Origin of the sequence: Bacillus sp. Marseille-Q3570 (assembly GCF_946151055.1) — a bacterium.
In the GTDB taxonomy this organism is placed as follows: domain Bacteria; phylum Bacillota; class Bacilli; order Bacillales; family Fictibacillaceae; genus Pseudalkalibacillus.
On the sequence record NZ_CAMGYZ010000003.1, the window covers coordinates 344,980 to 441,325 of the forward strand.

Genomic DNA, 96,346 nt, shown 5'->3' on the forward strand with positions numbered 1-96,346 from the left:
ATGACACGGTCAGACATGGCGATTGCTTCACCTATATCATGCGTGACAAGCAAGGCTGTTTTTTTATGCTCTTTTAAAGTAGTGAACACAAGATTTTCAAGCTTCAATTTCGTCTGATAATCCAGTGCAGAGAATGGTTCATCCAGCAATAGCAGTTTCGGATTGGTAGCTAATGTTCTCACGAGTGCTATGCGCTGCCTCATGCCACCAGAAAGTTCATGAGGATATTTATTTCTGGTATGCCCCAGACTCATGTGGTCTAATAGCTCAAATGTCATTGTTTTGCTCATATCGTTTAAGTTATCCTGTATCTTCAAACCAAGGAGGATATTTTGTTCGATCGTTTTCCACGGCAGCAGGTAATCTTGCTGAAACATGTATCCTATCTGCTCATGTGCCTGTTTGACCGGTTCATTCCGTATGGTGATCGTCCCGAGAACTGGCTGGAAGAGACCCGCAATCAGGGAGAGCAGGGTCGTTTTTCCGCAGCCGCTCGGGCCGAGGAAAGATACGAATTCACCTTCCTCGACCTGAAGGCTGATATCCTGCAACGCCGTTGTGACGGAGTCTGTTGAGAAGTAAGCATGGGTGAGTTGATCTACTGTTAAAAAGGACAAAACCGATCTCCTCCTGTTACTTTGCTACACTTTCAGCGATTTCTGTATTGACCAGTGTACTATGTTCGACTTGCTTTGGAAGTTCGCCCGCTTCATCCATGATTGTTTGTAAGTTGTTCCATTCCTCAACGTCTAGAATCGGATTTGTGGCAAAGCTGTGTTGTTGTTTGTAACGTTCAGTTGAGGATTCAATCAAGTCGATCGGTGTGTCTTCAAAATAAGGTTCGATTACGGCAGCGATTTCCTTGGCACTATGGCTGTCGACCCACTGTTGGGCTTTGTGAACGGCTTTAGTAAATCTCTCCACGATGTCTTTGTTTTGGTTGATATAACTTTCTTTTGACATGAAAGTGGTGTATGGTAATTTACCGGATTCTGTACCAAAAGAAGCTACCACATGACCGATGCCTTCTTTTTCGAACAGGCTGGCAGTGGGTTCAAATAATTGCACGTAATCACCGGTACCAGAAGCAAAGGCATTCGGAATGTTTCCAAAATCGACATTTTGAATCAGGTTCATATCATTATGTGGATCGATTCCATGCTTCTTCAATCCAAATTCTCCAGCCATCTGTGGCATACCGCCTTTTCGTTGACCGAGGAATGTACTGTCTTTAAGTTGCTCCCAATTAAAAGTATCTGGTTTTTCCCGTGCGACGAGGAACGTTCCATCTGTTTGTGTCAGCTGTGCGAAATTGATGACTGGATCTGTCGTCCCCTGGGCATAAACGTAAATGGAAGTTTCTGAACCGACCAGTGCGACATCTGCTCCATCAGATAAAAGAGTGGTCATCGTTTTGTCTCCGCCCCAAGTTGTGGTAAGTTCAATATCAATCCCTTCTTCTTCAAAAAATCCTTTTTCTATTGCAACATATTGCGGAGCATAAAAGATCGAACGGGTAACTTCAGCAACTCGTACTTTATCATTGGTGGATCCGTTGGAACAGCCAGCAGCCACTAGGTTGACAGCAAAAAGTACAGTTACAGCTCCTATGATATGTCGTTTGATTCCCTTAAGCATTAATATCCCTCCACACACTATAGATGCAATAGTGTATGAAGCGAGTTGAAAATGTGTGTTCGCCCAAACTTGTTTAGAGGTGGTTATATGGAATATTCATATCGAATTGAAAAAATAAATCGGTTCCCTTCACCGAATCCTGACATCAAGTTATCTATTGTGACTTACCGTAGTCAGGCTTTACGCGTAAAAGGTTTGTTGGCTGAACCTAAAGTAGAAGGTCCTCTGCCCGGGATTCTATATTTACGCGGCGGAATCAAACAAGTAGGAAAAGTACGGGTATCAAGGATCATACAGTTCGCTTCTCAAGGCTTTGTCGTCTTCGCCCCTTTTTACAGAGGGAACGAAGGAGGAGAAGGGAAGGAAGATTTTTGCGGTGAGGATCGTCATGATGCATTTGAAGGATTGAAGGTGCTCGAGGAACTTCCATCCACAGATCCAGGCTTGCTCCATCTATTTGGATTTTCAAGAGGAGGCGTAATGGCTTTATTTACTGCTGTGTATCATTCGGACCTTGTCAAATCAGTCGTCGTATGGGGTGGAGTGACGGATATGAAACTGACATATGAGGAAAGGAAAGGTCTTCGTAAAATGCTCAAGCGTGTCGTCGGAGGCTCTGTATATAAATACCCTGAACGTTATGAAGCGAGGACACCGTTATCCCTGGTTGGTGATATTGTGGCTCCAGTATTGATCATTCACGGTGTTTATGATGAGAATGTATCTATCGAACATGCCTATCGTCTTGAAAAAGAAATGCTCAAATATGGAAAGTCCTTTGAAACCTGGTACTTCGAAGACGATCACCACTTTTCCCCCGAAAAGAAACGGAAAGTTACACATGAACTGTTGGAGTGGATGAGGAGGTAATGATTATCTTTGATTGGGAGCATGTAACTTCGAAATAAACGTGATTATCTACAAAAATGGAGGGTGTACTTACAAAAATTTAAAATTAACTACAAAAACAGGAAATTAATAACAAAAGTTCATAAATTACCTACAAAAATTCATTATTACCTACAAAACATCCAAAAGGGCAGGCATGAGCCATACTCTTCGGACAGCTTCCTTCCACAAATAAATAAGGAGTGCCCTCGAAAGGATCACTCCTAAGTGTCATGAAATTAAACTAACGGTCCTGCGTTTTTGATTTCTAAGCTTGCGTTTTCGAACTTATTGAAGTTTTCCTTGAATTTCATTGCGAGTTCTTTCGCTTTCTGATCATATGCTTCTGGATTATCCCAGGTTTTCTTAGGTTGCAGGACTTCACCTGGTACACCTGGGCAGCTCGTAGGGATGTGTAGTCCGAAAATCGGATCAGTGACCGTTTCAGCTGAACGCAGCTCGCCCTCTAAAGCGGCTTGCACCATCGCGCGCGTGTGGGTCAAGTCCATTCTCTTACCTACTCCGTATTCACCGCCAGACCATCCAGTGTTGACCAGATAAACATCAACATCATGCTGAGCAATTTTTTCACCGAGCATTTTCGCATATCTTTCAGCGTGCAATGGAAGGAATGGAGAACCGAAGCAAGTAGAGAATGTCGCTTGTGGTGAAGTGACGCCACGCTCTGTTCCTGCAAGCTTACTTGTATAACCTGATAGGAAATGATACATTGCTTGTTCTTTAGTCAACTTGCTGATCGGAGGCAATACTCCGAATGCATCTGCCGTCAAGAAGATGATCGTATTCGGATTTCCTGCTACGCTTGGTGTAATGATATTTGGAATCGCATCGATCGGATAAGCTGCACGAGTATTCTCTGTCAATGTTGTGTTGTTATAGTCGACCAATCGTGTGCACTCATCAGAGACTACGTTTTCAAGGACGGTTCCGAAACGGATCGCATTCCAAATTTGGGGTTCTTTTTCTCGGGAAAGGTTGACGCATTTTGCGTAGCAGCCACCTTCGATATTGAATATCCCGTTGTTTGCCCAACCGTGTTCATCATCACCGATCAGACGGCGGTTAGGGTCGGCAGACAAAGTTGTCTTACCAGTTCCACTCAAACCGAAAAATAATGCAACGTCACCCTCGACACCGACATTCGCTGAACAATGCATGGAGAGGATGTCTTGTTCCGGAAGCATATAGTTCATAACCGAGAAGATCGATTTTTTGATTTCGCCAGCATATTCAGTTCCACCGATAAGTACAATTCGCTTTTCAAATGAGATGATGATGAATGTTTCAGAGTTTGTACCATCAACTTCAGGATCAGCTTGAAAACCTGGTGCTGAAATGACCTGGAACTCTGGAGTGAAGTCGTTTAAATCGCTTTCATTTGGGCGTATGAAAAGTTGACGTGCAAACAGATTATGCCATGCATATTCGTTGATGACTTGCAGTGGAAGTTGATATGCTTTATCCGCACCGGCAAATCCCTGGAATACGAATGTTTCTTCTTTGCTTGTTAAGTATTCGATGACTTTCTTATATAAGTTATTGAACTTCTCTTCATCAATCGGCTGATTGACCGAACCCCAATCAATCTTATCTTTTACGGAAGGTTCCATGACGATGAATTTATCCTTTGGAGAACGTCCAGTATATTTACCAGTTTCAACTTGAAGTGCGCCTGTTGATGTAAGGACGCCTTCATTTCTAGCGATCGCACTTTCTACTAATCTTGGTGTCGCTAAATTTTTGTGTGTTGATTCTTTACTTAATAACTCATCGGTAAGAGAGCTGAATTGTGCTGTATTCATATAAACCATCCTTTTTCACATAAAGTTTAAACCAATACTTCGCTTAACTCGGAAATAGTATAACATATTTATTTTAATAATGTATACTATTTTTCCGTATTTGTGACATGTTAAACCTTAATTAGGATATAAATAGGCGTGGGGCCAATAATGAAAGATCGCTTTGTTAAAAGCATCTCATAATATCGTAATTTACCCATATATTGTGTGCCGAATCTCCTCAATACAAAATGGGAATTCCGTTGACATAGCATGGGTACTGCGATATGATATTGCGAGAACGGCTACTCTTATTCCGAGTAGGTGGAGGGACAGGCCCAATGAAACCCAGCAACCGACACCATGATAGAGGTGAAAAGGTGCTAACCTGAAAAATAAGAGGGTGAAAGGTATACAACGAACCACCTTTCCTCTGAACAGGAAAGGTTTTTTTTCGTTCAATAGGCAGAATCCTTTTAAAAAAAGACTGAGAAGAAAATTGTTATACATGCAGCAGTTTTCCTATATAGTATGAAACTTTGTTGCACTTTCTCATAAGGAAATGAGTACCGTATCAATTAAAACGATACTTAAAGATCGTCGAGGAGGTTCCGTAATGGCAAAAAGCAGACGTCTATTCACATCTGAATCAGTTACAGAAGGTCATCCGGATAAAATTTGTGACCAGATTTCAGATGCGATTCTAGACGAAATCCTAGCAAGTGATCCAAATGCACGTGTAGCGTGTGAAACATCTGTGAATACAGGGCTCGTACTCGTTGCAGGTGAGATCACGACTTCTACTTATGTAGATATCCCGAAAATTGTCCGTGAAACGGTGAAAGGAATCGGTTATACACGAGCAAAATATGGTTTCGATTATGAAACATGTGCAGTTCTCACATCCATTGATGAACAATCTGCTGATATCGCACAAGGTGTCAACCAGGCTCTTGAAGCAAGAGAAGGGTTGATGACAGAAGAAGAAATTGAAGCAATCGGTGCTGGTGACCAAGGATTGATGTTCGGCTATGCGTGTAACGAAACGCAAGAATTGATGCCGCTTCCTATTTCCTTATCACATAAGCTTAGCCGCCGTTTGACAGAAGTACGTAAAAATGAAGTTGTTCCATATTTACGTCCAGATGGTAAAACACAGGTAACAGTGGAATATGATGAAAACGGTCAACCGGTAAGGGTGGATACGATCGTCATCTCTACTCAACATCATCCTGAAGTAACCCTAGAGCAAATCAAACGTGATTTGAAAGAACATGTCATCAATCCTGTCGTTCCTACCGAGTTGATTGATGAGAACACAAAATATTTCATCAACCCGACAGGGCGTTTCGTCATCGGTGGTCCACAAGGGGACGCTGGATTAACTGGCCGTAAAATCATTGTTGACACATACGGTGGATATGCACGCCATGGCGGTGGTGCCTTCTCAGGTAAAGATCCTACAAAAGTTGACCGCTCTGCTGCATATGCAGCGCGTTATGTGGCGAAAAACATTGTAGCAGCTGGATTAGCCGAAAAATGTGAAGTACAACTCGCTTATGCGATCGGTGTCGCTCAACCTGTATCGATCTCGATCGATACGTTTGGTACTGGCCTTGTATCGGAAGAGAAGCTTGTTGAGCTTGTTCGAGCAAACTTCGATCTTCGTCCTGCAGGAATCATCAAGATGCTTGATCTTAGACGCCCGATCTATAAACAGACTGCAGCTTATGGTCACTTCGGCCGTACAGATATCGAGCTTCCTTGGGAACAAACGGACAAAGCTGAAACATTGAAAAACAACGCATAATTACAATAAGAAGACCCCAAGTTGCATCATTGCCGCTTGGGGTTTTTGCGTACTGAAATTTAATTTTATTTAAAAATTTCACTTTTTCAAATATTTGTTGAAAAGCTGATCTGACTAGAGTTTGATTGAAACGAAATTTGCCACATTCCTATGGGAAAAGCGAGCTAAGGAGCCCCCACAGCGAGGAACCAGTGAAGAGGATCGCAGAGGTAAGTAAATGCAAGAAGTGTGGTCTAGCTCAGAGGCCAGTCACTTTAATCACTTCGAGCCTTCATACGGACAAACAAACCTGATTTTACTCCTTGAATGGCCGTATGGAGCTTTCGATCGCCCAAAGGGAGGGAACTTCGCAAAAATCAACAATAATAAGGTATAACGAGCATAACGAACCCTTGTTTTAAAAAGAAAAAGGGAAGAGGTAGAAATGTACCAGCCAGCCTGTCACCGTTCCAATCAACATTCCACCGATTACATCAGATGGATAATGCATGCCTAGATACATTCTTGAAATCGCCACAGAAAAAGAAATTGGTATTAAAACAATCGAAAGCAGTGGATTCCACAGAATAAGAGGCGTGGTGACAGAAAAAGTCGCAGTAGTATGGCCGGATGGAAACGAATGGTCTTTAAGCAGTCTTGAAATAGTGATGGTTTCAGGTAAAACCATATAAGGACGTTTTCGGGGATATATTTTTTTACTGAGTTGTACAGGTATATGACTGATTGTAAGAGCCAATAAGCTTTGAACAGCTATGTTTCGTAAATCCCCAGTCCCTAAGACGAGCACCAACAGACAGATCCCGATAGATCCAGTAGCCCCTCCAAGATGAGTTATAGACATGAAATACATGCTTAATGCAGACTTTTGACATTTGCTGTTCACCCACTGAAAGACAGAGCATTCCCTTTCATGAAGCCAATTGATAACTTTCGCCAATGTGGACCTCTCCCTCGATAGGATTTACTTCATTTTAACGTCCCTATATTAGGAAAATATCAATATGATGTTAAATTTTTGTAGAGAACGGTCCAATCCAGACATTATACTTTCATTTTATAGGATGATAAAATTGTGAAAGCGGGTATAAATAAGTAATTGATAGGGATGGAGGGATACAGATGTATAAAGGAATACACCATGTATCACTTGAAGTGAAGAAACTGAAGAAGGCAAGATCCTTTTATGAAAAAGTTATCGGATTCCAAGTCAGTCCAGACCGGCCGGACTTCGATTTTGATGGGATCTGGTATCAAATCGGGGATACACAACTCCATTTGATTGTGAATGAAAAATTGGATGAGAAAAATAAACCGCCATTAGACAGCCGTGTCCGCCATTTCGCCATAAGGGTTGAATCAATCGAGGACATTCTTCAACGCCTCGAAAAAGCGGGCTATAGTTACTTGAACAAGCCAACCAGTAAAACCGGCTGGCATCAAGTGTTTGTACAGGATCCAGATGGAAACGTAATTGAATTTAACGCTTAGGATTTCTTCTGCATCTGTTTATAATATTGTCCCCGCTCTACATATTCAGTGCGGATCCTTTCCATGTCTTTTAAATCCGCTTCATTCAACTCTCTAACCACTTTTGCTGGACGTCCGAAGGCAAGTGAGTTTGGTGGAATTTTTTTACCTGGAGGTACTAAGCTGCCAGCTCCTACAAAAGCACCTTCACCTATTTCAGCACCATCCAGGATAAGGGAACCCATTCCGATCAAGGCGTTCTTCCTTATGGTGCAGCTATGTAATGTGACTTGATGACCGACTGTGACATCATCTTCAAGGATTAGAGGGTTATTTGGGCTTTGATGGAGCATGGAAAGGTCTTGAACATTCACTCGTTTTCCAATGATGGTTGGCGCTACATCACCACGGATGACTGAATTAAACCAGATTGAGGATTGCTCCTCGATCGTGACATCACCTGATATGACGACACCATCTCCAATGAAAACCGTAGAATCAATTTTAGGTTCTGTTCCTTTATATGGATAAATCAAAGTATCATCCTCTTTCTTTTATGAATAAATAGTTGTATGAAATCAATAGCAGTTTAGCAAATTATAGAGTAGAAGAAAAGGGGCGTCGTACATGTGGATCTGGGAAGCAGAAGATGCAAAAGCAGTAATTGTGATGGTCCATGGTGCTGGCGAGCATCATGGCAGATATGAATGGTTATGCTCGCAGTGGGTAGCTAACGGTTATCACGTCGTCATGGGTGATTTACCTGGCCAAGGTGCTACCCGTCGGAACAGAGGACATATCTATTCATTCAGCGAATATATAGACACGATCGAAAACTGGATGGAAGCAGCTGCACAATTTGATCTGCCAATTTTTTTGTTCGGTCATAGTATGGGGGGCCTAGCGGTTATCCGTGCATTGACAGAAAGAGAAATGCCCGTGAACGCTGTGATTCTATCATCACCTTGTCTGGGTATCGTCTATAAACCGCCAAAACCTGTTGAGGCATTATCTCGAGTCATCAATCGTGTATACCCAACTTTACGATTAAGCTCAGATCAAGGATTTGGAAAAGCGACAAGATCAAAGGAACGGATTGAACAGGACCTAAAAGATGCTTTTTATGTGAAAAAAGTATCCATTCGCTGGTACCGGGAGTTGATGAGCTCAATCAAGATCGTCCACCAATCAGTCGGCCGATTTCCTGATGTTCCTCTGTTGGTCTTACAAGCAGGAAATGATTTGATTGTAGACAAAAAGAGTGTAAGGAATTGGTTCAATCAACTGAATTTGATGGAAAAATCCTATAAAGAATGGCCCGGACTTTATCATGAGATATTGAATGATCCAGAACGAGAGCAAGTTTTCCTTTATATATCGCACTTTGTAAATTTATTGTTGACCTTCGAAGAAAATCTTCAAAAGGAGTGAAACTATGAAGGAAGCCCCTTCGCAACCATGGTCATTGATGATGAGGATTTATAAGGAAATCATACCGAATGTACACAATGAATTAGATTTTTGGAGAGAAAAGGCGGAGCGTATTCCTAATGAAGAATTAAGAAGCCAGGCGATTGCCAGCATCAATTCGAAAACGTTCCATTGTGAGGGCGGTGCAATCTATGCCTTGCTCTCCATTGATCCTGTCTGCCGGAGGGAAGTCATCCGATTCATTGTGGCCTATCAAACGATCAGTGATTATCTTGATAATTTGTGTGACCGAAGTACTTCTTTGGACCCAGACGATTTCAGTTTGCTCCATAGATCCATGGAGCATGCGTTGACACCTGGTTCACTCGTTGAAAATTATTATAGACTTCGTGAAGAGCAGGATGATGGCGGTTATCTGCCTGACCTCGTTCGAACATGTCAAAATGTACTCGAGGAACTGCCTGGTTTTTCACAAATCCACGCTGGTCTTCTGGAATTGGCGGAGCATTACTGTAATTTGCAAATACATAAACATGTGACACACGAGGAGAGAGTCCCAAGACTGCAACGTTGGTTTTCTGAGAATGAAAAAGAACTTCCAGCGATGAGCTGGTATGAATTTTCGGCATGTGCCGGATCGACATTAGGAATCTTTTGCCTCGCTTCCTATGCCTCTAACGGCGAGGTTGAGCCCGAGCTTGTGGAAAAGGTGAAGGAAGGGTATTTCCCATGGATCCAGGGCCTCCACATCATGATGGATTATTTGATCGATCAGCAAGAGGACAAGGACGGAGGGGATCTTAATTTCTGTTTTTACTATGAAAATCAGGAAACGATGATCGAGCGTCTATTACACTTTTTTAAAATGGCAGACCGCTCAGCACAAGACCTTCCGCATTCGAAATTCCACACCTTGATTACGAGAGGTCTTCTTGGCATCTATTCTACCGATACCAAGGTGAAAGGGCAACGTGACGTACAGACAGTTCTTAAAAAACTGATGCGTGCAGGAGGATTGTCAGCCTATTACTTTTACTGGAACAGCTGGGTCTATCGTAAAGTAAAAGCATGAATAATGGTGGGTTCGAAATAAAAAGACAAATGGACGTTCCAAAATTGTCTGACACTTTTGGAACGTCCCCTTTGTGTTGTTTCATTTCAAGTAAAAAATACTCCCTTTAAAATTAGTGCACAGCTGGTAACTTCGGAATCAATACACCGGACGAAGGAAAAGCAATTGCTTTTTCGTGGGACTAAGGCTCCGCCTACGCCAAAGACTTTGATTTGCCAAGTTTTCTTTAACTTCTTTTCTCTATCGCCACCACAAAGGGAGGAGTGTTTTTCTGATTGAGGAATTGATATTGGAGGACGTGGGCGTTAGTCTGATCCATATTGTGTAAAAACGCGGTCAGCGAATCCTTTTCATCCTGACCACCCTCATGCCCGTAATAAACCACAAGGACAATCAACCCGCCCGGCATCAAAATCTCCATCAATCCTTCAATGGCTGCAAGTGTCGAATCTGATTTTGTAATGACAGATTTATCACTACCCGGTAAATAACCAAGGTTGAACATTGCACCCTGAATTGATCCATGATACTTATCATCCACACATTCTTTCACTTTAGCATGGCTTTCAGTGAACAACCGTACTCGATCATCCAGCTTATTTTCCCGTAATCGATTTTGTGTCGCTTCTATTGCATCATCCTGGATATCAAATCCATAAACAAGACCGTTTTCTCCGACCAGCTCCGCTAAAAATTGTGTATCGTGACCGTTGCCGACAGTTGCGTCTACAGCTACCCCGCCAGACTCAACCACCTTTTCCAATAGTTCTTTTGCGAATGGGAGTACCCGGCTTAAAATCATGGGGCGGACACCTCAAATCCCTGATAGAACTTCCCCTGATAGCTGCTACGCCGCTCCAGTTCCGCTTCAATCGAATTCAGAACGTTCCATTTGTTCATGCTCCACATCGGTCCGATCAACAGCTCAGCAGGTCCATCCCCAGTCAATCGATGGACCATCATGTCAGGAGGAAGTACTTCCAACTGATCACAAACAAGGTTGATATATGTATCGAAGTCGAGGAATTCTACTAACCCTTTTTCATATTGTTTCACCATAGGGGTTTTCTTCAATAAGTGCAATAAATGGATTTTGATTCCCTGTACATCCAGCTTCGCTACTTCCCTTGCAGTTTCCATCATCATTTCTGGGGTCTCCTGAGGCAGGCCGTCAATGATATGACAGCAGACCCTGATGCCATGCTTCCGAAGTTTGTTCACACCCTCCACATAACACTGGTAATCGTGCGCACGGTTGATGAGTTCTGCTGTTTCCTCATGAACCGTTTGCAGCCCAAGCTCCACCCAAAGGTAAGTCCGCTCATTAAGCTCTGCTAAATACTCGATCACATCATCCGGCAGACAATCAGGTCGTGTTGCGATTGCAAGTCCGACAACACCTTCCTGTTCTAAAATGACTTCAAATTTTTCACGGAGTTCCTCAACTGGATCATAGGTGTTTGAAAAAGCCTGGAAGTAACCTAGATATTTACCTTTCTTCCACTTTTTATGCATCCGTTCTTTTACGGTATTGAATTGTTTGACGAGATCATCCCGACGGTTTCCAGCGAAATCCCCTGACCCGCTTTGGGAACAGAAAGTGCAACCTCCAGAAGCAACATTTCCGTCACGGTTCGGACAGTCGAAGCCTCCATCGATCGGAATTTTGATGATCTTTTCACCGAAATGATCTTTCAGATGTTTGTTCCATGTATAGTATCGTTTATCACCGAAGTGAGGTGGAACAGCGTTGTTATAAGACATAAGAGTCCCTTTCCATGTTTCATATTTTCATTCTATGAGCATTTTAGCATGATGGTCGATGGACCGCCAATCGAGAATTCTACAAGGAAAAAACAATTGCCAACATCTATAAAAAGGAATACAATCTTTTTGGTATAAAAAAGTAATTCAGTCCACATGTGGCTTGTTTTATAACGCTTAGGTCTAGGGGGGACATAAGGTGCCAAAGCATCTTTGGTTGTTAATAATCGGTATGATGATCAATGTCACGGGTGCTTCTTTCTTATGGCCATTAAACACTGTCTACATACATGATCACCTTGGGAAAACTTTGACATTGGCGGGACTTGTTTTAATGGGTAATGAAGGCGCTGGTGTTATCGGCAATCTGGTTGGGGGCTATTTGTTCGATAAGGTAGGAGGCTATCGGGCGATCCTCATTGGGATAACCATCACTTTGTTCAGTTCAGTCGGTCTCATTTTCTATCATAGCTTCTACCCTTACATGTTTTTTCTCATCATATTAGGTTTTGGGTCCGGTATGGTGTTTCCAGCAATGTATGCGATGGCAGGGATGATTTGGAAAGAAGGAGGTCGTAAAGCATACAACGCAATTTATGTTGCTCAAAACGTAGGGGTAGCCGTGGGTGCTGCTGCAGGAGGTTTGTTGGCATCATTTGATTTCACATGGATTTTTGTAGGGAATACACTCATGTTTGTTAGTTTTTTCTTTGTCGCTTTTTTTGGATACCGTCATCTATCTGATGCTGACACAATTGTCTCGAGTGTTCTTGATGAAAGACTCACCATAAAGAGCAAGCCCCATTTCAATGCCCTGATCTTATTGTGTGCAGCTTATTTTATTTGTTGGCTGGCTTACGTCCAATGGCAAACGACCATCGCATCATTTACACAGGCAATGGGAATTTCATTGGGAAATTATAGTCTTCTTTGGACAGTTAACGGAGCGTTGATTGTTCTTGGGCAGCCACTTCTTGCATTGATCGTCAAACATTGGCTGAAGGTACCGAAACTCCAGATCATCATCGGTATTCTTATATTTATGATTTCTTTTTGGGTGGCTTCACAGGCTAGCTTCTTCATAGGTTTCATGACAGCGATGATCATCCTCACCATTGGCGAAATGCTCGTATGGCCAGCTGTACCGACGATTGCAGGAGAATTAGCACCGAAAGGCCGGGAAGGATTTTATCAAGGTATCGTCAATAGTACTGCAACGGGAGGTAGGATGTTTGGACCGATTATCGGAGGGTTGATCGTTGATTTAGCGGGTATCGAAACGATGTTTATCATCGTTCTTATTTTACTGGTTGCAAGTCTCGGAATTTCAATCCTTCATGATCGTACAATTGTCAAAAATCAATCAATCGTGGTAGGAAAGCCGTCTTAGTACGGCTTTTTCACATATTCACGCATAATATTCGTCCATAAGGTGAAATACAATAAGAAGTGGAGAGAGGAGTGACTTAGTATTGGAGAAGAGCTCGTCCGGGCATTCAACTAGGTGGAACAGCTATACCTTGTGGATTGTCATACTATTATTAGCCATATTTACTATACTGGGTTTTCTGCATGATACGTTAACACGCTTTGATACTACGGTCATGCAGCACGTCTGGGGGATACGCTCAGAATGGTTGACCGGTTTCTTCATTTTTATCACGTATGTTGGATCTGGTTATGTATCGATTCCGATTCTGATTCTTCTCGGCACCTATTTTCTTGTAAATAAAAAAATCAAGCTTGCGTTGGTACTTATTTTCAACCTGGTAGGGGTCCGGTTTGCGAACGGTCTTCTGAAAAATGGATTTGACCGGACGAGACCTGATGATAACCCGTTACTTGATGTCGGCGGTCTTAGTTTTCCAAGCGGTCATGCTATGAATTCTGCAGCATTCATAGGGTTCCTCGGTTATCTTGTCTGGACGTATCTCAGTAAGAAGGGAAAACAGGCAGGGTATGTTCTGGTTGTTGCATGGTCGCTTGTTTTTCTGATCGGTTTCAGCCGCGTTTATATAGGTGTTCATTTTCCAAGTGACGTAATTGCAGGCTTTTCTGCTGGAGGAATTTGGCTTATCCTAACCTTAGTGTTGTTAAAAGTTTTTATGCCAGAGCGGGGGTATCAGTAAGGTTAGAAAAGAGGGATGTAAGTGAACAGAATCAAGGAGGCAGAACAGCTGGCTGTTCAAGCACATGAAGGGCAAATACGCAAATTATCAGGAGAGCAGTACGTCGTCCATCCGATCGCTGTCGGTGAGATGTTAAAAGAAGCAGGCTTTCCGGAGGACGTGATCATTGCGGGTTATCTTCACGATACTGTTGAAGACACAGAATTGGAATTCGATGATATTGACAAAGCATTCGGTCACCGAGTAACAGAACTGGTGAAGGCAAATACAGAAGACAAGACAAAAACATGGCCAGAGAGGAAACAGCATACCGTCGAGTTTATACGAACGGCCCCTTTAGAAGTGAAAGCGTTGATTGTAGCTGATAAACTTGATAATTTTAAAAGCCTGGTCGAGTCCTATAACCAAGATGGTGAAGCAATATGGGAGAAGTTCAAAGGCGATAGAGAAAAGCAAAGCTGGTATTACCGAAGTGTCGCTGCCAACGCAATGGAAGGTCTAACACCAGATGAAACACCTGAATTTTTCTACATATACAAAAAGATGGTAGACCGGTTTTTCGATAACGTATAAAAACCAGGAAAAAAGCCTATCATGATATCAACCCATTTTCTCAAAAAAGCTTGACATTTCCTGAGAATCTGAATACAATACAAATTAAATTCTTCACAAATTCAAAGGCAAAGAAGAGGAATAGTAAAATAGTCTACGGTCAAAGAGAGTTGGCGGCAGGTGAAAAGCCAACCCGAAAAGCTATTTGAACTCGCCTCCGAGCCATAAACGTGAATCCAAGTAGCGTTTATCGTCTCTCCGCGATAAGGAGCTAGAGTGAGTGCAAATTGCACTAATGCGGGTGGTACCGCGGGAAGGTTATGTGTATCCAACCTCTCGTCCCTGATGTTATACAAAATCAGTGGCGGGAGGTTTTATTAATTTCTGGTGAGTGATAAGCCTCGAATTTCAGCGTTAGCTTGTGTCTACGATATAGTGAGAGTACACTATGCACCTGTGTCTTCAAGAATTTTCACAGCAGATGGATTCCTCGGTGCAACTCGTAGTACTTCATGAAGTATCGCTCGTAGCTCCGAGTCTCGACCCTGCGCTGCCTTGAACTTCTCGCTTCTCACTCACCAGGTGTATTTGGGAGATAAGCTTCTGATCTCTGCGTTGTCTTGTTCCTCCGGACTTGCACATGGATGTGCTGACTTCGACGTTATCACAGGACGTGATGGGTTTAGTCGAAGTTCAAATATTTTTGCACGATTAACCCTGAGGATTGCTTCAAGACTACGCTAAAATTTATCAAGACAGGGTAGATTTTGCTCAAGATAGTACAGAAATTGCTCATGGTAACGTAAAAATTGTTCAAAACAGCACTGAGGTTGTTCTACAATGTGGAATCCGGGTACTTAGTGCCCTTAAAATACTTAGTATTACAGAGAAATCATACTTAAATCTTAAAAAATGGAATGGGAGTGGCAGTCATGGGTTTTGACCATATGCAAATTGAACGTAAATGGCAATCATATTGGGAAGAAAACAAAACGTTCAAGACTGAATTTGAACCAGGAAAGAAGAAGTTTTACGCATTGGATATGTTTCCGTATCCATCTGGGGCTGGTTTGCACGTTGGGCATCCGGAAGGGTACACTGCGACTGATATCGTCGCACGGATGAAGCGGATGCAAGGTTACAATGTCCTACATCCGATCGGGTGGGATGCATTCGGTCTTCCGGCAGAGCAATATGCTTTGGATACTGGAAATGATCCAGCAGAGTTCACAGAACAGAACATCAACACGTTCCGCAGACAGATCAAGGAACTTGGATTCTCATATGATTGGGATCGTGAAGTGAATACGACCGATCCGAATTACTACAAGTGGACGCAATGGATCTTTTTACAACTATATAAAAAAGGTCTTGCATATGTCGATGAGGTACCAGTGAACTGGTGTCCTGCATTGGGGACAGTTCTTGCGAACGAGGAAGTCATCGAAGGGAAAAGTGAGCGTGGCGGACATCCTGTAATCCGAAAGCCCATGAAACAATGGATGTTGAAGATCACAGCATACGCTGATCGTTTATTGGAAGACCTTGAAGAGCTTGATTGGCCAGAGAGCTTGAAGGAAATGCAACGTAACTGGATCGGGCGCTCAGAAGGTGCAGAAATTACGTTCGATTTCGATGGACATGATAAATCTGTTACAGTCTTTACGACTCGACCGGATACATTGTTCGGAGCAACATACATGGTTTTAGCGCCTGAACATTCCTATGTTGACGAAATTACAACTGCAGATCAAAAAGCCGCAGTTGAAACTTATAAAAAAGATATTGAAACGAAGAGTGACTTGGAGCGTACTGAACTTGCTAAAGAAAAGACTGGGGTATTCACTGGGGCTTATACCATCAACCCTGCAAACGGTGAAAAAATTCCTGTCTGGATCGCTGATTACGTTTTAGCAAGTTATGGAACTGGCGCAATCATGGCTGTTCCTGCACATGACGAACGTGACTATGAATTCGCTGCAAAATTTGAACTTCCAATCGTTGAAGTCGTCAAAGGCGGAGATGTATCAAAGGAAGCATATACGGAAGATGGAGAACTTGTAAACTCTGATTTCCTCAATGGATTGAGAAAAGAAGATGCAATTATGAAAATGATTCAATGGCTTGAAGAAAACGGTAAAGGTGAAAAGAAAGTGACCTACCGTCTTCGCGATTGGTTGTTCAGCCGTCAGCGTTATTGGGGTGAGCCGATCCCGGTCATCCACTGGGAAGATGGCACGAGCAGTGCAGTTCCAGAGGAAGAGTTGCCATTGACTCTTCCGAAAACAGACAATATCAAGCCTTCAGGAACTGGCGAATCACCGTTGGCGAATATTGAAGACTGGGTGAATGTCGTCGATCCTGAAACTGGTAAAAAAGGACGCCGTGAAACGAATACGATGCCGCAATGGGCAGGCAGCTGCTGGTATTACCTTCGTTACATCGATCCAGATAACAACGATCAGCTTGCTTCTGAAGAGAAATTGAAGCACTGGCTTCCAGTCGATCTTTATATCGGAGGGGCGGAACATGCGGTACTTCACTTGTTGTATGCTCGTTTCTGGCATAAAGTCCTGTACGATTGTGGAGTGGTTCCGACAAAAGAGCCGTTCCAGCGTCTTTACAACCAGGGTATGATCCTGGGTGAAAACAACGAGAAGATGAGTAAGTCGAAAGGGAATGTTGTCAATCCAGACGAAGTCGTCAAGACACATGGTGGAGATACGTTACGACTTTACGAAATGTTCATGGGGCCGCTTGATGCAAGCATCGCCTGGTCCGAAAATGGATTGGATGGGTCCCGGCGCTTCTTGGATCGTGTGTGGCGTCTATTTGTCGAAGAGGATGGTACAGTGTCCGGAAAAATCCAGGACGTAGAGCCGAATGAGCGGTTTGAGAGGGTTTATCATCAGACTGTGAAAAAAGTTTCTGATGACTTCGCGGAGTTGCGCTTCAACGTTGGGATCTCACAAATGATGGTCTTCATCAACGAAGCGTATAAGCAGGATGTTTTGCCGAAACCATTCATGGAAGGGTTCATCCAGTTGTTGTCTCCAGTTGCTCCTCATATCGCAGAGGAAATTTGGGAGAAGCTCGGTCATACTGAAACGATCACATATTCAAACTGGCCAACGTTCGACGAATCGAAGCTTACAGAGAATGAGGTGGAAATCGTCGTTCAAATCAACGGTAAAGTCAGAGCGAAATTGATGGTTCCAACAGACGCTGATAAAGGTCAATTAGAAGAGATCGCATTGGCAGATGATAAGGTGAAAGAAAACATCGATGGTAAAACGGTACGTAAAGTCATTGCAGTACCTGGCAAGTTAGTCAATATCGTCGCAAATTGAACAAACGAGGAAGGATTGGCTTCATTACGGAGTCAATCCTTTTTCTATGCTATAATTATGGATGAATAAATCAATATGTTGCTTTATGGTGGGCTGATGTTCTTAATCAGTCCTTGAAAGGGAAGCCGGTGAGATTCCGGCGCGGTCCCGCCACTGTAAGGTTGAGGTTCTTGACATGCCACTGTTTCATAAGGAAATGGGAAGGGTTTTTCGAACCGATGATACCAAGCCAGGAGACCTGCCATAAGGAAGAACACAGAAAATCCTACGGGAGATAGGAGGGTGTTACGTGCTCGAAAGACGATTGGAAAGCCAATTTGGTTATAATCCTCTTCGGCTTTAGCCTGTACATCTTTGCAAAGAAGATGTTTTTATTTTGGTTGCTTTTTACAATTACGTTGCTAACGGACCCTATTAACATGAAATAGAATTTGCTGAAAACATGTAAGTGCTGGAAATGGCTTTATGCAATATTCCTGAAAATCATACAAGTTTAAAAATCGGAGGGGAAAAGATGGAGCAATCATATCCAATCAGCAGGTCAAGAATCATTCAAACAAAACTTGTGTTACCGCCTGACACGAATCATCTGCAAACGATTTTCGGTGGAAAAGTGTTATCATACATTGATGAAATTGCTGCATTATCAGCAATGAAGCACTCGAATAGTGTCGTCGTGACGGCATCGATCGATTCTGTTGATTTTTTATCATCTGCAAAAGTCGGTGATGCGCTTGGGCTTGAAGCATTCGTGACGTCGACAGGTAGAACATCGATGGAAGTCTACGTCAAAGTGTTTTCTTCCAATCTATTGACTGACGAAAAGACACTGACAACCGAATCTTTTTTGACGATGGTAGCTGTTGATGCGTCAGGTAAACCTGTTCCTGTCCCCAAAATCATTCCAGAGACAGAGGAAGAATGCAGACTGCATACAACAGCGCCAGCCAGAAAAGAAAATCGTAGACATCGGGCGTTGATCCGGTAAATGGTTAGGACCAGCTAAAATCCGATTGGCTGGTCTTTTCCATTTTCCATTTAAAGAAAGTATAACTACTTTCTTCATTATAAGGTCAACTAAGTCTCATCCTTCGCTTACGCTTGGCTTTGCCAAGTTTTCTTTAAACCTTCTAACCCCATCATTAAATTTAATCTGGCGCCTCTTCTAAGAAATTTCCTCCACATGGAATCAATTCCTTTACTTTTGTTAGTGAAGTTCGTAAAATAAGTGGCGGAATGACTATAATAAAGCATAATGATATAGATAGCGAAAGGGTGTTGAGTATGGAAAATGAAATCAAAACCATTACGCCAGCTGATGTTGAAAAGCTTCTTAAAGACGGAAAGGAAATTTCAATAATAGATGTTCGTGAAGATGAAGAGGTGGCTGCAGGGAAGATTCCTGAAGCGAAGCATATCCGTTTGATGGAAATTCCAGAACGTCTGGGCGAAATCGAAAAAGACCAGGAGCACATCATGGTTTGCCGCTCAGGTCGCCGCAGTGAAAATGCCGGACTATTCTTACAAGAGCAAGGCTTTAAGGTGAAGAACATGGTAGGCGGCATGCTCGAGTGGGAAGGCGAAACAAAATAATAAAAGTTTTTGTCTGAATTTGTTGTTATCGATTAAATGCAAAAACAATAATTTTTTCAAAAGGGCTTATTAAAATAGACAGAAAGGGGAAACGGAGAGATGATTTGGGGAGCAACCCTGTTCGTGTTAGTTGTGTATATCTTCTTCTCCTATCTACTTCCTTTTATGAAACTGAAAACATTTCAACAAGAGGCTGTAGACCATGATGAATATTGCATGATCGATGTACGTGATTATCAATCTTCTTATCGGAATCCATTTCCGATCATGACAAAAAACATTCCGCTGTCCTACCTGTCCAGGACGACAAAAGAGGAAGAGATCTGCGATCGGGATATCGTTGTTATTGCAGAATCTAAGTATGTTGCAGCCATGGCGGCGCGGATTTTAAAGCGGAAAACGGATAGATTCATCTATTATGTAACGGTTTCCTGACAAAAGTAGAAGTCTTTCGTCAAAGGATTTCAGGCACCCTCGGGTGAATTTTACGTGATGAACGTATAATTCAGGGGGTGTTTTTTTGTTGCAGGTCAAACTCTTTGAAGCAGAACATGAGCAGGATCTAGAAGAGGAGATTAACGAATTTCTTACCCAGCTGCATGAATCAAAGTTCATTGATATCAAATACGAAGTCTCAATGGCTGTGGATGAAGACACGGAAGACTTCGAATCTCTTTACAGTTTTTCAGCAATGATCCTTTATCGGGCATGACGGATGGAATAATGATAGACTAATAGGAAAACGGCTTAGGTGTGTGAAGATATGATTCGATTTTGCATATGTTTTTTGATTAAAGGATCGCAAGTTTTGATGCTCAATCGCAACAAAGCACCGAATAAAGGCTTGTGGAATGGAGTAGGTGGAAAACTTGAGCCAGACGAAAACCCTGAACAAAGCGTCATCCGTGAGGTGGAAGAGGAATCAGGTTATCGTATTTCTTCGCCACAGTATGGTGGAATCGTCCGTTGGGAAGTTGACGATGAGGAAATCGGCGGAATGCATGTTTTTATCGTAAACATGACAGAAGAGAACACCTATCCGACTCCTATAAAAATGGATGAAGGAATCCTTGACTGGAAGGAATTGACCTGGATACTTGACGATGATAACCAGGGGGTCGTGAGCAACATCAGGCATTTTCTCCCCGATATGTTGCAAGGAAAAGAAGCTTGCAACTATCTTTGCATCTATCGGGGTGGCCGTCTGTCCCAAATAAAAGAAATAGGTCTGATCCGTTAAGATCAGCCCCTGTACATTTCTTCAGCTTTTCTCCGTATTCCCATCAAGCCATTGTCTTCGTTTTTGAAAACTTCGAAACCGAATTGTTCATAAAGTCCATGGGCATCTTTCGTAACCAGCATCAATCTTCTTAATTTCTGTAAATCAGGATGGTTCATGATTTCAGACACCATCCATTTGGATAGCCCCTGTCCTCGATGACGTTCATCAATGAAAACATCGGCCAAATATCCGAACGTCGCATAGTCCGTGATCACTCTAGCGAAGCCGACCTGGGTAACATTATGGAACAGACCGAAACAAAGTGAGTTTTTGACCGATTTTTCAACCGTATTAAAATCAATCCCTTTTGCCCAATAGGATTCATTGCTTAAATAGTCATGGATGTACTGAAGATCCATTTCTTCTTGAACCATTGAAAGAAAGTATTCACCTTTGTAACTGTACCCCATATCCCAATCTCCCTCTGTAGTTAATCTTTTGCTGCATTCGTGCCTGCAAGATGTCCGGTCACGAACGCGCAAGTAATATTGTAGCCTCCTGTATAGCCGTGGATGTCCAGAATTTCACCGCAAAAATACAAGTTCGGTACGAATTTTGACCGCATCGTCTTAGGTTCAACCTCTTTTGTCGAAACCCCTCCACCTGTTACGAAAGCTTTCTCAATCGGTAATGTTCCATTCACTTTGAAAGTGAAACCCTTTACCAGATTGGCGAACTCGCGTAAAGAGGAATGTGAGAGCTGGCTGTAGACCGTATCAAGGCTGATTTCCGCTTTTTCAAGCAAAAAATGAAGGTGCCTCTCTGGAATCCATCCTTTCAAAACGTTCTTGATCGCCTTTTTCGGTTCGTCCTTCAACATAGTGATCAATTCCTGGAAAATTTCTTCTGCATTTTGGTCCGGCATGAGATCGATGTTCATCGAGACGTACCCATCTTTACTCTTTTTCAATGCTTTGACGACAAATTGACTACAGCGGAGTACAGCAGGACCGGAAATTCCTAGATGAGTGAAGATCATGTCCATCCGATGGGTGATGATCGGTTTGCCATTCGGTTTCAAGACACTTAAGGCGACATCACGAAGTGACAATCCCTGAAGGGTCTTTTCTTTAATGAATCTTTCGTCCGAAGTAAGCGGAACTTCGGTCGGGTAAAGATCAGTAATCGTGTGGCCCGCATCTTTTGCCCATGCATAGCCATCCCCGGTGGAACCTGTATGCGGTACAGACTTACCGCCTACTGCGATGATCACCGCTCTGGAATATACCTTTTCGCCATTCTTCAAATGAATTCCTTTTGCTTTATTATCTTCATAGATTACTTTGTTGACTTCTGTTTTTGTACGGATGTCGACACCCAGCTCTTTGATTTTCTTAAGCATGGCATCAACGACAGACTGCGCCTTGTCATTCACGGGGAACATGCGCCCGTGGTCTTCTTCCTTCAAACTGATACCAAGCCCTTCGAAAAAGGCGATGATGTCTTCATTGTTGAAGATGTTGAAGGCACTGTAGAGGAATTTGCCGTTTCCTGGCACGTGTTTGATGATTTCTTCAATCGGAAGCCGGTTTGTGACATTACAGCGGCCGCCACCAGAAATGGCAAGTTTTCTGCCAAGTTTATCACCTTTATCGATCAATAAGACGGAGTCACCGTTTGAAGCCCCTGCAACAGCTGCCATCAAACCTGAAGGACCGCCGCCTATTATAATGATATCGTATTTCATAAGTACACCTACTTTTATTTATACTTAAAGAAAGTATAAACACTTTCTTCAGTATAAGTGCAACTATGGCTCAGCCTTCACCAGGGCTTGGCTTTACCATGTTTTCTTTATCTCTTCTGTAAGATACCATGTTTATAGTACGTATTCCAAATGTTATAGAAATTGGAGCAAGGAGGCATGTTCGATCTATGGACAATCAATACACCCCATCTGTGACGGAAGGTTATATACCAGAAGATGGGGGCTGGACAACGTATAATGAAACCCCTGTATTATTACTATCATTTCCAAAATTCGATCAACTCGTTCGAATCGACAATAGTGGGTATTCTTATTTATGGTTATACGACGAGGAGATGGAGGGCTATGTTTTTTGTTTCAAACTTGACAGCGGAGAAGAGCGTGCTCTGCTTTTCAAAAATGATCATGCCGGTAAGTTGCTCCTGGAGGAAGAGGCTCAAGCTCTTTTTCATATCGCTATCACTTCGACGATGCTCGAAGAGATTGACGACGATACGCCATTATTATGGCTGCCGAAGATAGAGTTCACTCCAAGACCGACACCTTAATGAAAAGCTTTAGCGAAAGCTATCATACTATGGTAAAATACATAGGATTATACGAAATGGCATTAGGAGTTGGAACGTTATATGTCAAAGTTGATACGTGGCACGTTGATTTTAACAGCGGCTACTTTCTTTTCTAAATTTCTTGGGTTGATTTTTGTCATCCCGTTCGAATGGTTAGTGGAAACGGATGAGGTATCCGGTGGGGCACTTTATAGTTATGCGTACACCCCTTATACGGTTTTCTTAAGCATTTCTACTCTAGGACTGCCGTTAGCGGTATCGAAATTTGTGTCGAAATATAATGCGTTAGGGGATTATGTTACCGGAAGACGTCTTTTGAAATCAGGACTTGTTGTGATGACGATCAGTGGTATTGTTGCATTCCTTTTGCTGTTTTCATTAGCTGAGTGGATTGCGACCTTACTGGTCAGTAACAAAGAAGGAACCGATGGGAACTCGTTGGAGGATGTCATAATGGTTATCCGTCTGGTTTCTACAGCCCTCATCATCGTACCGATCATGAGTTTGATCAGGGGTTACTTCCAGGGATTCCAATCGATGGGACCTACAGGGCTGTCACAGGTGATCGAGCAGATCGTCCGCGTAGGATTCATCCTGGTCAGTGCGTTTTTAGTCATTGTCGTATTCAAGGGTGAAATCAGCACAGCAGTAGGTTTTGCAACGTTTGCTGCGTTTGTGGGGGCTCTTGCTTCATTGATCATTCTGCTCTGGTATTGGAAAAAACGGAAACCGCATTTGGATAAACTGATGAAAGATAGTGTCGATCACAAGGTTTCACTGCCAAAAATGTATAAGGAACTCATTCAATATGCGATTCCGTTCGTAGCGGTCGGCTTAGCAATTCCAATCTATCAAGTCATCGATCAGTTTACGATTACGAATGCGCTTCGTAACGGATTCGGCTATGATCTGGCGAGAGCTGAATCCTACTATGCTGTTCTCCAGGCCTACTCACAGAAGTTGATCATGATTCCGGTTTCATTAGCGACAGGACTTGCATTGACCGTCATTCCGTTAATTACAACACTTTACACAAAAAAAGACTTTTCAGTTTTGCAAAGTCAGATTACAAAGATTTTTGAAATCGTCCTGTTCTTGACAGTGCCAGCTGGAGTTGGCCTTGCATTGCTTGGATTACCTGCATACTCGTTGCTGTTTTCAAACAACATAGAAATCGGTGGAGAGGTTCTCTCAGGGTACGCGCCGACAGCCATTCTTTTTGCATTATTCACAGTGACTGCTGCCATCCTACAAGGGATCAATAAACAAAAGTTTGCTGTGTATAGTCTGATGATGGGAATTTTCGTGAAATTGAGCTTGAACTATATTTTGATTGCGAATATAGGTATAGCAGGTGCAATTGTTGGTACAAATTTGGGTTATATTCTATCAATTGTGATCAATGTCATGATCATCAAAAAATATGCTAAATATCAATTCAGACCTGTATTCAAACGCTCCATCTTGATTGGTATGTTCATTGGGATGATGGTGATCGCGGTCATTCTTGCCAAATGGGGGGTTGAAGGAATCGTAGGGACTGATTATAGCCGTACCTTTACTTCCTTATCCGTTCTGCTTGTATGTGTACTGGCAGGAGCAGGGGTCTACCTCTATATGAGTCACTTCTCGGGGCTCCTACAACACATTTTCGGCGAGCGAATCGAACGGATCTTCAAACGTAAAAAAGTACGTTCAAATTAAGGCCTTTATCGAAAGGCCTTTTCTGTTGCAATAAATTTTTTATTCCGAGTTGCTTAATTGTTTATCAAACCAGGCTAGTTGTTGGCCGATGCCCAGCCCTTTCATTGGAATCTCATATTCATAGCCCTTTTGCTCGAGTTGTGGCTCCAAATGATCTCGATATACTTTTCCGCCATGGAGATAGACGATGACCTCTTCAGGGGATTCATACTTCAAAAATGTATCGATTACATTTCTAGCCCACACCTTTTTTTCCATGATAGAAAATGTCTTGATAGAAAGATCATAGGGCTCCAAAGTCTGATCAGGTAAAAGTAGTCCGTCTTTTGCATTGTAAAAATAGAAACGATCATAATGTTCTTTTGCATATTGCACTGATTTTTGGAACAATGGGCTTGTATAAAATTCAAGCACAGGTGCAGGATGGTCCAATTTTTTTCTGCCAGTAGCAAGTAAGCCGATTGATTGTTTCAATAGTACCCCTCCTTTTGGACTATTTTTATTTTATTATACACTTAAATGGAAAAAATAAGCTACAATTTTACATTTGTTGGGAGGTTTTTGCGTGAGGATCGACAAGTTATTAGCAAATATGAACTATGGAAGTCGAAAAGAAGTTAAGAAACTGCTGAAAAACGGTCTTGTAAAAGTTGACGGTGAAATCTTGAAGGATGGAAAATCTCACGTTGATCCTGAAACAGCTACAATTACAGTCGGCGAGGAAATTGTAAATTATATAAAGCACATTTATGTAATGATGAATAAACCAAATGGTGTCATATCTGCTACAGAAGACAATCATCATAAGACGGTCGTTGATCTCTTAGATGAAGAAGTGGCTTTACATAAACCATTTCCAGTAGGCCGTCTTGATAAAGATACAGAGGGTTTATTGATTTTGACGAACGATGGCCAGCTTTCACATCGGTTGCTCGCTCCAAAGAAACATGTACCGAAAACATACTATGCGAAAATTGATGGTATTGTAACTGAAGACGATCGTTCCCTCTTTAAAAAAGGTGTTGAGCTTGATGATGGGTATGTAACAAAGCCTGCTGAGCTGATAATCCACATGAGTGATACGCAGTCTGAAATCGAGTTGACGATTACGGAAGGAAAATTTCATCAAGTGAAGCGAATGTTTGAAGCAGTCGATAAAAAGGTTACTTATTTGAAGAGACTCCAAATGGGATCATTGAAGCTGGACCCATCCCTTTCACAAGGACAATACCGATTTCTCACAACAGATGAGATCAAGCTGTTAGAAAACGATTCTCCAATGCCCTGAGAGTTTTATACCCGCTGTAGAAGGGTATTAATCAAACATACTTGAAAAAAGGAGAATCTAAAATGCTGATATTCGGTAAAGATATCCTGAATCAGAAAATCGTAACGAACGAAAATGAAGAATCATCGAAAAGAAAAGTAGAGGATTTGCTTCTAAATAAGAAAACGTATGATTTAGATTATCTTCTTTTTGTAGAAAAGAATCCGGAAAAAATTGATGAGCCGAACCGTGTCGAGTCCTCCATGGACAATGTGGTCAATAGTGCTGGAGGTCAAGCTGCCACAAATACACCGCCAGTAACTGCAGACGATACCTTTTCTAAGAGTTACAACAAAGAAACACGGTATATCTCTTTCAAAGATGTAACAGAGCTGACAGAGCATCATGTGAGTATAACGGGAGTCGACCAACAGCTTCATGATCCAATCGAGTCGATTGCAGCTTCGTCAATCGTGGGCAAAAAAGTCAAGACAGAAAGCGATGAGACGTTAGGGAAAGTAATTGATGTTGTCATTGACTGGGATCAAAGGAGGGTCGTTGGTCTGGCCCTTGCAGAAGGATTCTGGGCGAAGCTTGTATCGGAGGAGAACCGGTTCATGCGACTGGAAGAAACGATGGACTGGGGTCCGGAGCACATCATTGTACCAAATCACTTTAAAGACCATCTGGTTGAGAGTATGAATGAAATCTAACCAGGGTAGCAAGATGAAACCAAAAAAACTGGCTCCAATCTCAATAGGTTCCATGAGGTTGGGGCCAGTTTTCTTTCAGTAATGACTCAGCCTGGTTAAGGTTTGGCTGTGCCACATTTTCGTCATTTAAGCTAATTTCACTTTTTTAGATGTCGTTTGCCATTTTCCCCTTGTTGGACTTGACACCAAGTTATTATACGTTAGTACGTTTAAATCTCGCTGAATCGTTCTTTGTGTCGTACCGAATTCGTCGACAAGCTGTTGTGTTGTGACCGTACCACTTTCATTGATAAACATATAGATTGCTTTAACACGGTTCAACATACGTTCAGTCGAAGGACTCAAACAACCACTCCTTACCTTTTTTGCACTGCTACGTTACAACTTCAGTGTACCCACTGAGTGTTAATATAATATTAATATCTTGTTTAAATATTCAAAAAATTATAATTGCAGATACACTGGACAATTAGTGCTTGGTTCATAGGAAACTGTTGCATAGAGATGTGACTGACTGCCATTCCAAGTCAGATTTCCGTAACACCCCACTGTACTTCTCATTTTCGAGTGGATTTCGGATAATAACGATCCCCCACCTCCTAGTTAGAAATATTGTATAATAATTCTGTGAATAATTCAAAGTGTGTATCCATAATTTGTGTTATTGTCGTAAAGGAAGGAGGAAATCTGTGTTACTTTTAAAACGATTTTGGATTAGTGTCATCAAACTGAATACTGTTTTCATTTTTTTATCAAGCTTGATATTGATTGTTGGAAGTACGTGGATCATGGGGTTGATCGAGCCTGAGACATTTTCCAACCCATTCGATGCCTTTTGGTGGGTAATGACAACAGTAACCACTGTCGGCTATGGGGATTTCTATCCAAGTTCTGTCGGAGGTCGTATTTACGCCGTCTTTTTATACATAATCGGTATTGGGTTGATCGGTGTTGTCATTGGAAAAGTAGTGGATGGTTTTGGAATGATCAGGCGCAGGAAGGAGGAAGGGTTGTTGGACTATAAATACGAAGGACATATTGTCATCATTGGGTGGTCGCAGAAAGCGCGATTCGCTATAGAAGAAATTTTGCAATCAGAAGAAATCGATGAGGTGGTAATCATCGATCAATTACCGAAATCACCTTATCTGCATGAAAATGTTCATTACATCCAGGGGGACGCGGCACATGAAGAGGTTCTCCTGCAGGCGAATCTACCAGGAGCAAAATCAGTATTGCTCTTTGCCGATGATACAATCAAAGATCCTCTGCTTACGGATGGAAAGACATTATTGATTGTTACGACGATTGAAAGCCTTTCTCCAGATATTCATAGCACTGTTGAAATCTTGAATGAGAACCATATCAAAAACTTCCGGCATGTAAAAGTGGACGAGTTCATTCTATCAAACGAGACGATTTCACGATTGGCTGTCCGTTCAGCGATTTCTAACGGAATTTCAAAAATATACAGTCAGCTGATGAGCCGTGGTATCGGGGACAACCTTTATGAAATCAAACGAAAACCGCACTGGAAAATCTATCAGGATGCTTTTGATGAGTTGATCAAAGAGGGAGCAACCTTAATTGCAGATGGGGATAAGATGGATATCAATCGCAGGAGGAAGGAAGCTATTCCTTCACATGCAAGGTTGTTCGTCATTTGTGATCGTGAAACATACGAAAGAATTCAAGCTTCTTAATCAGAGGGATGTGATTGTATGATTGATTGGAAAAATGAAGTAGAAAAGCGAAAAGAGGATTTCTTGAATGATTTACAGGATCTATTAAGGTTTGAGTCTATCCTCGATCCTGAAACAGTCCAAGAAGGTGCTCCTTTCGGAGAAGGCATTCAGCGTACGCTATGCCATCTATTGGAAAAAGGAGAAGCGGACGGTTTTACAAGTAAAAATCTTGACGGTTATGCTGGTCATTTGGAATTCGGAAAAGGGAAAGAGTTAATCGGAATCCTTTGCCATATAGACGTCGTGCCTGCTGGGGACGGTTGGAGTTCGGATCCATTTGCAGCAGAAATCAGAGACGGTCGAATTTATGCTAGAGGAGCGATCGATGATAAAGGACCTACCATGGCAGCATACTATGCGATGAAAATCGTCAAAGACCTAGGTCTTGATTTGAACAGGCGGGTAAGAATGATCATTGGAACAGATGAAGAAAGCAATTGGAACTGTGTAAAGCATTATTTCAAGCATGAGGAAATGCCTACGATGGGTTTCGCGCCTGATGCAAGCTTTCCGATCATATATGCCGAAAAAGGATTATTCGATTGTGAGTGGAAACAAAAAGAAGTGAATGCTACTGATCGCAGTGACGTCCATCTTGTTTCCTTCGATTCAGGGAGACGGTTGAACATGGTACCGGATTACGCTGAAGCGGTTTTAGAAGGGTCCGGTCTTGAATCACTCGAGGGGGAGTTCAATTCTTTTCTTTCGGATCGTGGATTGAATGGCAATGTGCAACAGGAAAATGGGCAATACAAAATGGTCATTGAAGGCGTATCGTATCATGGAAGTAAGCCTGAAAAAGGAAAGAATGCAGGATTGTTCTTGGCATCTTTCATATCAAGCTATCCACTTGGTGGACAAGCGGATAATTTCATCCGGCTAGCCAATGGTTATTTGACCGATGATACGGATGGAACAAAATTAGGTATCAAGGACTCGGACGAAATTACTGGACCATTGACGATGAATACAGGGATCATGAGCTATACGGAAGAAAAAGGAGGCCGTTTTGGCTTGAATCTTCGTTATCCTGTGTCCCATGATTTTGGCAAGACGCTAGGTATCTTAAAAAAAGCCGGAGAAAAGTTTGGGTATGAATTGACTGAAATTGAACACTTAACACCTCACCACGTGCCGAAAGATCATGAATTGATCAAAAAACTGATGGATGTATACGAGCAACAAACAGGCGAGGATGGGTATTTGATTTCAATCGGTGGAGGGACATATGCTCGTTCTCTCGATGCAGGAGTGGCGTTTGGTGCACAGTTCCCTGGTGCTGAGGAAATCGCCCATCAAAAAGATGAATACGTTGATATCGCTAGTCTGATGAAGGCAACCGCAATCTATGCTCAAGCGATCTACGAGTTGGCGAAGTGAATGGACGAAGGACAAGCTGGACATTTTGTTCGGCTTGTCTTTTTGTGAAAATAACGCATTCGACCCTTTGGGGAAAGGGCAAGCGGAGAAACGAAGTCAAAAAATTCGGTTATGATTCTAAAAATCTGGAAATAAGTCTAAAAATCTGAAAGTAAGTCTGAAAATTCAGCTAAAAGGTCTAAAATCTATGTGGTACTCGGAAAATGCATAGAAGGGGGCGATTGATCTGTTAGAACTTTACATAACAAGGCACGGGGAAACTGAATGGAATGTACAGAAAAGAATGCAGGGGTGGAGTGATTCTGAACTCACCGAAAAAGGAAGGGAAAATGCAAGGGCACTAGGTAAGAGATTGGGAGATATCAATTTTTCCGCTATCTATTCAAGTCCAAGTAGAAGAACACTTGAAACTGCAAATATCATTCGTAATAACAACAATCCGCCAATTATTTTGGAAGAGAAGTTGAAAGAAATACATATGGGGGATTGGGAAGGGGAGAATCATCAATTTCTAAATGAAAAATACCCTGAAGCGTACAAATCTTTTTGGGATACACCTCATCTTTATGAATTAGAAAGCGGCGAAAACTTTACAGATGTCTATAACAGGGCTGCTGAATCAGTAAATCGGATTACCACAGAAAACAATACAGGAAGGGTCTTGATCGTGACCCATTCGGTCATCATCAAATGTTTATTTGCTTACTTTAAAAAACGTCCATTGGAAAGACTATGGGATCCACCTTATATTCATGATACCAGCCTTTCGATTGTGAAAGTTGTGGATAACAGCTATGAATTTTTGCTGGAAGGTGACCTTTCTCATAGAAATTCTCCGAGCGTTTCTGATTGAATTTTTAAGGAGTTGCGATACAATCAACAGAGATTGATACATAATGTTTGATTAGGCAGGAGATCTTTTATGCAGCGAATTGAGAAGACATCTGTGAACTTCAGTTTTTTTTACTTTTTCATGTTTTTTGGATATGGAACGCTTTTTCCCTTATTAAGTGTGTATTTGAAGCAGGAAGTTCATTTGACGGGGACCCAAATAGGAGCAATCATGTCGGTCAGTCCAGTCGTTATGATCATTGCGCAGCCGATCTGGGGAGTCATTTGTGATTATACGAGAAAACCAAGAGCTGTACTGATCTTCACATTGATGATGAGCGGATTGGTCGCTCTTCCTTTTGTATTGATGGAGAGCTATTTGGGCCTTATTGCGATTTCGATTACACTTGCAATCTTCCAAAGCGCAATCGTACCCGTGTCTGACAGCATCACCTTGAACTATGTGATGGCTAAAAACAAAGATTATGGAAATCTGCGATTATGGGGAGCCCTGGGCTTTGCCATTGCGGTCTATGTTATGGGCAACCTTGCCGAGACGTTAGGCTTAACCCTCATATTCTACTGTTTTGCAGGAGCTTTATTCATTTGTACAATCTTTGTTCTATCGATGCCGAAAGAAAGCAACTCGTTAAAAGTGGACCTGCGAACAGGAATCGCAAAGCTTTTCAAATTGCCGAAGTTCGTCTTATTTTTACTGACAACATTTTGTGTATTCGGTCCGATCCAATCAAACAACTTTTATTTCGGTCTCTATATTCAGGAGATTGGCGGGACATTAGCAGGTGTCGGAATCGCCTTTTTACTTGCTGCGGGAAGTGAAGCTCCTTTCATGAAATTTTCGGGAAGTTGGATCCGCAAGCTTGGTGTCGAGCAGATTCTGATTGCAGCAGCTCTCATTTCTGCACTAAGATGGCTATTCTATTTCACGGAACCAAGTCTTCTTGCCGTTTATGCGACGACGATTGCACAAGGTTTTTCTATCGGATTGTTCATACCTGCTGCCCTTCAATATGTCCGTGAAATCGCTCCTAGTGACGTGAAAGCGACCGCAGTGGCTTTATACAGCTCGATGGGGAACGGACTAGGAAGCTGGTTCAGTACATTCGTGGGCGGAATCATCTATGATGCATTTTCGTTATTCGCGATGTATCTTTTCTTTGGAATTCTGACGACGATCGGACTACTGCTGCTCTTCGTAAATTTGAAAGTGCTGCCTCATAAGGTAGCTGCCTGATAGGAAATCTGATTTTTTGGTAAAAGATTGCTGCTCAACCGGAAATTGTGGGGAGCAGTCTTTTTTGTGATTTTTTATGGTGAGTGTGCAGGTACATTTTACTAAATTGCACAAGATGCTATGAAAATTGTACAAGATGTGATGGAAATTGCTCAAGCTGCCATGGAAATTGCTCAAGCTGCCATGAAAATTGCTCAAGCTGCCATGAAAATTGCTCAAGCTACCTTAAAAATTGCGTAACTCCCTAAATAGATGCATCACCATTCACCAAAAAACAATTAAAAAAGGATCGTTCCCTAAAGAAACGATCCTTTTCTACTCTATCTTACTCTTTTTCGAAATCAAACAGGTCGCTTGATAGGTAGCGTTCACCTGAATCACATGTAATGGCGATGACGACTTCGTCTGGGCTCAGTTTCTTGGCAGCCTGAAGAGCGGCATATACAGAAGCACCGGAAGAGGGCCCGACTAGAATACCTTCTTCACTTGCAAGTTGACGGGTCGTCTCGATCGCTTCTTCATCCTTGATCCGGACAATTTCGTCATATACCTTTTGGTTCAATATATCTGGAATGAACCCTGGACTTGTTCCGACTAATTTGTGTTTCCCCGGCTTTCCGCCTGAGAGGACAGGTGAGCCTTCTGGTTCAACAACCTTAATCTCTATATCCGGCAAGTGTTCTTTTAACGTTTCCCCTGTTCCTGTGATCGTTCCCCCCGTGCCTGCAGGCGCTACGAATGTAGAGAATTTTTTTCCAATGTGCTTAGCTGCATCAAGAATTTCGATTGCTGTCGTCGTACGGTGTGCATCTGGATTTGCAGGGTTTTCAAATTGCATCGGCATGTAGCTGTTCGGGATTTCTTCTGCTAATTCCTTTGCTTTATCGATTGCGCCTGGCATCTTATCATCACCTGGGGTCAATATTACCTCTGCTCCATAAGCTTTTAAAAGATTGATGCGTTCCTGGGTCATCGTATCAGGCATCACAATGATCGCTTTGTATCCTTTTGCTGCAGCATTCATTGCCAGGCCGATTCCCGTGTTTCCTGAAGTCGGTTCGATGATTGTGGAACCTGGCTTCAAAAGTCCCCTTTTTTCTGCTTCTGTAAGCATGTTATAGGCTGCCCGGTCTTTAATGCTGCCGCTTGGATTGAATGCTTCCAATTTTACATAAACATCTGCACCGTTGGGGTCAGGCAGACGGTTCAATTTTACGAATGGTGTATCTCCTATCAAATCAGCTATACTATTTACAACACGCATGAAAACACGTCCTTTTTCTTCTGTTATTCCAGCTTATTATAACAAATCCAAGTAAACCACTCTAATTTAACGTTTTGAAGGATACATTCATTTGTATTCCAGTCATGTCCTGTTTTTGTTAGACTTATGATAACTTTATTACGGAGGTTCGACAATGGCACGTCACACATTTCTTGCAGTTCCGATACCATACGAAATACAAAAGGAAATCCATAGTTATGCACAAGAACTCAAGCCTTTGCTTCCTCTGAAAAAGTGGACAAGTTTGGGAGATTATCACATCACCTTGCAATTTCTAGGCGCTTCACCGGATAAGGAGCTTGAGCAACTCATTCATGAAATCAACAAGATCAAATCAACCGCCTTCACTATAACGCTAAAAAGCTCGGGGTACTTCGGCAATCCGAAGACACCACGTGTATTCTGGCTGGGTATTGATCGCTCTGAATCGCTGTTGAAGTTACAAGAGCAGATGAAACATGCATGCAGTTCCGCTGGGTTCAATATCGATTCGAGACCTTATCGACCACACATTACAATCGGAAAAAGGTGGGGTGGTGATTCACAAGGAACATCCTATGAAAATCTCCCAGAACCAAAGGAATTGATCAACAGAAGCTGGGAAGTCGAAGAAATCATTTTATATGAGATTCATCCAGGTAAAGAGCCGATGTACGTTCCTTTCCATCGTTTTCATATCGGAGAGTCGGTTGAAGGATGAGGAAAGCCATTCTCATCATAACGCAAGTTGTTGCACTTTATGGTTTCTACTTAGCAGGCATATGGATTCAGAGTGCCCTTGGTCTTATGATTCCCGGCAGTATCATCGGAATGCTTCTCCTATTCCTGCTGCTTGTCACAAAGATTTTGCCTTTAAATTGGATACAGAGGGGCAGCCGGTTCATGCTTGTACATCTCACCCTATTCTTTATACCAGTGACTGTTGGTGTGATGCAGTTCGGACATGTTTTCAAAGGAAAAGGGATGCTGCTCATTCCTACTGTTCTTGCCAGCACGATTCTAGTGATCGTTATCTCTAGTAAAATGTTGGATCTTTTCATGTCAAAGGGGCTAAAGAAGGATTCGAATGAAACATAACTTGATAGACATCGCATTCATAGTACTGACAATCGGAGCGTATGTATTAGGGCTCGTGATTTATAAAAGATGGAGGCACCCTTTCCTGGTCCCGATTTTGACAGCTACAACATCGATCATAGCAGTTTTGATTCTATTCGATTTTTCTTATGAGCGATACATGGTCGGGACCGAGTGGATAGACAAGTTGTTAGGGCCGGCGGTTGTAGCTCTAGCCTATCCTTTGTATATCAATCGTGGATTGTTGAAACGATATACTTTTCCGCTCCTTATAAGTATCATTACTGGTGTTTGTGTCGGAGTCTTTTCCGGATTGATTTTTGCACAGATGATCGGTACATCTCAAAACGTCATTTTGTCTCTTTTACCGAAATCGGTTACGACACCTGTAGCAATGGAGATCACGAGGGTTTCAGGGGGGATGCCTTCCATTGTGATCGTCTTCGTTATGGTTGCTGGCGTTGGCGGCGTGATCCTCGCCCCGTATTTGTTCAAATGGTTCAATATAAAAAATGATATGTCAAGAGGTTTGGGACTCGGCGCTGCATCGCATGCTATCGGAACGTCAAAAGCACTCGAATATGGCAGTCAAGCGGCAGCGATAAGCTCCGTGGCGATGACGATTTCAGCTTTAGTCGCTTCCATCCTCATCCCAATCGTAGCGTCATGGATATAAAGGCAGGTGAATTAGATTGGCACACTTGATCAAGTTAGAAGATTGTATTTCAAGATATGAACAAGACGTATTTCGATATACAGGACAATATACCAGGTTGAAACGTGATCGATGGCATCGAGTAAAAACAAATTGGGAGAATGCTCAGGAGACAGTCGATTTACAACATGGGGCTGAAGACCAATCTGACGAAAAAAAGTGGTGGAAACTAAAGGGGAGAGAAACCGAAATTAACGTGATTGATGAGGGTAGCGTCAAACGGGATGATCGTACTTTTTCCAAATTAAAGGAAGACTTTCGGGAAGAACTGTTTCAATTCCAGCTTAAATGGGCCAGTTCAACAATCAGAGAAACCTCAAGAATCAGTAGATCGCTCAATAGGGATAAGTTCCTCCGTTTCCTTTTGAAAGAAGTGCCTGACAACTATCTGGTTCTTTATAAACCGGTTATAAAAGTAAGAAAAGCACAAACACAATTAGATGTCATCTTGTTGGGACCTGATTCAATCCAGGCTATTGTGATGTTAGAAACAAGTATGGGAGAGGTTGTTCATGCGTCTCAGAACCGTTTTTGGAAATGCGAAAAAGAAGGAGACGAGCGTAAGATGGTCAACCCTATATCTGCTGTCCAAAGAATGAATTATTTCATAGAGTCGGTCATCGATACAGAAGCAACTGAAATGAATCTTACATATGTCATCCTTGCGCAAAATGCCTTTGTTAACAGAACCAATATCCCTTCATATGTCCAGGTGATCGATCAGACTAATTTCGATAATTGGAAAAATAAGTTGAAAAAGCAGCCGAGTCCGCTTAAATTCAAGCAACTGAAAGCTGCCAAAGTGATTTTAGAGCAATGTGTAACCACAGCTTTTTCCCGACCAGAATGGGAGTCGGATGAGAATCAGGGGGATCTGAAGAACTCCGAATGACGGATGAGTGCATTGGAAAACTTGATGGTACAACGTCCTTATAAACAGTTGTAAATTGACATTTTTTTGCACATAAAAAGGGAAATTAGGACATTTTGTTGAAAAAAGAATAAGACCATCAGAAGAGAGTGGCTGAAAATGCAAAAGTTCTATATATTCATCATCAATCCCAAAGCTGGGAACGGCAATGGAGAAAAGGTTTGGAAAAAAGTAAAGCGGGAATTGCAGAAGCAGAATATTCCCTATCGAAGTTTTTTTACACAAAGAGCTGGCCATGGAAAAGATATCGCTCAACAAATGTCCCATATTCATCATGAACATTTGAAAGGGATCGTAACAGTTGGGGGAGATGGAACAATGCATGAGGTCATCAACGGGTTGAGCCATTATCCTGAAATACCAGTTTCTTTCATCTCGGCAGGATCGGGTAACGATTTTGCTAGAGGCTTCAAAATACCAAGAAAGACAATGCAAGCACTTCAACATGTCACTTCAAAAAAAGCGAGGATCAGACGATATGATTTAGGAGAGTATCGGCTTGGCAATCGGAAACACAAAGCCAACTTGTTTACTAGTTCGATTGGTATCGGTTTTGATGGAGAAGTTGCAAAGCGGACGAACGAATCGAAATATAAGGGGATTTTGAATAAAGTTGGGCTTGGATCTCTTTCATACATAATCACAGTATTAAAATTGACAATGAAATACGAACCGTCCCATATGAAAATAAAAGTAGATGGAATAGAACATGATTTCAGGGATGTATGGCTCGTTGCAACGACCAATATCAAGTATTATGGCGGAGGTATGAAGATATGTCCAGATGCAAGACCGGATGATGGTCTATTGAACATCTGTATCGTCCATAATCTATCCAGGAAAAAGCTTTTCTTTTTATTCGGTACGGTTTTCCTAGGATTACATACAAAATTAAAAGAAGTCACGTTGCTGAAAGGGAAAGAAATTGATGTCGAATCAAGTGTCCCAGCAACGATGCATGCTGACGGTGAACTCATCGGTTCAACTCCAATCAAGATCCAAGTCCACCCGAGACGGCTGATGGTTAAGTGATTGATAATAGGGTATTGGTTAGAAGGAGGTCATCAAAACCGTCGTGCCTTGTACTGCTTGTTTCTAAATAGCGACTTTTTGAACGGGGAGTTATAAGGAAATTCAAAAAGTCATCTCTTGATAAACGTCGTATTACTTCGTTACTAGGTTTTTCTGGTCCTCACGTATTAAGACCATACGCTTCGGTCCTCAAAACCGTCGTGCCTTATACTACTTGTTTCTAAATAGCGACTTTTTGAACGGGGAGTTATATGTTAAAATATTATATCTGTACAGATTTATCGTATTTAAGTATTTGAAATGGATTGTCTAAGCCGATAATAATGATAGAATGATGAAATCGAAGGTGAACGTATTGAAACACATATTAGGAAGCGGCTGGCAGGTCAAGCCTGCGGGTGGTGCAACCGGTGAAGCCTATATCGCACAATATGGGGAAGAGAAGATCTTCTTGAAAAGAAACTCGTCACCATTCCTTGCTGTATTATCGGCAGAGGGGATCGTTCCGAAGCTTTTATGGACAAAGCGGTTGGAAAATGGGGACGTCATAACTGCTCAGAATTGGTTGAACGGTAGAGAGCTTAAAGCTGCAGAGATGAACCAACAGTTAGTTGCGAAACTGCTTTCCAAAATTCATCGTTCACAAGAATTGCTTTCAATGTTACGCAGGATAGGAAAACAACCATTGACGCCTGAAGCTGTATTAGAGGAATTGTTTCATCGAACACAACAAAACCACCAATATCGAAAAGAAATAGAACCTTATCTGGATTATCTATCAACTCATATCGATGAAGTCCAAACGGACCAATTTGTTGTTTGTCATGGTGATGTAAACCATAATAATTGGCTTATTTCTGATCAGAACAGATTGTTTCTGATTGACTGGGATGGTGCGATGATTGCAGACCCGGCATTGGATCTTGCAATGCTGCTTTATTGGTATGTTCCTGATGAAGAATGGGATGAATGGCTGCGTTCCTATGGCATTCCATTGACTCGTTCCTTAAAAATCAGAATGCACTGGTATATCGTAGCGCAAACGATCGAGTCGATTTACTGGCACTGTGAACGGGGGCAGGGAGAACAAGCGAATTATTGGATGAATTACCTTGTTCAATTGGACAAACAAATTTATCATTAGGCTGTTTTCGCAAACTTTGTTGCTCTTGAAAGTCAATGACTCAACAGCAACAATCTTTTTGAAAAGAGCCTATCATTAATATAAATATAAAAAAAATGGGGCTGTCTAAAAAGTTGTTTGACACTTTTTTAGACAGCCCCATTTTTTACAATACAATGATTTAAATTACCCCTACATATTATCGATGACATTCATCCATTGGTTCAGATCACCATTTGATTGGATGATATGTTGATCAAGTGATGGAGATTGTCCGCTGTATTGACTGTATGTTTGTATTGCTATGAGGGTCTCTCGAAGCTCAATGGGCGTCTGTGGGTTTTGGAGCAGAGAATTCGTGAGTCTTTCCAACTGTTGACACTCTGAATCGGACCCACATTGATCCAACTGGTGGCTCCTTAAAATATCCGCAAGCAATGAGAGTTGATCGTTAACTTGTAACGGCATTGATCACGCATCCTTTCTCGTCATTTTGCACTTAGGATACGTCAATCCGGTTTCTTTATCCGATTATTTTTTAGCGCCCCAAATGAAAAGACCGACAATTGCGATGATCAAGACAATTGGTGGAGCCCAGAAAATCAAAAAGTCTTGCATGAAATCCCTCACCTTTTCATTGTTGATTTTGGAAACCTGGATGGAGTTTACTTTAAATCAACTTGCACAAAATGTTTTTTTTAAAATGACTCAAAAGCAACATCTTTTAGAAAAGAGCCTTACATTAATTGTACTTGCTCGATATACTATTTTCATCTTTTCCATTAAATTGTTTTAGTATTGTCAATATTCCATAGAGAATATGGTTTCATACGTTCATTGGTCATCAAATGAAAAAGACCTTGCCTTGAACCAGGTATAGTGGATCAAGGCAAGATCTTCCCTGATTTATATTTAAAGAAAGTATAAAATACTTTCTTCAATATAAGTTTAACTGAGGCTACACCTGCACCAAAGGCTTGGCCGAGTTTTCTTATCATTTTAGTACTGTGAAGCGTACTTGATTTTTACTTTTTGTGCACGGATTGTTTGCTTGTGAGCAATGCGTTCGAATGGATATACTGCTAAGGCATAGCCTGCAAATAATCCACTGAACAATGTTAGGACTGTCACTTCTGCTGTCTTCGTCAAGGTCTTTTTAAGAATAGACATGAATTCGTTAAACCACTCCTATAGTGTTTTTTTCACATTTAAAGAAAGTATTAGATACTTTCTTCAATATAAGTGCAACTAAAGTTCAGCCTGCGCCAAAGCCTTGGCTTCACCAAGTTTTCTTTAACAAATACAATCTTACCTTTGAAAGCGTTTACCACCCTAATGGCTATAATTGGTATATGACATGATGTAATGCGATGTCAGTAGTTCGATCGAAATCAGGTCTCACATGTTAATAAATACTCCAAAATACTCTGCTATACTCATCCATATACTAAAAGTGTCAGGACATTCGATGTTTAATGCTCTATTGGAAATGTCTAGCGAAATTCGCGACACTCCTGCGAAAAAAAGCGAGCCATGCCAGACTCAATGGAGGTGTTGTCAGTTCTCCAGTGACCTCCATAACTAGCGGGCTCGCTTCCGTTTTTCGTTTGCCTGCGGAAAGAGAGTGGATTTCCGTGAAAAAATTCAAGTGTAATAAAACAAAATAAATTCAAGCGATGTTCATTTTCGGTTGCCATCATGGTAAAATATCCGAGGACTAAGTAAATAGAAGGGGTTTGAACGAATGCGTCTTAGAAATAAACCATGGGCACAAGATAACATAGATGACAATCCACAAGTTGTCGTGGCTGATCCGGAAAATCGGAAAGGTAAATGGCATCAAATTTTTGAAAACGACAATCCGATTTGCATTGAGGTGGGGACAGGAAAAGGACAATTCATTACAGAAATGGCTAAATTGCACCCAAATGCTAATTTTATTGGAATTGAGAGACAGAAAAGCATCATCGTTTCTGGGATTGATAAAATCAATGAATCAGGACCAAAAAATGTACGCCTGATCAATGTGAATGCGATGCATCTCATCAATTTTTTTGATAAAGAAGAAATTCATCGGGTTTATTTGAATTTTCCAGATCCGTGGCCGAAAAATCGTCATGAAAAACGCAGGTTGACTCATGAATCCTTTTTGAATGCGTATGAGGAAGTACTGAAACCTGGTGGAGATATCCATTTTAAAACGGATAATCAAGGGCTTTTTGAATACTCCCTCCACAGTTTTTCGAAATACGGCTTGATTCTGAACAACGTCAGTCTGGATTTGCACCGAAGTGATTTTAAAGGAAACGTGATGACAGAATATGAGGAGAAATTTTCTGCGATAGGCAATCGCATCTATCGTTGTGAAGCTAAGTATCGTATGAATTAAGCATTCAAAAATGCGTCTTCTCGTTTCTTGATATGCTACAATGAATGGTAGATAGAGCAGAAGGAGTGAACAAACATGGAAACGCTTCAATTTGGAGATGTAACATTACACTGGCTGAATGGTGGAGTAACTCATATGGATGGCGGAGCAATGTTTGGTGTTGTTCCGAAGCCGTTATGGAGCAAGAAGTATCCGGTCAACGAAAAAAATCAAATCGAACTTCGAACCGATCCGATTTTCTTTCAATATGAAGGGAAGAACATTTTGATCGAATCAGGAATGGGAAACGATAAGCTTACGGATAAGCAGAAGAGAAATTATGGTGTGAATGAAGAATCCCATATTGATCGTGAGTTGGCTCACTTTAACCTTACAACGGATGATATCGATTTTGTTTTGATGACGCACATGCATTTCGATCATGCATGTGGTTTGACGAAAAAAGCCGGCGACACACTTGTTTCCACGTTTAAAAATGCCAAGATCTACACCTCTCAAACAGAGTGGGAAGAAATGAGAAAGCCGAATATCCGTTCAAAAAATACATATTGGGAAATGAACTGGAAGGGAATCGAGCACCAGGTGGAAACGTATCAGGAGCGTGTAGAGGTTTTGCCAGGACTGAATATGATCCATACAGGCGGCCATAGTGATGGTCATTCGATCATTTATTTTGAGCAAGGAGAAGACAAGCTTTTCCACATGGCAGATTTGATGCCTACCCATGCTCATAAAAATCCTCTTTGGGTCCTTGCGTATGATGATTATCCAATGACCTCAATCGGTCAAAAGCAAGAATGGATCAATAAAGGGATCGCAGACGATACGTGGTTCACTTTTTATCACGATGCGATTTATCGTGCAGTCAGGTTCGATGAGCAGGGTGAAATCGTTGCAAAAGTATTACGTGATTAATGATCATAATTTTGTCACATTTACACGGTTTGTAAGAAAATGGATAGAGAAAACCGTCACATTTTTTGGAGAAACCTGTTACAATTAACATAGATTTTTTGAGTAATAATAGTGTAATATATTAATTGGCTCATAGACGTTTAGGAGGGGAATGATAGATATGTTTAAGCAACTCGCAGCCGCTGTGATGGCTTTGACACTTTTGGTCTCTGGTGGAGCAGGCGTACTTGCTGCTGAAGATGCACCAAAAGGTATGAAAAAAGCTACGGAAAAGCTGTTGAAAGATGAATATTATGATTACAAGGGTGGTAGTCTTGAACCGCTATCCAATATCACCAAGGTTGAAGTTACTCCTGAGGAAGAGGGAGAACCTATTACTGTTTATGCAGGCCTTGCTGAATTCAAGACAGTACGTGACAATATCTTCACTTTTGACCGTAAAGAAACAGTCTACTATGATGCAACAAATGATAAGATGTTGAGTGCTACTGAAGTTGGTGCGTTCCAAAATGACACATTGACAAATTACAAAGAGCAATTCGAACATCTTGGAAAGAAGATGAACTTAGGCTGGGTCATGTCCTTGCATGCGCTCATCCTTTTGGTACCAGCATACTTGATGTTTGTATGGGGTAACCAGGTATATTCTTCTTCTCGATTCATGGTTGGAAACAATCTATACGGACAAAAGCACACATTCAACTAATGAAAATGGGGCAGACTCACTTTTTTGAGTCGCCCCTTTTGATTGAATTCATATATTCGTGTCGTGAATTATATAGTTGTACTAGAGACTTCAAGTACAGAACCGGTATCCGCATCTACTGTAAAAATGAAATGTTCTTCACCAGTTGAGGTTGAGCGTGTGAATCCGCCTCTATATACGTCATAGGTTAGACCGTTTAAAACTGCTGGTTCCTTTGTTGTATAAATCCAGGAACCGCTAACTCTCGCAGGCACTTTCTTTTTGACCTTATCCAGTGCGGCTTCAGGTGTGATCTTACGTGAACTTAATTGTTTCGTAAGTAAGGCACCGGCCAAAAAACCGATGCAAGTGCCGATGATGGTAGATGTTTTCAAAAGAGATACCCCTTTCCAACTGTGTTGATATCATTTATTCTATAGTATAACAGACTTTATTCACTTAATTATAAAATGTTGAGGGTTCGTAATTCCCACCCCTCATTAAACAAAACTAGGGAGCGTGAACCATATGAAATTCATCTCACTCTCCACTTGTTTTGAAGTGGAGTTTTTTAGTTTTAAATCTTTATTTCGCAAAACCTAGATTATAAAAGAAGTGACCTTGATCATATTACAACAACACGAAAAGGAGGTCGGATGTTATGGACTTTCAAATTCCGAAGAAAGTGGAACGGATTGACGAAGATATAAAGCGTAATGAATTGAAATATCACCATAAGCGGGTAGCTGTCACGAAAGAATTCACATTCGATGCCGCACACCACTTGCACTGCTATGAAGGGAAATGTAAGAGCCTTCACGGTCATACCTACAAACTGGTCATCACCATAAGCGGATATGTGGACGATATCGGTTTGACCATCGACTTCGGTGAAATCAAGCAAATATTTAAAGAGGAAATTGATTCGAAACTGGACCATCGTTATTTGAACGAGGTATTACCGAATATGAACACCACAGCTGAAAACATGATCGTATGGATCTGGGAGCAGCTAGAGAAGCGTCTCGAAAAACACTATCAAGAACGCGGAACGAGGATCGAGGAGTTGAAACTATATGAAACTCCATCAAGTTATGCAACATTGAAACGAGAGTGGATGGAAAATGACTAAACAAATGATAATGCCAGATAAAACGGAATATATGGAATGGGAACTTCCGATGGTCGAGATCTTTGAGACGGTTGAAGGCGAAGGGAGCATGGCAGGTTTTCCGACGATTTTTGTCCGTGTATTCCACTGTAACCTTCGTTGCACATGGTGTGATACCACATATAGCTATGCACCTGCTAAGGAAGAGTACAAAGCGACAATCAACGAAATCATAGAAAAGATCAAAAGTTTCTCAAGTCACAGAATTTGTTTTACCGGTGGCGAACCATTGATTCATGGATCAAAGTCAGCAGCCCTCCTTATCGCGATGTGTGAGTTAGATCAGATTAAGGATGTGCATATCGAAACGAACGGGGCAATTGATTTAAAACCATTTGAAAACCTGCGTGTTGAGAATGAAGCAGTAGGGACAAAAGCCCGTTTCATCATGGACTTCAAGCTTCCAGACTCCGGGGAAATGGATCGGATGATTTATAGAAATTTTGAAATCCTTAAACCTCAAGATGAAATCAAATTTGTGATTGGCGATGATGAGGATTTTAAGGTGGCGACATCTGTCATTAAGGAACATCACCAATCAGGGCAAGTACTGTATAGTCCTGTCTGGGAAACGATGCCACCACAAAAGCTGGTTGAAAAAATACTTGCAGAACCGCTTCCGGATGTGAAGCTCAGCTTACAGATGCACAAAGTTATTTGGCATCCAGATCAGAGAGGAGTTTGACGATGAAAAAAGCAGTGGTTGTTTTAAGTGGAGGTTTGGATAGTACAACCTGTATGGGGATTGCAAAAGAAAAGGGGTACGAACTTTATCCGATCACGTTCCACTACGGTCAGCGTCATAACCGGGAAGTAGAGCAGGCTGAAAAAGTGGCAGCTTTTTTTGAAGCACCTGAACATCGGATTGTTGATGTAAGCTTCCTGCAGCAGATCGGTGGTAGTGCGTTGACTGATGATTCAATCGAGGTCAGACAGGGGGACGTAGACGAAGATATTCCCTCGACCTACGTCCCGGCTCGGAACATGATTTTCCTTGCGCTCGCAAGTGCTTATGCAGAAGTGATCGGCGCAGAAGCGATCTATATCGGTGTCTCGGCAGTCGATTATAGTGGTTATCCAGACTGCAGACCGGAATTCATCCAGAGCATGAATGAAACAGTGAATTTAGCGACAAAAACAGGTGCGACAGGCGGTCAATTTGAAATCGAAGCGCCATTGATTCAAATGACTAAGAAGGAGACGATTGAAGAAGGACTTCGCTTAGGGGTTCCGTATGAGTTGACAACTTCTTGTTACCTTGGTGAAGAAGTCGCTTGTGGAGAGTGTGACAGCTGCTTGCTCCGCTTGAAAGGCTTTGATGAAGCTGGTGCTGAAGATCCGATTCCATATGCTAAGGAACCTCGTTTGTAGCGGTCCTTTTAAAGATACGATACAATAGGATTGGAGAAAATTTTCTGGCAATGGAAGGGAGAAATCATGAAGGAAGAAACCTTACAGCTATTTCAAACTTTAACCGAATTACAAGGTGCTCCAGGGTTTGAGCACGATGTAAGGAAGTTTGTCCGCAGTCAGCTTGAGCCTGTTTCGGATGAAATCATCCAGGACAAGCTTGGCAGTATTTTTGGCGTGAAAAAAGGAAAAGAAGATGGACCAAAGATCATGGTTGCAGGCCACATGGACGAAGTCGGTTTCATGGTAAGCAAGATCACAAAGAACGGGATGCTGAAGTTCGAGACATTAGGTGGTTGGTGGACCCAGGTCTTATTAGCACAACGTGTTCAGGTCATGACGGATAATGGACCGGTCATCGGCGTAATCGGATCGACACCGCCTCATTTACTTGAGGAGTCCCAGCGCTCGAAGCCGATGCCGTTGAAGCATATGTACATCGATATCGGTGCGGATGACCGAGAAGATGCTGAATCTATCGGAGTGAGGCCCGGGCAGCAAATCGTACCGATCTGTCCGTTCACACCAATGGCGAACAAGAAAAAGATTTTAGCGAAAGCCTGGGACAACCGTTATGGGGTCGGGCTTGCGATTGAATTGATGAAAGAAATACAAGGTGAAGAATTGCCGAACATCCTTTATTCAGGAGCGACCGTCCAAGAGGAGATTGGTTTGCGTGGATCGAAAACAGCGGCAAATCTGATTCAACCAGATATCTTCTACGCATTGGATGCAAGCCCTGCAAATGATTCCAATGGCGATAAAGAAGCATTTGGACAGTTGGGTAAGGGTGCGTTGTTACGGATACTTGATCGTACGATGGTGACTCATAAAGGAATCCGCGATTTCATACTCGATACAGCTGAATCAAATGATATTCCGTATCAGTACTTCATCTCCAAGGGTGGAACAGATGCAGGCAGCGTACATATTTCCAACGAAGGTGTACCATCCGCAGTAGTCGGGATATGCTCTCGTTATATCCATACTGCAGCATCGATAATTCATGTAGATGACTATGCAGCCGCCAAAGAACTGCTTGTCAAACTCGTGAAAGCTTCCGACAGAACCACCGTCGATCAAATCATATACGACTGATACAACCGTGCCAGGCAGCCGAATCTTCTCTCGGTGCCTGGCACTTTTCAAAAACCTTTATAGAATGCGGAATCTCAGATGGTGTCAGGTACCGATCGAGAACCCTTGGGGCGCAAGGGGTTGAAAAGTGTACCTGACACCAAATTAAAGTGAGGTGTGTTTGTGATGATTGTAGGTGTGGGGTCTAAGAATCCGGCGAAGGTTCAGGCTGTCAGTTCGATAGTAGAATCTCTTAGTTGGCAGGTCGAAGGGATGGATGTGCCATCACTTGTATCTGCCCAGCCGTTTTCTGATGCGGAAACACGTAAAGGAGCGGTCAACAGGGCCATAGGCTGTGTAGATGCTGGCTTCAATATCGGAATCGGACTGGAGGGAGGAGTAGTCGATACTCCCGACGGTCTTTTCCTCTGTAACTGGGGAGCTCTTGCTACTAAAGAGCAGAATACATACGTAGCGAGCGGAGCGAAAATTCTCCTGCCCAAAGGAATCAGTGATCCTGTCCGTTCGGGTATAGAGCTTGGGGATGTCATGGCTGAGTATACGGATAATCGGGATGTCCGAAAACAAGAAGGGGCTGTCGGCATTTTCACTGATGGATGGATCACCCGCGGCGATATGTTCGCACACATCGTGCGGCTTTTGATCGGTCAGTATAAGTTTTATGAAAAATGAACAGTAGAGTAGATACGATATATTAAATCTAAAAAGCTACTTCTAAAGAGGTGGTGGATTTAACAAACCAATACATGATCCACCTAACTAAATTAGTGGACATGAGAGACCTTATATGATTCAAAATGTAAGACTTAAGAAAATTAGAGGACACCAGAGACGTTATTTGCATAAAATCATTGGAAATCAGTCCAATTTAACATGAATAGCGGAACAGTTGTCCTCTAATTTTTCAAATAACTACTAATTGTCACAAATAAAGGAACAGATGTCCTCTAATTTTTGAAATCACCCTTTTTTTCAGAGGCAATCATTTTCGCTGGTTCTCTATCATCCCGAGGACGGGTTCTGGCTTTAGTGCCTGAGCTCTTTAACTTTGTAAAATCTTAGTTCTCTCGATGCTTTGAGTCAGTCCTGCCTTTATTCTTCTTCAAACACATAGGAGAGTGCTTGAATGGCTTGATCAAAGTTTTCGACAGTCACAGTCGCTTTGTTGGATAACTCTTTCAGCGCATGATGTAATGATCCGTCTCGTACAAGGATAAGCGGTTTATTCAAAGCTAGCGCTGTTGAAGCGTCCATCGCGGTATTCCATTGTTTATAACTTTCGCCGAAAAACGCCAGAACTACGTCTGATTTGGAAAGCAGAATCTCTGTCCGTAAATTATTGAAATCAGAAGCTTTATCATCTTTAATGATTTTATTTGGTTGTTCTCCTAAAATCTCCTCACCAATGTCATCTGATCGACTATGGTTGGTCATCGGATTAACGAATGTTAACGGCAATTCCTTTTTTTCAGCCTTCTGTTTCAACTCATCCCGCCAGTTATCATGGATCTGTCCTGCTAAATATACTGTTAAATTCACTGTATCACTCCTTGTTTTGAATCTACCATAATAATAACATGAACATTCTGAAAAATTCCTGTAATTCGCTTGAATGGAGGAAAGGCAATAAGGGAAAGCTGATGTAGAGACTAGATACTGGAGTTATCCTATGGAAAAGCGAAAATTGCTTTTTATATCAACGATAATAGTATTAGCACTTTGTATTTGGGTAGTTTATGAAGCTACTCCATTCTGGCATGAAAAACAAAAGGTGATCATGGTAAATGAAGGGCAATCTTTGCAAGATGTAGCTGAACAAATGCATGCCGAAGCCTTGATCAAAAATAAGGCCTTTTTCTTGTTGTATGGCAAGCTGAACAACCTTGATGGACAGATAAAGGTTGGAAAACATCTGGTATCAAACACACAATCCATCCCAGATCTATATAAAGAGTTAGTAACAGCACCGCTTGAAAAGGGAGTTGAAGTCACCTTTCCTGAAGGTTTCACTACTGAACAAATAGCAGCGAGACTGGAGAAAAAAGGAATAACGACCCAAGATGAATTTTTAAAGTACGCAAAAACAGGAGAAGGAATCAAACATCCCCTCCTCACAAAATTGAAGGACGAAAAAAATATCAAATACAAATTAGAAGGATACTTATTTCCAGATACCTATTATTTTAAAAAAGGGATTACTCCGGGTGAAGTTATTGAAAGAATGCTGGAACGGTTCGAACAAGTACATCAAGAACTCGATCCAGATTCAAAGCATGATTTGAAGCAATGGGTCACGTTGGCTTCAATTGTAGAAAAAGAAGCGGTGGTCGAAAAAGAGAGGAAGTTGATTGCTGGGGTCTTCCGAAATCGGTTGAAGGATGAATGGAAACTGCAATCTTGTGCGACAGTGCAATATGTACTTGATAAGCCGAAGGAGCGACTTCTGTATAAAGACTTGGAGGTTGAAAGCCCTTATAACACTTATACCCATGAAGGACTGCCTCCAGGACCGATTGGTAATCCAGGGAAACAATCATTAGAAGCTAGTTTGAATCCAAAAGATCATGATTACTACTTCTTTGTCGTCAAAGCAGATGGGTCTGGAGAACACCACTTTTCCAAGACATTTAAGGAACATCAGCAGCACACTGATCATAAAGGAAACTGGTAGAAGCGTTCATATCGGGTGTGGAATATTTGGGATTTGCAGGTGATTCCTTGTTATTGTTGATAAATCCTGATTTTTTGCATTTACACCTTTAATTTTGTAGATAATTGCTCTGTCAGCAACTGCAAGTTTTCAAGAAAGCACGTGTAAATTCATTTCAAAACCAAAGGAGAAAACCTCACTTTCAATGGTGAGGGTTAATCCTTTAAAACAAATAAACAGGCTCATCGCACATGATTGTGGTGAGCCTGTAATCTCTTATTTGTTATTTTCATCGTTGTTTTCTGAGGTATGCGAATCTTCTTCAAAAGATGGTTCCTCTGCGACTGCAGCTTCATCTTTAAAATCATGCTCGATCTCTTGGTCCTCTTCATCCATCCAATCAACTTCTTCATTAAAATCCGGAACATATTCGGATTCGAGGTTTTCACTGATCAAATTGAATTGTCCGACTTCCTCTTGTAGAAGCAGTGCGATATTTTGAAGCTCGTTTGCAGCATTATTGACTTCATTGATCGCTTCCTTTTGGTGGATACTTGAAGCACTTACTTGTTCAGAAGCAGCAACAGATTCTTGTGATATTGCGCTAACCTCTTGCAATTTCTCGGATAGCGCAGAGTTCGATCCTTGCACTTCACTGATCGCATCACGTACTTGCTGGATACGAGCGTTGATTCCTGTAACGTTATCAACGATTTTCGTGAAGGCTTGCTTCGTACGGTCGACTGAAGTTTGCTGCTCGGTCCGATAATGATCGAATTGTTCCGCTTCATTCGAGAGTTTTTCCATTTGCTCAGACATTAATGTGATGAGCTCATAGATGTTTTGCGCCTCTGATTTTGACCGTTCTGCTAGTTTACGGACTTCCTGTGCGACAACTGCGAATCCTCTGCCGGCATCTCCAGCTCTTGCGGATTCGATTGCTGCATTCAACGCAAGTAAGTCGGTACTCCCCGCAATATCTTTGATTGTATCGACAATCGATCCGATTTGCTGTGAATGTTGATTTGCTTCTTGTACCTGGTGGATCAAATGGTTCGCAAGGCCAAGGAATTCATCTGAACTTTTACCGAGATTCTCTACGATCTTCAGACCTTCTTTTCCTTCTTCCTCGGTAGCCTGTGAATCTTTACTGATTTGCAGGCTGTATTTAGCTGTTTCATCAATGGATACGGTCACCTGGGAAATCAATTCTGTACTTTCATACAAATTGTCTGCTTGGACTTGAGCACCAGCGGAAACCTGTTGAATCGCTTCATTGACTTCTTCTGTCTGTGCCGTCGTTTCTTCGGAAATGGCTGCAAGGTGTTGGGACGATGATGAGAGCTGTTCTGAAGCTGTGTTCACTTCTTGCATCGCTTTCTGCATCTTATCAGCCATCATGTTGAATGTACTTGCGAGTTCGCCCATTTCATCGTTCTGTTCAACGTGTACACGATGTCCAAGGTGTCCCTCCCCAATGACAGTTGCTCCTTCTTTTAAGGAAGTGATCGATGAGGTGATGGTTCTAGTCAGCCAGAATCCTAACGTTCCGATTGCAACTAAAATAATCAAACTAAGGATAATCAACGTCCATAACAGGATTGTTCCTAATCGCTTTTGATCAGCACTTAAGCTTTGGGTCTCCGTAATGACGCTCTTTTCAACCGACTCGATCGACTTTTGAAGGTTCATTCCTATTTCTTCAAAATCAACGACAGTTTGTTGAATCTGTCCTTCATATCCTTTTACCGTCTCCATTGCGCTCGTATATGCCAATAGCGCGGAATTGAAGGCGGATTTTTGGGAAGCTTCTATGTCTGATGAACGGACTGCTTGCTTCAGAGCTTCCAGTTGATCGTAATAACGGTTTTCATCTGTTGATGTCCCGCTAAGGAAATATTGCTTCTCCAATATGCGAAGTTCATAGAACTCATTCAATAATCTTGGATTTATCGACCCTAAGAGCTTACTTAAATCATTTGCTTTTTCAGTCAAGATTCCTTGCATACTATCGATATCTGAAACAAGTTTCGAAGTATCCACGAATGAAGATTCATATGTACCAACTTCGTTAGCTATTTCTTTAAAAGAACCTGAAAATTGATCATTCTCTTTTTGAATCATACCGATTTGTTTTTGAAGATCTGCGAGTTTAGTGGAAATCTCTTGAGAAGAGCCTTCGAGATTCGTGCGTAAAAACTCTTGTTCCAGCTTTCTGATATACGAGAATTCACTGTTGACGGAGATCGTGTCAGTAGCAAGTTCTTGAAGACGGTTTTGCTTGTCGTTCATATTCTGGGTCATGAATACGTAGAACATTGAAAAGGCAAATAAAATTACAATTCCTACTACAGCCATAATCAACATGAGTCGTACTTTGTTCTTTATGGACAACTGTAGGTTATCCTTGAGCAATTGCAGCATGCTTTCTCCCCCTTGGTCACTCTGCACCAGCTATTCACTACTCTGCTTTAACTATCAAAACTACTTTGTATATAATGGAGATGGACATATACAAGAAATGTTTAAGGTTCATTTGGGCAGATTAGAAAATAGCTCATACGTCATCCTTACTTTTATTATCGTAGTGTGTTGAAAAATTTTAATACTTTTCACGATAGAATTTTGTGAATTGTCGTTATCGGTGCAGCTTGTAGTTTCTACAATTGGAAATTCACTCGATTTCAAGGATTGACCTTGCGGGGATGAGCTTTGTCTGATTTCCAGCAGGAGTCCCCATATGTCCCCTGTGGTCTATTATTTTGAACTCATGAATCAATAGGGGTTCAAGGAAACGGAGGTAGAGCTATTGCGATCATTTTTATCGGGAAAAGGAGTCTCATTATCATTACATACGTATTTTGTGACAGCATTGAGCTATATGGCTTTAGGTCTCTTTTCATCCCTGATCATTGGTCTTATTCTACAGACAGCTGGTGAGTTGTCAGGTTCCGCATTTTTCGTTGAAATGGGCAGTTTGACGATGAGTTTGATGGGGCCCGCTATCGGTGTGGCCATTGCATACGGGCTGAATGCACCTCCGCTTGTCCTATTTTCGGCAGTCATTGCTGGTGCTGCTGGCAGTGCGTTAGGTGGAGGACCAGCTGGAAGTTATGTCGCAACTCTATTTGCAGTAGAGTTTGGAAAAATGGTTTCGAAGGAAACGAAGGTAGATATCATCGTCACTCCATTCGTTACTGTGACAATTGGCTATCTTGTCGCAAAATTCATCGGACCACAGATCTCTAATGCAATGCAAAATTTTGGAGAGCTGATCATGTGGGCGACGGAGCAGCGACCGCTTATTATGGGTATTCTTGTTGCCACATTGATGGGAATTGCACTGACAGCCCCGATCTCTAGTGCAGCAATTGCAATCATGCTTGGCTTGGATGGACTCGCAGCAGGTGCAGCGACCATAGGATGTGCAGCACAAATGGTTGGATTTGCAACTGCGAGTTTCCGTGAGAACGGATGGGGAGGTTGGATCGCACAAGGGATTGGAACTTCGATGCTCCAGGTAGCGAATATTGTCAAGAGACCGGCCATTCTGATCCCGCCGACTGTGGCTGGCATGATCCTCGCTCCGTTCGGTACTGTTATTTGGGTCACAGAAAATATTGCGGAAGGGGCTGGCATGGGGACAAGTGGGTTCGTCGGACAGATCATGACGTTTCGAACAATGGGATTCACTTATGAAACGTTACTCATAGTTTTGCTCTTGCACTTTATTGGACCTGCTGTCATCTCTCTAGTACTATCAGAATGGATGAGAAGAAAAGGTTTCATCCAACATGGAGATATGAAAATCGAGTATTGATATTGGAGGTTTTGTACATGAAAACAATCAAAACGAATGAAGACTGGAATGCTGCAATCCAATCAAAAAATGCAATCATCATGTTTTCCGCGGTATGGTGCCCGGATTGTGTGATTGTCAAGCCGATCATGCGTGAAATTGAGGAAGAATATGGCCAATTCAGTTACTATTATGTTGATCGGGATGAGCATGTCGAATTGTGCCAGGAATACGATATTTTCGGAATTCCAAGTTTCCTTGCTTTCAGTAACGGAAAAGAAACAGGACGTTACGTTGATAAGCAACGAAAGTCTAAGGAACAAATTGAAAACTTCCTAGGATCCCTAGGCTAAACAGTGACTTTTTCCCTTTCTGATGTTAAAATTTAATATTAGAGATTCATTTCTTAATTGTTATTTTAGAAAGGGTGAACGTTGTGGCAAAAGTAGATGTTGACCACAGTAAGTACGCAGGTATTCGATTCGACATAGAAAATGAGGATGTCATCCTTGTAGATATACTAGAAACGATTCCGTATGAATATGTAGGGAAGGATACTTTGGTGACGATTCCTACAAATGAATTCACTTCGGTATGTCCATGGTCCGGTCTTCCGGATTTTGCCGAGTTCCACATCAGCTATATTCCGAATGAAAAGCTTGTGGAAATGAAATCATTGAAGTATTACCTCACTTCATATCGGAATGTCGGAATCTATCAAGAGCATGCGACAAATCGTATTCTTGACGATCTCGTTCAATTGCTAGATCCGAAAGAAATGCAGATTACAGCAATTTGGAACGCTCGTGGTGGATTAGGTACTGAAGTAGTAGCCGAATATAAGAAAGACAACGCATAACTCTGGGGTCGAACCCTAAATGTAAACCAGAGGGGGTTGAGCCATAAGTGCCCGGCACTTCGTTTATGGTCAACCCTTCTTCTGTTTATCAAAGGTTATATTCGTAAACTTTGTTGCTCTTGCACTTATAAAAAGTATAAAATACTTTCTTCAGTATAAGGGCAACTAAGGCTCGACCTACAAAAGGCTTTGGTCTCCCAGGTTTTCTTTAAAAGTCATTGATTTCCGCTCCAGGATGCTCGCTCCGCGGGGCGTGCGGTGAGCCCACTCGTCGCCTTGCTACCTCAGGAGTCTCCTTTTCAAGGAAGCATTTGTGCTCCTGCGTCTACAAGAAAGTCCTGTCGAAACGAGCTTCCTCGTCGCATCCCTTGCGAGGAGATTATTCAGGTAGTAGGCACGCTGATCCCGCAGGACAAGGAAAGCTTCGGCAGCGTTACATCACACGAAGAAAATGCGATTTTCATTTTTGAGGAATCTCGCACCTTGCTCTCCAATCAACTTGAACAAGGTGATTTTTTTAAAATGACTCAAAAGCAACAACCTTTTAGAAAAGAGCCTTATCAATAAGATAATATTTCGAATTGATGTTGTATGGAACATCCCTAAAGCGAAATTCACAAGACTCCTGCTTGGAAAGCAAGCCAGTCGCCGATCAAACAGCCACGTTTTCAGTTAACGGACATCAGAGCCGTTATTTGTGAAAAATTCGCTGTTTCTGAATTTTAACGGACACCACAGCCGTTATTTTCGAATAAAATAGCTGATTTTCTATGATATCAGCGAAATAAGGTCCCTGGTGTCCGTTAGGTTGGTAAAATCCTATTGTTTTGGACAAATAAGGTCTCCTGTGTCCGTTAACGTGCAAGTACAACTCGGTTTCAACTTAGAACGAGCGAGGAAACTTGCGGATTGCTTGTGAAATAGGAGTGAATTTCGCAAAAATCAATGATCAAGTATAACAAAGCTAATAATAAAAACAGAGTGCATCATAGAAAGGAGGATGTCGGATGGAACCGATTGAATTGAAACGTATACTGGAAAAGAAACTAGGAAGTGAAGATCGATCGTTCATTTTCAATGCAAAAGAAAAAACACTTCGTATTGAAGAAAAAGAAAGCGGTAAAGGTATAACACTCTCACTTCCTGGCTTGACTGCCAAATACGAAGAACGAAAAGATGATGCAATTGATGAAATCATCTACCATGTTGACGAATTGTTTTCTGTCATGAATCAAAACCAATCTTTAGATGGAAATCAGAAAGCGGTTTTTCCAGTGATCCGATCGACATCTTTTCCAACTGAGCATAACGGGGAACCGCTTGTGTTTGAAGAGCATACAGCTGAAACGCGGGTTTTTTATGCACAGGATTTAGGGAATTCGTATCGTTTGCTGACAGAAAATATGCTTGAAGAGCAAGGTTGGAATTTACAGCAATTAAAAGAGATAGGAAGATTCAACTTACGTTCACTTGATTGCTCCATGAAGGAAGATCAGGTTGCAGGAAATGTATTCTATTTCATCAACCACAATGATGGATATGACGCAAGCCGCATCCTGAATCAACAGCTGCTTGACAGCATGAAGAAAAAAGCAGAAGGGACACTTGCTGTTGCTGTACCACATCAAGATGTCTTGATACTTGCCGATATCAAAAATGAACAGGGCTACGATATTTTAGGCCAGATGTCCATGCACTTCTTTTCGAATGGCAGGGTTCCTGTGACTGCTTTACCATTCCTTTATGAGGATGGAGAATTCGAGCCTATATTCATACTTGCTAAAACAAAACCGGAAGAATCTGAATAGATGTTATGAAAGGGGAAAGCCCGTATGGTGAATGTACATTATAACCAAAATGGAATAGGGGATGTCCTGCTCGTTTCTGTTGATGCAGGGACGATAACAGAACGTGATTATCACAAACACGGTGAAGTAGTGAAATTATTTGATAGAAAAGATGGTCGTACTATCGGCTATAATATCTTCAATGCTTCCAGACATTTTGATCTTCAAGGGAATGGGAAGCTTGAAGTTACAGAAATAGTAGTAGATCAAATCAATCAGTTTTTACACAAGAGCGATGTTGGGGACACGATTACGTTTGATGCTCGACCAGAATTCATCGTCGGACACGTCACTTCCAAAGAAAAGCACCCAGATGCAGATAAGCTTAGTATTTGTAAAGTTGATATTGGTGATGAAGTGCTGCAGATCGTTTGCGGAGCTCCCAATGTCGATAAAGACCAAAAAGTCGTTGTCGCCCGCGTGGGTGCAATGATGCCAAGCGGAATGTTGATAAAAGAAGCGGAACTAAGAGGCGTGCCATCCTCAGGAATGATCTGTTCAGCTAAAGAATTGGATTTACCTGATGCTCCAAAAGAAAAAGGAATTCTTGTTTTAAGTGATGAACATGAAATTGGTGCTGATTTCTTCACACATGACAAGTAAAGTGAGTTAGGACAACCAGATCGGATCTGGTTGTTTTCTACTACTTATTTACCTTTTTTGAGGAGAATGAGTAAGGAATAGGTTTGGTTTGACTTGTTTCTTTTGATAAAGATGGTGGTAATATTCGAATAGTGACTCATAAATTCGAATATTTAAGTGAAGGAAAGAAATTTTTTAAAAAAGGTGAATGTATAGATGTCTAACTGGTTGAAAAAAATGATGAATTTGATTTTTGAAGATGAAGAAGACATAGAGACTGAAAAGGAAAACAATCGGACCATCCCAAAAGCAAATACGCAAAGAAAAGGGAAATCTGTAGGACGGATGACAGCAGGGAAAAGCTCGTTTGAACCGAGGATGGTGCATCAATATCCAAAAGAAGGGAATTTTCGTTTTCCAGTCATACCTGATGAAAAAAACAAGAAGGATCGCTGTAACGTTCCCACTGAAAACGATCGAGGAACCAGCGAAAATGAACCACAAAAGCCCATCAAGCGAGATGATGAAAAGCAACCAAGGGTAGAAAGAAAACAATCTGAACGTAGTCGAAGCGGGGTAAGGTCTAAAAAAACTGAGGAAAAGCCAAAGTTTACTGGAGAAAATTTTACACCTACTGAAATTCCTTCTCCTATCTATGGATTCGGCAGTCGTCCGGAAGTGTTTCCGCCTAAAATCGGCCCGGAAAGTGCTGGTACCATTTCTAGTAAAAAACAAGCGCAACAACCAAAGTATGAACCAGGATATGAAGCTTACCAGGCAATTTTGGAAATGAAGGAAGAAAAAGATTTTAATCAATCTGAAATGAAGGAAGCTGAAGCATCAAATCAAAATGAACCAGACCAATCTGAAGTAGAAAAAGAAGAATGGACACTTCATGGCTGGGGGATCACGCAAGAATCAGAACAGGAAAGAGAAGTACCTGAAACCGCAGACTGGAATATAGAAACAAACGAAGAAGATGAGGAAGTAGATACTGAAACGCCTAACAATTTTGAAATTGAATCTACGGATATCGAGACGAAAGAGACGTTGGAAGACAATAGTGCTACAGAACAAGTAATGGCTGAAAATGCTGCTGAATCCATCCATACATATGAAAACAACACGTCCAAAACACCGGAACCCGTTGAAACAAAAGAGGTTGAAAACAATGAACACGGTTCAGAAAAGCCGACTCGATCTGTAATTCATAAAAATGAAGAAGGGAAAAAGAAGAGTCCGATCCCGTTCAACGTAATGATGCTGCAACGTGACAGGAAGCCTCAGACGAAAACACCGGCTGATCATTCGAACACACCAAAGCATGAAAAATCGATTGAACGAGGGTACACTTTCCCATCTGAAAGCTTGCTGGACCGGGAAATTCAGGAGATAAATGATGACGAAACATGGTTGAAGGATCAAATCGAACTACTGCAGTCTACCCTTCATAACTTCAATGTTAAAGCCACTGTAGTCGGCGCGACAAAAGGTCCATCTGTTACAAGAATTGAAGTTCAGCCTGCACCGGGCGTAAAAGTCAATAAGATAACGAACCTTTCTGATGATATCAAATTGAGCTTAGCTGCGAAAGATATCAGGATGGAAGCACCAATCCCAGGACGAAATGCGATCGGGATCGAGGTTCCAAACAAAGTGAGCAAATCGGTGACCCTGCGTGAAATCATCACACATCCTAATTTTACGCAAAGTTCATCTCCGCTATCTGTAGCGTTAGGCCTTGATATTTCAGGAAATCCGGTGGTGACGGATCTTCAAAAGATGCCACATGGGCTAATTGCTGGTGCTACTGGCTCTGGTAAAAGTGTATGTATCAATTCGTTGCTCATCAGTATCTTATATAAAGCTCATCCGGACGATGTACGATTGATGCTCATCGATCCGAAAATGGTGGAGCTGGCTCCGTATAACCAGTTGCCACATTTGGTAACGCCAGTCATAACGGATGCAAAAGAAGCGACACTTGGACTGAAATGGGCAGTGGATGAAATGGAACGTCGGTACGAATTGTTTGCAAAAACAGGGGTCAGAGATATGGAGCGTTTCAATAAGCTCGTCAAGGAAAAAGGAGAACCTGACCAAAAGCTGCCTTACGTAGTTGTAGTTATCGATGAATTAGCAGATCTGATGATGGTTTCGCCACAAGAGGTTGAAGACTCAATTTGTCGTATCGCACAAAAAGCCCGTGCTTGTGGTATCCACCTTCTTTTGGCGACTCAACGCCCGTCGGTAGATGTGATAACCGGATTGATCAAAGCAAACATTCCGACACGGGTTGCATTCTCTGTCTCTTCATCAGTGGATTCAAGAACAATCATCGATACGAACGGAGCGGATAAGCTTCTTGGTAAAGGGGATATGCTTTTCCTTGGTAACGGTGTATCCAAGCCTGTACGTGTACAGGGGAATTTTGTATCTGATGAGGAAATCGAACGGATCACCAAGCATGTCAAAGAACAACGCGAACCCGATTATTTGTTTGAAAAAGAAGAGTTAGTGCAAAATACCTTGGCCTTTGATCAGAACGATGAATTGTTCGATGAGGCCTGTGAATTCGTACTTGAACAAGGTGCTGCTTCATCTTCTTCCTTACAGAGAAGATTCCGTATTGGTTATAACCGTGCAGCTAGACTAGTGGATATGATGGAATCCCGCGGCATTGTTTCTGAAGCGATGGGAAGTAAACCGCGAAATGTACTTGTAACGAAACAAGAGTTTTATGATCATGTAAGTGAGTAATAGACAAGAAGCAATATGGCTACCGATAATGCAATACCTAATCAACTTTAAGGAATAAATGATAGTCTTGAATTATCGGTAGTCGTTTTATATGATAAACTAATGGTTATCTTATAAGTAGGCATAAGCGAAATTTGCAACACTCCTGCGGGAAGAGAGTAAATTCTGCGATAATAAACAATAGCAGTATCAAAAACAATAAGCAACGGAAGTACATAAAGGAATAGGTGCAATCGTATGGATATGAAAGAAATCGAATTGAAAATGCAAGGAAAAATCAATAGACTGACGAATAACACCTTCAAATTCGATGAACGTGTCGCTGAAGGATGGTTTTCGGCTGTATACTTTTTGAAAACTTGTGAAATCGCAGAGGCACATCGTTCGGATAATGTCGTTAAAATGCAATTCTTCCAAAAGAAGCATGCCGTGCTCTGTGGAACTGACGAAGCGATCGCTTTGATCAAAACTTTCGCAAAAAATCCTGAAGAATTGGAGATCTACTCACTTAAAGACGGTGACAAAGTCGAACCCTATGAAACGGTTCTGACGATCGAAGGTCCGTATCAAAACTTCGGGTCACTTGAAGGTCTCATTGACGGCATCCTGGGCAGAAGAACTTCTGTCTCGACGAATGTATATAACGTTGTGAAAGCAGCAAGTACTTCAGGTGTTCAAAAGCCTGTCATCTTCATGGGGGACCGTGATGATCATTTCACCCAGCAAGCGGGTGATGGATACGCAGCATACATTGGGGGTTCTACAGCACAAGCTACCCATGCTATGAATGAATGGTGGGGCAAGCGCGGGATGGGTACGATGCCGCATGCACTCATCCAGTTGTTCGAAGGCGATGTTGTAGCTGCTTCAAGGGCGTATTACGAGCAGTATCCTGAAGATGAGTTGATTACACTGGTAGACTATAATAATGATGTCATCACTGACTCTTTGAAAGTGGCTAGAGAGTTCGGAGATACATTGAAAGGCGTCCGGATCGATACCTCGAGGACACTTGTCGATCAATATTTCTGGAGAAACCAGGACGAACTCGGTACATTCGATCCAAGAGGGGTCAACCCTGAATTGATATTCGCATTGAGGGAAGCTTTGGATGATGAAGGTTACCAACATGTAAAAATCGTGGTAAGCGGAGGGTTCAACGAAGATCGTATTCGAGCATTTGAAGAACGACAAGTTCCAGTTGATATCTATGGAGTGGGAAGTTCTTTATTGAATATCCATATTGGTTTTACTGGTGACAATGTTTTATTAAATGGAAAAAGGGAAGCTAAAAAAGGACGAAAGCACCGTCCGAACCCACGTCTCGAGAAAGTGGAATAGGTCGATTTGAGGAATTATTAGTCTAAAGACTACTTTTTTGATATAATGTTAAAATGGGTTTTACGCCTAAGGGTGATACTAGCCCCATTTATCTGAATTAGGCATATAATAAATGTAGAAAATTAGTAACGATTCCAGATTAGTTGGAGGTTCGTTTTATGACAACTTATCATTTTGTTGGGATTAAAGGGACTGGTATGAGTCCATTGGCCCAGATTCTTCATGATATGAAATATGACATTCAAGGATCTGACATTGAACAATACATCTTTACCCAACAAGCATTAGAAGAACGAAATATCCCAGTATTGCCATTTGGAGCAGAAAATGTGAAATCTAATCAAGTGGTGATCGCTGGAAATGCATTTCCGAATGATCATGAAGAAGTGGCTAAAGCTACTGAGTTAGGAGTACCAGTGTACCGTTACCATCACTTTTTAGGTGAATTCATCAAGAATTTCATCAGTGTTGCTGTAACAGGTTCACATGGCAAAACTTCTACGACAGGCTTATTAGCACACGTTTTAGGTGCTGCGAAACCAACATCCTATTTGATTGGTGATGGATCTGGAAAGGGGAAGGAAGATAGTGAATATTTCGTCTTTGAAGCTTGTGAGTATCGACGACATTTCCTTTCATATGAGCCGTCTTATGCAATCATGACAAATATAGATTTTGACCATCCGGATTATTTTAAAGATGTAAACGACGTATTCGACGCTTTCCAATCGATGGCTTTGCAAGTTCAAAAAGGGATCATTGCTTGTGGAGACGACCCTTACTTGCAACAGATACAAGCAAAAGTTCCGGTCATGTTCTATGGCTTGAATGACACGAACGATTTTCAAGCAAGGAATATCCAGGTCAATCAACAAGGCACCACGTTCGATGTGTTCGTCAGGAACGCGTATCATGAAACATTTACGATTCCTGGATTCGGGACACATCACGTGCTCAATGCCTTATCAGTAATCGCCCTTTGCCACTATGAAGAAGTGGACGTCAACATTTTGAAAGAAAATCTAGCTACGTTCAAGGGTGTGAAGAGAAGGTTCTCTGAAAAGCAAATCGGACAACAGGTTCTGATCGATGACTATGCCCATCACCCGACAGAAATCAAGGCTACGATCGAATCTGCAAAACAGAAATATCCCGACAAAGAAGTCGTTGCGATTTTCCAACCGCACACTTATACACGGACACAAACGTTCTTGAGCGAATTTGCAGACAGTTTGAACCAGGCTGACTCAGTGTATTTGTGTGATATATTCGGATCTGCCAGAGAAAATTCAGGTGATTTGAAAATCGAAAATCTGCAAGAGCGGATTCCGAACTCAAATATCATCGGTGAAGAAACGATCGATATTTTATCGAAGCATACCAACAGTGTACTCCTATTCATGGGTGCAGGTGACATACAAAAATATCAAAAAGCTTATGAAAGCCAGATGGCTTCATAAGTGGAAGGAAGCGACCTCAAAGGCTAGAGATGGCCACCTTGAGGTCGTTTTATCGCTTTTGTAGTTAATTTTTCATTTTTGTAGTTAAACCGTCATTTTTCGTAGTTATTTCTTCATTTTTGTTGTTATTTTCAAATTTTTGTAGTGAGCACCTGTATTTTTGTAGTTAATTGTTTTTCAACTGGTGTTTCGAATATGAAAAAGCTGAATCTGATACTAAACGATCAGCTTCAGCCCTTTTTACCTAATAAAATCACTTCAGATTCTCCGGATTAAGCGGTTCTAGCTCTGGTAAGACGAAGCGGCCATCTTTTCTTATAAGGACACCGTCGAAGTAGATTTCCCCTCCGCCGTAGTCAGGGCGTTGAATATTGACAAGATCCCAGTGGATATTGGAGTCATTACCGTTGAACGCTTCCTTATAACATTGCCCCGGTGTAAAGTGGAAACTTCCATCGATCTTTTCGTCAAACAGGATATCCTGCATCGGTGTTTGGATATAAGGGTTCACACCAATTGCAAATTCTCCAATATAACGTGCGCCTTCATCCGTATCGAGGACTTTGTTCAATCTTTCCGTATCATTTGCGCTTGCTTCGATGATTTTTCCGTCTTTGAACGTGAAACTTACATTATGGAAGACGAATCCCTGATAAGGAGACGGCGAGTTGAATGTAATCGTGCCATTGACTGAGTCGCGTACTGGTGCTGTGTATACTTCACCATCCGGTAGATTTTTATGTCCTGCTGATGTAACAGAAGGAATATCTTTGATTGAGAAAGTCAGGTCTGTTCCTGGACCTTTAATTTGGACCTGATCTGTGCGGTTCATCAGCTCTTCTAGTGGTCCCATCGCGTCCAGCATTTTGCTGTAATCAAGATTACATACATTGAAGAACAAATTTTCGAATGCAGAAGTACTCATGTCAGCTAGCTGCGACATGGATGGTGTCGGATAACGGAGTACACACCATTTCGTTTTCGGGATTCTGAGTCCATGATGGACAGACTTGTAAACTTTCTTCTGATAGAGTGCCATCTGTTCAGACGGAACATCCGATAGTTCTGAAATATTATTCCCCGAGCGGATTGCTACATAGGCATCCATTTCTTTCATGATCGTCTCTTCAAATTTCCCTTGAAGTTCCAGTTGCTCTTCTTTTGCTTCCATAAGTAAAGCACGTTGAGTGGTTTCATCCTTAATGGTTACAAAAGGAAAGCCCCCAGCTTTATATGCCTCTTCTACAAGAGCATTAACAAGTTCCTGTTGGAAACCTGTATTTTCTATCAAAACTTTCTCACCAGGCTGAAGGTCTACCGAATATGTAATGATGTTATTCGCCAACGCTTGTATTCTTGGATCTCTCATAAGGAATTGCCCTCTCCTTTTTATAATATTTGTTATTTCCCACCTACTATTGTACTTTATTTTAAGTTTAGAAAAAAGATAGGAGGATTGTTGAATCAAGACAGCGAATTTGATTAAAAAGGTTTAAGTTTAATGAATACGTGAATTGGGAAATGGAATACTAAACAGGAGGTGGTATGCGATATGGAAATAATCTTGTATCTAAGTGTAGCTTTAATTGCAGTAGCGTTCACAGTACTAGTCGTTTTTATTTCTAAAACATTGAAATCTCTTCAACTAACTTTGACGAATGTTGCAAAGACGTTGGATGGACTGGAAAACCAACTTGATGGAGTATCGAGGGAAACAACGGATTTGTTACATAAAACCAACCGTTTAGCCGACGATATCCAGCATAAGTCTGAATCTCTCAACTCTGTATTCCATGGTGTGCGTGAGATTGGAGATAGCCTATCAACCGTTAGTCATTCTGTGAAAAATGTGTCCACACGCATTGCACGGGAAGGTGAACGGAAATCAGATACAGTTTCTCAGGTGGTACAGTGGAGTAACGCTGCATTAGATATTTGGGAAAAATGGCAATTGAGGAATAGGAAGATTGAAAAAACTACTGAACCAAAATAGAGGAGGATGTTAAAATGCAAACTACAGAAAAAAATACTCAAAACCAATCATCGTCAATTGACACGAAGGACTTTCTCATCGGCTCATTGATCGGTGGAATCCTTGGCGCGACAACTGCACTTTTGTTAGCACCTAAGTCAGGTAAAGAGCTACGTACTGACCTGAATGATCAAGCGCATCAACTAAAGGATAAAAGTTCTGAAGTAGCTAATCTTGCACGAGAGAAATCTTCTACTTTGGCTCAAAATGTAAGCAGTCAAACATCCCAGGCTGCAAATAAAGTAAGGGAATTTTCAACATCTGCACGTGACAATATCAACAAATGGAGAAGTAAAGAAAATGAATTGGATCATCTAGAAGAAGAATACAACGAAGGTAAAGCTGATGCGATTGAAGACGCAATGCAAACGCCAAACAGCCAGTTGAACGATATCGAAACAAACTTTGAAGAAAAGCACCCAAGTTCAACAAATAAATAATTGACAATAAAGTGCCTGGTGGAGCCAGGCACTTCATTTTTACATTGGAAGTGAGGTACTATGATGAAAAAAATCAATTCGTGGGATGAATTCAAAGAGATCGATCAAGCAACGCCTTTCTTTTTCTTGAAAAACAGTACGACATGTCCAATCAGCCAAACAGCATATGAAGAAACTGAGAAGTTTGCAGAGGATCATGCTGACTTACCAATTTACTATTTGAACGTCCAGGAATCAAGGGAACTATCAAACTGTATTGCAGAAGAATTCAATATCAAACATGAATCACCCCAAATATTTCTATTTTCTGATAATCAAGTGCGGTATCATGACTCACACTGGAATATCACTTATAGTTCATTAGGGGACGTCGTAAAGAAAAACGTTTAACAATTTGAAGATTTAGTGTCTTAAAGGACTCCTTGCTAGACTGCAAATGATCCTTGGACTAAACTAGTAGAAGGACTAATACCAATGTAATTTCTCAAGTAGTAGGAAGTGAAATGATGAGCAACCAAGAGTTGGATCTTTTACGAGATCAGATTGACCATATCAATCTCCAGTTAGTAGAATTGTTGAATAAACGTGCGGAACTTGTCCAGGACATCGGTTACGTAAAAAAGAAACAGGGTGTCAACCGTTTCGATCCTGTACGAGAAAGGTATATGTTGAATAAAATCGCAGAACATAACCGAGGCCCTTTCGAGACGTCGACAATCCAGCATATTTTCAAGCAACTTTTCAAAGCAGGACTGGAGCTTCAAGAGGATGATCATAGCCAAACACTGCTTGTTTCAAGGCAGAATCAACCTGAAAACTCAATTGTGGATGTTCTAGGGGAAAGAATAGGCGATGGCCATCAGAGGATTGTGGCCGGTCCCTGTGCTGTAGAATCATATGAACAAGTTGAAGCAGTAGCGGAGGCTGTCAAGGAACATGGAGTTAAGCTTTTGCGAGGTGGTGCATTCAAGCCGCGTACCTCACCTTACGATTTCCAGGGGCTTGGAATGGAAGGACTTAAGATATTGAATCAAGTCGCTAGAAAGCATGACTTAGCGGTTGTGAGTGAAATTGTGAACCCTGCTGATCTTGAAGAAGCACATGAATACATTGATGTCATCCAAATCGGGGCAAGAAACATGCATAATTTCGAGCTCTTGAAAGAAGCTGGCAGGACATCGAAGCCAGTCCTGTTGAAACGTGGGTTAGCAGCAACGATTTCCGAATTCATGAATGCAGCTGAGTATATTATGTCGAAAGGGAATTCCAATATCATTCTGTGTGAACGAGGTATCCGGACATACGAAAAAGCAACGAGGAATACACTTGATATCTCTGCAGTTCCAATTTTAAAACAAGAAACGCACCTACCTGTGTTCGTTGACGTAACCCATTCGACTGGAAGAAGGGATATCCTTCTACCAATAGCCAAAGCAGCTTTAGCAATTGGAGCAGATGGAATCATGGCAGAAGTCCACCCTGATCCTGCAGTTGCATTGTCCGATTCGGAACAACAAATGGATATCGAGCAATTCAATGAATTTGCAAGAATACTTAAGGAAACAAATCCGGAATTAATTTGACTGAATCACGAGTGAATGTTGTAGAATATAAGGAATTAGAGTAGAAATTTTAATTATAGGAAGAATAAGAATAAGAATTCGTTTGGGCACAATAACGTGCAAAAGGAGGCCGTTATGAATAACAGTAATATTACAATTTATGATGTCGCAAGAGAAGCCGGAGTATCGATGGCAACCGTTTCGCGTGTTGTGAACGGGAATCCAAACGTTAAACCAGCAACTCGTAAAAAGGTATTGGATGCAATCGAAAGGCTTGGGTACCGTCCGAATGCTGTAGCACGTGGATTAGCCAGTAAAAAAACGACGACAGTTGGTGTCATCATCCCAGATATTTCAAGCATTTTCTTTGCAGAACTGGCACGAGGGATCGAAGACATCGCTACAATGTACAATTACAATATTATTCTTTGTAACTCAGACCAAAACAAAGAAAAAGAAATCCATCTTCTCAACACTTTATTAGGCAAGCAGGTTGATGGAATCGTCTTTATGGGCGGTAATATCACGGATGAGCATGTTGAGGAATTCAAGCGTTCCCCTGTTCCGATCGTTTTAGCAGCAACAGTTTCCTCAGATGAAGAGATTCCTACTGTTAATATCAATTATCAAGAGGCGGTAAATGATGCAATCAAGTTGCTGATTGAAAGAGGTAATGAAAAAGTCGCGATGGTTTCTGGCCCGCTTGAAGACCCGATCAATGGACAATACAAATTTTCCGGATATCGAGGAGCTCTTGAAGAAGCAGGATTTGAAATCAATGAAGACTATGTATACGTTGGGGATTATACGTATGACTCTGGATTGGAAGCAGTTGATAAGTTCATCAATTTAGATGACAAACCGGATGCAGTCTTTGTCGGTACTGATGAAATGGCCCTGGGAGTCATTCATGGTGCACAAGATAACGGGTTGAATATCCCCAAGGACATTGAAGTGATCGGTTTCGATAATACGCGTCTTGCTTCAATGGTACGTCCGACACTTACCACGGTCGTCCAGCCGATGTACGATATCGGGGCTGTGGCGATGAGATTGTTGACTAAATTCATGAACAATGAAAATGTGGAAGACCGGAAAGTCATCCTCCCGCACAGAATACAACTGAGGGATTCTACAAAGGAATGAATATGATCGGCATGTGGCCAGGTATAGGCTGCATGCTTTTTTTTGCTTATATAAATACTTTTAGGAAGATTCACCTATTAAATCTCCTCTTTTCAATGAAATTCACCTCACCCATCCCTATCTAGATAGGGACTTCTATCTATACACGAAACTATTACTCAGAATACAATAAAATAGCTTTATTGAGGAGGTGATATATTGAGCAAATTCATTGCTGTATTGGCAGGTGAAAACGAAGTTCCTCCAGTCATCACGGATGCTTTCGGTAACGCAAAATTCGATGCGAATAGACGACTGGAACAGATTAGGTTTATTTTAAAAGTGGAGGATATAGAGAATTTAGTACAAGCTCATATCCATTTTGGTGCTCCTGGGCAGAACGGTCCTGTACTGGCTTTCTTATTCGGGGCAGACCTTGCCACACTTGAAGACCAGGATGGCATCAGCACCGATAAAGGGGTTGTCACAGGTATCATAACCAATGACGACATTGAAAGCAATGATGTCGGAGTTAGAGATGTGGATGACTTGATCAGCCTTATGTGTGATGGACGCACATATGTAAATGTTCATACCGAGCAAAACCCCGCTGGCGAAATCCGAGGACAAATTATGCCAGTTCGAAAAAATTCCTTTTTATTCTAACCTGGACAAGCTGTGGTTTCTCCAAGATTTAAATCTTTACCCCATAACAAATACCTTCTGATTAAATTAAAGGGTACCCGTTTCGTGGTGATAACCTATAACATGAGAAATGCCCTGTGATTTTACACAGGGCATTTTGTTTGGTTCAAACATTTAGTAAGCAATTGACAGTACAAATGACACGATAACCTACATAGGACAACTGTTTTATAAGTTTGTTGTAAGTACATAACTGTGGTTTAATTTTCTTCATCTAAAGTCCTCATCCCTTCACCTCTGCTTCGATGATCGACACGTGTGACTGTATAAGAAAAAGCTAGATTCATTTCATTTTAAAATGAAAAAGGGGCGAGACTAAAAAAATACAAATCATGAGTCGGACAATTGAGATGGTAAGATCCATCCCTCGTCCGACGGTGATTCATCCCCACCTTACTTATTGGGCTATGCCCTTCACATTCCTTGAGGATGGGGTCTTTTCGCTGCTTGATAAGAAACTACCAGGATATAGAAGGTCATTTAGGCTGAATTATTTCGGGTCTCTAAATAGTTCTTCTGAAATAGCTGCACCGAGTGAAATAGGAACAAAATATCAAAAAATTCCAATTAGATTGACATTATTTTCTTAACTCATTAGAATCCTTGTATCTTGAAACTAAAATGACTGGGAGGAGGTATAAGAGTAACTAGTCCAAGAGTCATACACATCAAGAAACACTAAAGTTTTTTTGCATCACCTCTTTTATAAAAAGAAAGGATGAGTGTATTGGCGAAAAAGAAAATCTATTTATTCTTGAGTGTTTTAGTTGCTTTGTTCCTCGTAGCTTCGCTCATTTTCTTCCAAACATCAGAACAAACCTCGAATGTAGAGGTAACAAACGGAACAGAAGAAGCACAAGGACCAATAGATGAAAGGGTCGAAGCAGATTTTGCAGAAAAAGGACCTGGAAAACGTGATGATTGGTTTATGACTCAAAAGGGCTTCGAAGAGGAAGATATCCCTCGAAATGCATTCCATAAAGCATTTGAGCAAACAAAGCAAATACGTGGCACAACTGCAAAAGAGGCTCCTGGGGCTTTGGATCAGAAATGGGAATTCAACGCACCAAGTAATATCGGGGGTAGGGTGGTGGACCTGGCAGTCGATCCAAACAACGAAGATACAATTTACATAGCGGCAGCTTCAGGAGGAGTATGGAAAAGTACAGACGCTGGAAAGACCTTCAAATCCGCATGGGAAGACGATCTTGTACAATCAATAGGTGCAATCGGAATTACCCCTGATGGAACCCTTTATGTAGGTACCGGTGAAGCTAATCCTGGTGGAGGAAGTATTGTGTATGGAGGTACTGGAGTCTATAAATCTACGAATGGAGGAGAAGATTGGGAGTATATTGGTTTGAAGGATAGCAATGCAATCGGACGAATCATTGTTGATCCAACTGATTCCGATAAAATCTGGGTAGCCGCATCAGGTCCTTTATTCCATGATGGGGGAGAACGTGGTTTATATGTAACTGAAGATGGAGGTAAGACGTGGGAGCTTTCACTTGAAGGCACAAATAAAACAACAGGTGCAGTGGATATAGCCATTAATCCCGGCAATCCGGAACAGATATATGTTGCTATGTGGGATCGTATCCGATATCCGAATGAACGGAAATACGGTGGTGAAGGATCAGGTATCTATCGTTCTGACGATGGCGGGGCTACATGGACTCAGTTGAAAGATGGCCTACCATCAGGAGAAGAGGTGGGGCGGATCGGCCTTGCTATATCTTCCACTGATACTGAAAAGATTTATGTAACTGTCATTAAGACAGATGGCTATTTTGAAGGATTTTATGTATCAAATGATAGAGGAAAGTCGTGGGAAAAACAGCCGCGTAATGATTTACTTGCAAATTCCCAATCTTCATTCGGCTGGTGGTTTGGACGTAATTATGTAGATCCGAATGACGGTGAACACATTTTTGTCTCAGGAGTACAACTGATGGAGTCAACAGATGGCGGTGAAACCTGGAACCGATCCAGGGGCAGTATCCATGCAGATCAGCATGCCATGGCATGGGATCCAAAATCACCAGGGCGTGTTTATCTTGGGAACGATGGAGGAGTATACCGGTCAGAGGATAATGGGGCTGTATCATCCGAATGGATAAAAGCAGAATATGAACCTTTTACACAATTTTATACGCTTGATGTAAGTCATGTGGATCGCTCCCGGCTCTCCGGTGGAACCCAGGATAACGGCTCTATCCGTTCATGGGGTGAATCAGCAGATGGATGGAATAATTACTACTATGGTGATGGTCTAGTCAACCTGATCAATTATGAAGATCAGCAGATTGTTTACGCTTGTTACCAATATGGAAATTGTGCAAGATCCGAAGACGGCGGGGAAACAATGTCCTACTTTACGGATAAGACCGTATCGGAGCGAAGGAACTGGATGACGCCAGTCGTATTTGATCCGAACAATCCTTCTGTCATGTATTACGGAGGAAATATTGTCAATCGTTCTACAGATGGCGGGAAGACATGGGAAGCGATCAGTCCTAGTCTTTCAGATGCTGAAAGTCAGGACCAATATCCATTCGGAACGATCACAACGATTGCAGTATCCAAATCGGATACAAACGTTTTATATGCTGGAACAGATGATGGCAGAGTATGGACGACAAAAGATCTAGGTGAGAACTGGGAGGAGATCAAGGATCCTAAATTACCGGACCGTTGGGTTACACGCTTAGCAGTTGATCCTAAGGATGAAAAAATCGTTTATGCAACATTTTCTGGTTTCCGATCTGGAGATAATGCATCACATGTTTTAAAAAGTAAGGACGGCGGTAAAAGTTGGGGCGATATAAGTGGAAATCTTCCAGGTGTACCGTTGAATGATCTTGTCGTTCATCCCAAAAAGAGGAATGTCCTCTATGCGGCCAGTGATGTTGGTGTATTCGTATCACCAAATGGTGGGAAGAAATGGTACAGTCTAGGAACAGGGATTCCTGTCGTACCAGTTACGGACTTGAAATACCATGAACCTTCTGGTGTTCTCTATGCAGCTACATTCGGCCGTGGGGTCTTTGAAGTAAAACTGAAAGGTTGGTAAAATGACGAAAGATCGTATCTCTGAAAGAGATGCGGTCTTTTTTTTTAGGATACCTCACTAGTAAGAGGGTTTATTTTCATCAAAACAAGGATAAAGAAAAGTAAGGATTTTGTAGAAACGGATATGATCCCATTACATTATGAGAGGAGATATCGTTTTGACGAACCCCGACACAGTATCTCAAGAAATAAAGGAGGCTTATAACTTTCTCTCAGAGGCCCTTAATCTAGTAGATTCATTGAACAGAACACTTGTGGTGAATGATAATACACTCGAAAAACGTTACCGATATATATTGGAGGAACAAAAGGAGCACCTGATAAGAGTGGTGAAAAAGCTTGAGGACAATGAAATTGAAACAGAACAGTTAGGTAAAGATGTCCATGTCATCTATTATGGTGATGAAGTAGGAAACTTGCATTTAGGGGCATGGAAAAGGCAAACGAAATGGATTGAGTCTGAAGGTAAAGAAAAAGTAGAAGATATCACTGAAAAAGCTGTGGAAATAAAACAGAAGCTAACGCAGGCAATTCCTGGTTTGGTAAGGGTCCTTGGAGAAGAGCATGTTAAATATGTGGTTCCTGCACTTTATAGAGATTCGTGTTAAGGAGGGAAGACAGTGGAGGATTGGGGTAGACGAAAACTCGATAAACATGTAGCTGATGGAGAAATTGTAGAGCGTTGGGTGCATAGTACCTGTAATTTGTGCTCAATTGGATGTGGATGTGAAATTGCCGTCAATGATAATCGGATCGTAGGGATCCGGGGAAAGAAAGACCACCCCATCAATCTTGGAAGATTGGATCCTAAAGCAAAAGATCAATGGATACCTAATAATCATGACGATCGGTTATTAACACCATTTATACGTGACAATGATGGCCGCCTTCAGCCAGCTTCATGGAAAGAGGCTATGGAAAAGATCATAGGAAAAGCAAAAGAGGTCTTGAGAGAATTAGGTGGTGATGGGTTCGCCATCTATAGTACCGGGCAAGGAATGCTTGAAGATTATTATACCATTGCTAAAATTGGCAGGGCTGGGCTAGGAACTCATTTAATGGATGCTAATACTAGGTTGTGTACGGCTACAACAGAGTATTGTTTGATCCAATCCTTTGGAACAGATGGTGTTCCGGCAGGATTCGAGGACCTTGACACTGCCGAAACCGTCATGTTTTTTGGACATAACCCAGCTGAAACAGGAACAGTGCTTTTTGAAAGGGTAATCGAGAGAAAGATGCGTACCGGAAAGCCGTATATCATTGTAGTTGATCCAAGGGAGACCTTGACTGCCCAATCAGCAGACCTTCTCTTACCTTTAATTCCAGGGACAAACCTTGCTTTATTAAACGGATTATTAAGTGAGATGATAACGAGGGAGTATATTGATTCTTCTTTTATAGAAAACCATACCGTTAACTTCGATAAGATGAAGGAGAATGTAAATGAGTGGACTCTCTCAAAAACTTCTGAACACACTGGGATAGCTGTGGAGAAACTTGAAAGGGCTGTGGAGCGATTGGGCAAGACCTCGAGCCTTGTCAGTACGACATTGCAAGGGGCATATCAATCTGCAGATGCAACATCAACCTGCGTAGCCATCAACAACCTCCATTTGATGAGAGGAATGATAGGCAGACCAGGAAGCGGCCCATTACATATGGCCGGGCAGCCAAGTTCCTCTGGAAATCGTACAGTTGGAGGAGTGGGTACGTATCCTGGGAACCGGAATCCTAATAACCCAAAACACTTAAAAGAAATCGCCACCCTATGGAACATTGATGAGGAAACATTAGAAGTAGGGCCAGAAAAAGGGATCCTCAAACAAATTGAGTTGATGGAAGACGGTAAAATCGGTTTCTTCTGGAACATCCATACCAATCCATTGGTTTCGTTGCCGAATAGGCAACGTGCAAAAAAGGCACTCGAAAAAACCTTTGTAGTAGTCCAAGACCCATTCATGACGGAGACAGCAAGGGAAGCTGCAGATGTCATTCTCCCTCCAGCAATGTGGGGAGAGAAAGAAGGGACGATGGAAAATGCGGATCGAACGATCAATCTCCTCAGAAAAGCGGTTGACCCTCCCAAAGGAGTAAAAACCGATTTTGAAATCTTACTGGAATTTTCAAAACGGATGGAATTCAAAGATAAAGATAGTAATCCATTGATTCAATATGAGTCCCCTGAAGAAGCGTTTGAAGAATGGAAAGTGGTATCAGAGGGAAGGCCTAGTGACATGACACATATGAGTTACAAGAAACTTGAATTCCGAAATGGGATGCAATGGCCCGCCAATGATAAAAGACCTGAAGGATCTCCGCGATTATATGAGGATTTCAATTTCCGGACAGGGGTGGACGATGTCCAAAGCTATGGGAAGGATATTGTAACGGGGAGACCACTTTCACGTAAAGAATATTTAGATAAAAGTGAACCGGGGAAGGCAATCTTCTATGCTACACCTTATTTCCGTCCTTCTGAGCATCCTAAAAAGAAATATCCGTTCTGGTTGAATACTGGGAGGCTCGTATGGCATTGGCTACAAGAACAAAAACTGCTCGTTCTTCTTACTTAGACGAAGCAGCTAGCGAAGCTTATCTTGATATCCATGAAGATGATGCATCCAATTTAAAGATAGTAAATGGCGAATTTGTAGAAGTGGTGTCTCCTCGAGGGGCAATCCAATTACCAGCGAGACTCAATAAATCCGTAAGAAAGGGAACGGTTTTCATACCCTTTCATTTTGGTGACTGGGTGGGTGAAGAAGTACCGAATGACCTTACAGTAGATGTGGTAGATCCTGTATCCCATCAACCAGTATATAAGAATTCTGTATGTCGTCTTGAGAAAATCCGAACATCACATAAAGCGAGAAAAGGAGAAAAATTAACTTCCATTGCAGAGAAATATCATCTTCCACCTGAAAAGCTTGCTCAAGCGAATGGGTTGGATCGTCACCGCCAATTGGACGATGATATGATTTTAGAGATTCCTAAAAAAGTGAAGGAAGTTCAAATTTCAAATTACCGGATCCCAGTTGAATAGATTTTGTGGTTTTAGGGAGAGAGTGTTTGTACTCTTTCCCTATCTTCATAATATAATAATGCCAGATTGAAAAGTAGTCCGAACAAAGCTTGGAGGTTTTGATAGGTTCACTGTAAAACCCTGAAGGCTTCCGCGACTTTTCTGGCAAAAGACAATGGAGGTTCTACAGATTGGAAGTGGAGATAAAGAATCGTTGGTTTTGTGTATAACCAATGGTTATGCAATGCACTTATGATGATTCCATTTCTAACAAGAATATTTACAAAGGCAGGGATTTCTTCTTCAAGTAGTACAGTTTCTCCAAGGTTAAGGGCATTTCCTACATGATCCAGTGATTCAAACATCAGTTCAGCATGTAATTCACTGCGACTCGGACGACCTTGTATGGTTACATTCAAATTGCGGTCTATCTCCACAGAGCAAACTCCGTTATCAATTTTAGGTTCCCCTTTCAGGACCTGCCCATATTGCTGGCAAAGCGTATGGAAATGAAGCATAAAAACACCCTCATCATTTTTTTATACACTTTATGTACGGACTAAAATTCAGGAACTTGTATGGTTATAGAAGGAAAGAGCAATATAAAAACACCTTCATTGAAATACGAGTCAGAGGTGGTAAAGCATGGAAATCCGAATCGAATTTACATATAAAACACCAAAAGGAAAAAAGACAACATTTAGTTCCGAAGAGTTGCAAGCAGATCAGGCGATATTGATTGCTGAAGATCTGGAAAAAACAGGACGATCCAAAAATCTGAAATTCATCGATCGTAGTGAAAATACATGGACTATGAAGGAATTAAAGGAGTTCTTAAAAGGGATTGAAACGGAACCCCACAACGTGTCGGTATATTTTGATGGAGGGTTTGATCTAGAAACCAGACATTCAGGGTTAGGCTGTGTCATTTATTATGAACAGAATGGAAAATCATATCGTCTAAGGAAGAATGCGTCGGTCGAACAACTGGAAACGAATAATGAAGCCGAATACGCTGCGCTTCACCTGAGCCTGAAAGAATTAGAGCTGCTGGAAGTCCATCATCTGCCTGTGAAATTCATTGGTGATTCACAAGTTATCATCAATCAGTTGAAGGGGGAATGGGCATGCGTAGAAGGAGAATTATCAAAATGGGCTGATCGTGTTGAAGAAAAACTTAAGAAGTTGGGCATTGATTCGGAATACGAGCTTATTTCCAGGAAAGAAAACCGAGAGGCCGATCAATTGGCTACCCAAGCCTTAAGCGGAATAACGATCGAGAGCGTAATCGAATTGCCATCCAATAGATGACATATTCATTGGAATAAAATATTGGAAAAGAGAATGGTAAAACGGATGATTTTAGGGCTTTGATAGGGATTGAACAAACACGTAAAAGCGATTAAATAAAAAGTACTATTGAAAGCGTTTTAACAAAGTGCTAGGATTATGGTTAACGTAAACGTTTACCTAAGGAAGGAATAGTAAATGGTAACCATTAAAGATGTCGCGAGAAAAGCAAACGTATCTACAGCTACTGTATCAAGGATACTGAACAATCAAACTGGATATTCAGAACAAACCAGAGAAACAGTTATGAAAGTCATTGAGGAACTTTCATATAAACCTAACGCAGTAGCACGAAGTTTAATTAGCAGGAATACCCAGACAATCGGCGTTTTGTTCCCCAATGTCTCGAGTATGCTTTCTTCAGAAATCCTCCAGGGTATCGAAGAGGTAGCCCATCATTATGGATCGAGTGTCATTGTATGTCACACTGCATCTGATGGAATTCGGACTAATAAGTATTTGCAGCTTTTACATGAAAAGAGGGTAGACGGACTGATTTTTGTAAGTGAAACCCTGAGGGATGAATATTACGAAAAAATAAAAACCATGAACATCCCGCTAGTATTGATTTCAACGATGTCTTATAAGCATCAGGTTCCATATGTAAAAGTAGATGATCGCAACGCATCTTATACTGCGACAAAGTATTTGATTGAAAATGGACATACAAAAATCGGCATGATCAGTGGGAACAAAAAAGATCCGATAGCTGGAGCACCCAGGATTCAAGGCTTTCAAGATGCTTTATCTGAATCTTCACTCTCCGATAGTTCCAACAATGTTATTTTTCAAAACGGTTTTACTTTTCAGGATGGTAAAGAGGGAGCGCTGAAGCTACTTCAACAATCACCTGAAATTACGGGAATCGTAGCAGCAAGTGACGAAATAGCGATTGGAGCCATGTCTTCTCTCCATCATATGGGGAAGAAGGTACCAGATGATCTATCTATAATCGGTTATGATAATTTAACCACTTCAGAAATGGTGATCCCCCCGTTAACAACCATTGCTCAACCTTTTGTCGAAATGGGGGCAAATGCATCAGAAATGATTTTTGAAATGTTAAGGAATCATACACATCAGGTTCAAAGTCGTATTATGAGGCATCAGCTGATTGAAAGAGAAAGTGTTAAAAAACAACAATAATTTTTTAGTCTTTACGTAAACGTTTACGTAAATCCAGAAGGGAGAATGGAAATGTTTAACACAGCAAAAAAATGGTTGAAAACCGGCTTGATTGGATTGGCGAGTGTATTGGTCATTGGTGGTTGTAGTTCAGGAGATTCCGATGCGATCGAGGTTTTCTCGAATAAATCGGAAAGTACTGAAATCTACAAAGAAATCATCAAGGATTTTGAAAAGGAAAACCCTGAAATTGATATTAAATTAAGTGCACCGCCAGAAGCAGAAACAGTTTTAAAGACTAGAATGACGAAGAATGACCTTCCGGAAATCATGTCCATAGGGGGGAATGCAACATATGGAGAACTTGCTCGAGCAGGTGTATTGCATGATTTTTCCGGTACGGATCTTGAGAAGCAGATTCAACCAGCCTACACTAAAATGGTTGGTGATTTAGTTGGTGAAGAGAAGAAAGGCACATTCGGACTTCCATACGCCACAAATGCCAACGCCGTCATTTATAATAAAGACCTTATGAATGAACTTGGTCTTGAAGTTCCTGAAACATGGGACGAATTCATCAAGACGTTGGAAGTTGCAAAAGATAACGACGTAACGCCAATCTACTTTACTCTTAAAGACTCATGGACAGGAATGATCCCATGGAATTCAATAGCAGCAAATGTTGCAGGTGAAGATTTTGCTGAGAAAAAGAATGCTGGTGAAGCCAGTTTCCAAGAAGATTATGCCCCTGTAGCAGATAAAATGTTAAACCTTTTGGAATATGGACATGGAAAGAACTTCGATTATGGATACGCAGATGGCAACAAAGCGTTTGCGAACGGGGAGAGCCTATATTATCTCCAGGGGAATTGGGCGATTCCTGAAATCAAAAAAGTCAATCCAGATATAAATCTTGGCGTATTTGCGATGCCTGTCACGAATGAACCTTCTGAAAACAAGCTGGTATCTGGAGTAGACGTCTTGTTATCTGTTTCAGAAGAGGCTTCTGAGAATGAGGATGTCATGAAGTTCATTGAATATATGATGGATGATGAACGTGCGCAAAAATACATCGATGATCAAAAAGCATTTTCTGCTTTAGAAGGAGTTTACCAAGAAGACCCTGTATTCGAGGGGATCAAGGGCAACTTTGAAGAAGGACAACTTACTAGCTTCCCCGATCATTATTATCCATCTGGTATGCAGGCTGCGAACCTGATCCAGGAGTTCCTAATCAAGAAGGACAAAGAAAAATTCCTCAAGAAGATGGATAGCGAATGGGAAAAGGTACAAAACCGTTAGAAATATGGGAAAGGGCATCTTATTGGTGCCCTGTCTCTTTTGATACTTGAAGAAAGTATGAGCAACTAAAGCTCAGCCTGCGCCATAGCTTGGCTTTGCCAAGTTTTCTTTATCGAAGGGAGAGAGAGTAAGTGAAAGGAAAAGATAATGCATACTTTTGGATGACTGTTCCAGCATTGATACTTTTCTTCATCTTCCATACGTATCCGGCACTGCAAGGAATCTTCTATAGTTTTACAGACTGGAAAGGGTATGGTGACTGGAGTTTCGTAGGTCTTAAGAATTATTTCAATGTGTTTCAGGATGTTCGGGCTTGGAGTGCTTATTTGTTCACGTTCCAATTCGCCATCGTTTCTACAATACTTGTAAATGTTTTCAGTTTAGTAGTTGCAATAGGACTAAATGCAAAAATCAAATTTCAAAAGACTTTACGGGCGATTTATTTCCTTCCGAATATTTTAAGCATTCTTATAGTAGCTTACATTTTTAATTTCATTTTTGCACATTTCATTCCACAAATTGCAGATTCGTTAGGTCTCACCGCACTATCTAAAAATATCCTGGGAGATCCAGATCTCGCCTGGTTCGGGATTGTCATCGTAGCTGTCTGGCAGGCTGTCGCTTTCAATACGATCTTATATCTGGCTGGTCTTGCTACTATTCAAGATGATCTCTATGAAGCGGCAAGCATTGACGGTGCAGGCGCATGGAAGAAGTTCTGGAAGATTACATTTCCGATGATCGCTCCATTTTTCACCATTAATATGGTTCTTGCGATGAAAAACTTTCTGATGGTTTTTGATCATATCATCGCATTGACTGGCGGTGGCCCAGGACAAGCCACTGAGTCTATTTCTCTCTTAATCTATCGTGGAGGATTCCAGGGCGGGGAGTTTGCTTATCAATCAGCCAACGCAGTCATCTATTTCATTGTCATACTAATCGTTTCCATTGTCCAAATCCGTATCTTGCAACGAAGAGAGGTGCAAGCGTAATGCCGGGAAGAAATGTGAATTGGATTGTTACAGCTTTATTGTTTATAGGTTCTTTGTTGATTTTGTTTCCATTATACTTAACAATTACAATTGCGCTCAAAACGCCTCAGGAGATGTCGGGGAACTTCTTAGCATTACCGAAAGAATGGCGTTGGGAAAATTTTATAGAAGCTATTGAAGTAACAAACTTTTTTAATGCTTTCTCAAACAGTTTATTCATAACCGTTTCAGTTGTCTTGCTTACACTGATGACGAATTCCCTTGTGGCTTATGCCATTGCACGTAATATGCATAAACGATTCTATAAGATTTTGTTTTATTATTTTGTAAGTGCCATGTTCATCCCGTTTCCAATCATCATGCTGCCGATTGTGAAACAGACAAGTACATGGGGGATGGATAATTTAACAGGGTTGGTTTTTTTGTACGTCGTTTATGGATTGGCTTTCAATGTGTTCATTTACGTAGGTTATATTAAATCGATTCCAATCGAATTGGAAGAAGCAGCAATCATTGATGGTGCTTCCCGCTGGCAGGTTTTTTGGAAAGTCATTTTTCCATTGTTGATGCCGATGAACGCGACAGTGGCGATCTTGACAACCCTATGGGCATGGAATGATTTCATGTTACCGCTAGTAATTTTAAGTGATTCAGATCTTGCGACATTACCACTTGTTCAATATATGTTCCAATCTCAGTTCAGTACAGACTACAATCTTGCATTTGCGTCTTATTTGATGGCACTCGCCCCTATGATCATCGTTTATATCTTTGCTCAGAAATGGATCATCAGCGGGGTTGTCAAAGGTTCTATCAAATAGTTATAACCAGAGAGGAGTTATGTTTATGAACCGTACTTGGTGGAAAGAAAGTGTAATCTATCAAATATACCCACGGAGCTTCAACGATAGTGATAATGATGGTATTGGTGATATTCCGGGGATCATTGAGAAGCTCGATTATTTACAAGAGCTCGGAATCGATGTCATTTGGTTATCCCCTGTCTATCAGTCTCCAAATGACGATAATGGCTATGATATAAGTGATTATCAGGCGATAATGGATGAATTCGGGACGATGGAAGATTGGGACCTGTTACTTGAAGAAATCCATCGACGGGACATGAAACTGATTATGGATTTGGTCATCAATCATACATCGGATGAACATGTATGGTTTATGGAATCTCGAAAGTCTCATGATAATCCTTACCGCGACTATTATATTTGGCGTGATGGTAAAGATGGAAAAGAGCCGAACAATTGGGAGTCAATCTTCAGTGGATCCGCATGGCAGTATAATGAACGGACGAATGATTATTATCTTCATTTGTTTTCAAAGAAACAACCAGACTTGAATTGGGAGAATCCGAAGCTTCGAAAAGATATTTATGAAATGATCCGATGGTGGCTTGATAAAGGGATTGATGGGTTTAGAATGGATGTCATCAATTTCATTTCAAAAGATCAGGCATACCCTGATGGAGATGTGGTGGACGGAAAGCCATATGCATCAGGGGCGAAATATTTCATGAACGGTCCAAACATACACGATTATCTGAATGAGATGAACAGGGAAGTTTTATCAGACTACGATATCATGACAGTAGGTGAAATGCCCGGGGTTTCACCAGAAGAAGCAAAACTTTACACTGGTGAGGACCGGAATGAGTTGAATATGGTTTTCCATTTTGAACATATGGATCTCGATTCAGGTCCTGATGGGAAATGGGATGTCAAACCCTGGTCCCTCGTAGAAATGAAGAAAATTTTCAACAAGTGGCAATTAGATTTAGGTAATGAGGGATGGAACAGCTTATATTGGAATAACCACGATCAACCTCGTGTGGTTTCCCGTTTTGGTAACGACTCGGCCTATAGGGAAACCTCTGCAAAAATGCTTGCAACAACCTTGCACATGATGAAAGGTACGCCTTACATCTATCAAGGGGAAGAGCTTGGAATGACCAATGTCAATTTCAATTCGATCGAAGAGTACAAAGACATTGAGACGTTGAACATGTACAATGAAAAGATCGAGAATGGCGCAAATGTGGATCGTATAATGGAATCGCTCCATATCAAATCGAGGGATAATGCAAGGACACCGATGCAGTGGAGCGGCGAAACCAATGCAGGTTTTACAAATGGGACTCCGTGGATAAAGGTTAATCCTAACTATAAAGAAATCAATGCAGAACAGAATACCCGGAATCCTCAATCTGTCTATCACTATTATCGGGATCTGATTAAACTGCGGAAGGAACATGGAATCATCGTCTATGGAGAATACGAACCTTTGCTTGATGAAGATGAAGATATTTTTGCTTACCTGCGGAAACTGGAGAATGAAGTATTGTTGGTGGTAAACAATTTCAGTGGTGAAGAGCAGCACTTTATAATACCTCCTGAAGTACGAGATAACCAAAAATGCAATTTATTGATCAGCAACTACGATCATTATGAAGATCGCCTGCAAGACTTCCACTTGCAACCATATGAATCCAGAGTATATAAAATAAGGCTCTAAGACTTTTCTTTGTTTAATATAAGGCTGAGTTTGATTAAAGAAAGCTTAATTTATGACACTCCTGTTGGAAAAGCGAGCCAGGTGAGACCCCACAACCATCCTGTTTTTAGTTAACGGACACCAGAGACGTTATTTGTAGGTGAAATCGGTGTTTCTAAATTTTACCGGACACCACAGCCGTTATTTGTGAACAAAACAGCTGATTTCCTATGATTTTTGCGAAATAAGCTCCCTGATGTCCGTTAAGTTTGTAAATTTCCATTATATTGGCCAAATAAGGGCTCCTGTGTCCGTTAACGGTTTAGCCAACTTGGGTTTAAGTCAGGAGAGAACGTGGTTTGCAGATCGCCTGCGGAAAGGGAGAGAATTTCGCAAAAATCAACAATAAAGTTAAACAAAGCGTATACTAAAATAAAGATATAAAGTTCAAAGAATACAGATAACCATTCGTTTCAAGGTATCTGTATTTTTTGTTTGGACAAACTAGAAAAAACTACTGGATGTGAATATATGAAATTAAATGGAAACATCATATCAGGAGATTTCGATCAGGTGAATAATGAGTTCATGTTGGAGAAAGTCAAACAATTTACGACTGAATCAGCTCTTAATGAAAAACAGTTGAATGCACTTTATGAATATTTGAACAAGAATACAGGCGTTACAGATGGATTGATCCTTACGCTATATGATCAAATGCTCGTCCATTTAAGCCAGGAAGACATCAGTCAGTTCTTACAGGATTTAAACGAAGTCAAATCTCTGTATCATTAAAAAGTGGAGGCTGCACCATAATGGTCAGCCTCTTTAATTTTGAGGTTAAGACCCTAAATTCGAAAAATAATATATGATTTGGGAGGATTTTGTCATTTTAAAAGGAAAATTAATAATACCACCTCCCTTTTCAACTTCTAAAGGCAATGCTTTTATTTCATTTAAAGAAATCATGGATACTTTCTTCAGTATAAGGGCGAAAAAGGCTCAGTTTTGCCAAGTGTGCTCTGAAATGTATGCGCTTACAATATCTTTTTGCTTGGCTCTGTTTTTAGAAAAAGGGGAGGAAAGTACTTACATAAATAGGAGGGCGGTAAAGGTGTTAGGAATGGAAGATGGCGGTGTTGCGTTTGTTTGGATCGCTACGGTACTATCGGCGGTCGGTTGTGTGGTGTTTGGGGCAGTAATGTGGAACCGTGGGGGAGATGAGCAATGAATTTAGCTGTTTTGATACCAATCATTATCATTTATATAGGAATTATGTCAGGGCTTGCTTACTACGGTTATAAAAAGACGACGACAGAAGCCGATTACCTGGTAGGAGGACGGAATATCCATCCTGCTGTAATGGCTCTTTCTTACGGGGCTACGTTCATCAGTACCTCTGCAATCGTTGGATTTGGAGGAGCTGCTGGTGTGTTCGGAATGGGATTGTTATGGCTCGCGTTCTTGAATATCGTCCTCGGAATTTTCGTTGCATTTGCGGTATTCGGCACACGGATTAGAAGGTTATCCCTTCAGTTGGATGCGACAACTTTTCCTACTCTACTCGGAAAGCGATATGAGTCCAATTTCATTACGGTTTTTGCAGGTGCAATGATTTTCGTATTGATGCCTGCTTATACGAGTATCGTCTTGATTGGTGGTGCGCGGTTCCTGCAGGAATCCCTTGCTATGAACTTTAATATCGCACTATTGATCCTCGCATTGATCATTGCACTCTACGTGGTCAGCGGGGGAATCAAGGCAGTCATGTATACTGATGCTTTCGGTGCAATCATCATGCTCGTCGGAATGGCGATCTTCCTTTTCGTCACCTATCAAGCTGTGGGAGGTTTGATAGAAGGGCATAGTGGATTATCTGCCATGAAAAGTTTGGTGCCGCAAGCCCTAGTTGATGGAGGGCATCTTGGTTGGACAAGTATGCCAGCGCTTGGCTCACCACTATGGTGGACTGTCGTAAGTACAATTATCATGGGTGTCGGTATCGGAGTTCTTGCACAGCCACAGTTAGCCATGAGATGTATGACGGTTAAAGATGACCGCGCTCTCTATCGGTCTGTACTTGTCGGGGGGATCTTCATCTTCTTCATGACTGGGGCTGCATTTGCAATTGGACCGTTGAGTAACTTATATTTCTATAATACATCCGGTGAAATCGCGTTAACAGTCGCTGGAGGGAATGCAGATTTGATCATTCCGAAATTCATCAATGCACTTATGCCTGATTGGTTCATTTACCTGTTTACGCTTACGCTGATATCCGCCACGATTTCAACGGTTTCCTCATTGATTCACGTTCAAGCCACCGCATTTGGACAGGACATTTTGAAAACACTTGGTATCAAGAGTCTGTTCGGAATTAAAATGAATCTGACCAGAATTGGAGTTCTACTTGGGGTTATCGCAGCAATTATTTTGGCGTATCTATTGCCGGCTGGGATCATTGCTACAGCGACGGCATTCTGGTTTGGAATATGCGGGGCAGCATTCTTGCCTGCTTTGATGGGAGCTTTATTCTGGAAAGGTGCGACAAGAGCTGGTGCGACCTATAGTATTGTTACTGGATTTACAGCCAGCATACTCGGTTTTCTTTTCTTTCATCAAAAGGAAGCCGCAGCATTTGGTATATCAAAGGCGATTTTCGGTAAAGAAACTGTACTTGCATTTCCTTGGACACATGTCGACCCACTGTTTTATGCGTTGCCATTATCTGCGATCGTCTTTGTGGTGATCAGCCTTTTGGATACAAGCTCGAAAGTGAAACGTGAATATAGTGAACAACAAAAAACTGCTTTATAAAGTGTTGTCTTCGAAATGATAAACAGCGTGAGTAGAATATAAAAGTTTCACTGTGGATTTCGTCAAGCAGAACGGATATTTGTAAATTTGATCAGCATCTTACATTTTTGTAAAACCGGAACTTCATTTTATGAAAACTTACAAAAAAGCTTTCAGATGTACAAAAAAAGACTGTCCTATTTTTAGGACAGTCTCTTAGTCATGTTTTAAACTGATTTTTTCTCGTTCCTTATATGCTGCAGGGCTCGCTTGAGCATGACCTGGTTCTTATCACAGATCTCTTGTTTCCTTGGAATGTTTGGATAGAGGTCGGGTACATCATCCCATAACGTTGGCAGTTCGATAGGCGATTTCTCTTGCCACCTTTTCAACCAGGATTCAGGCAGAGAGCCATGTAGGTCAAGTCCATTCATTTCTGCCCAGATAAGGGACCAGGCTCTCGGTACGACTCTCCAAATATCGTAACCACCGCCGCCTACGGCAATCCAACGTCCTTCTGTATAGCGATCGGCTGCACGATTCACCAATTCAGGGATTTTACGGTAGGATTTCATAGTCAGAGAAAGGTGGGTCAAAGGATCCCAGTAATGGGCGTCAACTCCATTTTGGCTGATGATCACATCGGGCTTGAAGAACCTGACGATTTCTTCGATTGCTTCCTCAAGCAATGGAATCCAGGAATCGTCCTCTGTAAAGGCGTCAACCGGCAGATTGAAGGAGTAACCGTAACCTTTTCCAGCACCTTTTTCTGAAACGTTACCCGTACCTGGAAACAGGTAGCGGCCAGTCTCATGAATAGAAAAGGTGCAAACATCCGGATCGTCATAAAAAGCCCATTGGACACCATCTCCATGATGGGCGTCTGTATCAATGTATAAGATACGAGCATTGTATTTTCGCTTCATATATTCAATTGCAATGGAACTATCATTATAAATACAAAATCCAGAAGCACGCCCTCTGAAGCCGTGGTGTAATCCGCCACCCAAACTGAGTGCTTTGTTTGTTTTACCTTCAAATACCTGCTCAGTAGCAGTCAATGTGGCACCGACAAGCCAAGCACTGGCATCATGCATATTTTCAAAAATCGGTGTGTCATCCGTATTCAAGCCGAAACTTGACTCTTGCGATTTAGGCAACTGCCCTTGCCCTGCTTTTTTGATAGCGTTCATGTAATCTTCATTGTGAACGAGCATGATTTCTTCATCTGTCGCTTTTCGCGGTTGGACAATTTGTTCGTCCGATAGGATTCCAGTTTCTTTCAAGAGTTCATAGGTCAATTGGAAACGAAGCGGATTGAACGGGTGATGATTACTAAACTTATAACTTAAAAGCTGATCTGAAAAAATGAAGATCGGCTTGGTCATACGTATTCTCCTGATGCGTCCGGCCATAATACGTTGTATCCCTCCGTTTTCAAGTGATTGATGATCGGTTGAGGATTCATTGTCTGCACTCGAAGCACAAGCACCTTGGTAGCATCTGTTTCTCCAGGATATACGAGGACACTTGTGATATTTACATTATGGTTCCGAATCACAGCCGTTACATCCGCTAACTTTCCAGATACGTTTTCGACCTTGACTTCAAACTGGGAGCTCGGTTGATGTGCCCCCGTAAGTTGTATCAGAGTATAAAGCATGTCCCGTTCAGTAATCATACCGACCACTTCATCGTTCTTTACGACAGGAATACATCCAATCCGTTCCTCATAAAAAATCGAAAGCAGCTCTTCCACGAAATCAAGCGGATGACAGGTAATCACATCTCTCGTCATCACCATTTGAACATCGGTTTCATCAGGTGAAAGATGGTTTGGAATCCGATCTAATACCAAATCTCTGTCCGAAACGATCCCTGAAAGATGTTTATGCTCATCGACAATTGGAAGATGTCGTATCCGGTGTTTTACCATCAACTTTTTTGCTTCTTCTATGCTGACATTTTCACGGACAGTAATGACTTCTTCTTTCATTATTGATTCGACTTTCATTTCTGGACCTCCTAATACATGAAACGATTTTGGAAACGGAGCTGGTCGAATCTTTGAATGGATTCTCGATCGACACGGCTGCCGATTCTGGCCATCAAGCAGTTGGCGGGATGGGAGCTGATTTCAGGATCATCGGTTGCATACCATTCAAGGCCGCCGGCATTCATCATCTTTTCCATGACCTTTCGATAGTCCCAAACCGACAGCCCAGTTCCTTTCAAATCCCAATGCCAGTAGTACTCTGTTGTAATGACGATGAAATCTTCCATTGAATCATCCATCATCGATACATTCAATAGGTTTTTACCAATTTTATAATTACGGAATTCCGGTATGATTTCAATCGCACCAAGCTCGATCAGATTCTCCATATTACCCTGGGACCATCGTTCCAAAGGGTCAGGATATACATAGGTTACATATCCAACTATCCTATTTTGGTGACGCGCGATGATGATTCGCCCCTCTGGTAATCCAGCTATTTCAATCAGTGCTTTATGCTGTTCAGCTGGAGGCCGGAACGCAGTAAGATCTTCATGAAATTCATAGCTTGCAAGAGTTGTAGGCTTGATTGGACCTTCTAAAATCAATTTCCCCTTAGGTGTATTCACTGTTTTTGCGTTATAGATTTTTGTATGCTTCAAACTCGGTTTCACCACCTGTTCCATACTCTAGTTCCTATTATACATGAAATCACAAATGAGTAAGCGGTTTCAAACTAAATAATAGCAACAGTGTTAAAATTGAGAATAATCGAAAATATTGATATACTGAATCTAAATCTTAGACTTTGTTTAGTTTATCCTTGTTGATTTTCATTTTTCGAAAAGCGAAATTCGCGACACTCCTACAAGAAAAGCGAGACCCCACTGAGAGGAATAGGGAAGGATATCCAGCTCAGCGACCAGTCACTTGGATCACTTCAAACTTCATGCGGCGGCCATAGCCTCCTCGTCAGTTTTACAGTAACCTACGTGACTAACCGGGTCGCTTCCGCTTTTCGTATACCCGCGGGAGGGGAGGAAATTTCGCAGAAATCAGCAAATAACTATAACGAAGTCAAATCTTAAATAAAGGGGAGATACAATAATGAAAGTGGAAGCGCTTCCTGTTATCAATGGCGATCATAACCTACAAGATTATGAAACTACCTATAATTCTTTTGACTGGTCAGAGGTTGAGAAGAATTTCTCCTGGTCTTCGACAGGTCGAGTAAATATGGCCTATGAAGCAATTGACCGGCATGCGGAATCCGCAAAGAAAAATCAGGTAGCCCTTTATTTTTCAGATCCAAAACGTGATGAAAAATATACGTTCAAAGAAATGAAGGATTACTCCAATAAAGCAGGTAATATCCTTAAAGATCTTGATGTAGAAAAAGGGGACCGTGTTTTCATCTTCATGCCGCGTTCTCCAGAACTTTATTTCCTATTCCTGGGAGCTTTGAAAGTTGGTGCGATTGTCGGTCCATTGTTTGAAGCATTCATGGAAGGGGCAGTGACCGACCGTCTTGAAGATAGTGAGGCGAAGGTGCTTGTGACTACACCTGACCTTCTTGATCGCGTTCCTGTTGATAAATTACCAGCATTGAAACATGTCATCCTGGTTGGAGAAAACGTACAAGAAGATGACACTTATGCGGATTATTATAAGCGTATGGAGAGTGCTGGAAAAGACCTGCAAATCGAATGGGTTGACCGTGAAGACGGCATGATCCTGCACTATACTTCCGGGTCAACTGGAAAACCAAAAGGTGTTCTGCACGTCCATAATGCAATGCTTCAGCATTATCAAACAGGAAAATGGGTCCTCGACTTGAAAGATGATGATGTATACTGGTGTACTGCTGACCCAGGTTGGGTAACCGGTACTTCTTATGGTGTCTTTGCCCCATGGTTGAATGGTGCATCGAACGTCATTCGTGGAGGGCGATTCAGTCCGGAAGATTGGTACTCTACAATTGAAAAATATGGCGTAACTGTTTGGTATAGTGCCCCAACTGCTTTCCGTATGCTGATGGGGGCAGGCGATGAAGTCATAAAGCAATTTGATTTATCAAGCTTGCGGCATATCTTGAGTGTAGGGGAACCGTTGAATCCTGAAGTTGTCCGGTGGGGTTCAAAAGTCTTTGACCTCCGGATCCACGATAACTGGTGGATGACTGAAACAGGTGCACAATTGATCAGTAATTTCCCAGCCATTGAAATCAAACCTGGTTCAATGGGTAAACCGATTCCCGGAGTGAAGGCTGCGATCATTGATGATCAAGGAAATGAATTGCCTCCATTCAGAATGGGGAACCTGGCAATCAAGAAAGGTTGGCCGTCGATGATGAGAGCTATATGGAACCGTCCTGAGAAATATGAATCTTATTTCACAACAGGGGATTGGTATATTTCTGGTGATTCCGCTTACATGGATGAGGACGGATATTTCTGGTTCCAGGGTCGTATCGATGATGTCATCATGACGTCCGGTGAACGTGTCGGTCCTTTTGAAGTCGAAAGTAAGCTGGTCGAGCATCCGGCCATCGCGGAAGCAGGTGTCATCGGAAAACCGGATCCTGTTCGCGGAGAAATCATCAAAGCGTTCATTGCCTTACGCACTGGTTACGAAGCAAATGATGAGCTTAAAGAAGAGATCCGGAGTTTTGTGAAAAAAGGGTTGGCTGCACACGCAGCACCGAAGGAAATTGAATTTAAGGATAAACTGCCGAAAACCAGAAGTGGGAAGATCATGCGCCGTGTCTTGAAGGCATGGGAACTAGATCTGCCGACAGGCGATTTATCTACAATGGAAGATTAATAGCAACAAGAAAAACCGCATAGTATAGTTCAGAAAAATAACGGGCTGTCCCATTCATACTTTCATTGGGGCAGCTTTTTTTATTTAAAGAAAGATAAGTCCTTTCTTCAATATAAGCGCACAAGCTAGTGGCTTCGGAAGCAATACACCGCACGAAGGAAAAGCGATTGCTTTTTCGAAGAACTAAGGCTCAGCTAGCTTTGCAAAGTTTTCTTTAGTCTAACATGCAGCAATAAAATGTAAAATTATGTTAAAGTAGTATGTATGTAGGAGTGAATGGGGGGATACAAAATGACTCAAATCGTCGATCAGATCAAAATCGTAGAATATGAACCTAGTTATGCTGCTGCGGTTGCTGAAATGTGGAACAATAGCCAGGATGGATGGGGGGGAGGAAATTCTGTACACACTGAAGAACAAATCCTCAGAGAAGAAGCAAATTCGACAAACCTTCATCTGTACCTGGCTTTGGAGGGAGAAAAGGTTGTTGGATATTGCAGTCTGGGTGAATATAAGGAAGATGAAGGTGCACTTTATATTCCACTTCTGAACGTGCGGAGTGATTATCATGGTAAAAAGATTGGGAAGAAGCTGTTACTGAAAGCTTTAGAAAGGGTCACCGAAATGCAATGGCCACGACTTGATTTGTATACGTGGCCAGGTAATACAAAGGCTGTGCCTTTATATAAGAAGTGCGGATTTTTTTGGGAAGAAAGGGACGATACCACACATTTGATGAATTTCATGCCAACCGTTTTACATACAGAAGCGGTTCAGGAATTTTTCAAAGATATGAATTGGTATGAGGCCAGTACCAGACCAATTGAAGTTAAGCCAGACGGCTTAATCGAAAACAATTTCCACTATTATGAGTATTCATGGGATAAACGTGGTGAAATGCTGAAAATGGAATTTGAGCGTTATGGACGAGGGCTTCGTTCGATTGAAACAGATGATTATAAGATTTCTGTCACCGTAGAAGACTTCAACTTAGTTTTTGGCGCCGAGTATAAAGTTCGTTATCACCTTAAAAATAAGACCGGAAAGCCTTTAACTTTGTCTCTGTACGGTTGTGATAATAAGAACATCCAGTTTTCCTTTGAAAAGGATTACTTAGAAGTGAAAGATGAAGAAATCATAGAGGCTCCATTTTTCGTTGATCGGATTGAAGAAGAACAAAGTGCTTGGAGAACGCATCCTACAGTAGATACGAATGTATTGATCAACGGAAAAACAGCAAGATTCCAGGTCGGAGTAGCGTCTGAATTTCCAGCGAAAGTTCGGTGCCATATACCTCAAAACCTATCATTTATCGGCCAATCGTCCAGCTTATATGTGGATATTGAAAACAATTATAAAGAAACCATGACGTTTTCATTTACGTTACCAGAAAGTGAATTATTAACTCTGGAAAAAAATAATCTAGAGGTGACGCTGCAACCCAAGGCGAAGTGCTCGATTCCACTTACCTATGCACTTAAGAAACACGGGTTTTATTCTCCAGATATTAAGGTTACAGCGAGAAAAGCGGATGGTTCTCGAGTTTCTTTCACGAGAAGAATAGGTGTTGCATTTAAGGGAATTGGAGCCAGGTTTTTTGGTGAAACTGAAGAGACTTACCACATTTATAATGGTCAATACCATATGTGGCTTCAAAAATTCGATAACTGGTTGATCCCTGGAAGTGAACAAACGAAAGATCAGGATTCCGCATTCATGTTTCCGCGTCTTGGAAAACCTTTCTCGGAAGAGTTTTCAAAGTTAAGAGCTGAAAATGTCGAGTTTTTTGAGGATGCTGGTTCTATTGGTTACAAGGCATCGTATTCTTCCAAGTCTTATCAGGGGGTAAAATTACATGCAGTGGCTAAATTATTTTCAGAAGGCTTGATTGAACACCATTATGAAGTAGAAAATACGAATTCAAATACACTTGACGACATTCTCTTTCTCAATAATTCAATCTACCATACGCTTGAAAGAGCGGTTATCCCTTATGAAAATAGATTGATTGAAATGAAGGATTCAATCGGTTCGAATCATGAATATTGGAATGGTGATTCCGTCTCTGAAAATTGGATGTTTTCAAGGGATGATTCCAATCCACGCGGACTTAGCTGGTCTAAGAATGTAAAAATCAACTTTGGGGGTTGGTTTGTCTATTTTGAAAACCGGATTGGAAAGTTGAAAGCTAATGAAACAGTTAAAACTGATCCTGTATATCTTTCAATAGGCGCTTTTCGAAATTGGCAGTCTTTCAGAGAATTTTCATTACAGAAATCGCTTGATCATGGATTATTGACCGATCATCTTGAATTCAATGTGAATGGACATAATCCCTTCATTACCCAAGAGTCAATCAAGGTAAGCGTAACGGAATACAAAGCTTCTTACCTGAATGGTGCTATTGAGATTCGTTCAAAAGATCAAACATTAGAAGAGAAAAGGGTACATTCAGCAGAAGAAATCAAGATGAAAGACTTTGACATTTCTTTAACTGATTTATCTCAAACTGGGATATTGACAGCAAACTTGAAATTGGATGCGATCGAATCAGAAAAATCCTCCTTTTATGTCAAGATTGGAAGTGAAGGTGTCCGTTTTGAAACAGCAGAAGTGAACGGTTTGGAAATCTTCAAATGCAGTAATGGTTTGATGGACATTTCAGTTGCGCCTGACTTCTATCCTGGTTTGTATTCACTCAAATGGAACAAACATGAATGGCTTGATTCTTCATACCCGAATGTAAAGCCAAAGTCCTGGTGGAATCCTTGGGCAGGAGGAGTGGAGAATAGACTGAGGGATGTCAGTCCAAGGTCTTTATTAAAGGAAAAGCGCCATGCGGAATTCGTTTCAAAAGTGGATTCTAAAAAAAACAAATGGGAAGGAATCAAGGTGGTCGTTCGACTTGAGGAAAATGAAACATATAAAGGTTTCGAATATCACCAATACTTCTTGCTATTACCTGGGACGCCTATACTTTGCCAGACGACAGAAATCATTCAAAGCACAGGGCACTATCTCGATATGAAAAAATGGGATACCAATTGTTTCTTCCACCCAGGTACAAAAATGGAATATAGCTGGGGTAACTTCCAGAATGACGCTGGTGACTGGCAGAAAATCTATGGTGGAAAAGGTGAGCAGCAAATGAGGGTGGCACGAAATGTCACATTCGGCTCAGATGAGCATGAAGACATTATGCAGGTCATCACGGATCTAACTGGTTCTCGTATGAATTCTTATATTAATAAGGAAATCATGTTCCTGGAAATCAATACAAAGCTTAACGTAGCGGATGGAAAAAGGGTGTTTACTAAACCTGTCTTCTTCCTTGGGAATCAAACGGTTATTCCCGAAAGCGCTTTAGAAGATTTGAAGTCCATACGTTTCAAAGGTAAATAGTCATGGTAATAAAAATGGACCTAGCAAGTTATCAACTTTGCTGAGGTCCATTTTGTTTACAAATTTAATTCTCGGGATCGTCCTCCGTGTCCTGTCCTGGTGGTGGAGGAGGCTTCGGTTTATCATCATCATTTGGCGGTGGTGGGTCCTTAGGTTTATCCTCTTCAGGTGGTGCTGGATCTTCCCCGACTTTCACCGGATTGCTGTTCTTCGACTCTTTCCCGGATATATCAACTGCACGTACGATATACGTAAAGTTTCCACCTGAAATCTTGAAGCTTTTTGCATTGCCGCCTTTTACCTCGCCGACTGCTGAATATGAATCACTGCCATTGGCTTTGCGGTAGATGCGATAACCGATGACATCTTTTTCACCAGAGGCATTCCAGGTCAGTGTTGCACCGCTGCGCTTCAATGAAACTGCACCTGGTGCTTTACCATCATCTTTCAACTCATCGTCACCGATGATGTTATCCCAATCGTCTTTGATAATATTGTCTAAATTAATATCATCAAAATAATCCTTATTGATCATGACCCCGTCTGAGGCGAATCCTCCTGGTGTATTGGCACCGGCTTTGAATTTCCTGCCTTCTGAATTCACAACGTATTTCACTTGCTGCAAGCTGTCGTCTTCCTCTTTCGGTAAATACTTCACGTTGAAGAGGTCCGTTTTCACAAGCCCAGCTTCCTTACACAACTTAGAAGGGAGTTTTCCTGAAATTCCACAGAATGATGCGCTCGTAATTCCACTTGGTCGTTTATGTTTTTCTTTTGTCAACAACTCAGGTTTTACATCATATGCAGCGTTCATCAGCGCAGCCCAAATCCTTTGGCTACGAGCACCGTAACCTTGAGCTACCTTTTTAGGTGTATCATAGCCTAGTCTCAAGCCCATCGTTAAATTCGGATTGGTCGCAATGAACCAAGCATCATGAAAGTCTTGAGTCGTTCCAGTTTTACCAGCCCAATCAACCCCTGAGTGCTTTAACATACCAGGCAGTCCGCGAGCTGTACCGCCTCTTACGACATCCCGCATCATATCTAACGTCAGATAAGCGGTTTGTGGAGAAAAGACATCCGTTTTTTTCGATTTATGTTCATAAACGACTTCGCCATCTTTTGATTTAATTGATTTGATCATATAAGCGTCCACGAACTTCCCTTTATTACTGAAAGTTGTATAGGCATTAGTAGCCTCTTCGACAGTTACCCCGGTTGTCATTCCACCCAGGGAAAGGGAAGGATAGTACCGTTCTTCTTCACTTAAAGTAGTGAAGCCCATTTTATACAAATATTCGGTTGCTTTCAAACGGTCCATTTTCACATAGGTCCGTGCTGCGGGTATATTGTATGAAAACTGTAATGCTTTACGGGCTGTGACAAGCCCATGATACCTGCCATCATAGTTATTTGGGCTCCAGGCACCAGAACCTCCTGTATTTGCATAAGTGAACTTTGTATCCGGAATGATGGATCCAGGTTGGATCAGTCCCATTTCCATTGCTGGCGCATAGACAAGAATTGGTTTCATAGTCGAACCATTCGGCCGATACGATTGCGTCGCGTGGTTCAAGTTTTCTTGTTCATAATCACGCCCGCCGACGAAACTGAGGATTTCCCCAGTGTCATTTTTGATCAGCATTGCACCGACATCTTCCATTTCCTTTTCTCCCGTATCAGGGTTTGTGATGTCAGGACCATATGGAACTTTATTTTTCGCTTTTTGCCATGCATCATAAATCTTTTTATCAATCGTTATATCGATTTTATAACCATTTTTGCGTAATTCAAGATCAGCTGCTTTTTTGTAGCTCGCCTTTTCAGTCGGTGTCAATTCTGAATACTTTTTACCATCTTGTTTGGCTAGCTCGACTTTCATCACATCTGTGGCCCTTTTCTCGATTTCCATTGTCAAATGCGGGTAATTTTCAAATGGGCTCGGTGAGCTTTTTGTAAATTCCTTCGTGACGTCTTGAGTCAGAGCTTTGTCATATTGCTCTTTGGTTATGTAGCCACCAGAAAGCATTCTCGATAAAACTGTTTTCATCCTGTTGAGCCCAGGATCCAGGTTCTCTTTTACATTCCCATTATTGGTGAACGGGGTATACCCGAATGGACTTTGCGGCATTCCTGCAATATATGCGGACTGAGCCAGGTTCAGCTCTTTAGCATCCACTCCAAAAATTCCCTGAGCTGCAGCTTGGATTCCAGCAATATTATGGCCAGAAGCATTGCGCCCGAATGGAACGATGTTAAGGTAGGCTTCAAGGATTTCTTCTTTTTCAAAGTATCTTTCAAGTCTCATTGCGAGAAGCATTTCTTTTGCTTTACGATCGAAAGAGACTTCACTTGTAAGCATTTGATTTTTTACAAGCTGCTGGGTTAGAGTGCTTCCACCTGTTTGCACCGCGGCACCAGTAACTTCCTGGAAAATGGCACGGGCAATTGCTTTTGGCACGATTCCTTCATGCTCTTTGAAATATTCATCTTCAGTAGCAATGACAGCATCGACCAAATATGGTGAAACTTCTTTAAGAGGAATTTCTTGTCGAACGATATCGGAACGGAGATTCCCAAGTAAGGTACCATCCGAAAAGTAAATTTTACTAGTCTCAGTATAATTATAAATTTCATTCTTCATATTGTCGTATGTTCTGATCTCTTCATCTTTCACCAATGAAGCAAAGTAACCGGCACCAACGCCTGTTGCAAAAAAGCCACCAGCAATCGTTATGACTAATAAGACTAAAAACAGGTTCCATACCACTTTCCCGGTAATACGGCTAAATTTAAATACATTTTTATCATCTAAAACCTTCATGTAATGTTTCAATTTTCCAATGAAGGTTGATAGGTGATTCATGGTCATACCCCCCTAAATTTCCAACTTTTATTATAGCACATACGCGAGATATGGAATACCTTGTTGTCGATATATAAGGGCATCTAATTTGACATTGTCTCATGGTATGTGGTACAAAATGATTATACTTTTTTACATTATAAGGGCAACTAAGTTTCGGCCTGCTCTAAGGCTTGGTTTGCCAAGTATCCTTTACATATATTGTACATAATGATGAAGCGTAGACAGGAATTAGTAGCAGATTCCTCACTGTAAGCAGAGAGCTGGTGGCCGGTGAAAACCAGTACAAAGGAAAACTGTGAATTACCTCCTTGAGCACCTTTTGTGAAAGATTCAGTAGCAAAAGGCGGCACCCAAGCCGTTATCTGAACGAAGTGGAAGCATTTTGCTTCAAGAAGGATGGTACCGCGTATCTAACGTTCCTTTCATTACGAAAGGGACGTTTTTTAGTTGAGTTAATAAAAAATAACTTAAAATTTAATTAGCAAGATGGAAAGGTGATGGAAAGTGGAAAAAGAACATGTACTCACACCAGCACAGCAAGAAGAGGTTGAGAGACAGTTGACAATTTTAAAAAGAGGGACAGTCGAGATTGTACCGGAAGAGGATTTGAAAAAGAAGATTGAGAAATCGATTGCTACAGGTAAGCCATTAAAGGTGAAGCTTGGACTTGACCCATCAGCACCTGATGTCCATGTTGGTCATACAGTAGTGTTGCACAAACTTCGTCAATTCCAGGAATTCGGGCATGAAATCCAATTATTGATCGGTGATTTCACTGGCCGTATTGGTGATCCCACCGGAAAATCGGAAACAAGAAAACAGCTGACAGACTATGAAATCAAAGAAAATGCGAAAACTTATGTCGAACAATTCGGTAAAATCATTGATATGGAAAAAACAGAAGTTCATTTCAACTCGAAATGGTTGTCCAAGTTGAATTTTGCTGACGTCCTAGAGTTGGCGGGCAAAGTTACAGTAGCACGTATGCTTGAGCGTGACGATTTTGAAAAACGTTATAAAGCGAATCAAGCAATTTCCATCCATGAATTCTTCTACCCATTGATGCAGGGCTATGATTCTGTTGCGCTTGAAAGTGATATCGAGCTCGGTGGTACGGACCAGAAATTCAATCTGTTGATGGGCCGCCAACTTCAAGAGGAATATGGCAAAGAGAAGCAGGTGACGATTACTGTCCCATTGATTGAAGGGTTGGATGGTGTTCGTAAAATGTCCAAATCCCTCAATAACTACATCGGAATCGACGAACACCCGAATGAAATATTTGGAAAATCAATGTCGATACCGGATGATTTGATGATCAAATACTTCGAACTTGCCACACCATCATCTATAGATGAAGTGCGGGCTATTGAACAAGGAATCCAAAGCGGTGAACTGCATCCAAGAGATATGAAAATCAAACTCGCAAAAACTTTCGTGGAAATGTACCATGGCAATGATGAAGCTGAGCTTGCTGAAAAACACTTCAGAACCGTTTTCTCAAAAGGGGCATTGCCAGATGATATCCCTGAACATGCCTGGGTCGGCGAAGATGAAATCTGGATCGTCGATATGATTGTCAACTTAGGACTCTTGAATTCCAAAGGGGAAGCACGCCGCATGATCCAAAATGGTGGAGTCAAGATCAATCAGGAGAAAGTCGATGACGTCCAACAGCAGGTTCCAGTGGAAGACGGTATGATTGTCCAAGTTGGAAAGCGTAAGTTCGTGAAGATCACAAAATAATAAGCACCATTGAAGGTGAAAAAACCCAAGGATAAGAAAATTGCTCCTTGGGTTTTTGTAGCTCATTAGAATACGCTTCAAAACTGAAAAAAACGTAAATTTAGAGGACACCTGTTCCGTTATTTGTGACATTGCGATATGTTTTGAAAAATTAGAGGACATCTGTTCCTTTATTCGCTTAAAAATGGGCTGATTTTTCCACGTTTTATACTGATAAGGTCTCTGGTGTCCACTAAATTCTTGATGATAGAGTTTTATTAAAACGGTTCTACGTCAATTGTTGGGGTAGGAGATCGTGCTCCTATCCCTTAACCTACTTGAAATTCTAAATCTTTAAATTGATGGTGCAATAATATACGTAATCGTAAACGGTCATGTCGTTGGAAACCAA

General features: G+C 41.5%; 92 protein-coding genes, 2 riboswitches and 2 other annotated features (1 of these 96 cut by a window edge). Of the genes, 68 read left to right on the top strand and 24 right to left on the bottom strand.

The window, feature by feature from the left end:
* Together N8M93_RS07535 and N8M93_RS07540 are read right to left on the bottom strand one after the other, a co-directional pair.
* Window positions 1–617, bottom strand: the 5' portion of a protein-coding gene (locus tag N8M93_RS07535; protein ID WP_261130675.1) for an ABC transporter ATP-binding protein. Its footprint begins 157 nt before the window's first position; 617 of the gene's 774 nt are visible here — the first part of the coding sequence; its start codon is at window positions 615–617; the stop codon falls past the left edge of the window.
* Between the two features lie 16 nt (window positions 618–633).
* A complete protein-coding gene (locus N8M93_RS07540; RefSeq protein ID WP_261130676.1) occupies window positions 634–1,638 on the bottom strand; it encodes an ABC transporter substrate-binding protein in 1,005 nt (334 codons plus the stop codon).
* Window positions 1,639–1,725: 87 nt separating this feature from the next.
* Between N8M93_RS07540 and N8M93_RS07545 the strand changes: the two genes are divergently transcribed.
* On the top strand, window positions 1,726–2,508 hold the full coding sequence (locus N8M93_RS07545; RefSeq protein WP_261130677.1) for a S9 family peptidase: 783 nt from the start codon (window positions 1,726–1,728) through the stop codon (window positions 2,506–2,508).
* 257 nt (window positions 2,509–2,765) lie between these two features.
* On the opposite strand, the gene pckA is transcribed toward N8M93_RS07545, so the two are convergent.
* Entirely contained in the window at window positions 2,766–4,349 is a 1,584-nt protein-coding gene (pckA, locus tag N8M93_RS07550) for a phosphoenolpyruvate carboxykinase (ATP) (protein WP_261130678.1), read from the bottom strand.
* A 287-nt stretch (window positions 4,350–4,636) separates the two neighbouring features.
* Window positions 4,637–4,730: riboswitch (SAM riboswitch) on the top strand.
* A gap of 214 nt (window positions 4,731–4,944) precedes the next feature.
* On the opposite strand from pckA, the gene metK reads away from it, so the two are divergent.
* Complete coding sequence (gene metK / locus N8M93_RS07555; RefSeq protein ID WP_261130679.1) at window positions 4,945–6,138, top strand: methionine adenosyltransferase; 1,194 nt, start codon at window positions 4,945–4,947, stop codon at window positions 6,136–6,138.
* A gap of 397 nt (window positions 6,139–6,535) precedes the next feature.
* On the opposite strand, the gene N8M93_RS07560 is transcribed toward metK, so the two are convergent.
* Window positions 6,536–7,075, bottom strand: a complete 540-nt coding sequence (locus N8M93_RS07560; RefSeq protein WP_261130680.1) for a phosphatase PAP2 family protein — start codon at window positions 7,073–7,075, stop codon at window positions 6,536–6,538.
* A gap of 182 nt (window positions 7,076–7,257) precedes the next feature.
* On the opposite strand from N8M93_RS07560, the gene N8M93_RS07565 reads away from it, so the two are divergent.
* Window positions 7,258–7,626, top strand: a complete 369-nt coding sequence (locus N8M93_RS07565; protein ID WP_261130681.1) for a VOC family protein — start codon at window positions 7,258–7,260, stop codon at window positions 7,624–7,626.
* On the opposite strand, the gene N8M93_RS07570 is transcribed toward N8M93_RS07565, so the two are convergent.
* Window positions 7,623–8,141, bottom strand: a complete 519-nt coding sequence (locus N8M93_RS07570; protein ID WP_261130682.1) for a gamma carbonic anhydrase family protein — start codon at window positions 8,139–8,141, stop codon at window positions 7,623–7,625. The two genes, N8M93_RS07565 and N8M93_RS07570, sit on opposite strands and share 4 nt — an antisense overlap.
* 91 nt (window positions 8,142–8,232) lie before the next feature.
* Here N8M93_RS07570 and N8M93_RS07575 point away from each other — a divergent pair, with 91 nt between their 5' ends.
* Together N8M93_RS07575 and N8M93_RS07580 are read left to right on the top strand one after the other, a co-directional pair.
* On the top strand, window positions 8,233–9,036 hold the full coding sequence (locus N8M93_RS07575) for an alpha/beta hydrolase (protein ID WP_261130683.1): 804 nt from the start codon (window positions 8,233–8,235) through the stop codon (window positions 9,034–9,036).
* 4 nt (window positions 9,037–9,040) lie between these two features.
* A complete protein-coding gene (locus N8M93_RS07580; protein WP_261130684.1) occupies window positions 9,041–10,108 on the top strand; it encodes a tetraprenyl-beta-curcumene synthase family protein in 1,068 nt (355 codons plus the stop codon).
* A 226-nt stretch (window positions 10,109–10,334) separates the two neighbouring features.
* Here N8M93_RS07580 and N8M93_RS07585 read toward each other — a convergent pair whose 3' ends face one another.
* A complete protein-coding gene (locus tag N8M93_RS07585) occupies window positions 10,335–10,910 on the bottom strand; it encodes a class I SAM-dependent methyltransferase (RefSeq protein ID WP_261130685.1) in 576 nt (191 codons plus the stop codon).
* Window positions 10,907–11,872 (bottom strand): TIGR01212 family radical SAM protein, encoded by a 966-nt coding sequence (locus N8M93_RS07590; RefSeq protein WP_261130687.1) that lies wholly within the window; start codon window positions 11,870–11,872, stop codon window positions 10,907–10,909. Before N8M93_RS07590 ends, N8M93_RS07585 begins: the two co-directional genes overlap by 4 nt.
* Before the next feature lie 199 nt (window positions 11,873–12,071).
* Here N8M93_RS07590 and N8M93_RS07595 point away from each other — a divergent pair, with 199 nt between their 5' ends.
* The 9 genes from N8M93_RS07595 (at window position 12,072) to N8M93_RS07635 (ending at window position 20,736) form a co-directional block, all read left to right on the top strand.
* Window positions 12,072–13,262 carry an MFS transporter gene (locus N8M93_RS07595; RefSeq protein WP_261130688.1) on the top strand — a complete coding sequence of 397 codons (1,191 nt, stop codon included), beginning with the start codon at window positions 12,072–12,074 and terminating at the stop codon, window positions 13,260–13,262.
* Between the two features lie 130 nt (window positions 13,263–13,392).
* Window positions 13,393–14,001 (top strand): phosphatase PAP2 family protein, encoded by a 609-nt coding sequence (locus N8M93_RS07600; protein WP_261130689.1) that lies wholly within the window; start codon window positions 13,393–13,395, stop codon window positions 13,999–14,001.
* A gap of 21 nt (window positions 14,002–14,022) precedes the next feature.
* The gene (locus tag N8M93_RS07605; RefSeq protein WP_261130690.1) at window positions 14,023–14,574 is read left to right on the top strand and encodes an HD domain-containing protein; all 552 of its coding nucleotides are present in this window, start codon (window positions 14,023–14,025) and stop codon (window positions 14,572–14,574) included.
* Window positions 14,575–14,675: 101 nt separating this feature from the next.
* Window positions 14,676–14,900, top strand: a binding site (T-box leader).
* 585 nt (window positions 14,901–15,485) lie between these two features.
* A complete protein-coding gene (leuS, locus tag N8M93_RS07610; protein ID WP_261130691.1) occupies window positions 15,486–17,903 on the top strand; it encodes a leucine--tRNA ligase in 2,418 nt (805 codons plus the stop codon).
* A 69-nt stretch (window positions 17,904–17,972) separates the two neighbouring features.
* A riboswitch (cobalamin riboswitch) is annotated at window positions 17,973–18,164 on the top strand.
* 253 nt (window positions 18,165–18,417) lie between these two features.
* Window positions 18,418–18,891: an acyl-CoA thioesterase gene (locus N8M93_RS07615; protein WP_261130692.1), complete on the top strand. Its 474-nt coding sequence runs from the start codon at window positions 18,418–18,420 to the stop codon at window positions 18,889–18,891.
* Between the two features lie 296 nt (window positions 18,892–19,187).
* Window positions 19,188–19,496, top strand: a complete 309-nt coding sequence (locus N8M93_RS07620; protein ID WP_261130693.1) for a rhodanese-like domain-containing protein — start codon at window positions 19,188–19,190, stop codon at window positions 19,494–19,496.
* A gap of 99 nt (window positions 19,497–19,595) precedes the next feature.
* Entirely contained in the window at window positions 19,596–19,931 is a 336-nt protein-coding gene (locus tag N8M93_RS07625) for a rhodanese-like domain-containing protein (RefSeq protein WP_261130694.1), read from the top strand.
* An 85-nt stretch (window positions 19,932–20,016) separates the two neighbouring features.
* Window positions 20,017–20,208: a sporulation protein Cse60 gene (locus tag N8M93_RS07630; RefSeq protein ID WP_221566467.1), complete on the top strand. Its 192-nt coding sequence runs from the start codon at window positions 20,017–20,019 to the stop codon at window positions 20,206–20,208.
* 51 nt (window positions 20,209–20,259) lie between these two features.
* Complete coding sequence (locus tag N8M93_RS07635) at window positions 20,260–20,736, top strand: 8-oxo-dGTP diphosphatase (RefSeq protein ID WP_261130695.1); 477 nt, start codon at window positions 20,260–20,262, stop codon at window positions 20,734–20,736.
* Window positions 20,737–20,738: 2 nt separating this feature from the next.
* Here N8M93_RS07635 and N8M93_RS07640 read toward each other — a convergent pair whose 3' ends face one another.
* Complete coding sequence (locus N8M93_RS07640; RefSeq protein WP_261130696.1) at window positions 20,739–21,188, bottom strand: GNAT family N-acetyltransferase; 450 nt, start codon at window positions 21,186–21,188, stop codon at window positions 20,739–20,741.
* A 20-nt stretch (window positions 21,189–21,208) separates the two neighbouring features.
* Window positions 21,209–22,465, bottom strand: a complete 1,257-nt coding sequence (locus N8M93_RS07645) for an NAD(P)/FAD-dependent oxidoreductase (RefSeq protein WP_261130697.1) — start codon at window positions 22,463–22,465, stop codon at window positions 21,209–21,211.
* A gap of 188 nt (window positions 22,466–22,653) precedes the next feature.
* Here N8M93_RS07645 and N8M93_RS07650 point away from each other — a divergent pair, with 188 nt between their 5' ends.
* Entirely contained in the window at window positions 22,654–23,034 is a 381-nt protein-coding gene (locus N8M93_RS07650) for a hypothetical protein (RefSeq protein WP_261130699.1), read from the top strand.
* Window positions 23,035–23,115: 81 nt separating this feature from the next.
* Window positions 23,116–24,759: a polysaccharide biosynthesis protein gene (locus N8M93_RS07655; protein WP_261130701.1), complete on the top strand. Its 1,644-nt coding sequence runs from the start codon at window positions 23,116–23,118 to the stop codon at window positions 24,757–24,759.
* Between the two features lie 39 nt (window positions 24,760–24,798).
* On the opposite strand, the gene N8M93_RS07660 is transcribed toward N8M93_RS07655, so the two are convergent.
* Entirely contained in the window at window positions 24,799–25,233 is a 435-nt protein-coding gene (locus N8M93_RS07660; protein ID WP_261130702.1) for a DUF6884 domain-containing protein, read from the bottom strand.
* A gap of 91 nt (window positions 25,234–25,324) precedes the next feature.
* Here N8M93_RS07660 and N8M93_RS07665 point away from each other — a divergent pair, with 91 nt between their 5' ends.
* Together N8M93_RS07665 and N8M93_RS07670 are read left to right on the top strand one after the other, a co-directional pair.
* The gene (locus N8M93_RS07665; protein WP_261130703.1) at window positions 25,325–26,047 is read left to right on the top strand and encodes a pseudouridine synthase; all 723 of its coding nucleotides are present in this window, start codon (window positions 25,325–25,327) and stop codon (window positions 26,045–26,047) included.
* A gap of 62 nt (window positions 26,048–26,109) precedes the next feature.
* Window positions 26,110–26,739, top strand: coding sequence for a PRC-barrel domain-containing protein (locus tag N8M93_RS07670; RefSeq protein ID WP_261130704.1), 630 nt, complete (start codon window positions 26,110–26,112; stop codon window positions 26,737–26,739).
* 126 nt (window positions 26,740–26,865) lie between these two features.
* On the opposite strand, the gene N8M93_RS07675 is transcribed toward N8M93_RS07670, so the two are convergent.
* Entirely contained in the window at window positions 26,866–27,084 is a 219-nt protein-coding gene (locus N8M93_RS07675; RefSeq protein WP_221566458.1) for a DeoR family transcriptional regulator, read from the bottom strand.
* A 344-nt stretch (window positions 27,085–27,428) separates the two neighbouring features.
* Between N8M93_RS07675 and N8M93_RS07680 the strand changes: the two genes are divergently transcribed.
* The 4 genes from N8M93_RS07680 (at window position 27,429) to N8M93_RS07695 (ending at window position 31,950) form a co-directional block, all read left to right on the top strand.
* The gene (locus N8M93_RS07680) at window positions 27,429–28,442 is read left to right on the top strand and encodes a TrkA family potassium uptake protein (protein ID WP_261130705.1); all 1,014 of its coding nucleotides are present in this window, start codon (window positions 27,429–27,431) and stop codon (window positions 28,440–28,442) included.
* An 18-nt stretch (window positions 28,443–28,460) separates the two neighbouring features.
* Window positions 28,461–29,864, top strand: a complete 1,404-nt coding sequence (pepV, locus tag N8M93_RS07685; RefSeq protein WP_261130706.1) for a dipeptidase PepV — start codon at window positions 28,461–28,463, stop codon at window positions 29,862–29,864.
* A 241-nt stretch (window positions 29,865–30,105) separates the two neighbouring features.
* On the top strand, window positions 30,106–30,717 hold the full coding sequence (locus tag N8M93_RS07690) for a histidine phosphatase family protein (RefSeq protein WP_314728270.1): 612 nt from the start codon (window positions 30,106–30,108) through the stop codon (window positions 30,715–30,717).
* 69 nt (window positions 30,718–30,786) lie between these two features.
* Window positions 30,787–31,950 (top strand): MFS transporter, encoded by a 1,164-nt coding sequence (locus N8M93_RS07695; protein WP_261130707.1) that lies wholly within the window; start codon window positions 30,787–30,789, stop codon window positions 31,948–31,950.
* Between the two features lie 325 nt (window positions 31,951–32,275).
* Here N8M93_RS07695 and cysK read toward each other — a convergent pair whose 3' ends face one another.
* Entirely contained in the window at window positions 32,276–33,214 is a 939-nt protein-coding gene (gene cysK / locus N8M93_RS07700) for a cysteine synthase A (RefSeq protein ID WP_261130708.1), read from the bottom strand.
* 154 nt (window positions 33,215–33,368) lie between these two features.
* Between cysK and thpR the strand changes: the two genes are divergently transcribed.
* From thpR to N8M93_RS07730, 6 genes are all read left to right on the top strand, one after another.
* Window positions 33,369–33,935: an RNA 2',3'-cyclic phosphodiesterase gene (thpR, locus tag N8M93_RS07705; protein ID WP_261130709.1), complete on the top strand. Its 567-nt coding sequence runs from the start codon at window positions 33,369–33,371 to the stop codon at window positions 33,933–33,935.
* Window positions 33,932–34,312 (top strand): CidA/LrgA family protein, encoded by a 381-nt coding sequence (locus tag N8M93_RS07710; RefSeq protein WP_261130710.1) that lies wholly within the window; start codon window positions 33,932–33,934, stop codon window positions 34,310–34,312. Before thpR ends, N8M93_RS07710 begins: the two co-directional genes overlap by 4 nt.
* Window positions 34,302–34,988 (top strand): LrgB family protein, encoded by a 687-nt coding sequence (locus N8M93_RS07715; RefSeq protein WP_261130711.1) that lies wholly within the window; start codon window positions 34,302–34,304, stop codon window positions 34,986–34,988. The genes N8M93_RS07710 and N8M93_RS07715 overlap by 11 nt, the downstream gene beginning before the upstream one ends.
* A gap of 16 nt (window positions 34,989–35,004) precedes the next feature.
* The gene (locus N8M93_RS07720) at window positions 35,005–35,919 is read left to right on the top strand and encodes an NERD domain-containing protein (protein ID WP_261130712.1); all 915 of its coding nucleotides are present in this window, start codon (window positions 35,005–35,007) and stop codon (window positions 35,917–35,919) included.
* A 138-nt stretch (window positions 35,920–36,057) separates the two neighbouring features.
* Entirely contained in the window at window positions 36,058–36,990 is a 933-nt protein-coding gene (locus N8M93_RS07725; RefSeq protein ID WP_261130713.1) for a diacylglycerol kinase family protein, read from the top strand.
* 355 nt (window positions 36,991–37,345) lie between these two features.
* A complete protein-coding gene (locus N8M93_RS07730; protein ID WP_261130714.1) occupies window positions 37,346–38,134 on the top strand; it encodes a phosphotransferase family protein in 789 nt (262 codons plus the stop codon).
* Between the two features lie 171 nt (window positions 38,135–38,305).
* Here N8M93_RS07730 and N8M93_RS07735 read toward each other — a convergent pair whose 3' ends face one another.
* From N8M93_RS07735 to N8M93_RS07740, 3 genes are all read right to left on the bottom strand, one after another.
* Window positions 38,306–38,581 (bottom strand): YtzH-like family protein, encoded by a 276-nt coding sequence (locus N8M93_RS07735; RefSeq protein WP_261130715.1) that lies wholly within the window; start codon window positions 38,579–38,581, stop codon window positions 38,306–38,308.
* Between the two features lie 63 nt (window positions 38,582–38,644).
* Window positions 38,645–38,731 (bottom strand): cytochrome bd oxidase small subunit CydS, encoded by an 87-nt coding sequence (locus N8M93_RS22870; RefSeq protein ID WP_396125444.1) that lies wholly within the window; start codon window positions 38,729–38,731, stop codon window positions 38,645–38,647.
* Between the two features lie 381 nt (window positions 38,732–39,112).
* Window positions 39,113–39,283: a hypothetical protein gene (locus N8M93_RS07740; RefSeq protein ID WP_261130716.1), complete on the bottom strand. Its 171-nt coding sequence runs from the start codon at window positions 39,281–39,283 to the stop codon at window positions 39,113–39,115.
* A gap of 574 nt (window positions 39,284–39,857) precedes the next feature.
* Between N8M93_RS07740 and trmB the strand changes: the two genes are divergently transcribed.
* The 3 genes from trmB to N8M93_RS07755 all read left to right on the top strand — a co-directional run bounded on the left by trmB (window position 39,858) and on the right by N8M93_RS07755 (window position 42,123).
* Window positions 39,858–40,502, top strand: coding sequence for a tRNA (guanosine(46)-N7)-methyltransferase TrmB (trmB, locus tag N8M93_RS07745; protein WP_261130717.1), 645 nt, complete (start codon window positions 39,858–39,860; stop codon window positions 40,500–40,502).
* A gap of 75 nt (window positions 40,503–40,577) precedes the next feature.
* Complete coding sequence (locus tag N8M93_RS07750) at window positions 40,578–41,417, top strand: MBL fold metallo-hydrolase (protein WP_261130718.1); 840 nt, start codon at window positions 40,578–40,580, stop codon at window positions 41,415–41,417.
* Between the two features lie 160 nt (window positions 41,418–41,577).
* Complete coding sequence (locus tag N8M93_RS07755; RefSeq protein ID WP_261130720.1) at window positions 41,578–42,123, top strand: hypothetical protein; 546 nt, start codon at window positions 41,578–41,580, stop codon at window positions 42,121–42,123.
* 68 nt (window positions 42,124–42,191) lie between these two features.
* On the opposite strand, the gene N8M93_RS07760 is transcribed toward N8M93_RS07755, so the two are convergent.
* Window positions 42,192–42,497 carry a PepSY domain-containing protein gene (locus tag N8M93_RS07760; RefSeq protein WP_261130721.1) on the bottom strand — a complete coding sequence of 102 codons (306 nt, stop codon included), beginning with the start codon at window positions 42,495–42,497 and terminating at the stop codon, window positions 42,192–42,194.
* A gap of 266 nt (window positions 42,498–42,763) precedes the next feature.
* On the opposite strand from N8M93_RS07760, the gene queD reads away from it, so the two are divergent.
* The 5 genes from queD (at window position 42,764) to N8M93_RS07785 (ending at window position 46,453) form a co-directional block, all read left to right on the top strand.
* Window positions 42,764–43,234, top strand: coding sequence for a 6-carboxytetrahydropterin synthase QueD (gene queD, locus N8M93_RS07765; RefSeq protein WP_261130722.1), 471 nt, complete (start codon window positions 42,764–42,766; stop codon window positions 43,232–43,234).
* Entirely contained in the window at window positions 43,227–43,958 is a 732-nt protein-coding gene (locus N8M93_RS07770; RefSeq protein ID WP_261130723.1) for a radical SAM protein, read from the top strand. Before queD ends, N8M93_RS07770 begins: the two co-directional genes overlap by 8 nt.
* 2 nt (window positions 43,959–43,960) lie before the next feature.
* Complete coding sequence (gene queC / locus N8M93_RS07775; protein WP_261130724.1) at window positions 43,961–44,644, top strand: 7-cyano-7-deazaguanine synthase QueC; 684 nt, start codon at window positions 43,961–43,963, stop codon at window positions 44,642–44,644.
* A gap of 66 nt (window positions 44,645–44,710) precedes the next feature.
* Window positions 44,711–45,781, top strand: coding sequence for a M42 family metallopeptidase (locus N8M93_RS07780; RefSeq protein WP_261130725.1), 1,071 nt, complete (start codon window positions 44,711–44,713; stop codon window positions 45,779–45,781).
* A gap of 165 nt (window positions 45,782–45,946) precedes the next feature.
* Complete coding sequence (locus N8M93_RS07785; RefSeq protein ID WP_261130726.1) at window positions 45,947–46,453, top strand: DUF84 family protein; 507 nt, start codon at window positions 45,947–45,949, stop codon at window positions 46,451–46,453.
* Window positions 46,454–46,873: 420 nt separating this feature from the next.
* Here N8M93_RS07785 and N8M93_RS07790 read toward each other — a convergent pair whose 3' ends face one another.
* Complete coding sequence (locus N8M93_RS07790) at window positions 46,874–47,320, bottom strand: YtoQ family protein (protein WP_261130727.1); 447 nt, start codon at window positions 47,318–47,320, stop codon at window positions 46,874–46,876.
* Window positions 47,321–47,450: 130 nt separating this feature from the next.
* Here N8M93_RS07790 and mltG point away from each other — a divergent pair, with 130 nt between their 5' ends.
* A complete protein-coding gene (gene mltG / locus N8M93_RS07795; RefSeq protein WP_261130728.1) occupies window positions 47,451–48,452 on the top strand; it encodes an endolytic transglycosylase MltG in 1,002 nt (333 codons plus the stop codon).
* A 255-nt stretch (window positions 48,453–48,707) separates the two neighbouring features.
* Here mltG and N8M93_RS07800 read toward each other — a convergent pair whose 3' ends face one another.
* Window positions 48,708–50,855, bottom strand: a complete 2,148-nt coding sequence (locus tag N8M93_RS07800) for a methyl-accepting chemotaxis protein (RefSeq protein WP_261130729.1) — start codon at window positions 50,853–50,855, stop codon at window positions 48,708–48,710.
* A gap of 385 nt (window positions 50,856–51,240) precedes the next feature.
* On the opposite strand from N8M93_RS07800, the gene N8M93_RS07805 reads away from it, so the two are divergent.
* The 9 genes from N8M93_RS07805 (at window position 51,241) to murC (ending at window position 61,079) form a co-directional block, all read left to right on the top strand.
* The gene (locus N8M93_RS07805) at window positions 51,241–52,251 is read left to right on the top strand and encodes a PTS transporter subunit IIC (RefSeq protein ID WP_261130730.1); all 1,011 of its coding nucleotides are present in this window, start codon (window positions 51,241–51,243) and stop codon (window positions 52,249–52,251) included.
* 17 nt (window positions 52,252–52,268) lie between these two features.
* Window positions 52,269–52,583 carry a thioredoxin family protein gene (locus N8M93_RS07810; protein ID WP_261130731.1) on the top strand — a complete coding sequence of 105 codons (315 nt, stop codon included), beginning with the start codon at window positions 52,269–52,271 and terminating at the stop codon, window positions 52,581–52,583.
* Between the two features lie 83 nt (window positions 52,584–52,666).
* Window positions 52,667–53,089 (top strand): preQ(1) synthase, encoded by a 423-nt coding sequence (gene queF, locus N8M93_RS07815; RefSeq protein ID WP_261130732.1) that lies wholly within the window; start codon window positions 52,667–52,669, stop codon window positions 53,087–53,089.
* 258 nt (window positions 53,090–53,347) lie between these two features.
* Window positions 53,348–53,656: a hypothetical protein gene (locus N8M93_RS07820; RefSeq protein WP_261130733.1), complete on the top strand. Its 309-nt coding sequence runs from the start codon at window positions 53,348–53,350 to the stop codon at window positions 53,654–53,656.
* Window positions 53,657–54,096: 440 nt separating this feature from the next.
* Window positions 54,097–54,897 (top strand): DUF1444 domain-containing protein, encoded by an 801-nt coding sequence (locus tag N8M93_RS07825; protein ID WP_261130734.1) that lies wholly within the window; start codon window positions 54,097–54,099, stop codon window positions 54,895–54,897.
* A 27-nt stretch (window positions 54,898–54,924) separates the two neighbouring features.
* Entirely contained in the window at window positions 54,925–55,539 is a 615-nt protein-coding gene (gene ytpR, locus N8M93_RS07830; protein ID WP_261130783.1) for a YtpR family tRNA-binding protein, read from the top strand.
* 195 nt (window positions 55,540–55,734) lie between these two features.
* Window positions 55,735–58,278: a DNA translocase FtsK gene (locus tag N8M93_RS07835; protein WP_261130735.1), complete on the top strand. Its 2,544-nt coding sequence runs from the start codon at window positions 55,735–55,737 to the stop codon at window positions 58,276–58,278.
* A gap of 243 nt (window positions 58,279–58,521) precedes the next feature.
* Window positions 58,522–59,619 (top strand): nicotinate phosphoribosyltransferase, encoded by a 1,098-nt coding sequence (locus N8M93_RS07840; RefSeq protein ID WP_261130785.1) that lies wholly within the window; start codon window positions 58,522–58,524, stop codon window positions 59,617–59,619.
* Window positions 59,620–59,777: 158 nt separating this feature from the next.
* Window positions 59,778–61,079 carry a UDP-N-acetylmuramate--L-alanine ligase gene (gene murC, locus N8M93_RS07845; RefSeq protein WP_261130736.1) on the top strand — a complete coding sequence of 434 codons (1,302 nt, stop codon included), beginning with the start codon at window positions 59,778–59,780 and terminating at the stop codon, window positions 61,077–61,079.
* A gap of 253 nt (window positions 61,080–61,332) precedes the next feature.
* Here murC and N8M93_RS07850 read toward each other — a convergent pair whose 3' ends face one another.
* Window positions 61,333–62,448 carry an aminopeptidase gene (locus N8M93_RS07850; protein WP_261130737.1) on the bottom strand — a complete coding sequence of 372 codons (1,116 nt, stop codon included), beginning with the start codon at window positions 62,446–62,448 and terminating at the stop codon, window positions 61,333–61,335.
* Between the two features lie 183 nt (window positions 62,449–62,631).
* Here N8M93_RS07850 and N8M93_RS07855 point away from each other — a divergent pair, with 183 nt between their 5' ends.
* From N8M93_RS07855 to N8M93_RS07900, 10 genes are all read left to right on the top strand, one after another.
* Complete coding sequence (locus N8M93_RS07855; protein ID WP_261130738.1) at window positions 62,632–63,072, top strand: DUF948 domain-containing protein; 441 nt, start codon at window positions 62,632–62,634, stop codon at window positions 63,070–63,072.
* Window positions 63,073–63,086: 14 nt separating this feature from the next.
* On the top strand, window positions 63,087–63,551 hold the full coding sequence (locus N8M93_RS07860; RefSeq protein WP_261130739.1) for a YtxH domain-containing protein: 465 nt from the start codon (window positions 63,087–63,089) through the stop codon (window positions 63,549–63,551).
* Window positions 63,552–63,614: 63 nt separating this feature from the next.
* On the top strand, window positions 63,615–63,941 hold the full coding sequence (gene ytxJ, locus N8M93_RS07865) for a bacillithiol system redox-active protein YtxJ (protein ID WP_261130740.1): 327 nt from the start codon (window positions 63,615–63,617) through the stop codon (window positions 63,939–63,941).
* A gap of 116 nt (window positions 63,942–64,057) precedes the next feature.
* A complete protein-coding gene (locus N8M93_RS07870; RefSeq protein ID WP_261130741.1) occupies window positions 64,058–65,134 on the top strand; it encodes a bifunctional 3-deoxy-7-phosphoheptulonate synthase/chorismate mutase in 1,077 nt (358 codons plus the stop codon).
* A gap of 114 nt (window positions 65,135–65,248) precedes the next feature.
* Window positions 65,249–66,259 carry a catabolite control protein A gene (gene ccpA, locus N8M93_RS07875; RefSeq protein ID WP_261130742.1) on the top strand — a complete coding sequence of 337 codons (1,011 nt, stop codon included), beginning with the start codon at window positions 65,249–65,251 and terminating at the stop codon, window positions 66,257–66,259.
* 198 nt (window positions 66,260–66,457) lie between these two features.
* On the top strand, window positions 66,458–66,904 hold the full coding sequence (locus N8M93_RS07880; RefSeq protein ID WP_261130743.1) for a CHRD domain-containing protein: 447 nt from the start codon (window positions 66,458–66,460) through the stop codon (window positions 66,902–66,904).
* Between the two features lie 766 nt (window positions 66,905–67,670).
* Window positions 67,671–70,019, top strand: a complete 2,349-nt coding sequence (locus N8M93_RS07885; RefSeq protein WP_261130744.1) for a VPS10 domain-containing protein — start codon at window positions 67,671–67,673, stop codon at window positions 70,017–70,019.
* Window positions 70,020–70,176: 157 nt separating this feature from the next.
* On the top strand, window positions 70,177–70,626 hold the full coding sequence (locus tag N8M93_RS07890; protein WP_261130745.1) for a hypothetical protein: 450 nt from the start codon (window positions 70,177–70,179) through the stop codon (window positions 70,624–70,626).
* 12 nt (window positions 70,627–70,638) lie between these two features.
* Entirely contained in the window at window positions 70,639–72,594 is a 1,956-nt protein-coding gene (locus N8M93_RS07895; RefSeq protein ID WP_261130746.1) for a molybdopterin-dependent oxidoreductase, read from the top strand.
* The gene (locus tag N8M93_RS07900; protein WP_261130747.1) at window positions 72,549–73,064 is read left to right on the top strand and encodes a molybdopterin dinucleotide binding domain-containing protein; all 516 of its coding nucleotides are present in this window, start codon (window positions 72,549–72,551) and stop codon (window positions 73,062–73,064) included. The genes N8M93_RS07895 and N8M93_RS07900 overlap by 46 nt, the downstream gene beginning before the upstream one ends.
* A gap of 107 nt (window positions 73,065–73,171) precedes the next feature.
* Here N8M93_RS07900 and N8M93_RS07905 read toward each other — a convergent pair whose 3' ends face one another.
* Entirely contained in the window at window positions 73,172–73,561 is a 390-nt protein-coding gene (locus tag N8M93_RS07905; RefSeq protein WP_261130749.1) for a DUF1259 domain-containing protein, read from the bottom strand.
* A gap of 127 nt (window positions 73,562–73,688) precedes the next feature.
* Between N8M93_RS07905 and N8M93_RS07910 the strand changes: the two genes are divergently transcribed.
* The 9 genes from N8M93_RS07910 to N8M93_RS07945 all read left to right on the top strand — a co-directional run bounded on the left by N8M93_RS07910 (window position 73,689) and on the right by N8M93_RS07945 (window position 83,140).
* A complete protein-coding gene (locus N8M93_RS07910; protein WP_261130750.1) occupies window positions 73,689–74,354 on the top strand; it encodes a reverse transcriptase-like protein in 666 nt (221 codons plus the stop codon).
* Between the two features lie 177 nt (window positions 74,355–74,531).
* Window positions 74,532–75,539: a LacI family DNA-binding transcriptional regulator gene (locus N8M93_RS07915; protein ID WP_261130751.1), complete on the top strand. Its 1,008-nt coding sequence runs from the start codon at window positions 74,532–74,534 to the stop codon at window positions 75,537–75,539.
* A gap of 51 nt (window positions 75,540–75,590) precedes the next feature.
* The gene (locus tag N8M93_RS07920) at window positions 75,591–76,820 is read left to right on the top strand and encodes an ABC transporter substrate-binding protein (protein WP_261130752.1); all 1,230 of its coding nucleotides are present in this window, start codon (window positions 75,591–75,593) and stop codon (window positions 76,818–76,820) included.
* Window positions 76,821–76,981: 161 nt separating this feature from the next.
* On the top strand, window positions 76,982–77,815 hold the full coding sequence (locus N8M93_RS07925; protein WP_261130787.1) for a carbohydrate ABC transporter permease: 834 nt from the start codon (window positions 76,982–76,984) through the stop codon (window positions 77,813–77,815).
* On the top strand, window positions 77,815–78,636 hold the full coding sequence (locus N8M93_RS07930) for a carbohydrate ABC transporter permease (protein ID WP_261130753.1): 822 nt from the start codon (window positions 77,815–77,817) through the stop codon (window positions 78,634–78,636). The genes N8M93_RS07925 and N8M93_RS07930 overlap by 1 nt, the downstream gene beginning before the upstream one ends.
* Before the next feature lie 25 nt (window positions 78,637–78,661).
* On the top strand, window positions 78,662–80,344 hold the full coding sequence (locus N8M93_RS07935; RefSeq protein ID WP_261130754.1) for an alpha-glucosidase: 1,683 nt from the start codon (window positions 78,662–78,664) through the stop codon (window positions 80,342–80,344).
* A gap of 510 nt (window positions 80,345–80,854) precedes the next feature.
* A complete protein-coding gene (locus tag N8M93_RS07940) occupies window positions 80,855–81,118 on the top strand; it encodes a hypothetical protein (RefSeq protein ID WP_261130755.1) in 264 nt (87 codons plus the stop codon).
* A 319-nt stretch (window positions 81,119–81,437) separates the two neighbouring features.
* The gene (locus N8M93_RS22875) at window positions 81,438–81,554 is read left to right on the top strand and encodes a symporter small accessory protein (RefSeq protein ID WP_396125434.1); all 117 of its coding nucleotides are present in this window, start codon (window positions 81,438–81,440) and stop codon (window positions 81,552–81,554) included.
* Complete coding sequence (locus tag N8M93_RS07945) at window positions 81,551–83,140, top strand: sodium:solute symporter family protein (protein ID WP_261130756.1); 1,590 nt, start codon at window positions 81,551–81,553, stop codon at window positions 83,138–83,140. Before N8M93_RS22875 ends, N8M93_RS07945 begins: the two co-directional genes overlap by 4 nt.
* 206 nt (window positions 83,141–83,346) lie before the next feature.
* Here N8M93_RS07945 and N8M93_RS07950 read toward each other — a convergent pair whose 3' ends face one another.
* Genes N8M93_RS07950 through N8M93_RS07960 form a run of 3 tightly spaced genes read right to left on the bottom strand, consistent with a single transcriptional unit; the run spans window position 83,347 to window position 85,777 of the window.
* On the bottom strand, window positions 83,347–84,507 hold the full coding sequence (locus N8M93_RS07950) for an acetoin utilization protein AcuC (RefSeq protein ID WP_261130757.1): 1,161 nt from the start codon (window positions 84,505–84,507) through the stop codon (window positions 83,347–83,349).
* Window positions 84,504–85,133 carry an acetoin utilization AcuB family protein gene (locus N8M93_RS07955; RefSeq protein ID WP_261130758.1) on the bottom strand — a complete coding sequence of 210 codons (630 nt, stop codon included), beginning with the start codon at window positions 85,131–85,133 and terminating at the stop codon, window positions 84,504–84,506. Before N8M93_RS07955 ends, N8M93_RS07950 begins: the two co-directional genes overlap by 4 nt.
* A gap of 11 nt (window positions 85,134–85,144) precedes the next feature.
* Window positions 85,145–85,777 (bottom strand): GNAT family N-acetyltransferase, encoded by a 633-nt coding sequence (locus N8M93_RS07960; protein ID WP_261130759.1) that lies wholly within the window; start codon window positions 85,775–85,777, stop codon window positions 85,145–85,147.
* 445 nt (window positions 85,778–86,222) lie between these two features.
* On the opposite strand from N8M93_RS07960, the gene acsA reads away from it, so the two are divergent.
* Together acsA and N8M93_RS07970 are read left to right on the top strand one after the other, a co-directional pair.
* Complete coding sequence (gene acsA / locus N8M93_RS07965; protein WP_261130760.1) at window positions 86,223–87,938, top strand: acetate--CoA ligase; 1,716 nt, start codon at window positions 86,223–86,225, stop codon at window positions 87,936–87,938.
* A gap of 291 nt (window positions 87,939–88,229) precedes the next feature.
* Window positions 88,230–91,340 carry a GNAT family N-acetyltransferase gene (locus N8M93_RS07970; protein ID WP_261130761.1) on the top strand — a complete coding sequence of 1,037 codons (3,111 nt, stop codon included), beginning with the start codon at window positions 88,230–88,232 and terminating at the stop codon, window positions 91,338–91,340.
* A gap of 64 nt (window positions 91,341–91,404) precedes the next feature.
* Here N8M93_RS07970 and N8M93_RS07975 read toward each other — a convergent pair whose 3' ends face one another.
* Window positions 91,405–94,206, bottom strand: coding sequence for a transglycosylase domain-containing protein (locus N8M93_RS07975; protein WP_261130762.1), 2,802 nt, complete (start codon window positions 94,204–94,206; stop codon window positions 91,405–91,407).
* Window positions 94,207–94,418: 212 nt separating this feature from the next.
* Window positions 94,419–94,633, top strand: a binding site (T-box leader).
* Window positions 94,634–94,713: 80 nt separating this feature from the next.
* On the opposite strand from N8M93_RS07975, the gene tyrS reads away from it, so the two are divergent.
* A complete protein-coding gene (tyrS, locus tag N8M93_RS07980) occupies window positions 94,714–95,955 on the top strand; it encodes a tyrosine--tRNA ligase (protein ID WP_261130763.1) in 1,242 nt (413 codons plus the stop codon).
* Window positions 95,956–96,346: the final 391 nt, after the last annotated feature.

Coding starts and splice junctions, on each gene's coding strand:
- N8M93_RS07910 (WP_261130750.1), top strand. CDS start 73,689: ATGGAAATCCGAATCGAATTTACATATAAAACACCAAAAGGAAAAAAG.
- N8M93_RS07580 (WP_261130684.1), top strand. CDS start 9,041: ATGAAGGAAGCCCCTTCGCAACCATGGTCATTGATGATGAGGATTTAT.
- N8M93_RS07565 (WP_261130681.1), top strand. CDS start 7,258: ATGTATAAAGGAATACACCATGTATCACTTGAAGTGAAGAAACTGAAG.
- N8M93_RS07840 (WP_261130785.1), top strand. CDS start 58,522: ATGAAAGAAATCGAATTGAAAATGCAAGGAAAAATCAATAGACTGACG.
- N8M93_RS07940 (WP_261130755.1), top strand. CDS start 80,855: ATGAAATTAAATGGAAACATCATATCAGGAGATTTCGATCAGGTGAAT.
- pckA (WP_261130678.1), bottom strand. CDS start 4,349: ATGAATACAGCACAATTCAGCTCTCTTACCGATGAGTTATTAAGTAAA.
- N8M93_RS07925 (WP_261130787.1), top strand. CDS start 76,982: ATGACTGTTCCAGCATTGATACTTTTCTTCATCTTCCATACGTATCCG.
- N8M93_RS07615 (WP_261130692.1), top strand. CDS start 18,418: ATGGAGCAATCATATCCAATCAGCAGGTCAAGAATCATTCAAACAAAA.
- metK (WP_261130679.1), top strand. CDS start 4,945: ATGGCAAAAAGCAGACGTCTATTCACATCTGAATCAGTTACAGAAGGT.
- N8M93_RS07715 (WP_261130711.1), top strand. CDS start 34,302: ATGAAACATAACTTGATAGACATCGCATTCATAGTACTGACAATCGGA.
- N8M93_RS07590 (WP_261130687.1), bottom strand. CDS start 11,872: ATGTCTTATAACAACGCTGTTCCACCTCACTTCGGTGATAAACGATAC.
- ccpA (WP_261130742.1), top strand. CDS start 65,249: ATGAATAACAGTAATATTACAATTTATGATGTCGCAAGAGAAGCCGGA.
- N8M93_RS07825 (WP_261130734.1), top strand. CDS start 54,097: ATGGAACCGATTGAATTGAAACGTATACTGGAAAAGAAACTAGGAAGT.
- N8M93_RS07855 (WP_261130738.1), top strand. CDS start 62,632: ATGGAAATAATCTTGTATCTAAGTGTAGCTTTAATTGCAGTAGCGTTC.
- N8M93_RS07640 (WP_261130696.1), bottom strand. CDS start 21,188: ATGGGGTACAGTTACAAAGGTGAATACTTTCTTTCAATGGTTCAAGAA.
- murC (WP_261130736.1), top strand. CDS start 59,778: ATGACAACTTATCATTTTGTTGGGATTAAAGGGACTGGTATGAGTCCA.
- N8M93_RS07930 (WP_261130753.1), top strand. CDS start 77,815: ATGCCGGGAAGAAATGTGAATTGGATTGTTACAGCTTTATTGTTTATA.
- N8M93_RS07545 (WP_261130677.1), top strand. CDS start 1,726: ATGGAATATTCATATCGAATTGAAAAAATAAATCGGTTCCCTTCACCG.
- ytxJ (WP_261130740.1), top strand. CDS start 63,615: ATGAAAAAAATCAATTCGTGGGATGAATTCAAAGAGATCGATCAAGCA.
- N8M93_RS07770 (WP_261130723.1), top strand. CDS start 43,227: ATGACTAAACAAATGATAATGCCAGATAAAACGGAATATATGGAATGG.
- N8M93_RS07935 (WP_261130754.1), top strand. CDS start 78,662: ATGAACCGTACTTGGTGGAAAGAAAGTGTAATCTATCAAATATACCCA.
- N8M93_RS07800 (WP_261130729.1), bottom strand. CDS start 50,855: ATGCTGCAATTGCTCAAGGATAACCTACAGTTGTCCATAAAGAACAAA.
- N8M93_RS07540 (WP_261130676.1), bottom strand. CDS start 1,638: ATGCTTAAGGGAATCAAACGACATATCATAGGAGCTGTAACTGTACTT.
- trmB (WP_261130717.1), top strand. CDS start 39,858: ATGCGTCTTAGAAATAAACCATGGGCACAAGATAACATAGATGACAAT.
- N8M93_RS07620 (WP_261130693.1), top strand. CDS start 19,188: ATGGAAAATGAAATCAAAACCATTACGCCAGCTGATGTTGAAAAGCTT.
- mltG (WP_261130728.1), top strand. CDS start 47,451: ATGGAAAAGCGAAAATTGCTTTTTATATCAACGATAATAGTATTAGCA.
- N8M93_RS07955 (WP_261130758.1), bottom strand. CDS start 85,133: ATGAAAGTCGAATCAATAATGAAAGAAGAAGTCATTACTGTCCGTGAA.
- N8M93_RS07850 (WP_261130737.1), bottom strand. CDS start 62,448: ATGAGAGATCCAAGAATACAAGCGTTGGCGAATAACATCATTACATAT.
- pepV (WP_261130706.1), top strand. CDS start 28,461: ATGATTGATTGGAAAAATGAAGTAGAAAAGCGAAAAGAGGATTTCTTG.
- N8M93_RS07735 (WP_261130715.1), bottom strand. CDS start 38,581: ATGCCGTTACAAGTTAACGATCAACTCTCATTGCTTGCGGATATTTTA.
- N8M93_RS07645 (WP_261130697.1), bottom strand. CDS start 22,465: ATGAAATACGATATCATTATAATAGGCGGCGGTCCTTCAGGTTTGATG.
- N8M93_RS07740 (WP_261130716.1), bottom strand. CDS start 39,283: ATGTCTATTCTTAAAAAGACCTTGACGAAGACAGCAGAAGTGACAGTC.
- N8M93_RS07710 (WP_261130710.1), top strand. CDS start 33,932: ATGAGGAAAGCCATTCTCATCATAACGCAAGTTGTTGCACTTTATGGT.
- N8M93_RS07835 (WP_261130735.1), top strand. CDS start 55,735: ATGTCTAACTGGTTGAAAAAAATGATGAATTTGATTTTTGAAGATGAA.
- N8M93_RS07670 (WP_261130704.1), top strand. CDS start 26,110: ATGCTGATATTCGGTAAAGATATCCTGAATCAGAAAATCGTAACGAAC.
- N8M93_RS07780 (WP_261130725.1), top strand. CDS start 44,711: ATGAAGGAAGAAACCTTACAGCTATTTCAAACTTTAACCGAATTACAA.
- N8M93_RS07950 (WP_261130757.1), bottom strand. CDS start 84,507: ATGACCAAGCCGATCTTCATTTTTTCAGATCAGCTTTTAAGTTATAAG.
- acsA (WP_261130760.1), top strand. CDS start 86,223: ATGAAAGTGGAAGCGCTTCCTGTTATCAATGGCGATCATAACCTACAA.
- N8M93_RS07785 (WP_261130726.1), top strand. CDS start 45,947: ATGATTGTAGGTGTGGGGTCTAAGAATCCGGCGAAGGTTCAGGCTGTC.
- N8M93_RS07695 (WP_261130707.1), top strand. CDS start 30,787: ATGCAGCGAATTGAGAAGACATCTGTGAACTTCAGTTTTTTTTACTTT.
- queC (WP_261130724.1), top strand. CDS start 43,961: ATGAAAAAAGCAGTGGTTGTTTTAAGTGGAGGTTTGGATAGTACAACC.
- N8M93_RS07970 (WP_261130761.1), top strand. CDS start 88,230: ATGACTCAAATCGTCGATCAGATCAAAATCGTAGAATATGAACCTAGT.
- N8M93_RS07585 (WP_261130685.1), bottom strand. CDS start 10,910: ATGATTTTAAGCCGGGTACTCCCATTCGCAAAAGAACTATTGGAAAAG.
- cysK (WP_261130708.1), bottom strand. CDS start 33,214: ATGCGTGTTGTAAATAGTATAGCTGATTTGATAGGAGATACACCATTC.
- N8M93_RS07575 (WP_261130683.1), top strand. CDS start 8,233: ATGTGGATCTGGGAAGCAGAAGATGCAAAAGCAGTAATTGTGATGGTC.
- N8M93_RS07755 (WP_261130720.1), top strand. CDS start 41,578: ATGTTTAAGCAACTCGCAGCCGCTGTGATGGCTTTGACACTTTTGGTC.
- N8M93_RS07915 (WP_261130751.1), top strand. CDS start 74,532: ATGGTAACCATTAAAGATGTCGCGAGAAAAGCAAACGTATCTACAGCT.
- N8M93_RS07810 (WP_261130731.1), top strand. CDS start 52,269: ATGAAAACAATCAAAACGAATGAAGACTGGAATGCTGCAATCCAATCA.
- N8M93_RS22870 (WP_396125444.1), bottom strand. CDS start 38,731: ATGCAAGACTTTTTGATTTTCTGGGCTCCACCAATTGTCTTGATCATC.
- N8M93_RS07860 (WP_261130739.1), top strand. CDS start 63,087: ATGCAAACTACAGAAAAAAATACTCAAAACCAATCATCGTCAATTGAC.
- N8M93_RS07870 (WP_261130741.1), top strand. CDS start 64,058: ATGAGCAACCAAGAGTTGGATCTTTTACGAGATCAGATTGACCATATC.
- thpR (WP_261130709.1), top strand. CDS start 33,369: ATGGCACGTCACACATTTCTTGCAGTTCCGATACCATACGAAATACAA.
- leuS (WP_261130691.1), top strand. CDS start 15,486: ATGGGTTTTGACCATATGCAAATTGAACGTAAATGGCAATCATATTGG.
- N8M93_RS07900 (WP_261130747.1), top strand. CDS start 72,549: ATGGCATTGGCTACAAGAACAAAAACTGCTCGTTCTTCTTACTTAGAC.
- N8M93_RS07655 (WP_261130701.1), top strand. CDS start 23,116: ATGTCAAAGTTGATACGTGGCACGTTGATTTTAACAGCGGCTACTTTC.
- N8M93_RS07905 (WP_261130749.1), bottom strand. CDS start 73,561: ATGCTTCATTTCCATACGCTTTGCCAGCAATATGGGCAGGTCCTGAAA.
- N8M93_RS07625 (WP_261130694.1), top strand. CDS start 19,596: ATGATTTGGGGAGCAACCCTGTTCGTGTTAGTTGTGTATATCTTCTTC.
- N8M93_RS07725 (WP_261130713.1), top strand. CDS start 36,058: ATGCAAAAGTTCTATATATTCATCATCAATCCCAAAGCTGGGAACGGC.
- N8M93_RS07975 (WP_261130762.1), bottom strand. CDS start 94,206: ATGAATCACCTATCAACCTTCATTGGAAAATTGAAACATTACATGAAG.
- N8M93_RS07635 (WP_261130695.1), top strand. CDS start 20,260: ATGATTCGATTTTGCATATGTTTTTTGATTAAAGGATCGCAAGTTTTG.
- queD (WP_261130722.1), top strand. CDS start 42,764: ATGGACTTTCAAATTCCGAAGAAAGTGGAACGGATTGACGAAGATATA.
- N8M93_RS07650 (WP_261130699.1), top strand. CDS start 22,654: ATGGACAATCAATACACCCCATCTGTGACGGAAGGTTATATACCAGAA.
- N8M93_RS07920 (WP_261130752.1), top strand. CDS start 75,591: ATGTTTAACACAGCAAAAAAATGGTTGAAAACCGGCTTGATTGGATTG.
- N8M93_RS07945 (WP_261130756.1), top strand. CDS start 81,551: ATGAATTTAGCTGTTTTGATACCAATCATTATCATTTATATAGGAATT.
- N8M93_RS07750 (WP_261130718.1), top strand. CDS start 40,578: ATGGAAACGCTTCAATTTGGAGATGTAACATTACACTGGCTGAATGGT.